Here is a 112,323-nt window from a genome sequence, read left to right on the forward strand (position 1 = left end):
GGGCGAGGCGGGGGTAGAAGGGGGTGCCGCCGAGGACGACGCCGGAGGCGGCGACGACGCGGGGGGCGACGTGGAAGTCGAGCTGGTGTTCGGTTTGCAGTCGGCCAGCTGCTTGTGCGGACGCAGGAAGTCGTCGATGTACTTGCGGGCGTCGTCGAGGTTGTCCTTCTTGACGCCGTTCTTCACCGCGATGCGCGCGTCCTCCTGGAGCGCGGGCACCAGCAGCTTGTCGGTGCACAGCCCGCCCGGCGGGCACGAGCCCTGCTCGTAGGAGTGCAGGTCGATGCCGAGGATGCTGCCGGGGACGCCGCGGTAGATCACGACCTCCTCGCCGGGACCTTCGCCGACGTAATACTGGCTCAGCACGAAATACCGCGTGGCGATCGCCGCCGCGGCCAGCACGATCAGGACGACCACTGCTCCCGCCAGCCAGCGAAATCGCCTCCGGCGCTTGACCTTCGGGTCCTCCTCCGGTGGCTGGACCTCGGGTCGCGGCTGCGGCGCGGGCTGGGTCAGCGCCCTCGCCCTGGCGGCGGGGGAGTCGCCCTGGTGGAACTCGTCACTGCCGTCACCGGCGGCGCCGCCCACTATGGGCGCGTCCTCGCCGAAGTCGACGTCGACGACGTCGGCGATGATCACCGTGACGTTGTCCGTGCCGCCGCCCTTGAGCGCCAGCTCGATCATCCGGTCCGCACAGGCCTGCGGATCCGGGATCTGGATCGCCTCGGCGAGCGTCTCGTCACTGACCATGCCGGACAGGCCGTCCGAGCAGATCAGGTAGCGATCGTGGGCGCGGGCTTCGCGCACCGTCAGGCTCGGCTCGACCTCGTGACCGGTGAGCGCCTTCAGCAGCAGCGACCGCTGCGGGTGCACCGCGGCCTCTTCCGGCGTGATCCGGCCCTGTTCGAGAAGTTCGTTGACGAAGCTGTCGTCCCGCGTGATCTGCGAGAACTGCCCGCCGCGCATCAGATACGCCCGCGAGTCGCCGACGTGCACGACACCCATCCGCGAACCGGCGAACAGCACGGCGGTCAGGGTGGTGCCCATCCCGTCGAGGTCCGGGTCCTGCTGGACGAGTTCGGCGATGGCGGCGTTGCCGTTCTGGACGGCCTCGCGCAGCTGGGCGAGGAGATCGTCGCTCGGATCATCGTCGTCGAGCGGGGCGAGCGAGGCGATGACGACCTTGCTGGCCACTTCACCGGCGGCGTGACCACCCATGCCGTCGGCGAGGGCGAGCAGGCGGGGTCCGGCGTACACGGAGTCCTGGTTGCTGGAACGCACCAGGCCCCGGTCGCTGCGAGCCGCGTAGCGGAGGACGAGAGTCATGGGCGAAGCTCGATCACCGTTTTGCCGATCCGGATGGGGACTCCGAGCGGGACCCGGAGGGGTGCCGTGACCTTAGCCCGGTCGAGGTACGTCCCGTTCGTCGAGCCCAGATCTTCCACGTACCAATCCTCCCCGCGCAGGGCGATCCGGGCATGCCGGGTCGACGCGTAGTCGTCGTCCAGCACCAGGGTCGAGTCGTCGGCACGGCCGATCAGGATCGGCCTGCCGTCCAAGGCGATCCGGGTGCCTGCCAGCGCGCCATGGGTCACGAGCAGCTGCTGCGGCGACTTCCCGCCACCGCGCGGCTTCTTGTTTTCCTTCTTCTTGCGACCGAACGTCGGGACGGCGACACGCAGCCCGGAGGCCGCGTACAGATCCGAACGGACGACACGCAACGCGGCGAACACGAAGAGCCAGAGCAGCACGAGAAAGCCCACTCTGGTGAGTTGAACGACCAGCTCTGGCACTTGTTGTGTCCGCTCCCGTTTCTCCTGTACGCCGCGGAGAGCCCGTGCCGTCCGGGATGGTCGGCTCCGAACAGCCTTGCTCTCCGCTACGACCCGCGGTGCCGATCCACCACAGGTCCCGCACCGCAATTCTGCGGTACCCCCTTCGGACGCCGCCGATCAGCCCTGCGTACGGAACACGAGAGACGAGTGGCCCACGCGGATCACGTCGCCATCGGCGAGCTGCCACGTCTGCACCGGGGTGCCGTTGACGGTGGTCCCGTTCGTCGAACCGATGTCCGCGAGCGTCGCGCTCTGGCCGTCCCAGGTGATCTCCAGATGACGACGCGAGACACCCGTGTCCGGCAGCCGGAAGTCGGCGTCCTGGCCACGGCCCACGACGTTCCCGCCCTGCTTGAGCGAGTACGAGCGGTTCGAACCGTCGTCCAGCTGGAGGCTCGCGGCGAGCTGACGGCCTGCCGCCGGCTGGCCGCCGTAGCCGCCACCCTGCGCGTACGGGTCCGCGGCGGGCTGGCCGTACTGCTGCTGGCCGCCGCCGTACTGGTCGTATCCGCCCTGCTGCTGCTGGCCGCCGTACTGGTCATAGCCGGGCTGCTGGGCGGCGCCGCCGTAACCCTGGTCATATCCGGGCTGTTGCTGCTGGCCGCCGTACTGGTCGTAACCGGGCTGCTGGGCGGCGCCGCCGTAACCCTGGTCGTACCCGGGCTGTTGCTGCTGGCCGCCGTACTGGTCATAGCCGGGCTGCTGGGCGCCGCCATAGCCCTGGTCGTATCCGGGTTGCTGCTGCTGGCCGCCGTACTGGTCGTAACCGGGCTGCTGGGCGCCGCCGTAACCCTGGTCGTAGCCGCCCTGCTGCTGGCCGCCATAACCCTGGTCGTACCCGGGCTGCTGCTGGCCAGCCTGCTGTCCGTAGCCGTACTGGCCCTGCTGCTGGCCGTACGGGTCACCCTGGTCGTATTGGCCGTAGCCGGGGGGCTGGCTCATTGCTGGGTCTCCTGCGTTGCTGGGTCGTGCCGACCGTGACGAACCTTCGGCGCCAGGTGGTTTGACGTCGGGATCGACGGACGAACGGGTCTTGAACTGTCCAGTATGCAGCGCCTCGTTGCGCTCGAGCGAAACTACGACGTCACCATAGGTGTCCCAACCGTGCTCGGCGAGGTGTTCCTTGACCGCCCCCGCCAACACCGACGTGACCCGTTGCTCGTCTCCGGCCATGCGCTCGTGATCAGCCTGCCCCAGCGACACGATGTAGTGATTGGGGGCGAGCTGTCGACCGCCGGCCAGCTCACGAACGTTCTCCTCGCTCTCGCGCTCAAGCGCCACCGCCACTTCCTGCGTGACGACGTTGCCACCGAACATGCGCGCGAAGGTATTGCCCACAAGGTTCTCGAGCCGCCTATCGAAGCGCTCTACGCGGCCCACCGGGCAACCTCCTCACACGTCTGCTTTCTCCGTCGATCCTATCCGGGTACGGCCAGTCGGACACGGCCCCCGGTGAAACCCGTGAAATCAGCCTGCTACGCTTTGCGAGCTGTCAGAGAACGAAGCACTCGGGCGAGTGGCGGAATGGCAGACGCGCACGGTTCAGGTCCGTGTGTCCGAAAGGACGTGAGGGTTCAACTCCCTCCTCGCCCACTCTTGTTCAGAGGCCCCTTCGCTAGCGCGACGGGGCCTCTTTCGCGTTGGTCGTCGCTCGTCGACTCCCGGGGGGCCGAGCCCCCCGGACCCCCACGGTGCGTGAGGGTGCGGTTGGCGAGTGGGTGGGGGCTGAAGGGGACTTTCCCCTCATGTCACGCGACGAAGGGAGCCTTTGCCCCATTGGATGAGGCGAAGGCTCCCTTCGCGCAGTGTGCTGTGGGTCAGTTCACGCCGATCAGGTCTACGACGAAGATCAGGGTTTCGTTCGGCTTGATGACGCCGCCGGCGCCGCGTTCGCCGTAGGCCAGGTGCGGCGGGATGACCAGCTGGCGACGGCCGCCGACCTTCATGCCCGCGACGCCCTGGTCCCAGCCGGGGATGACCTGGCCACGGCCGAGACCGAAGCGAAGCGGCTCGCCGCGGTCCCATGAGGCGTCGAACTGGTCGCCGGTCGAGTGCGAGACACCGACGTAGTGCACCGAAACGGTGTCGCCGGTCTTCGCTTCCTGGCCGTCGCCGACAGAGATGTCGGTCTTCTCCAGGTCGGAGGGCGCGGGCCCCTCGGGGCGGTCGATCTGGGGCTTCTCCAAAGACATGCCCCCAACCTACATACGCAGGTCCGGGGTTCGCAGGACGAGTGTTCCGCCGAACGGTGGCAAGAACGCGAATAGTCTTCACAAATTTGGATACCCGTGGGTAGTGTGCGCCTCGTCACTCTCCGACGACGGAGGTCTTTCATGCGACGAGGCATACGGGTCTTGACGACGCTGGCGGGGCTCACCCTCGTGGCGGGAACCGTTCCGGCCCTGCAGGCGAACGCGGCGGAACCCCAGGCGAACTCCGTCGTGGCGGCCGCGCTCGACGACTACTGCGGCGGCCAGTGTTCCGACATCCTGCCGCCCGGCACCAAGGGGAACGCCACCCTCGCCGAGATCCTGGCGCACAAGGCGCTCGGCACCCGGCCCGCGCATTCCGCCGACCAGCTCGGCAGGTACGCCTCGCTCGCCGACGGCTACAAGACGCTGACCACCGACAAGATCAACCAGTTCTTCAACGACGCCTCGTTCGGCGTCCAGTCCGGGCAGGTCGAGAGCACGATCAAACCGCGTGCGGACGTGACGATCACCCGGGACAAGGCGACCGGCGTCCCCCGCATCGTCGGCACCACGCGGCCGGGCACGATGTACGGCGCCGGGTACGCCGCCGGGCAGGATCGCCTGTGGCTGATGGACATCATGCGCCGCGTCGGACGCGGCCAGCTGACGTCGTACGCCGGTGGTGCGCAGGGCAACCGCGAGCTGGAACAGAGCTTCTTCTCCTCGGCGCCCTACACCGAGCAGGAACTGCAGAAGCAGATCGACGACGCCGCGGCCAGCGGTCCGCGCGGCGCGCAGGGCAAGGCCGACGCCGAGGCCTACGTCCAGGGCGTCAACAAGTACATCTCCGATTCGCACAGCGGCCGCTACTTCCCCGGCGAGTACGTCCTCACCGGGCACGTCGACGCGATCACCAACGCCGGGACCATCGAGCCGTTCAAGCTGACCGACCTCGTCGTGCTCGCCGCGGTGGTCGGCGCGCAGTTCGGCGCCGGCGGCGGGGGTGAGGTGCAGAACGCCATCGCGAAGATGGCGATGCAGGAGAAGTACGGTCTCGAACAGGGCGACAAGGTCTGGAAGAGCCTCCGGTCCGAGGACGATCCCGAGACCGTCAAGACCCTCCACAATGGACAGAACTTCGACTACGGCAAGGCTCCGGCCACTCCGCAGGGCGCCGCGATACCGGACAAGGGTTCGGTCTCCGGTCAGCAGCTCGTCTTCGATCCGACCGGTTCCGCCGGGACGGCGACGCCCGCCAAGGTGGACGTTCCCGCGCCCGACGACCAGAAGGCCGTCCGCGGCATCTTCGACAACGGGGTCCTGCCCGGCAACCTTCTCTCCGAGAAGCACGGCATGTCCAACGCGCTGGTCGTCTCCGGTGCCAAGACCGCGAGCGGTCACCCGGTCGCCGTCTTCGGCCCGCAGGCCGGTTACTTCGCGCCGCAACTGCTGATGCTGCAGGAACTCCAGGGTCCGGGCATCAGCGCCCGGGGCGCCTCGTTCGCGGGCATCAGCATGTACGTGCTGCTGGGCCGCGGCAAGGACTACTCGTGGAGCGCGACTTCGGCGTCGCAGGACATCACCGACACCTACGCGGTCGAGCTGTGCGAGCAGAACGGTTCCGCGCCGACGAAGAACTCCGGCTTCTACCGGTTCCGCGGTCAGTGCCTGCCGTTCGAGATCGTCGAGCGCAAGAACGCCTGGAAGCCCACCATCGCCGACGGGACGGCCGCGGGTTCGTACACCCTGCGGAGTTTCCGCACGAAATACGGACCGGTGACGAGCCGGGCGCTCGTGGGCGGCAAGCCGGTCGCGTACGCGTCGCTGCGGTCGACCTTCCAGCACGAGATCGACACGATCATCGGCTTCCAGAAGTTCAACGACCCGGACGCGATCAAGTCCGCGCAGGACTTCCAGGCCGCGGCGGCCGACGTGAACCAGACCTACAACTGGTTCTACGCCGACTCCCGCGACATCGCGTACTTCAACTCCGGCTCGAACCCGGTCCGCAATCCGAACGTCGACCCGGCGATGCCGGTCAAGGCCGATGCCGGATTCGACTGGCAGGGCTGGAATCCCGACGGCAACCTCGCGAACTACACGCCGTCTTCGCAGCATCCCCAGTCGATCAACCAGGACTACTACATCAGCTGGAACAACGCGCAGACCAACGGCTACGCGGCCAGCGGCGCGGACAAGAGTTCCGTGCACCGCGGTGATCTGATCGACGCGCGGGTCAAGAAGATGATCTCGAGCGGCACCAAGGTGACGCGGGTGAACCTCACGCAGGCCATGGAGGAGGCGGCGCTGGCCGACCTCCGCGCGGAGAAGGTGCTGCCGGAACTGCTCAAGGTGATCGACAAGGCGCCCGTGACCGGTCCGGCCGCGGACGCGGTGGCGAAGCTGAAGACCTGGCTCGCCGCGGGCGCCCTGCGCTCGGAGACCTCGCCCGGCAGCAAGGCCTACGCCAACGCCGACGCGATCCGCGTGATGGACGCCTGGTGGCCGCTCCTGGTCAACGCCCAGTTCAAGCCCGGCATGGGCGACGCCGCCTACGCCGCCATGGTGGGCGTGCTGAAGATCAACGAGTCGCCGTCCGGCTGGCAGAACGAGGTGCCCGGCAAGCACGTCGGCCAGTCGCACGCGGGTTCGTCGTATCAGGCCGGCTGGTGGGGCTACGTGCACAAGGACATCCGCTCGGTCCTCGGGCAGAACGTCGCCGGTCCGCTACCCGTGAAGTACTGCGGTGGCGGCGATGTCAACGCCTGCCGTCAGATCCTGGTCGACTCGCTGACGCAGGCCGCCGCCCAGCCCGCCAACACCGTGTACCCCGGTGACGGCGACTGCGCCGCGGGTGACCAGTGGTGCGCCGACACGATCATCCACCGCGCGCTCGGCGGCATCACGCAGGACAAGATGAGCACCCAGAACCGGCCGACCTTCCAGCAGGTCGTCGAATTCCCGGCGAAACGCGGCGACAACATCGCCAACCTCGCCACCGGCCGGTCGGTCAGCGCGAGCAGCCACGAGACAGGCTGGTACAACTCGCCGCCGTCCAACGCGATCGACGGCAACCTCTCGACGCGCTGGGCGAGCGACTGGAGCGACAACCAGTCGATCACCGTCGACCTCGGTTCCGCGCGGCGGGTTTCCCGGGTGGTCCTGCACTGGGAATCCGCGTACGGGAAGGCGTACAAGGTGCAGGTCTCGTCCGACGGGACGAACTGGCGTGACGTCGCGTCCACAGTGGACGGAGACGGCGGGCAGGACAACGTCGCCTTCGAGGCCACGGACGGCCGTTATGTCCGGATGGCCGGAGTTCAGCGAGGCACGAAGTACGGCTACTCCCTCTACGAGTTCGAGGTGTACGCCCACTAGCGAGGGCACGGTTTACGGTGGCGGGGTGGACACGAACGACTGGTCACCCCGCACCCTCGCCGTCGCAGCCGGACGTCCGGAGGGCCCCGGCGAACCGCTGAACGTGCCGATCGTCGCGGCGAGCACCTTCGACGCCGGCGCCGACCGCGCGTATTCGCGGGAGAACGGCACCCCGACCTGGGAAGCCCTCGAAACCGCGATCGGCGCGCTCGAAGGCGGGCACGCCACCGCGTTCGCGTCGGGGATCGCGACGCTCAGCGCGGTGGTGGACACGTTGCGGGTCGGTGCGAAGGTCTGCGTCCCGACGTTCTCCTACGCCGGGTCCCGCGGGCTCCTCGCACACGCGCACCGGACCGGTCGCCTGGTGGTCACCGAGCTCGCGCCGGAAGACACGGACGCCTGGGTCGCGGCGGCGGACGCCGACCTGCTCTGGCTCGAATCCCCGACGAACCCGACGCTCGACGTCATCGACATCGAGACGATCGCCGCCGCCGCGAACGGGCTGGTCGCGGTGGACAACACGTTCGCCACCCCGCTCGGGCAGCGACCGCTCGAACTCGGCGCCGACATCGTCGTGCACAGCGCGACGAAACTCATCGGCGGCCACAGCGATCTGCTGCTCGGGCTGACGATCGCGGCCGACGAAGGCGTCGCGAAGGACTTGCGAGACGCGCGTACGCGGATGGGTGCGACCCCGGGTGCGCTCGAAGCCTGGCTCGCCCTTCGCGGCCTGCGGACGCTGCCGGTCCGCCTCGCCGAGCAGACGCGCACGGCCGCACTGCTGGCCGCGCGGCTGCTGGATCACCCCGCGATCACCCGGGTGCGGTATCCCGGCTCCGGCACGATGATCGCGTTCGAACTCCCGGACGCGGAGACCGCGGACAAGGTCATCGGTTCGCTGCGGCTGATCCGCGCCGCCACCAGCCTCGGCGGAGTGGAGAGCCTGGTCGAGCGGCGGGCGTGGCTGGCGGGCGACGCGCACGTGCCCGCCGGGCTCGTCCGGTTCAGTGTCGGACTCGAGGATCCCGAAGATCTCTGGACGGATCTGGCTTCGGCGCTCGGCTGACGCCCTAACCTGAAGCGCGTGGAGGAGACGAAAGCGCCCCGGCGGCTGGGTCAACTGATGTGGGGCCTGTTCTGGCTCCTGGTGCTCGGGTTCCTCGCGATCGTCGCGACGGGCGTGCTGGCCGAACTCGCGGCGACGCCCTGCCCGAGTGACGAGATCTGGGCCTGTGACGCCGAAAACCGGACGCTCGCCACCTTCATTCCCGGGATCGGGTTCGGCGTCGGACTGCTGGTCGCGGTGGTGGGCGGCGGCCGGGCGGTGCGGAATCGGACCTCGCCGAGGCCCTGGCTGTTCGTCGCGGGCCTCCTCGGCGCGGTGTCCCTCGCCGTGGCGCTGTTCCTGGTGTTCTAATCGTGACCTTCGTGTTGAGGGGTACCGATATCCGCCCTTGGATGGTCGATACTTCACGGTCGAGTACTCCGAACGTGTGAACCGGCCGGTAACAAAGCGCTGAGGAATCACAAAAAGAGGTCGTTTCCCCAAGAAAACCGGTGGTTTTCCAGCGTCGGACGGAAGAGGAAAAAATGCTTCCGGATGGCAACCGTTCCGGTCGTTCGGGTGTTAACATTCCTTCGTCGCCGCGAGGCTTTTCCCTCTGCTGAGCGACTTCCGGGCCCTTGTATCGAGCGGGCCCACCTCCTTGTTACCGGTTTTCACAGTGGTTTTTGTCACTGTCTATTCGCTACAGCTGACCTGCGATTTTCCGGCAGGATCGCGCTGTCACCCGAACGTGGGATTTTCCCCCGGGTGGCCGCATGGTGGGGGTCACTGTGCGTTGCGATGCTTTTCCACTGGGAGATCACTTTGAAGAAGACGTTGGGCCGCCTCGCGGGCGCGGTGCTGGCCGGCGCCGTCATCTCGCTGGCCGTGACGCCGGCCGCGATGGCGCAGGACGAAACGACGACCACGCCTCCCGCACCCTCGAGCGAGACGTCCACCCCGGCACCCGAGCCTTCGTGGACGGGCGGCAAGGTGACGACGGCTCCGCCCGAGCCGAGCACTCCGGCCTCGTCGTCGTCGCAGCAGCCGACCTCGAGCAGCAGCGGCAAGCCGACTTCCGGCAAGCCGTCGCCGACCTCCACCTCGGAGAAGCCGACCACCCCGCCGGAGGAGCCCTACGTCGACAACGTCGGCGCGGGCTACATCGGCGAGAACGGTGTCGGCGCCCTGGTCATCGCCTGCGCGTCGGGCGAGCCCGCCGCCGTTTCGGCTCCGGACTTCGACACCCTGTACAGCAACCAGGCCGAGGACGACGGCCGCTACTGGGTCTACATCGTGAAGGTGAAGAAGTCCTTCAAGGGCAACTCCAGCACCTTCACCTGGACCTGCGCGGGCAAGGCCGGCAAGGGTGACATCGAGTTCGAGTCGCCCATCGGCGGCGGCGCGGGCACCCCGGGCAAGCCGGAGAAGCAGGTCAAGTACGCCCCCAAGGGCGGCATCGAGACCGGTTTCGGCGCCACCGCGGCCTGATCGATGTCGACGAAGTTCCTGAGGCGGGGTGGCCGCGCGGTCGCGGCCACCCTCATCCTTTCCCTCGCACTGACCGGCTGCGGTTCCGACGAGCCCGCGCCCGCCGCACAGCAGGCGCCGGCGGAATCGACCGTCCCGGTCACGAAGCCGTTCAGCGGCACCAGGCCGACGAACGTGAAGATCCCCAAGATCGGCGCGGAGTCGAACCTGATCGCGGTCGCGGTCAACAAGGACGGCAAGATGGCCGTCCCTTCGGCCAAGAAGCCGATGCAGGCCGCCTGGTACCAGCTTTCGCCGGTGCCCGGCGACGTCGGCCCGGCGATCGTGCTCGGGCACGTCGACGGCAACAAGCAGCCCGGCATCTTCTTCAAGCTCAAGGACGTCAACCCGGGTGACGAGATTCTCGTCGACCGCAGCGACGGCAAGAGCCTGAAGTTCGTGGTCGAGAAGAAGGACCAGGTGCCCAAGGACCAGTTCCCCGAGGACGCGGTCTACGGCAACACGGACAAGCCGCAGCTGCGGCTGATCACCTGTGGCGGTGTCTTCGACAAGGAAGAGCACAGCTACAAGGACAACATCATTGTCTACGCGAACCTGGTCGCCTGACCTTCGCCTGACGAGAGCGCTATGAAAGGCCCGTTACTTGCAAAATTTGCAAGTAACGGGCCTTTCATAGCGTCCGGGGGACCACTCAGCCGACACCCGCGGCAGGGAACGGGAACCCCGCGGGAGCCGCGGCCTCCGGCTCGACCCACTTCCGCATCCCGGCGTCACAAGCCGCGTAACCCCAGTTGATCAGCCGCTCCTGCAGCACTTCCGGCAGCTTCGTCAGCCGCGTCGGGGTTTCCGCCAGCTTGTGCGTGAGCCCGACCGGCGCGGCCAGCGAATCCGCCAGCTCGAAGTTCTCCAGATCGACGTAGGTTCCCCAGTACGTTCCCGCGAAATCCTTCTCCACATAGGACTTCAGCAACGCGCCCCGCCGCAGTTCGCGGACCTGGTTGTCGATCACGTCGAGGACGCGCAACAACTGCCGCCCCCAATCGCTGGGGACCTTCTGCTTGACCTTCATCCGCTTGCCCGCGTCGCTGACCAGCACCGTCGCGCACTGCCCCTCGACGGGGTCCAGGCCGAGGTTGTCGTAGACACCGGCGTCGCTCAGCACGATCTTCTTGCCCGCATCGGCCGAAAGCGGGTCGTGGATGACCACCGGCGAGAGCATCGGAGGGAACGCCGACGACGCGGCCACCGCGGTCGCGAGCGGGATGTTCCCGTGCGGCCCGTGCTGCCGGAAGAACCACCACAGCGCGCCGTCCTGGAGGTTCGTCGCGGTGAAGACGAACTGCGGGCCCGCCGGGTCCAGATCCTCGAGGCAGCAGTCGCCGAACAGGTGTTTCGCGTACACCCGCGCGAGCTCCTCACCGGCACTCCGCCACGGAATGGCCATGGCACGCAAGGTGACCGGGATGTCGAGCCGCGTCCGCGCGAGGTTCCGGACCGGCGCGACGACCTCGTCGTAGAAGTTGTTCGCGGCGCCGTTCTCGAACTTCAGGTCCGACCAAGCGTGCGCGAGCACCCCTGCCGCGATCGAGCCGCCGGAGACGCTGGAGAACGTCGAGATCTTCGACAGCCAGCCGAGTTCGTTGAGCCGCCACAGGGCTCCGGTGTGGAACAACATCGCGCGGTAACCACCGCCGGACAGAGCGAGACCGACTCCCTTACGGGCTGTTGAAGGCTCCATGGCATCCCCCACTTGAGCGAGTGTAGGAGTGAGTCGGCCCGGCGCGACAGAGTGTTACGAAAGAAGTGGCTGTAAGAGACGACGTTGTTCTTCGGGGACGTACTCGGCGTAATTGTCGTACAGCGCCTGTTTCGCCAGCCGCGACGCGCGTTCGCCGTCTGAATCCCGGATCGCTCCGAGTACTTCTTCGTGATGCGTCAGCCAGTTGCGCATCAACGCTGTCCGATCGTCGGCGTGCTCCAGTTTGTCCTCGATGAGTTCCAGCACGACCCCGCGGACGACCTCGCCGCTGATCACCAGCAGCGGATTCCCCGTCGCACGGGCGATGGCTTCGTGGAACGCGACGTCCGCGTGACCGAATTCGGCGAATCCCTTCGCGACGCCCGCGCGCATCGCCTCCAGTGCCGTGTCCAGTTCGGCGAGATGGTCTTCGGTCCTGAACTGCGCGGCGAGCAGATGTGCGGAACCGTCGAGGATCATGCGGAACTGCAGGAGTTCGGAAAGGCCGAGGTGGTCGGCCCGCGCCAGCCGGTGCATGGACCGGTGCAGAACGGCGGGGGAGGCGGCGAGAACTTCGGGACCGCGCGGATCGCCGGGTCGCGAGCGGATCATTTCCGCCGCCTGCAACACCCGCAGCGCCTCGCGCACGGTCGAGCGGCCGACGTCGAACTGGACCATCAGTTCGCGTTCGCTCGGCAGCCGGTCGCCGGGTTTGATCCGGCCGCTGAACACGGCTTCCTCGATCTGTTCGACGACGCGCTGGTACGCGCGGACAGGGGCGACCGGCTCGAATTCCATCTTGACCCTGCCGTCTCGTCTGGTTTACTGGTCAGACCAGTCTACCGGTCAGGGGGCAGGATGAAAGTCCGGATCCGCGCGGCGGCACTCGTGTTGCTGCTGGTGACGTCCGGCTGCTCGGCCGGTTCGAGTGCCACGGTCGCCAAGGATCCCGGCACCCTCGCGGTCGGCTACACCGCCGAACCCGCGAACTTCGACTTCACCCGCACCGACGGCGCCGCCATCCCGCAGGCCTTGCTCTACAACGTCTACGAGGGCCTGGTGAAACTCGACGCGGACGGGCAGATCGTGCCGCTGCTGGCCGAATCGTGGACCATCTCGGAAGACCGCAAGACCTACGACTTCAAGCTGCGCGAGGACGCGAAGTTCAGCAACGGCGCGCCGTTCACGGCCGAGGACGTCAAGTTCTCCCTGATGCGCGTGAAGACCGAGTGGACCGTGTCGATCAAGTCCACAATGGACGTTGTCGACCGGGTCGACGTCGTCGCGCCGGACCACGCGCGGGTCGTGCTCACGAAACCCAGCAACGGCTGGCTGTTCAGCCTCACCAGCAGGCTCGGCGCGATGTTCAGCCCCACCGGCGTCGCGGATCTGGCGAACGAACCGATCGGCACCGGGCCGTTCACGGTGTCCTCGCGCAGGCGCGGCGATTCCATCGTGCTCAAGGAGAATCCGGCGTACTGGGGCCGGAAACCGGCGTACTCCACGGTGGTCCTCAAGTACATCAAGGATCCGACGGCGCTCAACAACGCCTTGCTCAGCAACGGCATCGACGTCATCTCCGCGATCACCGTGCCGGATTCGATCCCGCAGTTCCAGGGCGACGACCGCTTCACCGTCGTCGAGGGCACGACGAACAGCGAGGTCACGCTCGCGTTCAACAACGCCCGGCCGCCCTTGAACGACGTCCGCGTGCGGCGCGCGCTGTCCTACGCGATCGACCGCAAGGCGTTGCTGGACACGGCCTGGGCCGGGCGCGGCACGCTCATCGGCAGCATGGTCCCGCCGACGGATCCCTGGTACGAGGACCTGTCGAACGCGTATCCGTTCGACCCAGTGAAGGCGAAAGCGCTGCTCGCCGAAGCAGGGCAGCCGAATCCGTCGCTGCGGCTGCGGATCCCGAACCTGCCGTACGCCGTCTCGGCCGCGCAGGTGGTGGCGTCGCAACTGGCGGACGTCGGCGTCACGGTGACGATCGAGCCGCTGGACTTCCCGGCGGTGTGGCTCAAACAGGTCTTCACCGACCGCGACTACGACCTCTCGATCATCCAGCACGTCGAGGCGCGCGACATCGTCACCTTCGGCAGGCCGAAGTACTACTGGGGTTACGACGGCAAGCCGGTCCAGCAGGACTTGGCGAAGGCCGACGCCGGAACGCCCCAGGAGCAGGTCGAGGCGATGCGGCGGGTCGCGCGGCAGCTGTCCGAAGACGCCGCGGCGGACTGGCTCTTCCTGTTCCCCAACGTGATCGTGGCGAAGGAGAAGGTGACCGGGTTCGTGCGCAACCAGGTCAGCGAGTCCTTCGACCTCACGGGATTGGCACCGCGATGACGGTCAAGATCGTGCGCCGTCTGGCGATCCTCGTGGCCAGTGTGCTGGTCGCGTCCCTCGTGGTGTTCCTGTTCATGGCCGTCCTGCCGGGTGATCCGGCGCAGGTCGCGCTCGGCGTCAACGCGACACCGGAACTGATCGCGAAGACGCGCGCCGAATTCGGCATCGACCGGCCGTTGGTGACGCAGTACTTCGACTGGATCGGTGGGGTCCTGCACGGCGACTTCGGCCGTTCGTACGTCACCCGCGAGGAGATCGGGCCGGCGCTGACCGACCGGCTCGGTGTCACGTTGTGGCTGGTCGGGGCCGGGATGCTGGTGGCGCTGCTGATCGCCGTCCCGGCGGGGACGTTCGCCGCCGTGCGGCACCGGAAGGCGGGCGGCGCCGCGGTTTCCGGGCTCTCGCAGATCGGCGTCGCGATCCCCGCGTTCCTCGCGGGCATCATCCTCGTGCAGGTCTTCGCGGTGCAGTTGCGCTGGCTGCCTTCCGGTGGCTGGACGCCGCCGGTGCAGGATCCCGGCGAATTCCTCCGCGGTCTCGTCCTCCCGGCGTTGTCGCTGGGACTCGTGCAGGGCGCGGTGCTCACGCGCTACGTGCGGTCCGCGGTGCTCGACACGCTCGGGCAGGACTACCTGCGCACCGCGCGGTCCAAAGGACTCCGGCCGTTCCAGGCGTTGTTCCGGCACGGTCTGCGCAACGCCGCCGTGCCGGTGGTGACGGTGCTCGGCCTGCAACTGGCGACGCTGCTGATCGGCGCCGTCGTCGTCGAGCGCGTGTTCGTCCTGCCGGGGCTGGGCAGCATGCTGCTCGACTCGGTGGCGTCGCGGGATCTGCTGTCCGTGCAGGGGATCGTGCTGGTCCTGGTGGTCGGCGTGCTGCTGGTGAACTTCGTGGTCGACGTCCTCTACACGGTGCTCGACCCGAGATTGCGGGGTTCCTGATGCGCAATCGCAGTCTCGTGATCGGCGGTGTCCTGGTCGCGCTGATCGTGCTCGCCGCGCTCCTTTCGTTCGTGTGGACGCCGTTCGACCCGGTCCGGGTCGACGCGCCCAACCGGCTTCACGACTTCAGCGGCGCCAATCTCCTGGGCACGGACAGCTTCGGCCGCGACGTGCTCAGCCAGCTCATGGTCGGCGCCCGGACCACGCTGTACGTCGGCGTGGTCGCGGTCGGGATCGCCGCGCTGATCGGGACGCCGCTGGGCATCCTCGCCGGGATGTCGTCGCGGTGGCTCGGCGAGTTCGTCATGCGCGTCAACGATCTCGTGCTCGCGTTCCCCGCGTTGCTGCTGGCGATCATGTTCGGCGCGGTGTTCGGGGCCGACACGCTGACCGCGATGGTGGCGATCGGCATCGCGACCATCCCGTCGTTCGCACGGATCGCGCGTTCCGGGACGCTGCAGGTGATGAGCAGCGAATTCGTGCTGGCCGCGCGGTCGGCCGGTCGCTCGCGGCTGAACATCGCGGCGCGGCACGTGCTGCCGAACATCTCCGGAATGCTGATCGTGCAGGCGTCGGTGTCGTTCGCGATCGCGGTGCTCGCCGAAGCGGCGTTGTCGTTCCTCGGGTTCGGCACGCGGCCGCCGACGCCGTCGTGGGGCCGGATGCTGCAGGAATCCCAGGTGTTCCTGACCCTGCACCCGCGGCTCGCGCTCGTGCCCGGCGTCGCGATCGCCATCGCCGTCCTCGGGTTCAACCTGCTCGGTGACGGCCTCCGCGATCGGCTCGATCCCCGATTGGCGGCGCGGCTATGACCCTCGAAGTCCACGGCCTCGGCATCGGTGACCTGGTCCGCGGCGTCTCGTTCGACATCGCGCGGGGTGAGCGCGTCGGGTTGATCGGCGAGTCCGGTTCCGGGAAGTCGTTGACGGCGTTGTCGATCATGGGTCTGCTGCCCGAAGAACTCGCCGCGTCCGGTTCGGTGAAGCTCGACGGCCGCGAGTTGCTGACCGCGTCGGAGAAGGAACTGTCGCGGCTGCGCGGCAACGAACTGTCGATGGTGTTCCAGGAACCGATGACAGCGCTGAACCCGGCGATGCGGGTCGGCGCGCAGGTGGCCGAGCCGATGCGGATCCACCGCGACCGCGGGAATCACCGCGCTTCGGCGGAGGCGTTGCTGGATTCCGTCGGCCTGCCAGGGACTTTCCGCGCGTATCCGCATCAGCTGTCCGGCGGGCAGCGGCAACGCGTCGTCCTCGCGATCGCGCTGGCCAACGACCCGAAGCTGCTGATCTGCGACGAGCCGACGACCGCGCTGGACGTCACCGTGCAGGCGCAGATCCTCGAACTGATCCTCGACGGCGTCCGCGAGCGGGAGAGCGCGCTGCTGTTCATCACGCACGACCTCGCCGTGGTGGCGTCGGTGTGCGAGCGGGTGCTGGTGATGCTGGACGGCGAGATCGTCGAGGCAGGCACCACCCGCGACGTCCTCACCGCGCCGAAGCACGAGTACACGCGGAAGCTTTTGGCCGCTTCGGATCTGGAGGCGAGCCGATGATGATCGAAGTCCGCGACCTGGAACGCCACTACACGCGCCGCGATGTCCATGCTTTGCGCGGCGTTTCGTTCGACGTCGAGGCTGGTCAGCGCTTCGGGATCGTCGGCGAGTCGGGTTCGGGGAAGTCCACCTTGGTCCGATTGCTGGCCGCGTTGGACAAGCCGACGGCGGGCAGCGTCTCGTTCCAGGGCAAACGCGTCGACACCCTGCCCGAACGGAAACTCGGCTTCCTGCGATCGGAACTGCAGATCGTCTTCCAGGATCCGATGGGCTCGCTCGATCCGCGGATGCGGGTGCGCGACATCATCTCCGAGCCTTTGGGGCGCCGGGATCCGGCACGGGTTTCCGAGCTGTTGAAAGCCGTCGGCCTGCCCGAAGACGCCGCCGGCCGGTACCCGCACCAGTTCTCCGGCGGGCAACGGCAACGCATCTCGATCGCGCGGGCGCTCGCGCCGAATCCGAGCGTTCTCATCGCGGACGAACCGGTCAGCGCGCTGGACGTCTCGGTGCGGAAGCAGATCCTCGACCTGCTCGCGTCGCTGGTCGAGCTGTACTCGCTGACGCTGATCTTCGTCTCGCACGATCTCGGCGTGGTGCGGCACGTGTGCGACCGGGTCGCGGTCATGCGGCGCGGGGAGATCGTCGAGATGGGTGACGTCGACCAGGTCTACGACGCGCCGGAGCACGAATACACCAGGGAGTTGCTGGCGGCCGCGCCGAATCTGCGCGCCGAACTGACGAGGTTGCGGGGAGGCGACGATGCTTGAGTACCCGGAGGGACTGCCCATCGGCGGCGGCTGGGTGTCCACTGTGGACACCGAGCCGGTGACGTTCCCCTACGACGGGAGCGAGATCGGCCGGGCGCCGGTCGGGACGCCGGAGCTGGCGACGCGGGCGATCGACGAAGCCGTCGCGGTGTTCAAGCAGGTCGCGGCCTTGCCTTCGCGTACCCGGCGCACGCTTTTGAACGACGTCGCCGCGGCTCTCGAAGCGCGTCGCGAGGACTTCGAGCGGCTGTTGGTTTTGGAGACCGGCAAGCCGCTGGTGGATTGCCGCGTCGAGGTCGCCCGCACGATCGTCACCTGGCAAGCCGCCGCCGAAGAGGTCTCGCGGCTGCACGGCGAGACTGTGCCCCTCGATCTGCTGCCGTCCGGCGACGGTCTGGTCGGATTCTGGAAACGCAAGCCGATCGGCGTCGTGGTCGGGATCGCCGGGTTCAACTATCCGCTGCTGCTGGCGTCGCACAAGATCGCGCCCGCCATCGCCGCGGGCTGCCCGGTGGTGGTGAAACCCGCGCCGCAGACACCGCTCGCGACGTTGTGGCTCGTGCACCTCGTGCGCTCGCTGACCGACCTGCCCGCGATGGTCCAGCTGGTCACCGGGGACGCGGCCGTCGGCTCGGCGCTGGTCACGGACCGGCGGGCGGGTGCGGTGTCGTTCACCGGATCCGCGCTGGTCGGACACCGGATCGCACGCGACGCGGCGCCCACGAAGACGTTGCTGGAGCTGGGTTCCAATGCCGCGCTGGTGGTCGCGGAGGACGCCGATCTCGACGCGGCCGCGGACGCCGTGCTGCGCGGCGGGTTCTACGCGTCCGGCCAGGCGTGCATCTCGGTGCAGCGGGTGCTGGTCGTCGACGCCGTCGCCGAGGAGTTCACCGAACGGGTGCTGGCCAGGCTCGGCGAAGTCGTCGCCGGTGATCCCCGCGACGAGAAGACGCGGGTCTCGGCGCTGATCGACCCGGGATCGACCAGGCGTGTCCAGGAGTGGGTCGACAAGGCGACTTCGGCGGGGGCGCGGCTGTTCGGCGGCGGTGCCGACGGCACCGTGCTGCGGCCGACGGTGCTGCTCGACGTGCCCGACGGCCTCGAATGCTGGGACGAGGAGATCTTCGGCCCGGTCGTCTGCATCCGCCGGGTGTCCTCTGTGGACGAAGCTTTCGAGGCGGTCAACGCGTCGCGCTACGGCTTGCACGCTTCTGTGTTCAGCACGTCCTTGAAGACCGCGTTCCGTGCGCTCGACGAGCTCGACGTCGGCGGAGTGGTGGTCAACGAGGTGCCCGGTTTCCGGTCCGACACCATGCCGTACGGCGGCGTGAAGGACTCCGGGATCGGGCGGGAAGGGCCGCGGTTCGCGGTCGAAGAACTGACCGTGACGAGGATGGCGGTGCTGCGACCTTGAGTTACGACAACCTGTTCCGGCTCGACGGACGGCGGGCCGTGGTGCTCGGCGGAGGAAGCGGGATCGGTCGCGAAGCCGCGAAGGCGCTGGCCGCGCACGGTGCCGAAGTGATCGTCGCGGACCGTGACGTCGCCGCGGCGAAGGAGACCGGCGCGGGGGAGGCGTACGAGATAGACCTGCTCGAGTCCGGCGCTGCCGCACGGGCGGCCGCGGAACTCGGCGAGCTCGACGTCGTCGTGCTGACCGCCGCGACCAACGTGCGCAAACGCCTGCTGGAGTACTCGCGCGAAGAATTCGACCGGGTGATCGCGCTGAACCTCGGCGCGACGTTCGAGGTCGTCCGCGCGTTCGGTGCGGGCATGGTCGAGCGCGGGCGGGGCAGCATCATCGGCTTCTCCTCGATCCGCGGTACCACCGTCGAGCCGGGGCAGGGCCCGTACGCGGCGACGAAAGCCGGCCTCGTGCAGCTTTTCCGCACGGCCGCGGCGGAGTTCGGCCCGGCCGGGGTGCGGGTCAACGCGATCGCACCCGGCGTCGTCGAAACCCCGCTCACCGCGCAGATCAAGGCGAATCCGGCCTGGTACGACGCCTACGCGACCAAGGGCGCGCTCGGCCGCTGGGCGCGCCCGGACGAACTCGCGGGCGCCGTCGTCTACCTCGCCTCGGACGCGTCGTCGTTCGTGACCGGCTCCGTGCTGGCGGTGGACGGCGGCTGGACCGCGGTCGACGGCCGCTTCGAACCGCCCGCGACGTAAGGAGCCTTTGCCGTGCCGGAGTTGCCAGACCTGACCGCCGTCGAACTGGTCGCCGAGTACCGCGCGAAAACTCTGTCGCCGGTCGAGGTCACCGAAGCGGTCCTCGCCCGTGTCGAGGCGCGTGAACCCGAACTGCACGCGCTCTACGCGTACGACCCGAGCGGCGCACGTGAAGACGCGAAGGCGTCCGAAAGCCGCTGGCACGCCGGGGAACCGCTCGGCCCCATCGACGGCGTTCCCTTGACGCTCAAGGAGAACATCGCGACCCGCGGTACGCCGGTCCCGCTCGGCACGGCCGCTTCTTCGCTGGTCCCCGCGCCCGAAGACGCCCCGGCGGGCGCCCGCGTGCGCGAGTCCGGCGGGGTCCTGCTGGGCAAGACCACCATGCCGGACTACGGGATGCTGACGTCCGGGCTGTCGAGTTTCCACACCGCGTCGCGGAATCCGTGGGACACCACGCGTACGCCCGGCGGTTCCAGCGCCGGTGCCGGTTCGGCGGCCGCCGCGGGCTACGGCCCGCTGCACGTCGGTACCGACATCGGCGGCTCGATCCGGTTGCCCGCCGGATGGTGCGGCCTGGTCGGGCTGAAGCCGAGTTTCGGCCGGGTACCGGTGGATCCGCCGTTCCTCGGCCGCGTCGCCGGGCCGATGACGCGGACCGTCGCCGACACCGCGCTGCTGATGAGCGTTCTGTCCGGTGTGGACGGTCGCGATCACCTCTCGCTGCCGCCGTCGTCGCTCGACTGGACTTCGCTGTCGGCCGACGTCAAAGGCCTGCGGATCGGACTGCACCTCGACCCGGGCGTCGGACTCCCGGTCTCGCCCGAGACGATCAGCGCCGTCACCGAAGCCGCGCGGCTGTTCGAAACCGCGGGCGCGGTGGTGGAGCCGGTTTCGCCGTTCCTGCGCCGCGAAATGCTCGACGGGCTCGACACCTTCTGGCGCGTCCGCGCCTGGTCGGACATGTCGGTGCTGCCCGAGGATCGCCGCGCGAAGGTCTTGCCGTACATCGCCGACTGGGCCGCCGGCGGCGCCGACGTCAGCGGTGTCGAGGCCTATCGCGGCTTTGCGCAGATCGACGCCATCGCCGTCGCGACCCTGCGCGAGACCGAACGCTTCGACGTCGTCCTGTCACCGACCTGCCCGGTCTCGGCCCCGCCCGCAGAGTGGCCTTCGCCGACCAACGACCCGCGCCGCCCGTTCGAGCACATCGCGTTCACCGTGCCGTACAACATGTCCGGCCAGCCCGCGGTCTCGATCAACTGCGGCCACACGAGCGACGACCAGCCCATCGGCCTCCAGATCAGCGGCCGCCGCTTCGCCGACCTCGACGTCCTTCGCGCCGCTGCCGCCTACGAAACCCTTCGCCCCACTCCACGCCCCTGGCCCTGACCGCGTTTCGTCCTCTAGTTGCGATCCTTGCCCACGCAACGACCGCAACTAGAGGACGAATTGCGTCAAACCCTGGAGCCGAGTTCGGCCAGCCAGGCGGCGAAGTGTGGGCACTGAGCCGCCAAGCCCTCGATGCCCAGGTCCGCGATCGCCAGCGGTCCTTCGAGGGTCTTCACATACCCAGGGCAATACCTGGCGAGGCGTTTCGAGGGCGCGTTCTTCGGGTCGTCGTTGACGAGTTCCGGCCCACCGGCTTCGGCGCAGTCCTGCTTGATCCGCTCGGCCACCGCAGGGTCGTCGCGTAGGTCGGCGAGCTGATCACCTGCGGCGAACACCCAGGACTCCAGCTCGTGTTGCACGAGATGGGGCACGAACCGGTGGTCGCCGATAGCGGCTTTCAACGCCTCTTCGACGTATTCGACCTTGGCGGTGGCTGCCCCCGCCGGACGAGTGGCCATTCCCGGCGCGTCAGCGGGGAAGCCGTAGTAGTCGAACAGTGTCGTCAGCATGGTGAGACGGGGACTGGCGAGCAGTTCCTTGATCTCCCGGTGCAGCTTCGGCCATGACGAGACGCCGCCGCGGTAGGTCATGGAAGACGTATGGGTGCGAACCGTCGAATAGGTGACGAGCCAGCCTTGGCGCTGCAGGTGATCGGAGAGCACATCACGGACGACGGTCGCCTCGGTCTGGCCTTCCACCAACAGGTGCAGACGCTTTTGATCAGGCATCGAGAACGCTGCCCAGCGATCCCGGCTGACCGCCGATGATGTTCTTTTCCCAGAGTTCGCCGAGCGAGTACTCGTCGAGCCAGTTCTCCAGGGCTGCTTTGTTCGGCCGGGTGAAGACCGAATTCCCGTCTCGCTGTTCGACGACGATCAGGTCTTCGGCGGAGAATTGGTTCATCAACGTCACCGACTGGGTCGCTATCAGGACCTGACTGCGGGTCGAGGTCAAGCGCAACATGTCCGCCAACTGGACGATGGCCACCGGGTGCAGGCCGAGTTCCGGCTCGTCGAGTACGACGAGCGCCGGGAGCTCCGGCTGAAGCAACAACGTGGCCAGGCAGACGAAACGCAGAGTGCCGTCGGACATCTGGTTCGCCGAGAAGATGGTTTCCGAATTCTGTCGCCGCCAGCGAAGCAGGATGCGGTCGGTGCTGTCCGGCTGGAGGACGAAGTCGCGAAAGAAAGGGGCGACGATCCGGATCGCGCCGACGATCCGGCGATACGCGACCTTGTCCGCCCGGTCCGAACTGTCCCGTAGTCGCAGCAGGACCGCGGCGATGTTTCCGGCATCCGCACGCAGCGCGAGGTTGTCGGCGGTCGGAGTCAACCGCTTGACTGGCGCATCGACGCTGGTGTCGTGGAAGTGGTAAACGCGACAGCCCTGGAGCAGCTCGATGATGTGCGAAGCAACCGAATTCGCCCCGCGCTCGTCCGCTGCGTCGTTGAGGCGACTCTCCCGGTGCCCGCGGCCGATCGATTTCGTCCAGGGCTGTTCATGGCCGGGGCCGTGGTACGAGATCACTTCTTCGTCGAAGATCAGCTCTTCGCTCGGTGCGGCCGCGAGGTGCGCCTGGTAACTGTTGGGCGGCGCCTCCAGCTTCAGGCTGATCCGCAGGGTGTCGACGGCGTCGTTGATCAGTGCCGAAGCACCGCCGTTGCGGCCGACGAACAGGTTCAGCAGGTCCTCGCTGATCCGGCCCAGCAACTCGAAGGCCTGGACGAAGTTGCTCTTGCCCGCGCCGTTCGCGCCGATCAGCACGTTCATCGCGCCGAGTTCGACCCGCGCCGACCGGATCGAGGTGAAGCCCTCGATCTCGATCGACGTCAGCTGCTGGCCAGTCATGAGCACAGCTTAGGCAATCGTCTGCGAAAGTTGACGATTCGCTCGTTCGTGCAAGCCCCGAGCCCCCGCAACTAGAGGACGAAACGCGGTCAGGTGCCGATCCGGCGGCACAACGCTCTGCTCATCTTTGCCTTGCCTGTCGGCAACAGAAAAGATCAAAGCCCCGGTGACATGACCAGCAGGTCAGGGGCCATCCGGGGCTATTCGCTGACAAGCATAACAGATTCGCCGACCACTTGAGAGTGACAGCGAATCCCTCATCGGGGAGCTACGAGCATGACGAGCGCTGGTGCGGGGGACTGGATCGAAACCTGGCTGTCGAGGCCAAGGTTCGAGGTCTACCTGCGAGCGGCGAACCAGGATCGAGCGCTGGCCGTGCGCTTGTACGAATGGAACACGGCGGTATCCGCGGCGTTCCATCACGACCTGTCGCACTTGGAAGTCGCCTTGCGCAACACCTATGACCGGGCACTGGGTCACGCAGTCGAGGCGGGGAAGCCGCACTGGGTCTTCCAAGCGACGGTGATCTTTCCGACGCGGTGGCAGAAGGCCGCGAACGGCACGCGGTACGACGTCAACGAGACAAGCCGAAGGCTGCTTGCCGAAGCCATCAAGAACGCGACCCCGAAGGTCAAGCACCCCTGCGGTTCGGAAAAGCGACCGTCACCGTCGCCCGGGAAGGTGATCGCCGAACTCAGCTTCGGCTTCTGGCGATACCTGTCCGCGAGACGTCATCACGACCCGCTGTGGATTCCGTACCTGCACCTGGCTTTTCGTGCCGGTACCGATCGCCGTGACGTCGACAGGCACGTAGAGCGCCTGCACCGGCTTCGCAACCGCGTCGCTCACCACGAGCCGCTTCTCGCTGTCGACCTGCGGGGGCACTGGGAGGACGTCCGAAGTCTCGCCCTTCTGATCTCCCCGCAGGTCGCCGCCTACATCACGGCCAACAGTCCGTGTTCGCGGCTGTTGGCCACACGTCCCTGTTAGTCACCGATCGCCTCGGCGAGTGCCAGGATCCGCCGCGCGTTGTCCACGTGCAGGTTCTCGATCATCCGCCCGTCCACGGTCACGACGCCCTGCCCGGCCGCCTTGGCCTCTTCGAACGCCGAGATGATCTTGCGCGACCGCTCGATCTCCTCCTTGGACGGCGCGAAGATCCGGTTGCACGGCTCCAGCTGTGCCGGGTGGATCAACGTCTTGCCGTCGAAGCCGAACTGGCGCCCCTGCAGGCACTCCGCCTCGAAGCCTTCGAGGTCCTTCACATCGTTGTAGACGCCGTCGAGGATCGCCTTGCCAGTCGCCCGCGCGGCCAGCAGCGCCAGCGAAAGCCCGCCCAGCAGCGGCGCCCGGCCGGGGACGAACTCGGCGTGCAGCTCCTTCGCCAGGTCGTTCGTGCCCATCACCAGCACGGTCAGCCGCTCGGACGCCGAAGCGATCTCCTCGGCGTGCAGCATCGCGACCGGGGTTTCGACCATCGCCCAGATCTTCGTGTGCTCCGGCGCGCCGCCGAGTTCCAGCGCGCGCTCGATGTTGTGCACTTCGGCCGCGGAGTTCACCTTCGGCACCACGATCGCGGCCGGGCCCGCCTGCGCGGCGGCGCGGAGGTCCGCGTCGTGCCATTCGGTGTCGAGGCCGTTGACGCGGATGGTCACCTCGCGCTCGCCGTACTCCTTCGACGACGCGGCGGCGCAGACCCGCTCGCGAGCGGCTTCCTTCGCGTCGGGCGCGACGGCGTCTTCGAGGTCGAGGATGAGCGCGTCGGCGTCGAGCGTCTTCGCCTTTTCCAGCGCTCTTTCGTTGGCGCCCGGCATGTAGAGGACGGAACGTCGGGGATTCATGCTTGAGCCTCCTGAGTGGCCGCGTCGTAGGCGGCGGCGAGTTCGGGGTCGTCGGCGGCCAGGGCGTCGGCGAGTTCGGCGACCACCCGGCACTGCTTCACCGAGGCGTCGTCCTGCATCTTCCCGTCGATCATCACGGCGCCGGTGCCGTCACCCATCGCGGCGATCACGCGCCGCGCCCAAGCCACGTCTTCAGGGGAAGGCGAGAACACCTTCTTGGCGATGTCGATCTGCACCGGGTGCAGGCTCCAGGCACCCACGCAGCCGAGCAGGAACGCGTTGCGGAACTGGTCTTCACAGGCCACGACGTCGCGGATGTCGCCGAACGGCCCGTAGAACGGCAGGATCCCGTTCGCCGCGCAGGCGTCGACCATCCGCGCGACCGTGTAATGCCAAAGATCCTGCTGATACGTCGTGCGTCCCTCGTTCAGGTCCTCGCCGGTCGGGTCGGTGCGCACCAGGTAGCCGGGGTGCCCGCCACCCACCCGGGTGGTCTTCATCCGGCGGCTCGCGGCGAGGTCGGCCGGGCCGAGCGAGATGCCCTGCATCCGCGGGCTCGCGCCGGCGATCTCCTCGACGTTCGCGACACCGCTGGCGGTCTCCAGGATCGCGTGCACCAGCAGCGGTTTCGTCAGGCCCGCCCGCGCTTCGAGCTGCGCGAGCAGCCTGTCGACGTAGTGGATGTCCTGAGCGCCTTCGACCTTCGGCACCATGATCACGTCGAGCTTGTCGCCGATCTCGGTGACCAGCGTGATCAGGTCGTCGAGCACCCACGGCGAGTCGAGGCTGTTGACGCGGGTCCACAGCTGCGTCTTGCCGAAGTCGGTCGCCTTCGCGATGGCGACGAGCCCGTTCCGCGCGGCCTCCTTGCGGTCGGCGCGCACGGCGTCCTCGAGATTCCCGAGCAGGACGTCGACCTTCTTGGCGAGGTCCGGGACCTTGGCCGCCATCTTTTCGTTGCTGGGGTCGAAGAAGTGGATCATCCGCGAAGGAGGCACGGGGATCTGGCGGAGCGGTTCCGGCGCCCCCACCGCGAGCGGGGCGAAGAAATCCTTCGGCGAACGCATCGTTCCTCCATCGCAACGGGCTAAGTGACCGACGAGTAACCCTAAACCCGGAAGGCGGGGAACCGCTGCGGCGCAGCTCACCTCCAAGGGGACACGATCGGGAATCGCGGAGGAATCTGTGGACGACTGGGCCTTGCCGGGTTTCACCGAGATGGGGTCGCTGGGCGAAGGTGGGTTCGGGCGTGTCGTACTGGCACGCCATGACGAATCTGCCCAGGTCGTGGCCATCAAATACCTGTACACACGGTTCGCGGCGGACCCGCAAAGGCTGGCCGAGTTCCGTCATGAGGCGCAGGTCCTGAGCCGTGTTTCGGGGCCGCATATCGCCCGTCTGCACCAGTTCGTGGAGACCCCACAAGGTGCCGCCATCATCATGGAAGCGGTTCACGGAATCTCCCTGAAAGAGATCCTCGGCCGCCAGGAGAAACTCGAGCCCGAAGCCGCGCTGGCCATCCTCAAGGGCTCGCTGCTTGGCCTCGCCGGCGCCCACGCCGCGGGGACCGTCCACCGCGACTACAAACCGGCCAACGTCCTGGTCACCCGAGAGGGTCAGAGCAAGCTCGTCGACTTCGGTATCGCCGTGCTCGCCGGGCAGGCCGGGGTCGCCGCGGGCACGCCCGCGTACATGGCGCCCGAGCAGTGGGCGGGCGGGATCGCCACCCCCGCGACCGACGTCTACGCCGCGACCTGCGTGTTCTTCCAGTGCGTCGCCGGGCACAAGCCGTATGAGGCCGAACAGACCGAAGTGCTGCGCACGCTGCACGAATACGCGCCGATCCCGTTCGGCGAGGTTCCCGAACCGGTCCGCGACCTCATCGCGCGTGGGATGGCGAAGGACGTCGCCCAGCGGCCGTCGGGGGCGGCCGAGTTCGTCACCGAACTGGAGTCGTCCGCGAGGAAGGCGTACGGCGACGACTGGGAGCGCAACGGCTGGCACTGGCTCGCGAAGGGCGCCGGTGTCCTGGTCGCCCTGTCCCCGCTGGCCCTGCTCGGAGCCGGGACCGCCGCCGCGCCGGTCATCGCGGGCGGCGCGGCGGGCGGTGTCGCGGCGACCACCGGCGGCGGGATCGCGCTCGGCCTCAAGGTGACCGCCGCGATCGCCGCCGTCACCGCGGCCGCCGTCGGCACGGTCGTGGTGGTCAACTCCGGCGGCGACGACCCGGCGCCGCCGATCACGACGACGCTCGCCGCGCTGAAGGTCGATCTGCTCACCCGGACCGAGAAGCTCGACGGCTTCGACTACAACGGCAAGTACGTCCGGATCAGCGGGCTGAAGGACAAGGCCGTGGAGGAACGGGTCAACAAGGCGCTGATGGCGCCGATCGACGACTGGCTCACCACCCTCTGGTCACCGGGCAACCCGCCGGAGAAGGAGCCCGACGGCGACATCCCGCACATGTCCACCACGGCCGAGGTCCTGCGTCAGGACGACAAGCTGCTTTCGGTCGTCTACGAACGCTCGGTCGAAACGGTGCAGCTCGGGAATCACGGCCCCTACGACGTCCGCACCCTCGTGATCGACCTGTCCGGCGGTGACGTGATCTCGACCGAGCATCTGTTCGACGACGTCGAGGGCAACGCCGAGCGGATGCTGAAGCTGGAGAACACGTTCTACGCCTCGGCCAAACCGGGTGAGTGTTTTTCCGAGCCGCCGTCGCGGCCGGAGCATCTTCCCGTCCGGTCGATGTCGGGCCCGAACGCCGAAGACAGGGCGATCGTGCAAGCGGCACCCGCGACGAGCGGGATGGTCTTCCACGTCAGCGCTTACGTGCTCGGGTACGCGATGGCCTGCAGCCCGACGACGGTCACCGTCCCCTACGACCGGCTGGTCGATCTGCTGAGTCCCAAGGTCAAGAAGCTGCTGGGCGACACACCGGCGCAACGGACCAAAGAGGACAACGTCGGCGCCTTCACCATCACCACGCCGGAAAAATGGAAGCTGCTGTCCGATGCGACACCCGAGCGCCAACTGGTGACCGCCGATCAGTGCACGGGTGCGCAGTGCGCGAGCGTCCTTTTCAGCGACAACTCGCGGGTCGACCCGGCCACTCCGGCGTATGAACCGGGCAGGCCGTACAACCGCTCGACCGGTCCGCGTCCGTGTCCTTCCATCGGGGCACCCGGCGAAACGCAGGGCTCGCCCGTCCTGGAGAAGAAGGAGCTCCGGCCGATCGGGACGAAGAAGGCCGCCTACGAGGAATGGCGGCTCACGTGCTCCGGAGGCGGGATCGTTACCCAGCGGGTGTGGTTCCTGCCGAAAACGCAGCTCGTGGTCGTCGACGAGTGGAACACTCCAGGTCTCGACAAGATTCTGGAAGAGGCACGGTGGCCGTGAACATCAACGAGGCGAGCGATGAGTGGAGGCTGCCCGGCTTCACCGAGCTGGAGCAGCTCGGCACGGGCACCTTCGGCCGCGTGGTGCTCGCGCGCCAGGACAACACCGGCCACGTCGTCGCGGTCAAGTACCTCTTCTCCCGCTTCGCCACCGACCCCGCGTATTTGAGCGCGTTCCGCCAGGAGGCGCTGGCGCTGCACCGGGTGTCGAGCCCGCATGTCGTGAAGCTGTACGAGTTCTTCGAGACGCCGCAGGGCGCGGCGATCGTGATGGAGGCGATCAACGGCGTCTCGCTGCGGTCGGTGCTGCAGGCCGAAGGCGCCCTCGAACCCGAAGCCGCGCTCGCGGTGCTCAAGGGTTCGTTGCTCGGGCTGGCCGCGGCGCACTCCGCCAACGTCGTCCACCGGGACTACAAACCGGGCAACGTCCTCGTCGCCGGCACCGGCGAGAGCAAACTCGTCGACTTCGGCACGGCCGTCCTCGCCGGTGAACGGGGCCCGGCCGTCGGCACCCCGGCGTACATGGCGCCCGAGCAGTGGTCAGGCGGGCAGGCCACCCCGGCCACCGACGTCTACGCCGCGACCTGCGTGTTCTTCCAGTGCGTCGCCGGGCATCGGCCGTATCAGGCCGACGACACCGAAGTGCTGCGCACGCTGCACGAACACGCGCCGATCCCGTTCGGTGAAGTACCTCAGCCGGTGCACGAGATCGTCGCGTTGGGGATGGCGAAGGAGCCGTCGAAACGGCCGGTCGACGCGCTCATGTTCGTCGCGGAGCTGGAACGCGTCGCCCGGGCGGGTTACGGCGACGACTGGGAGCGCAAGGGCTGGTCACGGCTGGCGAAGGCGACCGGCGTCCTCGTCGCGGTGACGCCGCTGGCCCTGCTCGGTGCCGGGACGGCGGCCGCACCCGGGGTCGCCGCCGCCGGAACGGGCGCGGTGGCCGCGTCGACCGGCGGGATCGCGGCCGGGTTGAAGATCGCCGTCGGCGTCGTCGCGGCGACGGCCGCGGTGGTCGGCTCGGTGGTCGTCTTCTCCGACCCGAGCAGTCCGCCGCCGCCGCAGTCGCCGCCGACCAGTCAGCAGGCCGTCGCGCTCAAGGTCGCGATGAAGACCCGCACCGGACCGGTGCCCGGCACCACCCTCCAGTTCCAAGGGCAGTATCCGGAGGTGACCGGCGGACCCGACCAGGCCTGGTCGAAACGGGTCAACGACGCCTTGACCGCGCCGATCGACGAGTGGAACCGGGAGACGGGACCGGGCGCGGCGGAGCTGGCGGCCGAGCACGGCGGCGGCCCCTACGTACTCACCACCAAGGTCGAGGTGCGGATGCAGACCGAGAAGTACCTCTCGGTGCGCTACGAACACGGCCTCGAAAACGCTCCGCATCCGACTTGGAACATGGGCCGCTCCGCCGTGTTGATCGACCTGACCGGCGGTAACCCCGTCGCGCCCGCGGATCTGTTCCGCCCCGGGATGTTCTCGGATCAGGGGATGCTGGCACTCAGCGACCTGCTCTGGCCCGATCACGACCAAGGGTGCGGACTGAAGACCTGGACCCCGATCAAGCCCGCCGACCTGGCCGGGCCGGGGGAACGCAAGGTGTTCCCCACCTTCACGCCCGCCGAGGTCGAGCTCACGATCAACTTCAACCGGCTCGGTTTCGAGACCGCCTGCGGCGTCCAGACGATGACGCTCCCGTACGACCAGCTGTCCGATCTCCTGAACCCCGAACTCGTCGCGGGGCTGACCGGTGGAAAGACCGCGAAGGGGACTTCGGCGCCGCCACCCGCGCAAGGACTCACCGACGTCTCGGTCGGCGCGCTGACATTGCACCTGCCGTCGGGCTGGTCCGTCCAGGCGCAAGGGCTGGAGAAGGTGATCGTCGCCCCGGGCTGCCCGGACCCGAAGAAGTACTTCAACTGCAAGTACGTCCTGGTCACGGACAACGCGCAGGAATCGGCGGAGCAGCCGGCCTACCGGCCGGGCGAGTTCTACCGGCGCAGCGCGGGCGGCCGGGCCTGCAACGCCGCCGGGCGCAAGGACCTCCGCCAAGAGGGTGACGCGGCGAAGACGACTTCCGCCACCGCACCGGTGGGCGGGGCGACGGCGGCCTACGAGGAGTGGACGATCCAGTGTGTTCCTCGTGGACAGACGGGGGGAAGCGGCGACGCTCGAGTGACCCAGCGGATCTGGTTCGTTGCGGACAGGCAAATCGCGGTGATGGACGAGTGGCGGACACCGGGCGTCGAGGAACTGCTCCGCACCGCGACGGTCTCATGACCTTGACCTGCGAGGGTCCACAGTGGAATGACCATTCACTAGGCTGAATGGACCAGCACTTTGCTTCCGTTGCCTCGCCAGTGTTCGGTGGTGGGCACTCCATACCCGTGACCGTTCGGAGACGCCGGGTAACACCACTTACCTCGTTCTCACTCGGTTGGCGGCACGGTCGGACTGAAGTCCGACGACCGCCTACCGACCGGTCACCGATGACAAGGCGCCGTCGATCGCAGCCACTCGCCTTGTCCGGCGCCCCCGCGTCCCCGCCCTGTTAGACAGGTCATGTGCCGCTTCCACCGAGGTGGCACGGGATGAAGAGCCTTAGGGAAACCAGGTTCGAAGGAGGCGGAACGTGGCGGCTACACCGAATATGGAGAGCTCGACGGTCGCCGGTGGCGCGAAGCGCAGCCGGTCACTGCCGAGCCGGGTGGTGCCGCCGATCGAACTGCCCGCGAGCGTCGAGGAGCTTTCACGCAAGGCCGCCGCCCTGCTCGGCTGGAACGGCATCGTGTTGCCGGAGACCACCGTGCTCGGCCGCAAGATCTGCGTGGTCGCCCGGCTCCGTACCGACGTGCACGCGGAGCGCATCGCGATGGGCATGGGTCCCGTCGTCGATCGCGCCACCGTCGACACCTGGACTTGGCCAGAGCTGGCCGCGACCGCACCCGCGCCGGCCGCCGAGATCATCGGCGTCCTCGCGGTCGCCCGGCACTGGCGCACCGCGATGGCCTCCGCGGTCCCGTTCGCGAGGTACGGCGAGGCCGCGATGGTGCTCCCATCGCCAGCCGTACTGACGGAAGACTATGTCGGCAACTGCCTGCCGCGTGCCCGCGCCTACGGGCTGGCCATCGTCGCCGCCGACCCCAACGCGGTGACCGACCTCGACCTCGAGGGTCACAACGAGCGCATGATCCTGGAAGAGGACCCGGTCTCGCGCCTGGTCAACGAGATCGTCTACGACCAGCTGCTGCGCGGCACCGAGGCTCCTGCCGAAGTCGAGTAGACGCATTACTCCATCCATGCCCCCGCCACCACCCTCAACGGAGAAGCTTCGCTCCGCTGTGGTGTCCTAAGAACATGCGAGTAGTCATTGCGGGTGGACACGGACAGATCGCGCTGAAGCTGGAGAAACTCCTCGCCGAGCGTGGTGATCAGGCGGTCGGCATCGTGCGCAATCCCGATCACGTCGCCGACCTCGAGGCGATCGGTGCCGAAGCCGTCGTCCTCGACCTGGAAAAGTCCGATGTGGACGCCGTGGCCAAGGTGCTCGCCGGTGCCGACGCGGCGATCTTCGCCGCGGGCGCCGGGCCGGGCAGCGGTACGGATCGCAAGGACACTGTGGACAGGGCCGCCGCGGCACTCTTCGCAGCGGCCTCCGAACGGGCGGGCGTGCGGCGGCACATCCAGGTCGGCTCCATGGGGGCGGACAAATGGGAGACCGCCGACGTCCCGGACGATTTCCGGATCTACCTCAAGGCCAAGAAAGCGGCCGAGGACGACCTCCGCGCCCGCGATCTCGAGTGGACGATCCTGCGGCCGGGGCAGCTCACCGACGACGACGGCACCGGCGAGATCCGCATCGCCGAAGCGACCGGCCGCGGGCCGATCCCGCGCCAGGACGTCGCCGCGACCCTCGTCGCGCTGCTCGACAATCCGTCGACGGCAGGCCGCGTCCTTGAAGCGATCTCGGGTGATACTCCTATCTCTCAGGCTGTTTCCGGTCTGTGAAGCTCTAGTGTGTGGACGTAATCCGTCAGTTAAGTGAACGGAGTAAGTCCTTGCGCGAGGACATCGCGGTTTTCAGCGGTAGCGCACATCCCGAGCTCGCCGAAGAGATCTGCACGCATCTCGGTGTTCCGCTGCATCCCGTGCAGGTGCAGCGGTTCGCCAACGACTGTCTCGAAGTCCAGCTCCAGGCGAACTGCCGCGAGCGCGACGTCTTCCTGATCCAGCCGCTGGTGCGGCCGGTGCAGGAACACCTCGTCGAACTGCTGCTGATGCTGGACGCCGCGCGGGGCGCGTCGGCGAAGCGGATCACCGTCGTCATGCCGCACTATTCGTACGCCCGATCGGACAAAAAGGACGCGCCGCGGATCTCGATCGGCGGCCGTCTCGTCGCGGACCTCATGGCGACCGCCGGCGCCGATCGCGTCCTCGCGATGACGCTGCACTCACCGCAGGTGCACGGCTTCTTCAGTGTTCCGGTCGACCATCTGCACGCCTTGCAGGAACTGGCCAAGCACTTCCGGCAGTACGACCTCTCCGCGACCACCGTGGTCTCGCCGGATCTCGGCAACGCCAAGGAGGCCGCGCATTTCGCCCGGCTGCTCGGGGTTCAGGTCGCCGCGGGCGCGAAGCAGCGCTTCGCCGACGACAGGGTCGAGATCAGCTCGGTGATCGGTGAGGTTACCGGCCGCGACGTGATCGTCCTCGACGACGAGATCGCCAAGGGCAGCACGGTGATCGAACTGCTCAACAAGCTGAGGGAACTGAAGCCGCGCTCGATCCGCGTCGCGTGCACGCACGGCCTGTTCTCCAGCGGCGCGCTCGAGCGGATCGGCAGCCAGCCGGACGTGCTGGAGGTCGTCTGCACCAACACCGTGCCGATCCCGCCGGAGGAACAGAGCCCGAAACTCCGGGTCCTGTCGATCGCGCCCGCGCTGGCGGAGGCGATGCGGCGGATCCACAACGGCGAATCCGTCAGCGCCCTCTTCGAAACGAACTAAACGGTTCCCAGGACCCGGTCGAGGTACGTGTTCGTGAAGACCCCGGCCGGGTCCACCTCCTTGCGGATCCGCGTGAAGTCGTCGAACCGCGGATAGCGCGAGCGGAGGGTGGCGGCGTCGAGGTCGTGCATCTTGCCCCAGTGCGGGCGGCCGCCGACCTCGCCGACGATCGACGCGAATCCGGCGAAGTACTCGCGGTAGGGCATGCCGACGAACTGGTGGATCGCGAGGTAGGCGGAGTCGCGGCCGTTCGCGGTCGAAAGCCAGATGTCGTCCGCGGCGGCGACGCGCACCTCGACCGGGAACGCGACCGGGTTCTCGAGCTTCGGGACGAACGCGCGGAGTTCGGAGAAGACGTCGAGCAGCGATTCGCGGGGGATCGCGAACTCCGACTCGACGAACCGCACACCGCGATGGGTCACGAAGACGCGATGCGACGTGTCGCTGTACTCGCGGGCCGAGAGGATGTTCGAGGCGAACTTGCCGAGTGGCTGCACGAGTTTCGGCACCGCGCGGCCGAGGCGGCACAGCCCGCCGAACGCGACGTTCTCCGTGATCTCGTAGTCGACGAATTCCTTCACCCTGCTCAGCGGCTTGCGCTCGCTACCCACCGGGAGCCGGTTGTTGCGTTTGACCAGGGCGTTCTTGCCGTAGGGGAACCAGTAGAACTCGAAGTGATCGTTCTCGTCGGCGAACTGGTCGAAGCCTTCGAGGACCTGTTCGAGCGGTTCCGGCCGCTCCTGGGCGGAGAGCAGGAACGACGGTTCACACCGCAGAGTGACCGTGCTGATGACGCCGAGCGCGCCGAGACCCACTCTCGCGGCGGCGAAGAGGTCGGGGCGCTCGTCCGCCGAACAGGTGACCACGGTGCCGTCGGCGAGCACGAGTTCGAGCGCGGCGATCTGGGTGGCGATGCCGCCGAGCCGGGCGCCGGTGCCGTGGGTGCCGGTGGAGATCGCGCCCGCGACGGTCTGCGCGTCGATGTCGCCGAGGTTGGTCATCGCCAGCCCGAGCGCGTCGAGTTCGGCGTTGAGCTGCTTGAGCGTGGTGCCCGAGCGGACCGTGACCAGGCCTTTCTCGACGTCGGCCGACGCGATGCCCGCCCAGTCGGCGAGGTCCATGGCGTCCGAATCCGCCACGGCGATCGCGGTGAACGAGTGACCGCTGCCCAGCGGGCGCAGGCGCCGTCCGTCCGCGACGGACCGGCCGATCGCCTCGGCGATGTCCTCCGTGCCGCGCGGTCGGTGCACGCGCAGCGGCGACGCCGTCGCGGTACCGGCCCAGTTGCTCCACCGTGTCATGCGCCCACCTAACAGTCGCTTGTGAGTGCCGAAACAGTAAGTGAATAGTATTCGCGTTTCAAGCCCTTCTGTCGTACCTTAGTTCGGGTGACCAGTGCGACGGTGTACGACTTGGCGACGAAGGACCTGGATCCTCCGTTCGCGGTTGTCGACTTGGATGCGTTCGACGCGAACGGCGCCGACCTGCTGCGGCGGGCGGCGGGCAAGCCGATCCGCGTGGTCAGCAAGTCCGTCCGGTGCCGGTACCTGCTGATGCGGGTACTCGCACGGCCCGGCTTCGAAGGCCTCATGTGCTACTCGCTCGCCGAAGCCGTCTGGCATGTCGAGCAGGGGACGACCGACGACATCGTGGTCGCGTACCCGACCGCCGACCACGGCGCGCTGCGACGGCTGGCGGCGAACGACCGGGCGCGGGCGGCGATCTCGATCATGGTCGATTCGCCGGAACACCTCGACCTGGTCGATGCCGCGCTGGGACAGGACCATCCCGAAATCCGCGTCTGTCTCGAACTCGACGCTTCGTGGCGGCCGCTGCCAGGGGTGCACGTCGGCACCAGGCGCTCGCCGGTGTTCAGCCCGCGACAGGCCGCCGATCTGGCGCGAACCATCTTGTCCCGCAAGGGTTTCCGGCTCGTCGGGATGATGGCGTACGAAGGCCAGATCGCCGGGCTCGGCGACGCGGCGGGCAGCGGCGTCAAGAACTCGCTCATCGGCTGGATGCAGCGGAAGTCCATTGTGGAAATCGCGAAGCGCCGCGCGGCCGCCGTTCGCGCTGTCCGGGCCTTGGCGGATCTGGAGTTCGTCAACGGCGGCGGCAGCGGCAGCGTCGAATCGACCGGCGCCGAAGCGGCCGTCACCGAAATCGCCGCGGGCTCCGGCCTGATCGGCCCCACGCTTTTCGACGGCTACGCGCACTTCTCGCCGCGTCCGGCCGCGATGTTCGCGCTCCCCGTCGTCCGTCGCCCGGCGCCCAAGGTCGCGACGCTCTACTCCGGCGGCTACATCGCTTCCGGCCCGACGGAGTCTTCGCGGCAGCCGACGCCTTACCTGCCCGAAGGCCTCTCACTGCTCGGATTCGAAGGCGCGGGCGAAGTCCAGACTCCCGTCTCCGGCGAAGCCGCCCGCCACCTGCGGCTCGGCGACCGTGTCTGGCTGCGCCACGCGAAAGCCGGCGAACTCGCCGAACGCTTCACGCACTACCACGTGATCATCGGCGACCGCGTCGACCGGACCGTCCCCACCTACCGAGGCGAGTCCCAAAACTTCGGCTGATCCGCGCGACCCCACCCCCCACCCGTCCCAGGGGGGCGCGCCCCGCACCAGCGTATCGGGAGGGGGTGTCGGGGAACGGTGTACGGAGGAGTGAGGGGCGAGGTTGTCCACAACTGTGGGTGGGTGTGGACAACTTATGTGGACAACTGGATAAGGCCAGCTCAAGGTAGGTCGAGTCGTGGCTGATGGGGGCTGTGTGACTCATGGGGTTTGGGAATCGGGCATCGGTGGACACGAATGGAGCAAGGGGGATCCACCGGTGACGGCAAGGCCACCTTCGGGACGTTCAACGTCCTGAAGGTGGCCTTCGCGACGTCCGAGCAGCGGAGCCTGAGTCCATAGTGGACGGAAGCGGGCTGAAGGGGCCCTTCACCGCATCCGATGCGAGGAAAGCGCCCTTCGCCGCATCGCACGCGGGCAAAGCGTCCTTCAGCCCCGGACCCGCCCCGGACCGCAGCCCGGACCCCGTCAGGCTTCGCCGAACTTACTCGCCAAGTACCCCTTCACCACCGACTTCGCCTCCGCCACGATCCGCTCGTCCCCGCGCGGGTCGCGGCGGAACGCCAGCTTCAGCAGCGCGTCGGCGGTTTCGTTCGCGATCGTCAGCGCGAACCGGATGTCGTCCAGCGGCGACGAGATCCGCGCCGAGAGGATGTCGGTGAGCGCGTCGACGATGACTGCGTTGTTGTCGCGAGTCTCGTCGAGGAGCTGCCGGTCCACGACGTCACCGAAGTGGACCTTCGAGAAACCGGGGACCTCGCGGTGCATGTCGAGGTAGATGTCGAGGATCGAGTCCACGACATCCCACCAGTGTTCGGGCGCGAGTTCGTTCAAGGTTTCGGACACCGAGGCGACGAACCGTTCGAGGTTGCGTTGCGTCAGCGCTTGCACCACGGCCCGCTTGTCGGGGAAGAACTGGTACAGCGACCCGACGGCCACCCCCGCGCGTTTCGCGATCAACGTGGTCGTCAGTGCGTCGTAACCGAGCTCATCGATCAGCTGGGCGCTGGCGTCGAGCATCTGCTCCACCCGCTTGGCGCTGCGTTGCTGGACGGGCTGCCGCCGGAGCGGAGTCGTCTCCGCCGGCGATTTCGCGGCCTGGATGTCGGACACTCGGGCTCCTCCTTCGCTGATCTGCGACTTTATCGTGCCGACAGGGTTCCCCACGGTCGAGTGAAGGCATAGTATCTGAGAACTTTTCATGTTCGGCCGTGTCTCCGGAGAAAGGTGCGTAGCCGGTGGAGAATCCGACCTTCCCGTCCGAATTCCTGTGGGGTGTCTCGACCTCCGCCTTCCAGATCGAGGGGGCGACCGGCGAGGGCGGCCGAGGACAGTCCATTTGGGACACGTTCACTGAAACGGAGGGGAAGATCGCGCGGGGGGAGGACGCCAAGGTAGCCGCCGATCACTTCCACCGCTACTCCGAAGACATCGCGATGATGGCCGGACTCGGCGTCGGCGCGTACCGGATGTCCTTCGCCTGGCCGAGAATCCAGCCCGACGGCGACGGAAAGCCCAACGCGGACGGCCTCGCCTTCTACGATGGGCTCATCGACGAGGTCTGCGCCGCCGGAATCGACCCGGTGGGGACGCTCTTTCACTGGGATCTCCCGCAGGCGCTCGAAGACAAGGGTGGCTGGCTCTCCCGTGATACCGCCGAACGCTTCGCGGAGTACGCCGCCATCCTGGGCGAGCGGTTCTCCGATCGGGTGAAAATGTGGATCCCGCTCAACGAGCCCATGGTCATGTCGATCTTCGGCTACGCGATCGGCGAATACGCCCCCGGCAAGACACTGCTGCTCGATGCCCTGCCCACCGCGCACTACCAGAATCTGGCGCACGGTCTCGCCGTCCAAGCGCTGCGCGCGGCCGGAGCCCGCAGCGTCGGCACGGCCAACAACCATTCGCCGATCTGGCCCGCCTCCGATTCGTCGGAGGACAAGGCCGCGGGCGAATGGATCGACGCCCTCATCAACCGGACGTACGCCGATCCGGTGCTGCTGGGCCGTTATCCCGAACAAGTCGTCGAACATCTCCCGAAGGGCTTCGCCGACGATCTCCCCACCATCGCGCAGCCGCTCGACTTCTACGGGGTGAATTACTACGAGCCGCAGGGCGTCGCCGCGCCCGGTGAAGGCAATCCGCTGCCCTTCGAGCTTCGCGCGATCGAGGGATATCCCATGACCACCAACGACTCCCCGATCGTCCCGCACGGCCTGCGCGATCTGCTCGTCACCTTCCAGGAGCGCTATCGCGAGGGCCTCCCGCCCGTCTACATCACCGAAAACGGCTGCAGCTTCGACGACGTCGTCGCCGAAGACGGACACGTCCACGACCAGGAGCGCATCGACTTCCTGCACAGCCACCTGTTCGCGGTGCGCGAGGCGATGGACGCCGGCGTCGACGTCCGCGGGTACTTCGTCTGGTCGCTGATGGACAACTTCGAATGGTCGAAGGGCTACCAGCCGCGGTTCGGCCTGGTGCACATCGACTACGAGACACAGAAGCGGACTCCGAAGGATTCCTTCGGCTGGTACCGGAAACTGATCAGCCATGAGTGAGGTCAGAGCCCTGCCCGAGGCGCTCGCCGAGCCGGTCGCCAGGGTCCGCGCGGGCTGGATGAGCCTGCTGTTCTTCGCGAACATCGCGCTCTGGCTCGGGGTCTACGCGCCCATCCAGGTCCTGCTGCCGAAACAGGCCGAAATCCTGGACGCGGCCAACAAAGAGGCCGTGTTCAGCCTGGTCACCGGCGTCGGCGCGATCGTCGCGCTGATCGCCAACCCGGCCGTCGGCCTGCTCTCGGACCGCACCTGTTCCGCGCGCGGCCGCCGTCATCCGTGGACGGCCGTCGGCGCCGTGGTCGCCGCGGCCGGACTGCTCGTCCTCGCGTTCGCGCCGAACGTCGCGGTCATGGTGCTCGGCTGGTGCCTGGTGCAGGCGGGCCTGAACGGAATGCTCGCGATGCTGGTCTCGGCGATCGCCGACCGGGTGCCCGTGCCCCAGCGCGCGCAGGTCGGCGGCCTGGTCGGCATCGCGCAGATGCTCGGGACCGTGCTCGGCGCGGTGGTGGTCGTGGTGATGCTCGACCTCGCCGGTCTCCCACTGGGATACGCGGTGTGCGCGGCCATCGTGCTGGCGGGCGCGGCCGCTTTCGTCCTGCGCACACCGGACGCGCGGCTGCCGGTCGAGTACCGGCCGTCGGCCAAGTCCCGTGACGTGCTGTCGAACCTGTGGATCTCCCCGCGCAAGCATCCGGACTTCGCGTGGGCGTGGGGCTGTCACTTCATGATCAACCTCGGCAACGCCTTCGGGACGCTGTATCTGCTGTTCTTCCTCAAGGACGCGGTGCACTACGAAGACCCGGACACCGGTCTGCTGATCATGATGGGGCTCTACGGCGCCGCGCTCGTCGTCGGCGCGCTCATCGCCGGGCACTTCTCCGACAAGTCCGGACGCCGCAAGCCTTACGTCCTCGCGGCGTCGGCGGTGATGGCGGTGGCCGCGCTCCTGCTGGTCGTCTGGCAGAACTGGACGGCCGCGCTCGCGGCGTCACCGTTGCTGGGCATTGGTTTCGGTGCGTACATGGCCGTCGCGCTGGCGATGCTCACGCAGGTGCTGCCCGCCGCGCAGGACCGGGCGAAGGACCTCGGGGTCATCAACATCGCGAACTCGCTGCCGCAGGTGGTGGCGCCGATGCTGACCGCGCCGATCTTGGCGTACCTGGGCGGGTATCCGAGCCTCTTCGCGGCTTCGGCGCTGTCCACCGTCATCGCCGCGGTGCTGGTCACGCGGGTGAAATCGGTCAGCTGAAGGACAATTGGAGACCGCGGACCGATGCCGGTCGGGGGAGGGGAGTGCAACGGCACCGGCCCGCGGAGTTCTGGGGATGGCAGCGTGTCCTTGGCGGGTATCGCGCTGCGTTTATGATCATCAACCTAGCGACCGATTACTGCCTTCGCTAGGTGTTCTGCCGATAATTTTCGATTAATCGCGGTGGGGACCGGAGTGATTACCGAGAGCGGCTCGTCGCGTTCGGGGGTACGGGCGAACCGCTCTCGGCGGAGGCGAGGTCATGGCGTGGTTGCCGAGGGGGCGCTCGGACCGCCGTTCACTCGCCTTGGCTTTCAAGCGTGTACGCCGCCGATGGCAGGCCTGCGCGGGTTGACCAGCGCGTGCCTGCCGGTGGTTTCGCCGGCGCCCACACCACGGGTCTGACCAGGAACGCGACGGCGGGCTTCCCGCCGGTGGTCCTGGGTGGCCGCGGTCTGCTGGGGGGCGAGGCCACCGGCGACCAGATGCTCGTGCGCGACCTGCCACACCGAGCAGGGGGCCTTGCACTTGTGCCAGCGGGTCGAGCAGGTGGGGCAGTCCCCACGCTCGTCGGGCTCGTGCGCCTGGAGCATCGCGCGCCAGCCTTCGGTCAACCGGGGGAGCTCCGAGCGGGCGACCGACACGAGCGACTGCGCGTCAGCCCGGTTCGCGAGATCGGAGAGCATGTCGAGGCGTTCCCAAACCGCGTTGCGGAGGACTTGCCCTAGGACCTGATCCACGGAGAACTCACCGTTACCTTTCCGCCATCTTGGCGGCTTCGTTGAGCGCGGCCCTGAGCTGTCCGAGCTGGCCGGACGTCATCCGCGCGGTCTCTCCTGGCGGCGAGACGAGAACCACCTGGTTGTCTTCGACGAACACGGTGACGGCGCGCTCGCGGCTGATGAGATCGCCGCACTGCACCCGCCAGACCAGCTGTCCGCCTTCGTAACGGCGCACACTCGCGGTACGAGGATCGACCGGGGCGGAAGGGGAGACCGGGCGGTTGGCACCGGGTGCGACGGCGACCGCCTGCTGACCGGCGGGGCCGGCCGCACGCAGGTGGCGCGTGGCCATACCGGGCCGTCCCGCGGTGATGGAGCCTGTTGCGATCGAGTCCACGAACTCCACTGGCTCTTCTCCGCTCTCTCGTTCCACGTCGTCTTCGTTTACCGCGTGTCCGCACCTGTAGGGGGTTCGGAGACTTTGGTAGCTCTCTGTGATCGCTGCCGGTTGCCGGTCGGTCACGGAGATCTGACAACTACAGTGATGTGAAACCGAGTGCGATAGAAGGTCGAACCGCCGTCATAGCGGTGACCGGACGAGGTTTCACGGTAAGCGGTCAAACGACTTCTGCCGGACCGATCACGACGGGCATTCCGGTGTTTCGCACGGTTGAATAGGTGTGCTTACGCTGTTTCTCGACCCCAACGGAACTGTGAGGGGGCGCAATGGACGCCAGTATCGGTGGCGGCGCTGTCGCCGGCTCGGACTCCAAGAGCCGCCAGAGTCACCCCGTGCCGCCGGATGCCTGGGAGCAGCCGGAGATGCGAGCCGCACTGGCCACACGGGAGATTTCGTCCGTGTACCGGCTGTTGCGCAAGCACGGTGTTTCGCAGCGTCAGATCGCCGCGATGACCGGCCAGTCGCAGTCCGAGGTGTCCGAGATCCTCAAAGGTCGCCAGGTGATGGCGTACGACGTGCTCACCCGCATCGCTGACGGCCTTGGTGTCCCCCGGGGATACATGGGTCTCGCCTATGACGAGGCGACAGCGATCAAGGTCGTCGGCGCTGCCGACGGCCAGCAGGCGGAGGAGGACGAGTCCGTGAAGCGACGGAGGTTCCTCGCGCACGCCGCCCAGGTCACGATGGGTGCGGCGGTGTTCGGTCCGGAATCGGGTACCTGGTCGTCCGGGCCGGCGAAAACGCCCGCCCCCGGGCGGATCGGCATGACCGACGTCCGTCAGGTGGAGGCGGCGACCAGAGCGCTCCGGTCCCTCGACTACCAGTACGGCGGCGGTTTCTGCCGCGACGCCGTGGTCGCGCAGCTGTCCTGGGGACAGCAGATGCTCGAGTCCAACGGCACCGAAATGGTCAAGAACCGCCTGTACGTCGCGCTGGCCGATCTGCACAGCCTGGCGGGCTGGACGTCCTTCGACACCGGCCTCATGGACTCCGCGCGCGGTCATTTCGCGAACGCGCTGGACCTGGCCAAACAGGGCGACAACCACCCGCTGGTGGCCAACGTGCTGTACCGGATGGGCCGCGTCTACCTGCACCAGGACGCTCCGAACGACGCGCTGAAACTGTTCCAGCTCGGCCAGATCGCCGCCCAGGAATCGGGCTCCGAGCTGGCGGTCGCCGTGCTCTGCGCCAACGAGGCGTGGGCCTACGCGATGATGGGCAACGAGGAGCAGGCCACGAAGCTGCTCGGCCGGAGCAAGGACGAGTTCGCCCGCGCCGACCTGGCCGAGGCCGAGTCCTGGGTCAAGTTCTTCACCGAGACCGACGTCTACGCCATGATCGGCACCGTGCACACCGTGCTCGCCGCGAAGAACGCCGAGCACACCAAGTACGCGATCCCGGCGCTGACCAAGGCCGTCGAGTCCTACGACGACGACATGGCCCGCAGCAAGACGTTCATGCTCAGCGCGCTGGCCACGAACCACCTGCTCGAAGGCGATCTCGATCATGGCGCCAAGGTGGGCTCGAAGGCCGTCGACACCGCCGAGGGCATCAAGTCGGAGCGGGTGAAGGACCGGATGCGGCCGCTGCAGGTCGAGGCGGAGCGCCGCCGGAACAACGCCGACGCCCGTGACCTCGCCGATCGCCTCAACTCCTTCTACGCCGCCTGAGCCGACAGGGTTGGACGGCCGGTTCACGCCCGGCAAGCTGCACGATGCCCTGGGGCGGACGTGTGAGCTGCTGGGCGTGGACCCCGACGGCGCCCGGCTGCTGAGATTCACCAACAACGCCGTCTACGAACTGGCGAGCGCGCCGTTCGTCGTGCGGATCGTCGGGTCCACCCTGCTGCGGCACCGCGTCGGCACGGTCGTGCGGGTCGCGCGGCACTTCGAGCGGCACGAGGTGCCCGCCATCCGCCTGATTCCCGGCCTCGACCAGCCGTTGCCGGTCGGCGACCATCTCGTGACGGTCTGGTGGAAAGTGCCGTCCACCGGCCGGAAGGCTAAGACCGCCGACCTCGCCGCGCTGCTGCGCCGGGTCCACGCGCTCGAGCCGCCGGACGGACTCGCGGAATGGGCGCCGTTCGCCGCGGTCCGCGCCCGGGTTTCGGACGCGGAGGAGCTGGCCGACGGTGACCGCCGGTTCCTGCTGGAGCGCTGTGCCGAGGTCGAGGCCGCCCTCGAAACGCTCGACTTCCCCCTGCCCAGGGGCCTCGTCCACGGGGACGCGCACACCGGGAATGTGATCACCGGGCCCGACGGCCCGGTGCTGTGCGATTTCGATTCGTCCTGCGTCGGGCCGCCGGAATGGGACCTGACGCCGCTGGCCGTCGGCCATGAACGGTTCGGTGATCCACCGGCCCGCTATCGCGTGTTCGCCGAGCGGTACGGATTCGACGTGACCACGTGGTCCGGGTTCTCGGTACTGCGAGCCATCCGTGAACTGAAGCTCACCACGAGTGTTCTCCCGATTCTCCGTAGTCACCCCAGCGTGCGTGATGAGCTGCGAAAACGGTTGGACGATCTCCGGAACGGGCGCACCGGTGCCCGCTGGAACCGGTATCGGTGACTCACCCGGGAAACCAATCTGCACGTGCATTCGCCGACAGCGAATGACCGTTCGTCGCTTGCCCGAATTCGCCGATCAAACGGTGACGAATTCGTTCGGGCTAATCACTTCTCCCGGCCCAATGCTCCCCCAAATGTGCAACTTGCAGCTACGTTCCGTTATTTAGCGCGCTGATTTCACTCCGTCGCTGAGCCCTGATCAGTGTTGTCGGGGTCACAGCTGTTCCAAACGCGTACGCAGAGCGTCGGCCTCCGGTCGGCCGAGGCCGACGAAAATCGGCAAGGCCCGGTCGTAGAAGCGCCGGGCTTCTTCCGGTTCGCCGTTCGCCTCGGCGATCTCGCCGAACGCGAAGAGCGCCCTGGCCACCTCGAACCTCGAACCGCTCGCCTCCATGGTGGCGTGGGCCTGCTCGAGTTCGGTCCGCGCGGCCGCGAGATCTCCGGTCGCCGTGAGGGCGCGGCCGAGTTCGATCCGGGCGCGGGCCACGTTGTAGTCGTCGCCGTCGAGGACGTCGCGAGCGCGGGTGAGGTCGGCGATCGCCGTCTCGGCCTGCCCGGCACGGACGCGGGTCGCGCCGAGGTTGACCAGCGCCAGCCCGACGTCGTGCGGACGGTTCTGGCGCTCGCTGAGCAGATGGTCCTCGGTGAACCACTCGATCGCCTCGTCGAGCCTGCCTTGCTGCAGGGCGACCAGGCCGAGCCCTTCGACCGACCGGATCTCGACGACGTGGTCGCCTGCCGTCCGCGCGGCGTCGCGGCCGGCCAGGTAGTGCCGGACGGCGTCGTCGTACCGGCCGGTGCCGCGGCAGGCGGCGCCGCTGCGGTTGCGCATCACCGCCTCCGCGGAGGCGTTCCCCCACGCCTGCGCGCACTGGACGGCGATCTCACTCACCCGCAGGAAGTCCGGATAGTGCTTGCGGAGCAGGAAAAGCGGCCACATCGCGGCGGCCAGCTGCCAGCCGAGCTCCGGCAGTTGCCAGTCGTGGGCCGTCTCGACCGCGGCGATGAGGTTCTCGCGCTCCAGCTCCAGCCAGTCGAGTGCCTCTTCGTGCGTGTCGAACGACGCCCGCGTCGATGGCCGGTACTCGTAGCGGTACGGGATCGCGTCCTGGTCCGGCGTGGTCAGGTCGGCGGTCGCGGAGGCCGTGGACAGGTACCACTCGAGCATGCGGCGCACCGCGATGTCGCGGTCGTACTCGTTGCCCGCCGTCTTTTCCTTGGCGTGCAGCCGCGCGAGGTCGTGGAAGGTGTACCGGTCGTCGCCGCGGTCGATCAGTAGCCCGACGTCGACGAGCTGGTCCAGCAGATCGTCGGCGACCTCTTCACGGACGGCGATCGACGCGGCCGCGACACCGACGCCGAAGTCGGGGCCGGGATGCAGCCCGAGCGCCGCGTACAGCGCCGCCGCGTCCGAGGGAAGTTCGTCGTAGGACAGGTTGAAGCTGGCTTCCACCGATTGCGCCTCTTTCGTCGAGAGCGTGGCCAGTCGACGATATTCCTTCCCCAGCTCGGTGGCGATCTTCTCCAACGACATTTTCGGGCGCCCCGCCAGCTTGGCGCTGACCGTGGTGAGGGCGATCGGCAGGCCGCCGCACAACTCGGCGATGGCCCGCGCCTGGTCGGCTTCGGCGCCGACCCGCTCGGCGCCGACCGCTCGTCCCAGCAGTTCGGCGCTGTGCGCGGAGCCGAAGGGAGCCAGCTCGATCAGCTTCGCGCGGTGTTCGGTCTGGAGCCTGCCGAGGCGGCGCCTCGAAGTCACGATCACGAGGCTTTCCGCGCACGCGGGCAGCAGGGGCAGCACCTGCTCGGTCGACGCCGCGTTGTCCAGCAGCAAGAGCAGTGGCCGCTCGGCGGTCGTCGTGCGGAAGAGCGCGGTGAGTTCCTCGACGTCCGCGGGCAGCCCCTCCGGCGGGACGCCCAGCGCCCGGAGGAACCGGCCGAGCGCTTCGTTCGCGGAAAGCGGGCCGTTGGTGCTGAACCCGCCGAGATCCGCCCAGAGGTGGCCGTCCGGGAACCGGTCACCGAGGTGCCGGCCCCACGCGGTGGCCAGCGCCGTCTTCCCGATCCCGCCCTGGCCGCTGATCAGGTGCACCGCCGGTCCGTCGGCGCCTTCCCGGGTCAGCAGGTCTTCGAGCAGCGTGAGCTCGGCCGTGCGATTGGTGAAGTGCGCGGGCACGGGCGGAAGCTGGCGCGGGCCCGAACTCACCTGTCTGGTGAGTTTCACCGCCGAACGCTGACGCGGCACCTGCGGTGTGTCGACTCCACTCTCACCCGGAATCGGGCTGCCCATCCACTATCCCCTCTTCGGGTTACCCCAGCGATCGCGTAGAGCATCGCGGTGAGGATCCGAAGAGGACAGTGAAACCGGCCAAATGCGGCCGTTTGGAGCAAGGTCGGTAACGACTGTCCCGACCGGTACGGTTCAAGGCTTCTACTGGGTGAAAGAGGGATCTTCATGGAGACCACAGGCAAGACGCGCTGGCAAGAAGGACTGTCGAACGAGCTGGAGCACTGGAGGATCTGGCTGTCCGGTGGTTCCGAGGCCTTCGCCGGCGGAGGGTTCAACGATTACGACTGGCGGACGAGACCGGACTCGGACCTGCGGAACCAACCGCATCTGACGCGGAACCTCGAGCCGTTCGCGCCGGAGGGAACGACCGTCCGCATCCTCGACGTCGGCGCGGGCCCGCTGACCTGCGTCGGCAAGGAATGGCCCGGTCGCACGGTGGAGATCACCCCGGTCGACCCGCTCGCCGACCAGTACAACACCCTTCTCGCCGAGCTGAACCTGACGCCGCTGGTGGCCACCGAGGACGCCGAGGTGGAGAAGCTCTCCGAGGTGTTCCCGGCGGACCACTTCGACCTGGCGTACTGCCAGAACGCGCTGGATCACGTGTACGACCCGGTGCTCGGCGCCCGCCAGATGCTCGAGGTCGTCAAGCCGGGCCACGCCGCCGTGCTGATGCTCAATGTGAACGAGGGCGAACGCGAGAACTACCACGGGCTGCACCAGTGGAACTTCTGCCGTGAAGGCGACGATCTCGTCGTCTGGAATCACGACGGTCGGGTGAGCGTCAACGAAGAGCTGTCCGGGGTCGCCGACATCCGCTTCGAACCCGAGTCCACCGAGACGTTGATGGTCGTTTCTCTGGTCAAGAAGACGGCGCAGTAGCGGCTTCGAAAAAAGTTTCGGCTGGGATGTCGAGACCGGCGTGACGGCTTCGTCCCTGGGGCAGACGCGGCCAGAGTGGCCGCGAGAACCGGGAGGACAAGCCATGCGCAAGCTCATCGTCCAGCAGTGGGTCACCGTCGACAACATCGTCGCCGAAGAGGACGGCGGGCTCAGCTTCGTCTCCGGGGAGCCGTTCTCCGAGAAGACTGAGCCCGCCTTCAAAGCGAGTGTGATGGGCTTCATCGACTCGGTCGACACGATGATCCTCGGCGCGAACACCTACGCCATGTCCAAGGACTACTGGCCCAACGCCGAAGAGCAGGGCGAGTACGGCGAGAAGGTCAACAACCTCACCAAGGTCGTCGCCTCGTCGAAGCTGGAGGACGCGCCCTGGGGCGACTTTTCCGCCGCGACCGTGACGCGCGACCCGGTGGCCACCGTCCGGGAACTCAAGGAGCAGAGCGGCAGGGACCTTTGGCTGTGGGGGAGCCTGACGCTCATGCGGTCGATGCTGGACGCCGGCCTCGTCGACGAGTTCCGGATGATGGTCAGCCCGGTGTCGCGCGGCAAGGGAACGCGGATCTTCGAGGATCGGCGGGACCTCAAGCCGGTCGAGGCCACCGCGTTCGAGAACGGCATCGTGCTGCTGCGGTACGCGGTCCGGAACTAGGTCGTCGGGACGACCGGCGCGCGCGTGAGGACGACGGCGAACCCGAACGCCAGCCCCATCACGGTCAGTTCGAGCGTCGCCCACGCGGCCAGCGCCGTGCGGTTGTGCCGGATGATCTGCGGCATCAGCTTCCAGCGCGTGTACGCGCCGAGGCCCGCGATCACTCCGGTGCACAACAGCTTCAGCAGCACCAGCTGTCCGTACGGCGTGGTGAACACGCCTTCCCAGAAGCCGAGCGACGGGTTGAGGCTGATCTCGATCAGCCCGTTGAACAGACCGGTCGCCGCGCCGAGGATCAGGCACAGCGTCGCCAGTTTGGAGAACCGCGGCAGCGCGTGCGCCAGCAGCGTCCGGTTCCCGATGAGCAGCACGGTCATCGCGCCGAGCCCGCCGGTCCAGGCGACGGCGCTCATCACGTGCAGTTCCATCGAGATCATCGTGTAGTCGTGGTAGTTCCAGTTCGACGCGTGCCCGGTGACCGGCAGCGGCAGCAGCGCGAACAGGCCCAGCCCGACGCGGACCTCGGCGGGCACCTTCTCGCCGTGTTTCAGCGCGAGGACGCCGAGTCCCGCGTGCAGCAGCGCCAGCACCGCGACGATCAGCAGCGCCTTGCCCGCGCCGACGTCGGCGATGTAGCTCCCGACGTCCGACATCGACAGCGTGCTGGAGCCCGGCCGGTACTCGGCGGTCTGCAGGATCAGCGCGACGAGCGCGGTGGTCGCCCAGACCAGCGCGGCCGCGACGCTCGCGGGCCGCGCGAGCCGCATGATCGGCTCGGACAGTTTCGGCCGGTCGTAGCCGACCAGTACCGAAAGCAGCGCGAGCCCGATCGTGGCGACCGCCGAGATGTCCAGCAGCACCCGCACGATCGGGATGGAGACCGAGACCACCTCGCTGACCTGCGCGACCCCGGGGACCGGGGCGGTGGCCGTCAGCGCGACACCGATCAGGGCGCCGACGATCCCCGCCGTCACCACGCAGAACAGGACGGCGACGCGGGCACGCGAGGTGGTCTCGGTCTGGGTCATGACCCGCTCTTCTCCTTGTCACCGGCGCCGGTGCGCAGTGCGACGGTCAGTCCGACGGCGAGCAGCACGACGGCGCCCGCGATCCAGACCCAGATGGGCACCCCGGACGAGCCTTCGCCGCCGGTCGCCGGGGTGGTCTCGGCCTGGCCCGCGTTGCTGCGCGCGGCGTCGGCGGTCGCCGGGGTCCCGGTGCCCGCGGCGGTGAGGGTGAACGGCACCTCGCCGGTCACGGAGTGCCCGTCCGCGGACAGGATCCGGTAGCCGATCTTGTACTCGCCAGCCGGGCCGAGCGGCCGCAGCGGCACGGTCACGGCGCTGTCGCGGACCTCGACCTGGCCTTCGGCCCACTGGCCGCCGCCGGGTCCGATGACCGCGATCTGGTTGACGTTCGCGTTCTGGACGTACTGGTCGAACGTGAGGGTGATCTTCGCGGGCCCGGTGGCGATCGAAGCGCCCTTCGCCGGGTCCGAGGAGATCAGGACGTTGTGCGCCAGCGCCGGGGTGGCGGTGGCGAGCCACGCCACCCCGGTGATCGCCAGCGCGACGATCGCTTTACGCATTTACTCGGTTCCCTCGGTGTTGCTCTTGGTGGAAGCGCCCGCGGTGGCGCGACGGGCGCGCAGGGTGGCACCGGCGCCGACGCCGAGGCCGAGCGCGCCGACGACCAGGCCCGCGCCGCCGAGCCAGCGAGCGGTGGTGTCGGAAGAGGAAGAGGCGTGGGACTCCTCGGAGGCCTTCGCGTCGGTGCCGTGGCCACCGCCGCCGTGACCGTCCGCGCTCTTCTCGGCGAGCTTCACGCTCGGCGCGGGGTGCTCCGGCTCCTCACCGGAGGCCGGGGTCGGCTGGTTCCACTCGACGACCTTGCCGTTCTCGTAGGTCTGGGTGGCCGGGAACTCCAGCGCGTCGACGTTGGTCGGGAACTGGCCCGCGCTGATCTGGAACTCCTGGAACTCGGCCGAGCCCGCGGCGATCTTGGTGCCGGGCTCCGCGGTCCAGGAGACCTTGGTGACGGCTTCGGTGATCTGGGTGCCGGACGCGGTGGTCACCGGGGCGGGCAGCTTCGACTTGACGACCTCGGCCTTCCAGCCGGGGATCGGCTTGGTACGCACGGAGCTGAGGGCGTACTCGGGCTTGAGGGCGACCTCGACCTTGACGGTGCCGGCGTCCTTCTCCTCGTTGGGGACACGGAAGAAGATCGACCCGTAGCCGCCCTTGGCGGGCTGGGGGCCGTAGACGTTGGCGGTGACGTGGGCCGAAGCGACCCCGGCCGAGAGCAGACCGGCGATGCCGACGGTGGCGGCCAGGAAACCGGCGCGCTTGTAGACGTTGTTGGACACGAAAACTCCTGAACGTGAATGAAGACGGCGGGTTCGGGGACCTCGCCGGATTACGGGGGACGAACTGGGTTCAGGAGAACAGCGGTGGGCCGCGCCTGCCGTGGACGCGGCGGAGGTCCACCCGCACGAGGTGGCCGGGGCCCGCCGGACGGGCGAGCACCGGGGACATCGCCGCGGCGGGCACCGGGAGCGCGTTGAGGATGAACGGGACCAGCGTGCGCAGGCAGGCGAGGACGCCGAGCAGCAGTCCGTCGGCCTTGGCCAGCAGCAGCGCGGTGACCAGCGTCGCGACCACGTGGGCCACGGTCATCGCGAGTCCGCCCGAGACGGGCGCCACTGTGTCGTGCCGCAGCTCGTGACTGCTCAGGGAGCTGAGCACGAGGTGCATCACGACCTGACCCGCGCCGAGGTCGACGATCGTGGCCATCGGTCCGCGTGCCTTCGCGGCGAGCGCGGCGGCGTTCCAGCCGATCAGCACGGTGAGCAACAAGGTCATCGCCGTATCGGGTACTTCGCCGTCCCCGATCACGTGAGCGGTCACGGCCAGCGCCGCCGAACTCACGCCGAGCAAGCCACCACGTACGGCGCGTAACGCGCTTCGGTGATGGCTTTCCTTGTTCACGGGGTGAAGGGTATTCGACGTGCGGCCGAGCGGTCGATGTCCTCCCGGCTGTTGAGCAGCGAGAAAGACACCGCCGGGTCGGCGCGTGCGTTTGCCCAATTGGGCCGAATGGGGAAGGTTAACGGGATAAAAGGCGGTAAACAGGGGTTTGACCGCGAGCGTTCTGGGTAGTCAGGCTCCCGATACAGCTACTCCGAATGGGTGAGGAGTCTCACCCAGAGGCGGCGGGAGAACCAGCACGCGATGAACCTCTTCGAGTACATCTCGGATCGGTGGGACAGACTCGCCCTCCAAGGGCTTCTCCATGTCAGCGCGGTCGTGCAGTGCACGATCATCGCCGCCGTGCTGGGCGTGGTGATCGGCGTCGCCGTCTACCGCAGCCCGGTCGGGTCGGCCGTGGCCACGGCGCTGGCGAGCACGATCCTCACCGTCCCCTCCTTCGCCCTCCTGGGCCTCCTCATCCCGGTGTTCGGCCTCGGCGCGAACACCACCGTCATCGCCCTCGTGCTCTACGCGCTGCTGCCGATCGTGCGGAACACGATCGTCGGGCTGGGCGGGGTCGATCCAGCGGTCAGTGACGCGGCGCGCGGCATCGGCATGAGCCGGTTCGGCGTGCTCACCAGGGTGGAGCTGCGGCTCGCCTGGCCCGCGATCCTCGCCGGCATGCGGGTCGCGACGCAGATGCTCATGGGCATCGCGGTCATCGCGGCCTACGCGAAGGGCCCGGGCCTCGGCTCGGAGGTCTTCTCCGGCCTCACCAACGCGGGGAGCACGAACTCGCTCAACCAGGCATTGACCGGGACGCTCGGCGTGGTCGTGCTCGCGCTGGTCCTCGACGCCGTTTACGTCCTGATCAACCGTTTGACCGTCTCTAGGGGTGTCCGTGGCTGAGTCTCCTGAAACCGTATCCGGCGTCGAAATCGAGCTGGAGAACGTCAGCAAGCGCTACGCCGGCACCCGTGAGCCCGCGGTCGACGAATTCTCGATGGTGGTGCCCGCGGGCAAGATCGTGGTCTTCGTCGGCCCGTCCGGCTGCGGCAAGACCACCACCATGCGGATGATCAACCGGCTGATCGAGCCGACATCCGGCCGGATCACCATCGGCGGTGACGACGCGCTGAAGCTCGACGTCGACACCCTGCGCCGTCGCATCGGCTACGCGATCCAGCAGGCCGGTCTCTTCCCGCACTTCACCGTCGCGCAGAACATCGCGGTGGTGCCCGGCCTGCTCGGCTGGGACAAGAAGAAGGTCAACGACCGGGTCGAGGAGATGATGGACCTGGTCGGGCTGGACCCGTCCGACTTCCGTGACCGCTTCCCGCGTCAGCTCTCCGGCGGACAGCAGCAGCGCGTCGGCGTCGCGCGGGCGCTCGCGGCGGACCCGCCCGTCCTGCTGATGGACGAACCGTTCGGCGCGGTCGACCCGATCACCCGCGGCAACCTGCAGGACGAACTGCTGCGGCTGCAGACCGAACTGAAGAAGACCATCGTCTTCGTCACCCACGACTTCGACGAGGCCGTGAAGCTCGGCGACAAGATCGCGGTGCTCGGCAACCAGTCGAAGATCCTCCAGTACGACACCCCGGACGCGATCCTCGCGAACCCGGCCGACGACACGGTCGCCGGTTTCGTCGGCGCCGGTGCCTCGCTGAAGCAGCTGACGCTGCTGCGGGTCCGCGACGTCGAGCTGAAGCAGGACGCCCTGACGGCGGCGGTCAGCGAATCGCCGTCGGACGTGCGCGAGAAGCTGACCCAGCAGCGCAAGCATTTCGTGCTGGTGCTCGACCAGCGCCGTCGTCCGATGCGGTGGGTGCACGTCCGCGAACTGACCGCGGCGACGTCGCTGGCCACCGCGGGCAAGCCGCTGCGTGACTCGGTCAGCCTCCAGTCGACGCTGCAGGACGCGCTCGAAGCCATGCTCGCCGAGGGCGGCAGCGTCCCGGTGACCGGCGCTCGCGGCGAGTACGCCGGGACGATCGAGCTCGACACCGTCATCGCGACGATCCAGCAGCTGCGCGAGGAGCACTCGGACGACAACCCGGCGGAAGGTGTGACCGCATGACGGCCGTCGATACCGGGTTCTCCACCGAATCCTCGTCGAGAAGCGCCGAACGGGTCCGGCTGTTCGCCCAGCCCGCGGTGGTGCTGCTGATCGTCGCCGGGGTGCTGATCTGGGTGTTCGCCAGTGATCTGACCGCGACCGAGAAGGCGACCCTCAACGCCGCCGGGCTGCTCGCCGCGCTGCGCGACCACCTGGCGATGACCGTCGTGGTGACCGCGATCGTGGTCGTCGTGGCGGTGCCGCTCGGCGTGATCGTGACGCGGCCGTATGCGAAGTGGGCGGCGCCGGTGTTCCTGGCGATCGCGAACATCGGCCAGGCCGCCCCCGCGCTCGGTGTGCTGGTGCTGTGGTTCATCGTCACCGGCGCGACCGGCGGACTGTGGGTCGCGGCGCTGCCGCTCGCGTTCTACTCGCTGCTCCCGGTGCTGCGGAACACGATGGTCGGCCTCCAGCAGGTCGATCCGTCGCTGATCGACGCGGGCCGAGGCATCGGCATGTCGGCCTCCGGCGTGCTGTGGCGGGTCGAGCTCCCGCTGGCCGTCCCGCTGATCCTGGCGGGCCTGCGGACCTCGTTGGTGCTGGCCGTCGGCACGGCGACCTTCGGCATGTTCGTGAACGCCGGCGGTTTCGGCCTGCTGATCGACACCGGCTACAAGCTCAACCTGACGAAGGTGCTGGTCACCGGCTCGGTGCTCGCCGTCGCACTGGCACTGCTGGTGGACTGGCTCGGCGCGGTGGCGGAACAGTTCTTCGGACCGAAGGGACTGCGCTGACATGCGATTGAAAGCGATCCTCGGCACGGTTCTGTTGTGCGGCACGCTTTCCGCGTGCGGGCTCGAGGTCAACACCGCGCTGCCGTACAAGATCGAACCCGGTTCGATCCAGCCCATCGAGGCGCTCAAAGGCGTCGAGGTGACGGTGGGGTCCAAGGACTTCACCGAAAACATCATCCTGGGCTACATGGCCGAGATGGCGCTTTCCGCGGCGGGCGCGGACGTCATCGACCTGACCGACATCAAGGGCTCGAACTCGTCACGGCAGGCACTGCTCGCCGGCCAGACCGACGTCACCTGGGAATACACCGGCACCGGCTGGATCAACTACCAGGGCAACGAACTCCCCGTCTCCGGCGGGGAACAAGCCCAGTACGAGGCCACGAAGACGGCCGACGAGGCGAAGTACGGCGTCACCTGGCTGAACTACTCGCCGCTCAACGACCAGTACGGCTTCGCGGTCACTGAAGCCTACGGAGCGGCGAACAACCTGAAGACGACGTCGGACCTGGCGGCGTTCCTCAAGCAGAAGCCCGACCAGGGCGTGTTCTGCCTGGAGACCGAATTCACCAGCCGCCAGGACGGTTTCCCGGCCGCCGTGCGGGCGTACGGGTTCCAGAACCCGGTGATCAAGAACTTCGGCATCGGCACGATCTACTCGGCCGTGGCGAGCGGGACCTGCCCGATCGGCGAGATCTTCACGACCGACGGCCGGATCGCCGGGCTGAACCTGCGCGTCCTCGAAGACGACAAGAAGGCGTTCCCGCAGTACAACGCCGTGCCGACGCTGCGCTCGGACTTCCTGAAGCAGCACCCGGAACTGCGCGGCCCGCTCGAAGCCGTCGCCGCGGCCATCGACAACCAGCAGATGATCGAACTGTGCAAGCAGGTCGACGTCGACGGCCGAGACCAGGGCGAGGTCGCCTACGAGTGGATGAAGAAGAAGGGCTTCATTTCTTGAACTCGCGCTGACCTCTCCCTCAGGTGTGACATGAAAGGCCCGTTACTTGCAAAATTTGCAAGTAACGGGCCTTTCATTGCACCGACGGGACCCTGAAGCGGCGCTCAGATGCCCAACCGGTGCAGCAGCTTGCCCTCCAGCTGGTCCAGCTCCCCGGCCACCGCCCGATGCGCGGCCTTCCGCCGCGCCGCGGGCATCCGCTCCGAAGCGCGGACAGTCGCCGAAAGCTGCTCCAGCGTTCCCTGAGTGTCCTTCGCGAAGGACACATCGGCATCGGTCGCCTTCGCCGACTTCTTCAGCTCCGCGAGTCCCTGCGTCAGCCCGGCGATCCGCGCGTGCAGCGCGGCACCGCGTCCGCTGAACTCCCCGAGCTGGTCGACGGCGACGCCGAGCTTCTTCGCCTGATAACGGTCGTATAGCTCTCGTGCGGCACCCGCCGCTCGAACGGCGTACGGCGCGATCACCGGCAGTACGGCCGGACCGAGCACTTTGGCCACCGCGACGGCGTTCTTCGCCTTTTTCGGGGTGATCCTGCCTTCGCCCTCGACGGCTTTGGCCTTGCGCGCCATGGCACCTCCCACGCTGTGTCACAGACGAACTTACTGGTCCCCGAAGTGGCGGGCATGTCGGCTTGCCGGTGGCCTTCTAGAGTGTTGTCTGTGAGTAACGAGGTGCTACTGGACGCGGGAGCGGTGAGCCGCTGCCGGCGTCGCGTGCACCTCGAACACGATCCGGCGATGCGCGAGGTCCCGCTCGCCCCGCCGGACCCCGCCGCGCAGCAGCGGATCGACGACGCGTCAGCGCATCGCGAGGCCATCGCGCAGCGGCTCATGGACGCGACGGGACCGGACGCGAGCTGGGTCAAGATCGCTCGCGACCTCCCCGCCGCCGAGCGCGTGCAGCTCACAGAAGAGGCTTTCGCCGCCGAAGCGCGCTACATCTGGGGAGCGCTGCTCCCGGTGGATCGTGCAGGTCACCGGCGTGGCGGCTCCGAACTCCTGGTCCGCACCGGCGCCGGGTACGTGCCGGTGCTGGTCGTGCGGCATCGCATCACCGATCGCGGCGCGGGCGCGCCGACTACGGTGATGACCGACCTCGACCCGGCGAACCGGCTGCCGGATCCGGCGCGAAAGGTCCGCTCGCAGCCTCGGGACCAGATGCGGCTCGCGCACCTCTACCGGATGCTCGAAGCGCTCGGGCAGCACGAAGGACACCGCGCCGTCGGCGGTGTCATCGGACTCGACGCGGACGTCGTCGTCTGGCACGACCTGTCCGCGGGAACCTGGCCGGGCGGCCGGAGCGCGCTGACGGAGTATCAGAGCCGCTTCGCCGACAGGCTCGCCATCGCGAGCGCCGCCGCCGAAGGCGAAGAGCCGCTCGCCGAACCGTCCCGCGTCCTCGAATGCCGTCGCTGCCCCTGGTGGCCGACGTGCGAGGTCGTCCTCACCGAAACCCGTGACGTCAGCCTGGTCGTCCGCGGCGAGGACGCGATGGAACTCCGCCGCGCCGGAGTGTCCACAGTGGACAAGCTGGCCGCGCTCGATCCGGCCGACGAACCGCCGCCGATGAACTGGACCGGCGGCACCTTCGCCGACGCGATCATCCTCGCGCGCGCCTGGCTCGCCGATCTCACGATGGTGCGCAAGGTCGATCGCATCGAGGTCCCGCGCGGCGACGTCGAGGTCGACGTCGACATGGAGAGCTTCGGCGATTCGGGCGCGTATCTGTGGGGTTCGCTGCTGACCGGCGCCGACATCGGTGTCGAACAGGGCTATCGCGCGTTCGCGACTTGGGAGCCGCTGCCGACCGCCGACGAGGCCCGGTCGTTCGCGGAGTTCTGGGCGTGGTTCACCGACGTCCGCGAGCGCACCCTCGCGGCCGGGCTGACCTTCCGCGCCTACTGCTACAACGCGCTCGCCGAGAACCGCTGGCTCTTCGGATCCGTGTCCAGGTTCGGCGAGTATCCCGGCGTTCCCGCGAAGGCCGAGATCGCGTCCTTTGTGGACTCGGACGAATGGATCGACCTCTTCCGCAGCGTCACCGACCAGTTCCTTTGCTCGCACGGCAAGGGGCTCAAGGTGATCGCCCCGGTCGCGGGCTTCGCGTGGCGCGATCCGGAAGCGGGCGGCGAGGCGTCGATGAGCTGGTACCGCGACGCCGTCGGCATGGACGGCGGCATCCCGGACGACCGTCAGCGCGAGCGCCTGCTGCGCTACAACGAGGACGACGTCCTGGCGACACACGCGCTGCGGACGTGGATGACCGACCACGCGCAGACGTCCGTGCCGTACATGAACGACCTCTGACCTCCCTTCGAGCGGTACTTGCGCTCCCACTCGCTCCTGCGGATACTCGTTGACGAGTACTCGTAAGCGAGGAGGCGCGGTGAAACGGCGGAAGGTCGGCAATCTGCTGGCGCTGGCGATCCTGTCCACGCTGCAGGAGCGGCCGGCGCACCCGTACGAAATGGCTTCGATCCTGAAGTCCCGCGGCAAGGACCGCGACATGGGGATCAAGTGGGGCTCGTTCTACACGGTCGTCGGCAACCTGCAGAAACACGGCTTCATCGAGGCCGTCGAGAGCGGCCGCGACGGCGCCCGCCCCGAGCGCACGGTGTACCGGATCACCGACGCCGGCCATGACGAAATGCTCGACTGGCTACGCGAACTGCTCGCCGAGCTCGCCCCGGAGGAACCGAAGTTCGTCGCCGGTCTGTCGGTCATGGCGTGGCTCGGTCCGGACGAGGTGATCGCCCTGTTCCGCACCCGGCTGGCGGCGCTGGACGAAGAGAACGCCTCGACGCGCGCGGAACTGGCGCGACTTCTCGAGGAGGTTCCGCGGCTGATGCTGATCGAGGTCGAGTACCACCTGGCGATCCGGACGGCGGAAGCCGAATGGGTCCGCTCGATCCTCGGGGAACTGACGTCCGGCTCGATGCCGGGGCTCGCCGAATGGCGGACCTTCCACGAGACCGGGGAACTGCCGTCCGAAAGGGGGAGCACGAGCAGCTGAAAGAGCCCCGGCGAGGTGTTGCAGCACCCCGCCGGGGCGACGATCCCGCAACCGGAACCCGGCCACGAGACGGCATCTTGAGAATAGCCGGGCTCCGGGCAAATCAACCTGGAGTGACCATGTCGAACATCAAGGACAGGAAGCGGTTCAAGCTCATGCCGGAGATGGGCGGCGCGCTGGCGCGCAACTACGCCCGGCAGCGTGGCACCGAACCGCAGATCGAACACTGGCGGAAGCAGGCACGCGAACTCACCGCGGATCTGCCGGAAGGCGCGAAGATCCTCGAGGTCGCCTTCGGTCCCGGCTACTTCGCCGTCGAACTGGCGCGGCTCGGATTCTCCGTCACCGGCCTGGACGTCGCGCCGACGTTCGTGGAGATCGCGAGCGAGTACGCGCGGGCTCAGGGCGTCGAAGCCGAATTCCGCGAGGGCGACGTCGCGGGGATGCCGTTCGACGACGGGTCTTTCGACTTCGTCGTCTGCCAGGCCGCGTTCAAGAACTTCGTGTGGCCGGTGAAATCGCTCGACGAGATGTACCGCGTGCTGCGTCCCGGCGGCACGGCCGTGGTGCAGGACATGAACCGGGACGCGACCGATGGCGACATCGTGCGCGATGTCGAGAGCATGAAGCTCGGCAAACTGGCCGCGCTCGGTGTCCGGCAGGCGCTCGGCCAGCTCCGGCGGCGCGCGTACACGCCTGTCGACTTCAGCGCGCTGGTCGCCGAAACGGCGTTCCGGACGTGCGAGGTCACCACCGAGGGCATCAGCCTGGACGTGCGCCTCACCCGCCCCTAAAAGCGCGCTATGAAAGGCCCGTTACTTGCAAAATTTGCAAGTAACGGGCCCTTTCATAGCGCGGGCGAAACGGCTCAGCGAGGGGCCATGCGCAGCGAGCCGTCCATCCGGACGACCTCGCCGTTCAGGTAGTCGTGGTCGATCAGCGAAAGCGCGAGCTGCGCGTACTCGTCCGGCCGCGCGAGCCGCTTCGGGAACGGAACGCCCTCGGCCAGCGAAGCGCGGAACTCGTCGCTCACCGTCGCCAGCATCGGGGTGTCGACGATGCCCGGCGCGATGGTCAGCACCCGGATCCCGTGCGACGCGAGGTCGCGCGCGGCGGGCAGGGTCATCCCGACGATGCCGCCCTTGGACGACGAGTACGCCACCTGCCCGATCTGGCCGTCGTAAGCGGCGATCGACGCGGTGTTGATGATGACGCCGCGCGCGTTGTCGGCCAGCGGTTCGGTCTTGGCGATGGCCTCGGAGGCCAGCGTCAGCACGTTGAAGGAGCCGATCAGGTTGATCTGGACGACCTTCGCGAACAGGGCGAGGTCGTGCGGGCCCTTCTTCGAAAGGATCCGCGCGGACGGCCCGATCCCGGCGCAGTTCACCACGGTCCGCAGCGGCACCCCGGATTCGGCGGCGGTCGCGACCGCGGTGCGCACCTGCTCCGGGTCGGTCACGTCGGCCTCGACGTAGGTGATGCCCTCGACCTGCTCGGCGTTGGCGATGGCACCGGCGAGGTCCAGCGCGAAGACCCGCGCGCCCTTCGCCGCGAGCGCCTTCGCGGTCGCCCCGCCGAGCCCGGACGCGCCACCCGTGACGAGCGCCGCGGTATCGGTGATCTGCATGTTCTCCCTTTCGTCGACAACCGTTCCCTAGGTTAACGCTCGTTCGCATCGGTGGGGTGGGTGTGCTGGCTCACGTCGGAGCGAAGCATGTCGTGAGGAGTATTCGGGACTGAAGCATTCCGTTCGCTCGGAGGTCAACTCCGGCTGTCACCTTCAGCAGCATGAGCGCTGCTCGGATCGTGGTGGTGGGGACCGGTTACGTCGGATTGACCACGGGGGCCTGCCTGGCCGGCCTGGGGCATCGAGTCACTTGCGTCGATGTCGACCAGGCGAAGGTCGCAAGGCTCTCCGCCGGACGAGTGGACATCCTGGAGCCGGGATTGTCCGAGTTGGTGTCGAGGGGGCTGACCAGCGGAAGACTCAATTTCGTGGTCGGCGCGCGCGAAGCCGTTCGCGACGCGGAGGCCGTTTTCCTTTGTGTGCCGACGCCGATGGGCGCGGGCGGTTCAGCGGATCTGCGGGCCGTCGAAGCCGTGACCACCGAGATCGGCGACGTCATTCCTCCGGGATGCGCGCTGATCACCAAATCGACCGTTCCGGTGGGGACGTCGAAGCGCATCCAGGCGATGCTCGGCCGCACGGACGTGCCGGTCGTGTCGAATCCGGAGTTCCTGCGTGAGGGCACCGCGGTCGAGGACTTCCTCGGCCCCGACCGGATCGTCGTCGGTTCGGACGACGTCGCGGCCGCCCGCTGGGTCGGCGAGCTCTACGCCGATCTCGCCGCCCCGGTCGTCGTCGCCGACGCGGCCAGCGCGGAACTGGTGAAGTACGCGGCGAACTGCTTCCTCGCGATGAAACTGTCCTATGTGAACTCGATCGCCGAACTGTGCGAACGCCTCGGCGCGGACATCGACCTGGTCACCGAAGGCATGGGCTACGACCGGCGCATCGGCCGCTCGTTCCTCAAGCCCGGCCCCGGCTGGGGCGGCTCGTGCCTGCCGAAGGACACCAGCGCGCTGGTCAAGGTCGCCGAGTCCGTGCAATACGACTTCACGCTGCTCACCTCGGCGATCGAGGAGAACATCGCGCAGCGGGACCGGATCGTCGCGAAGATCGCCGGCGCGGTCGGCGGCACGCTGGCCGGTTCGCGGATCGGGCTCCTCGGGCTGGCGTTCAAGGCCGGGACGAACGACCTGCGCGACTCGCCCGCTCTCGCGGTCGCTTCGGTGCTGGGCGCGCTCGGGGCGGAACTGACCGCCTACGACCCGGCCGTCGGCGGTCAGATCGCCGGGATGACCGTGGTCGACGACCCGTACCAGGTCGCGAAGGCGGCCGACGCCGTCGTCGTGCTGACGGAATGGGACGAGTTCAAGCGGCTCGACTGGACCTACATGGCCGAGCAGATGGACGGCGACTCGGTCGTCGACACGCGCAATCTCCTGGAGCCGCAACGCATCCTCGACGCGGGCCTTTCGTGGCAGGGCGTCGGGCGGCCGCGGGCGGCGCTGCGTCGGACGGTCGCCGTCTCCTGACCCACCTGCCTCCCGCGGGTGCAATGAAAGGCCCGTTACTTGCAAAATTTGCAAGTAACGGGCCTTTCATTGCACCCGGGAGACGAGCGTCATCAGCCCGTCCACGACCTCCTCGGCCGTCGGAGCGTGCTCCGGGTCGAGCATGTGCTGCAGCATGATGCCCGAGTTCAGGGCCGTGGCCACCGCGCCGATCCGGAGCTCGTCCGCCTCGGTGAGGGTGTCCTCGTCGATGCCGAGGAGGCCCGCCGCCATCCCGCGACGGCCCTCGCGCTGCGCGGCGGCGAGCTGTTTCCGCAGTTCAGGGTGATGTTCGGACTGCACGAACGCCTCGATCGAGGCGATCCACAGCTTACGGTTGCGCCCGTAGGAGTCGATCATGGCGCGCCACGAGGCTCGGTACTGCTCGTCCGCCGAGGCACTCGGGTCGACAGCGCTCATCATCTCCAGCTGGACCTCCCTGCCCCAGTCGTCCATCGCCTGCGAGAACGCCGTCAGCAGCAGGGCTTCGCGTGACCCGAAGTGGTAGCCGATCGCCGCGTGGCTGACCCCGGCCGCCGACGCGATGTCCCGCACCGTCGTGCGTGACCAGCCCTTTTCCTTCAAGCACTGGATGGCGCCGCTCATCAGGTCCTCGCGATTGCCCATGCCCAAGATCGTAGACCACACGGTTTATCCATTTGGTTTAACCAGACGGATTGACCAATCGTGCAAATCTGCCGTACGGTCGTTCCCATCACCACGAACCCACTGGGAGCAGCCATGACGACCACCGTTCTGATCTCCGGCGCCGGCATCGCGGGTCCGGCCCTCGCCTTCTGGCTGCGGGAACGCGGTTTCACGCCGACCGTCGTGGAGCGCGCCCCGGCCCTGCGCGAAGGCGGGAGCGCCGTCGACTTCCGCGGCGAGCAGATGACCCTGCTGAAGCGCATGGGCATCCTGGAAGACGTCCGAGCGAAGGAAACCGCGATGGGCGCGCAGGTCATCGTCGATTCGAGTGGCAAGAAGGTCGCCGAGATGCCGTCGGTGTTCTTCAGTGGCGAAGTCGAGATCGAGCGCGGAGACCTGACGCGCATCCTTTACGAGCACACGAAGGACGACGTCGAGTACGTCTTCGGCGACTGGATCACCGGGCTGGACGAGCGCGCCGACGGGGTCGACGTCACCTTCGCCAACAACGGACCGCGCAGCTTCGACCTGGTCGTCGGCGCGGACGGGCTGCACTCGGGCGTGCGGCGGCTGGCCTTCGGCGACGAAGAGCGGTTCCGCACCGACCTCGGCTTCCACACCGCGGGCTTCACCGTGCCGAACCACCTCGACCTGGACCATCTGGGCCTGATCCACAGCGTCCCCGGCCGGACGGTCATGGTCGCCAGCGGTCGCGACCGGTCGGCTCTCAATGTCAGTTTCGTCTTCGCGTCCGGGCCGCTGGAGGTCGACCGTCGCGATGTCGAAGCGCAGAAGAAGGCCCTCGTCGAGCGCTACGCCGACTTCGGTTGGGAAATCCCGACGCTGCTGGAAGGCCTCGGCGACGTCGGCACGCTGTACTTCGATTCGCTCAGCCAGATCCACCTCGACAAGTGGTCACAGGGACGGGTGGTGCTGCTCGGTGACGCGGCCTGGTGTGCGGGTCCGGGTGGTTCGGGCACCGGGCTCGCGATGACCGGCGCGTACGTCCTGGCCGGGGAACTCGCCGCCGCGCGTGGCGACCACGAAGTCGCTTTCGCGCGGTACGAAGAGAAACTGCGCGGTCCGGTGAAGATCTCGCAGAAGCAGGCGGCCGGGATCGGCACGTTCCTCGCCCCCAAGACCCGGTTCATGGTCGGTTACCGGAACTTCCTGTACCGGATCTTGGGTTCGAACCCGATGACCAAGGTGTTCACGTGGATCACCTCGCGGGTGGCCAACGCGGCGACGCTCGAAAACTATGACGCTCCGGTCGCCGCGCGGGGATAGTTTCGGTGGGTGAGGGATGAGAAGGCGTTCCGGAAGGCTTGCTACGAGGCTGCCCGGCGAACGCGTGGCCAGGTCGCCGGGTTCGTGTCCTACAAGACGGGGCCGAACTTCGACCAGGGCGAAATCGCTTATCGCCACCGAACCGCCGCGGTTCTGTGGACCTGGGAGCTGGACGGAGAAGTGCGGAACGGGCTCGGCATCGCCGAGGCGCCCGTCGGTTGGGGATCGACGACCTTCGTCGACGAGCCGGGTTTGCTGGCCGTTCTGGGGGAACTTCTTCCCGGGTATCGGCTGTACACCCGAGCCGAACTCGAGCAGCCGATCGATCTCTCGGCGCCGCCCTGGGTGAGTGACGGTCACGCCAAGCACTGGCGACCCGACACCCTCGGAGAAGCCCTCTTCAACTTCTGGGACTGAAAAGTAGTTAGCAAAGCGTAGTATTAGCCGGGTGTTCACGACCAGGCCGGAACTGGCCGGCACCCACGGCATGGTGGCATCGACGCACTGGCTGGCCTCGGCCACCGGGATGGCGGTGCTGGAAGACGGCGGCAACGCCTTCGACGCGGCGGTGGCCGCAGGGTTCGTCCTGCAGATAGCCGAGCCGCATCTGTGCGGTCCGGCGGGGCAGGTCCCCGGCATCTTCGTCACCGCCGCCGATCGAACCCCACGCGTTCTCGCAGGTCAGGGGGTCTCGCCCGCGGCGGCGACGCCCGAGTACTTCGCGGACCTCGGGCTCGACCTGATCCCCGGCAGCGGTTTGCTCCCCGCGACCGTCCCGGGGGCGTGGGACGGCTGGCTGCTGCTCCTGCGGGATCACGGCACGAAGTCTTTGCGCGACGTGCTCGGCTACGCGATTTCCTACGCGCGCAACGGGATTCCGCTGGTCAGCCGGGTCGGTGACACGATTCGTGCGGTGCGGGACCTGTTCACCGAGCATTGGCCGACGTCCGCGGCGCTTTGGCTGCCCGACGGCAAGCCCGCCGAGGGGCTGCACCGCAATCCGGCGCTCGCGGACACCTGGGAGCGGCTGCTCGCCGAGGCGGAGTCGGTCAGCGGCCGCGAGGCGCAGATCGACGCCGGACGGCGGGCGTGGTCGCAGGGGTTCGTCGCCGAAGCCATCGAGGCGTTCAGCCGCAAGGCTTTCCGCGACGATTCCGGCCGCGATCACGCCGGTCTCCTCACCGGCGAGGACATCGCGGGCTGGGAAGCGACGTACGAAGACGCGTTGCAGGTCGACTTCGGTGACTGGGGCCTGGTGAAGATGGGCGCCTGGACCCAGGGGCCCACGCTGCTCCAGCAGGCGCGGTTGCTGGACGGTCTGCGCGACGAACTGTCCTATGTGGACGGGATACCGACGGAACGCACGGTGCACTTGGCCGTCGAGGCGGCGAAACTGGCGTTCGCGGACCGCGAGGCTTGGTACGGGGATTCTCCCGACGTGCCGATCGAGTTGCTGATCTCCCGCGAGTACGCGGACGCCCGCCGCGCCTTGATCACCGAAGAGGCGTCCGCCGAACTCCGGCCGGGTGGTCCCTCGCCGCGGCTGCCCGCGATTCTCGAGAAGCTGCGCGGGCTCGAAGCCGGCTCCGGCGCGACGGGGGAGCCGACCGTCGGGCCACTGGGCGAGACGCGGGGCGACACCGTGCACATCGACGTCGTCGACGCGGCCGGGAACATGGTCTCGGTGACGCCGTCGGGTGGCTGGCTGCAGTCGAGTCCGACGATCCCGGAGCTCGGTTTCTGCCTCGACTCCCGTGGACAGATGTTCTGGCTGGAACAGGGCCTGCCGAACTCGCTGGCGCCGCGGAAACGGCCGCGGATCACGCTTTCGCCGTCGATGGGCCTGCGCGACGGCGAGCCGGTGCTGGCGTTCGGGACCCCCGGCGGGGATCAGCAGGACCAGTGGCAGTTGTGTTTCTGGCTGGCGCACACGCTCGGCGGGCTGAACCTGCAGGAGTCGATCGATTCTCCCGCGTGGCACACGACCGCGTTCCCGAGCTCGTTCTACCCGCGCTCGTGGACGCCGCGCGAACTCGTGGTCGAGTCCCGGCTCGGTCAGTCCACAATGGATGCTCTCGCCGCGCGCGGGCACGACGTCGTCGATGCCGGACCTTGGTCGCTCGGGCGGCTTTCCGCCGTCTCGCGGTCGGGCGGAGTGCTCCGTGCCGCCGCGAACGCGCGAGGAATGCAGGGCTACGCGGCAGGCCGCTGACTCCCGTTCCATGAATGCTCCTTCCCTGCCCGCAAGGTAGCGAAGGAGGTCTCCATGGACTCCCGGCAGAGCGTCCCCTGCCTCCAGTTGTCCACAACGACCCCCGCCTGTGGACAACTCACGTCAGCTCCCCTCCCGGCCTCCTATCGGCGATAGACTGGCTTCGGGGTCGCCCCCCTGGGACGGGTGGGGGGCTGGGGTGGTGACCTCAAGAGCGCGGCTGTTCCCAGAGCCAGAATTCGATGCCCTGGTCGTCGACGCAGTCGGCGCTCAGGCCGTAGGGCTGCTGTTCGGTTTCGCCCGCTTGGCCGCCCTGGGCGCGGACGCGGTCGAGGGCGGCTGCGAGATCGTCGACGGCGTACATGACCTTCCAGCCCACCTGCCGTCCCGGGCCGCCCCAGAGCCCGCCCTGCAGGCCGGAACCCTCGACGCCCCAACCGCCTTCGACCCGTCCGGGCGAGAACTGCCAGCCCAGAACGGCGCCGTAGAACGCCTTCGCGCGTCCATCGTCCGGGACCTGGAAGGTGAAGTAACCCGCTTCGCCGTGCCGGACCGGCTTCGCGCTCGATGAAGAAGGTGCCGCCTGCGCGACAAGCCACCGCTGGCCGTACGGATCCTTGATCGCCCCGCTCAGCCCGTGGCCCTCGTCCGTGACCGGACGTTCCAGTTCTCCACCCAGTTCCACGGCCCGCCGCGCCGACGCGCGGACGTCCGGGACCTCGATCCGGATCAGCGTGCCGCCCGACGGCGCCACGACATTGCCCAGTTCGGGAAACTCGTCCGCGAGCATCAGCACGCTGTCCCCGATGGCCAATTCCGCGTGCCCGACCCGGCCGTCTTCCATCACGATCGGGTCGGCCCGCCGCTGAGCGCCGAACACGTCGACATAGAAGTCGAGCGCGGCGCGGGCATCGGTCACCACCAGATACGGGGTCAGGGAGTGTGGTTCCGCCAGTGTTTCGGTCATTTCGGCTCCGTTCAGGACGGCGCGACGCAGGTTGTCACGCAGTTCGGCGGCGAAGAGCGGGTCAGGATCGACAGGCTGCGAGGGCGCACGAAGCGCGTCGAACGGATCAGGCATCGCGACCCTCCTTCTCCTGGTAGGCACGCCGGAACGCGGCACGGGCCCGCACGAGCAGCGCCTCCGTGGCGTGCACCGTGCGTTCGAGATGGGCGGCGACCTCCGGTACCGGGAGACCGTCGACATAGCGAAGCGTCAGAGCGGCTTGGTGATGCGCCCCGAGCGACGCGAGCACTTCGCGCGCCAGGAGCGCGTCCAGCCGCTCGTCCCACGGATCGGTGTGATCCTCTTCCTCGTGGACGAGCCGCAGCCCGCGTTCCTCGCGTTCCCGGCGCCGCCAGTGATCGGCGAGCTTGTGCCGGGCGACGCCGATCAGCCACCCGGTGCTCACCGCGGGCGCGTCTTCCTTGCGACAGGCCCTCACCGCGCCCAGGAACGTCTCGGACGTCAGCTCCTCGGCGAGGGTGCGATTCCCGCACCGGGACAGCAGGTACCCGTAGACCTCCGGCAATGCCGTCTCGTACAGCGACAGCAGTGCGAAGGCCGGGTCCCGCCGCACCCGTGGTTCCGTCACATCCCCATCGTCGCTCGGGGAGCCACTTCTCCGACGGGTAAAACCAAACTTTCTAAACCCGCGGGTCCGGCAGTCGCCGCGCCACCGTGATCACCCCGATCGTCAGCACCGCCTGAATCCCGATGACCAGCGCGAACGCGCCCTTCATCCCGAGCGACCCCGCCGAAACGGACGCGAACAACGTCCCCAGCGTCGCCACCCCCAGCGCCATCGCCGCCTGCTGCGACGTCGTCAGCATCCCGCTGCCGACTCCGGCGATCTCCGGTGGCACTTTCGACAGCACGATCCGGAACACCGTCGTCATCGCGAGCCCCTGACCGAGACCGCACAGCAGCATCCCTGGTGCGAAATCGAGCACGCCCAGATCCGGCCACTCCAGCAGCACGGTGCCGATCAGCACCAGCAGCCCGAGCAACTGGATCGACAGGCCGACGGACACGACCCGCTGTCCGAACCTGGTCACCAGGCGGCTGCTGACCAGGCACATCGCGAAGAACGCCAGCGAAAGCGGCGCCGTCACCAGCCCCGAGCCGAACGGGCCGAGGTGCAGGCCGTCCTGCAGCGTCACCGCGAACACGAACATGAACGCGCTGAAGCCGACGAAGAACGGCATCCCGACCAGCAGTCCCTGCCGCACACTCGGCATCCGCATCACCGACGGCGGCAGCAGTGGAACACCGCCCTGACGTTCCATCCGGCGTTCGACGTGAACGAAGCCCGCCGCGGCGAACGGGAAGACCACGAGCAGCGCGATCGTCCACAGTGGCCAGTTCAGGACCGGCCCTTCCGCCAGCGGGAGCAGCAGCGACACCAGGGCGATCGCCAGGAGAACGGTGCCGGAGCGGTCGATGCCGATCGGGTTGCTCGAACGGCTTTCCGGGATCAGGCGCCGCGCGATCAGCAGACCGGCGATCCCCACGGGCACGTTGACCAGGAAGATCGGCCGCCAGCCCGTACCCCAGAGATCGGCGGCGACCAGTGCTCCGCCGAGGAACTGCCCGAGCACCATCGAAAGCCCCGCGGTGGCGCCGTAGAGACCCAGCGCCTTGGACCTGCGTTCGCCGGTCGTGGTCGCTTGGATGATCGACAGCACCTGCGGCAGCATCAGCGCGGCCGCCGCCCCCTGCGCGGCCCGCGCCAGCACCAGCGTCAACGCCGTCGGCGCGATCCCGCAGAGCAGGGAAGTGACGGTGAAAGCGGCCAGCCCGATCAGGAACAGTTTGCGACGGCCGAAGGCGTCACCGAGCCGTCCGCCGACGACGAGCAGCACGGCGTACGCGATCCCGTAGGCCGCGATCACCAGTTCCAAGGTGGCCGACGAGGTGCGCAGATCGGTACCGATCGCGGGCAGGGCGATGTTGACGATGAAGAAGTCGATGAGCGGAAGTGCCGCCCCCAGCAGCACGGTGACCAGGCCCGCCGAGGTCAGGGCCGGTCCGGCGGCGACGCGGGTGAGCGTCGCCGGAACTTGCGTCGAAGTCATGGGTACTACGATCAGCCGATTCCCACCCTGGTACCAGGAGTGTGTTTATCCTGGTATTACCACTACCTGGTAACCGGCTTCAAGCTTTGCGAACCTGATGAGGTGACCATGACCGTCGATTCGCAGGTGGCCGACGTACGGCGACACGAACTGGCCGCGTTCCTGCGCAGCCGCCGCGAGCGGATCACCCCGGACCAGGTCGGCCTGCCGATCAGCGGCAGGCGCCGCACGCCGGGGCTGCGCCGCGAGGAGGTCGCGCAGCTGGCCGGGGTCGGGGTCACCTGGTACACGTGGCTCGAGCAGGGACGCGACATCAACGCGTCCGAGCAGGTGCTCGAGGCGATCTCTCGCACGCTGCGGCTCGACCCGCACGAGCACACGCACCTGTTCACCCTCGCCGGCGCGCCCGAACCGCCGCTGGAGAAGGACTGCAAGATCCTCAGCCAGAACGTCTACCGCATGATGGAGAAACTGGAGCCGTTCCCGGTCTGCGTGCGCAACGCGCGCTGCGACATCCTCGCCTACAACCGGGCTTACGACTGGCTGATGGGTGACGTCGACGCGATCCCGTTCGAGGACCGCAACACCCTGATCCAGTGCCTCACCAATCCCGAATGGCGGCGGAGACTCCCGGATTGGGAGACCAACCTGCCCCGCGTGGTCGCCGGTTTCCGGGCGGCGATGGCCGAGCACCTCGCCGAACCGGCGTGGAAGAACCTGGTCAAGCGGCTGCGGCAGGAGTCCGACGTCTTCGAGCGGATGTGGAGGGAGCACGACGTCTCCACCGAGCGGATCGTGCTCAAGCGGTATCTGCACCCGGAGGCGGGCCTGCTGCGGTTCGAATTCTCGTACCTGTACCTCGGACGGCGATCCGAGATCTCCCTGGCGACGCTGACCCCGGCGGACGAGGAAACCGCGGCGAAACTGCCCACTTCCTTCTGAGGAGGGAGGCGGACCAGGCTCGCGAGGGAGTTTTTCCGCGGCGTGAACGCCGACGCTGACAGCATGACCGCAGCAGTCGCCACCCCCAAGATCTCCAGCGCCCGCCTGATCGTCTGCTACGCGGCGATCCTCGGCACGCTTCCGTACCTGACCCTCAAGGCCTCCTGGGTCACGGGCGGCAGCCTCGGCCTCCGTGATCCGTCCTTTGTGGACTCGAAGCTGATGCTCTTCGCCAACCTGCTCACCGGCGGGATGGACGTCGTCGCGGTGGTGCTCGCGCTGGCGTTCACCTACTCCTGGGGCCGCCGGATCCCCGCGCCGCTCGTGCTCTTCCCGATCTGGATCGGCACCGGGCTGCTCGCGCCGATCGTGCTGAACCTTCCGGTGATCGTCACCGACCTCACCAAGACCCAGCTGACCGAAATGCCGCTGGAGAACTGGGTCTGGGCCGTCGTCTACGGCGGATTCGCCTGGCAGGGAGTGCTGCTGCTGACCGCGTTCGTGCTCTACGCCCGCGACCGCTGGTGGTTCGTCGTCACCGGCACCGTGCGCCCGGGGACGATCGGCGTGACGGGCGGACTCGGTATCGCCGCGGCGCTCGTTTCCGCGGTCGGCCACGGAAGCTGGGCGTTCGGCTCCGGCGGCTTGTCGGCCCGCGGCCAGGACGTGGTGATCGCGGTGCTCGGGGTACTGGCCGTGATCGCCCTGGCGACCGTGTCGCGAGGACGGTTCTGGCCGCGGCTGATCCTGGTGTGGACCGGCGCCGGGGCGATGGCGGGCACGGGGGCTTGGGGCCTGTTCAGCGCTTTCACGATGGGATCCGCCGCGCACGCGCCGGTGCTGGCCGTCCAGGTGATCGGCGGGGTGCTGATGATGACGTCGGTCCTGCGGCGGCTACCGCACGCGGCGTAGCCGGGAAGCCGCTTTCCAACGGACGCGATACCCCTCCACCCCGGGTAGCTTTCGTCCTGTGCTGCTGAAAGAACGGTTTCCGTGGAGCCCCTGGGTGGGCCGCGTGCTGCGCGTGGTGCTGCCGCTGGGGTTCGTCCTCGGTGCCACGAGCAGCGCCTCCCGCTGGCAGCCGGACGCGCCGTCGCTGACCACGGCCGGAGTGCTCTGGCTGGTCGCCACCGCGGTGCCGCTGCTGGCCGTCCACCGCTTCCCGATGACGATCTTCCTGCTCACCTCCGCGCTGACGCTGGGCTACTACGCGTCCGGCAATCCGGGCGGGCCGACGATCGTGCTGCCGACGATCGCGTTGTTCGTGCTCACCAAGATCCGCGGCCCGCTGGTCGCCGGGATCACCGGCGGATCGCTGCTCGCGGTCGCCGGCGTCGTGTTGTTCGTCCGGCACGGGTTCGGCGCCTTCGACATGCGGGCCGGGCTGGGGCTGGTCTGGGTGATCGCGGTCGTCGGGATCGGGACGGCGGTGCGCAACGGGCTGGCCGCCGCGCGGGCCCGCCGCGAGCAGGCCGACGAGCACCGGCACCGGATGGCCGAGCAGGAGCGGCTCACCATCGCCCGCGAGGTGCACGACGTCGTGGCGCACAGCCTCGCGATGATCAACGTCCAGGCCGGGGTCGCCGCGCACGTCGCCGACAGGCGTCCCGAGCAGGCGAAAGAGGCGCTGCTGAACATCAAGGAAGCGAGCGCTTCGGCGCTGAAGGACCTTCGCGCGACGTTGGCCGTGCTGCGTTCCGGGGAGGACAAGGCGCCCGCGCCGAGCCTCGCCCAGGCCGACGAGCTGTTCGAGCACGCGCGGGCCGCCGGGCTGGAGGTCCGCGTCGACGGCGAACCGGGTGAGCTGCCCGCGCCGGTCGACGGCGCCGCGTACCGGATCCTGCAGGAATCGCTGACGAACGTGGTCCGCCACGCGAACCAGGCCCGGGGTGTCGACGTCAGGTTCGAGCGGAAAACCGGTGCGCTGACGCTGCTCGTCCGCGACGATGGCCGTGGCGCCGTCGAACCCGCGCCCGGCCACGGGCTGCGCGGGATGTCCGAGCGGGCGGCCGCGCTGGGCGGCGCGCTCACGACGTCCGTGGTGGACGGCGGGTTCCAGGTTCGCGTGGAGCTACCGATCGAGGGGGAACGATGACGATCCGAGTGGTCCTCGCGGACGATCAGGTGCTCGTGCGCGCCGGTTTCCGGGTGTTGCTGGAGACCGAAGACGGCTTCGAGGTCTGTGCCGAGGCCGGTGACGGTGACCAGGCCGTCGCGGCCGCCGTCGAGCACCGGCCGGACATCGTCGTGATGGACATCCGGATGCCCGGTGTCGACGGGCTCGAAGCGACGAGACGGATCACCGCGAATCCCGAGCTGACCGGGGTGAGGGTCCTGGTCCTGACCACGTTCGACGTCGACGAGTACGTCTACGAGGCCTTGCGCGCCGGCGCGAGCGGGTTCCTGCTGAAGGACACCGATCCGGTGGAGCTGCTGCGGGCGCTGAAGGTGATCGCCGCGGGGGAGGCGCTGCTGGCGCCGACCGTGACCAGGCGGCTGATCGCGGAGTTCGTCGACCGGCCGGAGAACCGCCGGATCGACGTGAGCGCCGTCCGCGAGATCACCGACCGCGAACGCGAGGTCCTCGGCCTGGTCGCGGGCGGCATGTCGAACGACGAGATCGCCGCGCACCTGGTGATCTCGACGGCCACCGCGCGCACGCACGTCAGCCGCATCATGACCAAGATCGGGGCGCGCGACCGGGCGCAGCTGGTGGTGCTGGCCTACGAATCCGGGCTGGTCAGCCCTCGCCGGGGTTGATCGTTAATCCCCACCGCGTTATCCGGACCGGGCGGATTCCCCCAAAAAGCTGAGATTGCCGAAAAAACCCTCGCGGTCACGGGGAGTCGTCAAGCATGCCGTAACGCTGACACTCCGTTAATTCGGCGAATTGCACGTGCAGATGCACGTCCCGGACGGAGTAAGAGGGAAGATCGGCCGGACTGTCATTTTCGCCGTATCTTCGTCTCCACCAGGGTGCCGATCCGACGGCCGCCGCGTTCCGGTGGGCGATTCGAAATCATACGCACGTACTGCTTGTGCTGATTTCCTGGCGAATCCGGTGGTATCACGTCGGAACTCCCTTTGTCTTCGTGTACGGTGCGTGATTTTTTCGCGAGTCGCCGCACGGAATGGCGGTCACTTTCCGTCGCGAAATGGCCTGTCGGAGGCTCCCTGGACGGGTTCCGTCGAGGTCCGGTTGCTTTCTCGTAATGCCGCTGAGCACTAGTCTTCGGCGGAACGGCAGAGCGGCGGTGTCACCTACCTGATGTGATTCTCACCCAGCCGGGCAAGAACCAGATTCACTTTTCTTCTCTCACTGGGAGTCACTATTGACGACAAATACTCCTGATCCGCTTCTCGTGGTCACCGCGGGCGTCGTCGTTCTCGCCTACATCGTTTTCGCCGCGATCCTCACCCGGCTCCTGCTCGCGGGGAAGGTCGCTCAGCCGGCGAAGGTCATCGGGGCGGTCGCGGCGCTCGTGGCCGGGCTCCCGGCGATCCTCTACGCGTTCGCGGCGGTGGTGGGCTGATGGGCGGGGATTTCCTGGCGGCGGTCACCGAACGGCAGCGGCAGCGGCTGCTCGAACTCGGCAAGCACGTGGACTACGCGACGGGTACGACGCTGCTCAACCAAGGCGATCCGGCGCCGCCGGTGCTGATCCTGCGCTCCGGCTTCGTGAAGGCGATCCGCGCGGCCCAGGGCGGCACGTCGCCGATGATCGTGGACCTGCTCGGCGCCGGCGACGTCCTTGGCGTCGAAGACTGCCTGGCCAGACGGTCGAGTCACCTCTCGTTCGTCGCCACGAAACCGGTCCGCGTGCTGGAGGTCCCGCAGAACGCGTTCCACGGCTTTCTCGACGACGACAAGCAGGCGATGGCCTTGATCGCCCTGGACCTGGCCGTCCGGCTGCGGCTGCGAAACGTCGCCCTGGGTTTCGCGACGGCCAAGGTCCGGTGCCGGTTGACCGCGTTCCTGACCCGGTTGCAGGCGCTCTACGGGGTCCCCGGCGAAAACGGCGTCGTCATCGACGTCGGCCTGAATCACACGGACATCGCCTCCGCGATCGGTGCTTCGCCGGCGTCGGTCAACGCCGAAATGGCGAAACTGAAGAACGAGGGCTACCTGAGCACGGGGTACAAGACGATCCACGTGAAGAAGCGCTTGCGCGAGGACGGCCCTCCGCTTTCTCCGGTCCGCGCCGCCCGGCCGCGGCGGATTCCGCAGATGCGCCTCGGAAGACGGGTGGCGATGGGGTGAAACGGGACTTTCACCGGGCGATCCCCGAGGAAAGTCCCGTTCACCTCATTCATTGCGCCGCGGGGTGCGCAAGACGGTGATCGGAGGAGGTCAGCCGCGCTTCAGCTGCAGCGCGAGCCTGATGACGAACACGACGGCCAGCGCGGCGACCAGGGCGATTTCCCAGGCCATGTGGCTCCTCCTCGTCCGGCATCCGAAGGCTTCCGATGCTCTGCCTATAAGGCGCATCACCGGGGGAGGACGTTCACCGACACGGCCTAACTCACACTTACGGGCTAACGCCGCGCCCACGCCCAGTGCTATGAAAGGCCCGTTACTTGCAAAATTTGCAAGTAACGGGCCTTTCATAGCACGCGAGGTGGGCTAAAGCGCGCTGTCGACGGCCGCCCAAACCCGATGCGGGTCGAGGTCCATCGGCCGCGAGTCCGGATCCGGCCGCAGGCGCCGCAGCAAGACCTGCTGCACCAGCGTCGTCGGCCGCGACGCGGCGGCCACCCGCCGCCAGAACAGGTGATCCTCCAGGCCCTCGAACAGCACCTCGGAGTTCCAACCGCCGAGCTCGTCGACCAGCGATCGCCGCACCAGATACCCGCTGCCGAGGTACGGCAGCGTCCGCAGGCGCCGCTCCTCCGGCGGCAGCGCGCCGACCAGGCCGTCCACCGGATCCGCGACCGGGCAGTGCACGACGTCGGCGTCCGTCGAAGCGGCCAGCAAACGCTCCAGCAGGAACTCCGAGGCCCGCATCCCCCCGTCGAGCACCAGCAGCCACGACGCCGTCGAGCGCTCCAGCAGGGAGTTCCGGGTGAGCCCGCGGCCGAGTGGGGTGTCGTGCAGCAGCGTGTCGTACGGGCGCGGCCGCGGCCACGGGTGCACGCCGTCCTCGCCGACGAGCACCTTCCGGGGCGGCACGCTGCCCGTGAGGAGGTCGTTCGCCAGATCGTCCGGGTCGACTTCGCCGGTCCGGCGCACGATCAGCACGTCGACGTCGGCGGAGCCCGACGGCGAGGCCGCCGCGGCTTCCCAGCGCCGGGTGGCGACCCGCCGGGCACCCGCCGCGCGCTGTGCGATCCGGGCCGACAACGCCGTCCCGCGGGCCGAGGCCGGGCCACCGGCGGACCGGTCGCCCGCGAACCGCGCGTCGAACGACGGGGTGTCGACGGCGAGCGCGTTCTCCGGGTTCCGCAGGCTCGTCGCGAGGGCCCGCGCCGGGGCGAGGTCCGCAGCCGGCGTCGAACCCAGCGAAGACGCCAGGTCGATCAGCCGCCGCGCGGACGCCGTCATGTCCAGCGACTTCACGAAACCGTAGGCGGCCGAACGCAGGTGCCGTTCCCGTTCGGGCTCGTCGGCCAGCGCGGCGACGACCGAGCCCAGCGCCTCGGGCCTGGCCAGCACCAGGTGCTCGCCGGGGACCAGCGGCTCGACCTCGGAGGAGGTCTCGCTGACCACCACGCAGCCGTTGGTCATCGCTTCGAGCGTCCGCACCCACTCCAAGGTCTGCTTCTGCTCACGGTGCAGGTTCAGCAGGAACCGTGACCGCGCGAGATGCTCGAACTTCGCCTTGCCCGGCAGGAAGTCGACGCGGGCGGCGGTCATCGGCTCGTGCGGCGGGGTCAGCAGCCGCGTCCGCAGTCCGGCGAGGTCCCGCGCGTACGAGCCGAGCAGCACCGAACGCCGCCGCTCGGCCGTGCCGAGGTAGGTGACGTCGAGGTCGCGCGGACGGTCGAGATCGCCGCCCCACAGGTCCCACAGCGGGCTGTAGCCGAGCTGGAAATGCTCGACGGTGATCCCGCGCCGCCGCAGCTCGGCGGTCGAATCCTGGTTGATGTCGACGGCGCCGCCCAGGATGGAGAGCAGTTCGGCGTTGCGCTCGAAGGTCGCGGTGCCGGGATGCTCCACGCAGAACCCGATGGTGCGACGGCACTGTTCGGCGGTCGGGAAGTCGGCGTCCGGGGCGGTCACGAAGTACTCGTGCGGGACGACGACGTACACGGTGTCGCCCCCGGCCTCGGGGTACTTGCCGACCGCCGTCCGCGCCTTGCCGCCCGCCGTGCGGACGGCGTCGGCGACCACCTCCAGGAGCTCCTCCATGAAGGCGGAACCGCCCTCGGCGGAGACGAAGCAGAGTTCGGTCACGGCCGGTCCATCTTCTTCCGCACGACCCGCAGCGGCGCGGTGACCCGCCAGCTGACGGTGCGCCGCGTGGCGTCGAGCTCGCGGGCCATCTCGGCGGCGAGACGTTCGGCGTTGAGCAGGCGCTGCCGGTCGGCCGACGGCTCGCCGCCGGGCAGGATGTCCGCGTCGACGACGCCGGCCGACACCACGAGCTCGGCGTCGAGCAGCGCGAGCCGCAGCTTGTCCCGCTCTTCGCGGCAGGTCTTCAACTCCGCGCGCAGCGAGTCACGCTGCTGGTGGGCGAGCAGGACCTCGGCTTCGAGCGCCTGAAGACGCGCCTTGGCGACGTCGAGTTCTTCTCGCTGCGAAGCCAGCTCTTGATTCAACACAACCTGGTTCGCCTCGGCGGACTCGTCTTCGTTCGGCGCGGCGGCGGCGGTGGCCTCGCGCAGCTCGTGCTCGGTGTCGGCCAGCTTCGCCTTCAGCCGGTCCTGTTCGGCGGTGAAAACCTGCCGCTCGGCCCGGAGGCGGGTCAGCTCGGCCTGGACACGGCCGGGAATGTCGGTGTCAGACATGAACGCCCCCACTCAGTTCGGTCAGGATTTCGGAGTACTCGCGCGCGTAGCCCGCCGGGTCGAGCCACGGCAGCAGCTTCTCGTGCGCGGCCTTGGCCATCTCGCGGCGGCGCGTGGCCGACGTGCCCAGCGCGCGCAGCAACGCCGCTGTCAGCGCGTCGACGTCGTTGGTCTCGAACAGCCAGCCCGTCTCGCCGTCGACGATCATCTCCCGCGCGCCGAACACGTCGGTGGCCGCGACCGGGACGCCGCAGCAGACGGCTTCGAGGATCGAACGCGGCAGGGACTCGATGTCGGAGCTGTTCACGAAGATGTCCGCGGCCTGCAGCCAGCGCAGCGGATCCGGCTGGATCGGTACCAGGCTGACCGACTTCTCCAGCCCGGCGCGCTCGACCGATTCCTCCATCGCCAGCCCGTACGGCGACGGGTGCAGGCCGACGACGGACAGCTTCGCCTCGGGATGGACCTTGTGGATCCGTTCCATCGCCGAGATCAGCGGCGCCTGCCCCTTGCGGGATTCCGCGATGCCGATGTTGACCAGCACGATGTCGTCCGGCGAGTAGCCGAGCATGTTCCGCGCCTGCCGTCGTGTTTCCGACCGCGTCCGGCCGCCGAACTTGTGCATCGGCGTGCCGTAGCGGACGGTCCGGCAGCGTTCCGGCTTGCTGTACGGGAGGAACATCTCGCGCGTCGCGTCCGCGACGAACAGCAGCCTGTCGACCTCGGCGAGCGTGCTTTCCCAGCGCTGCCAAACCGCGGCGGGCGGCTTCACCGGGCCCCAGTTCTGATACGCGAACGCGGGCAGCGAGAAGCTCTCGTGGATGACCCACGCGGTCGGCATCCCGGCGCGCTTCGCCGCATCCGCGCCGACGAAGCCGCCGAGAGTGTTGACGAGCGCGACGCCCGCTCCGGAGCACTTCGCGAAGCGCGCCAGCTCGGCGACGTGACCTTCGTAGGCCGGGACGGTCTGGTTCCGGTAGTGCGTCGTGACATGGACGGGGATGCCGAGTTCGTGGCAGTCCGCGCGCAGCGGGCCGTCGGTTTCGCTGACCAGGCTGACCTGCCAGCCGTGGTCGGTCACCATCCGGCTCAGCAGTTCCTGCAGCCACAGCTGCCCGCCGCCGACACCGAGGCTGTGCGTGAACACCAGCACGTGCTTCGGATCCGTCGGGATGTTCACGCGTGCCATCGCGCGGGCGGTATCACCGGCGAGTTCGTCGGAGAGCTCGGCGTCGTCCGGATCGGCTACGGGGTTGCGAAGCGTGAAGGTGCGCTTCGCCGACACGACCTCGCCGACGCCTTCGGTGCGGTACCGGACGCGAAGCGACAGCGTCCGCTCTTCGCCGTACGGGAGGTCGACGGGCACCCAAGCCTCGAACCCGCTGACAGCGGCGTCGTCGAAGCCGGGGAATTCCTTGGGCACGTCCTTGCGCGGCAGGCGGGTGCGCGCGCTGACCGTGCCGCCGCCTTCGACCATGACCTCGATCAAGCTCGGCGCGCGGCCCTGCAACATGGCCCACCCGGTCACGTAGACGACGTGTCCTTCGGCGACCTTGCCCTGCTTCGGCGCTTCGAGTTCGCCCAGCCACAACGGTTCTTCACCCGGCAGCGTTCCGACGTGGACGGTCGCCTGGTTCAGCACGCGTTCGTCCGGGCCGGCGACGACGATGTCCTGGGTGCCCGCGGGAACCCAGGTGGCCGGGACGGCACGCCAGCCGAAAGTGCCTTCGGGCGCGCCCGGGCACGGCTCGGGGAACAGGTTCGCCTCGACGTCCGCGATGGTCACGGACATCTCGTCGATCCGGCTGATCCCGGTCGTCCAGCCCCGGAGCTCGAACAGGTGCCCGACCGGCCGGTCCGGGGTCAGGATGCCGGCGGTATGCAGGCTCGTCATCGCTTCGCTACCTCGTCTTCGTTCGCCGCCACACCGGCGTCGACGTCGGTTGAACGGTACCTGTGGACACTCCGGAGGAGGCGCTTTCGCCAAATCTCGGCGATGGCCTCCCGCACCTCGTGCGTGCCGTGGACGGTGCCGCTCGAGCCGATCACCGAGAAGTCGACCTCACGTGCCGTCGCACCGTCCACAAAGGAGGGATGGAGGCCGATCAGCACGCCGAGCCAGCAGGCCAGATCGCGCATCGAGCCGTCTTCGGCCGCCGCGGACCAGCCCGCGTCGGCGAGTTTGTCGGCCAGCACGAGCACTCCGCGCTCGACCACTTCGGCCACCCCGGCGCCCGCGTTCCGCCATTCGAGGTCGATCGGGCGCAGCGTCGCGCCGTCGACGAGCACGTTGTGCGGCACCAGATCCCACAGCGCCTCGACCCCGCGCGCGGCCTCAGCGCGCACGAGATCCCGCCAGCCGGTGAGCAGTTCCGCGACGCGCTCCGGCTCGTCGAGCAGCACCTCGACCATCGTCGGGGCGTCGTACACCTTGTCCGTACACGGTCCGACCGAGATCCCGGCGACCGGCTGCGACGGGACGAGCGGCGTGCGGCGGACTTCGGCACCCTCCCCGGTGCGCACGACGTCGGCGCGCGTGCAGGCGAACGCGGCGCGCTCGGCGGTGTTGAAGTAGGTCGCGAGCCGGTACGCGGGCCAGAGCGAAGCGGCGCCGGGGCCGCACAGCAGGGCGAGGCCGTTCGCGGGACCGCCGCTGATCGCGGCCGACAGACGGGGCAGTTCGGCGTCGATCTGCGCGCCGCGAACCGCGCGGGCGACCTCGTGACCGGGAGAACAAAGCAGCTCACGCTGCACTTCGAGACCCGCCGCCGCGAGCGTCCCGGTGACACCACGCGAAGACGTCAGCACCACGACCGCACCGGTCGGCGACAGTCGCTCGCGAACCCAGTCCAGCAGGTTCCGCGTCGCGTAGGGCTGCTGGACGACGGCGAAGTCGTAGGTCTCGATGACCAGCCGATCGGACACGGTCACGGTGCCGAGGTCGCGGGTGCGGAACCGCACCGCGGCGGCGCGGACCGGGTCGGCCTCGACGGCGTGCACGCTCTCCGAGACCTCGCCCAGATACCGCGTCAGACCGCCGAAACCGGCACCGACTTCGAGGACCCTCGCCGCTTTCGGCAGCACGAGCGCCCGGAGGACGTTCGCGGTGCCGTGGTCGAGCGCGACGCTCTCGGTGGCATCCCAGCCCGCGAAGTGCAGTTCGTCGGACAGCGAACCGGTGTCTCCGGCGAGGGAGAGCAGAGTCGTGAGCAGCCGTGCCTTCTCGGCGGTCATCGATTAACTGGTGACGGCGTAGTTTTCCAGCGTCTTCTTCACCGCACGCTGGTACGTGCCGCTCAACGCCTTCTCGCCGTCTTCCCCGCCGAGCGGGTTCTGCAGGATGTCCACCCGGATGATGTTGTTGCCGCTGATCCAGGTGCCGCGGTAGGTGCCCTTGTCGCCGTCGATCTTCTTCTGGAAGTTCAGCTTCGGCGGCATGCCCGGCAGCGGTTCGGTGATCTGCACGAAGCCGTTGCTCGTCTGGTACTGGCGCAGCTGCTTGACCAGGTCACTGGCGGCGCCGGGGCTGGTCAGCGGGATGACCGTGACCGAGATCTTCGCCGGCTGCGGCCCGGTCTCGTCCGGCTGCTTCTGCGAGCCCCGGTACGCGACCTGCTTCACGCCCGCGGCGATGACGAGGTCGGCCTCGCCCTTCTCCAGACCGGCGAGCTCGGTGAGCTGGGTCGCGGGGATCGCGCCGCTCTTCGAGTCTTCCTCACCGGACTGCTCCGGGATCTTCTCGAACAGCAGCTCTTCGGGCGTCTTCGGCTTGGCCGACGACGTCGGAGGCGCGTTCTGCGACTGGGTCGGCTGCGGCTGGGCCGTCGGATCCGTCGGCTCGTCACCGCCGCCCTTGAAGGCGAAGTACCCGCCGACGCCCAGACCGGCGAGCACCAGGACGGCGACGATCGCGATGATCGCGATCTTGCCGCCCTTGCCCTTGGGCTTGTCTTCGAACAGCTCGGGGCCCTGCTTGACCCACTCCGTGCTGCCGACCGGCGAGATCGGCGGGAAGTCCGAACCACCCCACGGCGGGCTGGCGTCGGTGTCGGTCCAGCCCTGCTGCTGCGGCTGTTGCTGCTGGTAACCGTGCTGCTGGTGCTGTTGCTGGGGGAAGCCGCCCGCGGGCGAGGCCTGGCCCTGCTGGGGGAAACCGCCCGCCGGGGACGCCTGCCCCTGCTGCGGGAAACCGCCTGCCGGGGACCCCATCGGCGGCACGACCTGGGTGCGGTTCGGATCGGCCTGCTGTTGCTGCCAGTTCGAGACGACCTGGGTGCGCTCGCCCTCACCGCTCTGCGGGGGCTGGTTCACCGGCGCGATGATCTGGGTCGAGTCGGCGCTGGACTGCTGGCCGGGCTGCTGGGGCGCCTGCTGCTGCGGAGCGGCGGGAGGCGGCTGCTGCTGGAAGGGCTGCTGCGGCTGTTGGCCGGGCTGCTGGACCTGCTGCTGGGCCGGGTCGCCGTACGCGACCGCTGAGGACAGCACCTGGTCGCGGCGGAGCCGGTAATCGTCCGCGGAGAGCCGTCCCGATGCGAGCTCCTCGTCCAGATTGCGCAGCTCTTCCTGCCAGGACACCACCGGCCCCCTTATCCGATTCCGGCGGGAGCCCCGCTCCCGGCCTTCGCGATACCACCACTGCGGTGACCTCGCACATTCTGCACTGCCCGCACTCGGTCCGCCCTCGCGGGTCGAATCGTGATCTCCCCGCGACCTGCGCTTCTCAGGTCGCGGGGAGAACGGTGTCCAAGGAGGTCAGAGTCTGCTCCAGACGGGTGTCGAGCGCCTTCGGGTCGCCGCCGAGCGGCTGCGAGACCCAGGTCGTCACGGCCATCGTCCCGGAGACGTAACCGATGCCGCTGAGCTGGCCGTTCTTGTTCGCGCCGACGAGGGCGAGCCGGTCGCCGACGCGCTGCTCGCGCAGTCCGGCGTTGATCGAGTTCTCCCGGAAGTACTTGACGATCGCGGTGGCGTCCTTCGCGTCGTTCGCCGGGATCACCAGGACGAGGTAACCGTTCGTACCCTCGTTCGAGCCCTTGTGGGTGATCGATGCGACGTTCTTGGACGCGAGGTAATCGCCGGCGGCCCTTGAGTAGAGGTTGAGCTCGACGCCCTTCGCGACCGACATCGTCGAGTTGTCCTTCGACGGCGTTCCCGGCAGCGCGGGCAGCCGGTCTTCCAACGGCGTCTGGGCGCTGTTGGGCTGACCCGACGGCGTGAGCCCGTCCGGCGGCTGGGCGATGCTCGGCGACGGCGGCCGCTCGGCGACGTTCGAGGACGGCGACGAACCCAGCCACAGCGTTCCGCCGATGATCAGCGCCAGCACGACCAGCACGCCGGCACCGATGAACAGCCAAGTCGGCTTGCGCTTGCCGACGACCGCGTAGTCGTCGGCCGGAGCGTGGTGCCGCGGACCGGGCTCGGGGGCCAGCGGCGGGAGCGGCCGGTTCAGCTGGCGGGTCGACGGCTTGTCCTTGACCGGGGGCGGCTCGGCGCGCAGGTACACCGTCGGATTGATGTCGGCGGGGGAGGGCGCGGTCGTCTTGTGGTCCGCGATCCGGGGGACGGGCTTCTTTTCGCGCGGGCGGGGCTTTTCGGCGTCGAAAGGCTGGGTGCGCTGTTCCGGCGGCGGAGGAGGAGGCGCGTAGGCCTGCTGAGGCTGTTGGTACGGCTGGGGCTGGGGGACCGTGACGGTGGGCATCTCGACCGGCCGGGCGGCGGGATTGGTGCTGTGCCACGCCCCGCCCGGACGTCGCAGCGGCGAGGGGACCGGCGACGGCATCGTCCCGCCGGATGCCTCGGCCAGGAGCTCGTCGCGCTTCCTGCGGTGTTCGGCGTGCCCGATGCGACCCGCGGCCAGCTCGACGTCCAGCTGTCGAAGCTCGTCTTGCCAGCTCATTTGGCCCCCCTGCCGCCGGGTGTGGGCAGCCAGTCTTGCATGCACCCTTATGGGTGGTTGATGTGGTCTTTCCACATTCTTGCGTCCACTCGCGACCTGGTCCAGCACGGATCATGCGCGATCTTCGGGCCGCCGTCCGGCGTTTGCGAGGACGCACACGGATCGCTCGAAAGTGTCCCCACCTGCATATATAGCATCGAAGCTATGATGTGGGGTACCGTGGAACTCGAACCGGAGGTTCGTGACTGGCTGGAGAGTTTGTCCACGGCGCACTTCGCGACAGTGGCCTTCTACGTGGACCTGCTCGCGGAGCAGGGGCCGTTGTTGGGTGAGCCGTACACGCGCCAGCTCGACGGCAAGTTACGGGAGTTGCGGTTCCATCTGGACGGGGAAGCCGTGCGGATCACCTACTGGATCGCGTCCGGCAGGCGAATCGTGTTGCTGACCGAGTTCCGGAAGACCCGGATGCGCGAAGAGCGTGAGGTGCGACGGGCGCGGAAGGCGATGTGGCGATGTGTCGCTCGAAGGCATACGACTGACGAGCATGGTGGGGAGTGAGGACGATGGCCGAGCGGACCGATTGGCGGCGGCTACGCGAGCGGCGGATGGCCGAGCCGGGCGCCGCCGACGCGTACGAGGCCGCGAAACTGGCCTACGGCCTTGGTAAAACCGTGCGTGAAATGCGTGAGGCGCGTGGCTGGACCCAGGCGAGGCTCGCCGTCGAGGCCGGGATGACGCAGTCCGCCGTCGCGCGGTTCGAGGCGGGGGGAACCGTCCCGACCATTCCGGTGCTGGAAAGGCTGGCGCATGCCCTCGAAGCCGTTCTCGACGTCCGGATCACCCCGCGGCTGTCCACGGTGTGATGCTCTTTCGGCAGGTCAGAGGCGGCGGACCGGTCCCGCCGGTACGGTGGCTGACGTGGGAAGTGCCCGGTGACGGAAATCGATGCGTGTCGCGGCGCGCTGCGCGAGCTGGCCATCGGCAGGCTCGCCGGACGTGACGTCCGCACGTCCCACCTGGTCGAGGCCGGGCTGGACGCGATCGTCGCCGGACTCGACGCCCCTTCTCTCGCCTTGCTCGCCGGGCTCGAGTCCTCCGCCGAAGACGCCGTCGACAAGGCGTTCTGTCAGGTCGTCGACGAACTAGGCCTCGAACTGCCCGCCGATCCGACGGCCGCCCGCTGGCTGCTGATCCACGGCTGGCTCACCGCGATGGTCGATGGCGGCCTCTCGCCCGCGGCCGGTGGTGCGCTGGTCAGCGAGGTCGGTGAGCTGCTCGGCTCTCCGTCGTCGTTGCGGGGGATCACTCGCTGGTCGGCGATGCTCGACAACTGGATCCCGACCGATCTCACCCCGAGGGACGTCTGCGAAGTGCCGATCCTCGAAGAATCGGCCGAGCTGCTCGAAGGTCCTTGGCCTCCTGGCCCGCGTCACCCGTAAGGCGCCGGTTTCTGTCGTACATGTGTTCTAAAATGGTCGTTGTACAGCAGGAACAGCGGCGAAAGGCAGACACGGATGGCCTACATCACCCTGCCCACGTTCGTGGGGTACAGCACGAGCTCGGGTCCCTCGCGTTCCTCCTTCGTCCGGCGCTGGCGCCGTCAGTACGAGGACCCGGCCCGGGGCGGGTTCAACTTCTACCTCCGCGCCGCGAACGCGATCCGTGCCGGACGCATCTCCGGGCGGGATCGCGAGGTCATGCGCGCCCTCGTCGAGAACGCGGACGAGCGCACGCGGCCGCACTACACCGAAATCGCCAACGGCTGGCTGCGCTACCTGGGGCGCCGTGACCTGCGGCTGGCCGAGGTCGGCCGGTCCCGGTGGCGGCTCGGCACACTCGAGGTGGGCATCAATCCGCACCTCGGCCTGCGCAAGGGCGACGGCCCGGTCCACGTGACCTGGCTCTACTTCAAGGAGGAGCCGTTGAGCCGGGACGCGGCGCAGCTGGTGCTGTGGCTGCTGGAACAGACCATGGACGAGCTGCGGCCGGGCGGGCGCCCGCTGGTGATCGACGTCCGGCGGTCGAAGGAGTTCGCGTTGTCGCCGCGAGACCGCGACAAGGTGCGGCCGTGGGTACGGAGTGAGGCCTCGGCCTTCATGAGCCTTTGGGAGGCGGCCGCGTGATCGAGCGACGGCGAGCCCGCATTCGGTGGGCTCGCCCTTCACACACCGTCATTCTCACGGTTCCGGCGGCGGCGCAAGACACCTGATCAGGTGACAGTTGCACGGAGTATGCCCACGAGCTGGACAACTTGAGCCTTGAACACGAAGCTTTCCCAGTCTTAATCGGCCGAACCACCGAGGGTCGCTCGTGAACAACGCTTGGGAAGCCGTCTCCAGGGTCACAGATGAGCCGGCTTGGTACTGGGTCTACGACAAGCTCGCGTTCTGGCCGAGTACCTACGCGCACGCGTGGCCGGGCTTCCGTGAGCCCGCTCCCTCGGTCGCGTGGGATCTCGCGCCCGGGGGACTGGACCGTTCGTCGGCCGAATTCCGGCTCGGCCCGTACGCCGTCGAGCAGAACGACGTCGCCCGTGTCGCGCTCTCGGCGCTGAAGGACTGCGTCGCCGAGGACGAGTGGGTATGGGTGCTGCACTGGCAGCACCAGTCGTACCGCTTCTACCCGCATCGGCACGCCGCGCTCGACCCGTGGCCGGTCCCGGTGTTCCCGCGCACCGACTATCACATGTTCCTGGCGAACGACTTCCGCTTTGGCACGCTCGGGCATCCCTGGGAACGGACCTTGTGCGTCTACGGCGAGAAGCTCGTGCCCGCTTTCGAGCAGCACGGCGAAAGGGTCTTCAAGAACGCGCTCCGGCGTAACGGCGCGCCGGCCGCGATGGCGGGCTGACCGCCGTCCGGCGGGCGGACCTGCCTAAACTCAGGCAGGTGTTCGAATATCACGGGTGGGTGACCATCCAAGCGAGCCCTTCCGGCGACGATGACGCGGCGCTGCTCGAGCGCATCGTCGAACGGGTGCACCGCGCCGTCCGCGATTTCGACGACGGCGATCTGGTGGACCTGCGCTGGGCCGCCGGGGTGCCGGTGCTGCACCTGGGCGGGATGGACAAGCACGGCACGGCCATCGCGCCGGAGCTGGTGGACCTGTTCACCCGCGTCGGCGACCTCGCGCCCGGCTCCTACGGTCTCCTGCACGTCTGGGACGACCAGGACCCCGCGCACGACAACGAGTTCAAGGTGTACCGGATGGCCCGCGGCCTGGTCACCGAACGCGGCGACGACCAGCTGTCCCCGGTCGCGCCCACCCTGATCGACGGCTACGAGATCTGAACGAAGCGCCCGGGATCCGGCGGGCCCGCCCGCGCGGCTAGATTCTCGACCATGGTCTTGACCAGGGGGATTCGCCGCGTCCAGGTGAACACATGGGTCCTGTTCGGGGTGGCGCTCGCTTGGCTGGCCGTCAATTTCCGGTGGATCGTTCTCTACCGCGACGGCCAGGTGTTCGACATCGACGAGGCCGGCTACTTCGGCATGGCCTTGAACAATCACGGCGCCGCGCTCCGGGACGGAGTGACCGGCTGGGTCGAAGCCGTCGAGGCCCCGGGTATCCAGGCGCCCCTGCTTCCGGCGCTGACCTCACTGCACTTCTTCGCCACCGGGACGGGCACGGTCGCCGCGTTCGTCGTCCCGCTGCTGGCCGGGGTGGCGTTGATCCTGCTCACGCACGCCGTGGCGAACCGGGTCGCGGGCCGTCCGTTCGCCTGGATCGCCACCGCGCTGATCGCCACCGCCCCCGGCGTCATCTTCGAGGCCCGCGCCTACCACTTCGCGCTTCCCGCGGCGGTCATGACGACGGCGGCGATCTACTGCCTGGTCCGTTCCGAGGGGCTGTCGAAACCGAAGTTCGTCGTGTTCTTCGGGATTTTCGTCGGGCTGATGCCGTTGTCGAGGACGATGGCCGTCGCGTTCGTTCCCGGGCTGGTGCTGGCCGCGCTGATCCAGGCGGCCGTCCCGCACGACCGGAAGAAGCGGTTGAAGTGGTTCGCGCTGGCGGCGGTCGTGGGTGCCGGTGTCGCGGCGATCTGGCTGGTGCCCAACGGCGTGCGGGTCTTCCAGTACCTCACGGGTTTCGGCTACGGGAAGCAGTCCGTGGAGTTCGGGGAGGAGGCGGGTGTCTTCAATCCCGGTGCCTGGGTCCAGCGGTTGAAGCTGTTGATCTTCGACCACGGGCTGCCGCACACGGTGCTGCTGTGCGCCGGGCTGGTCGCCGCGATCGTCGTGGCGGTCGCGAAGGTCCGGACCGGTCCGGTGAAGGACACCCTCCGCTCGATGGTGGCGTCCCCGTTGTTCCCGTCGGCGCTGCTCGTCGCGGAAGGCGGGGTGGCGGTGCTGACGTCGAAGAACGCGGGGACGGCCTTCTTCCTGCCGCTGATCCCGTCCATGGCGATCCTGGCGCTTTGGGGGCTGTACCGCGCGCATCGTTCGCTTCGGCGGGCTTTGCCGTTCGCGGTCGCGGTGGTCGGGCTGGTGGCCTCGGTGCCGCTGGTGGACCTGCGGCTGCCGACCGCGCACGTCTGGTCGGTGGATCTCCCGGTGCTGGGCACGTCCAAGATCACCGACGGACGCGGGTCGCCGCAGATCTACGTCGATCCGGGTGGCCGGGTCACCGAACCGGTGAGCGTGGAGACGGTCCGGGAGTGGAAGGCCGTCGCGGAGTGGGCGGCCGGGCAGGTGGAGGAGAACCACGCGCTGGGCGGGGCGACGGCGTTCGGGTTCCGTGACCGGCTTTTCAACACCAACACCCTGCAGTTGGAGATGCTGCGCAGGTACGGCTACGGGGTGGCTTTGCCGCAGGTCAGTCCGACCGAGGACGGGAACACCGAGCCGGACTACCGGGCCTGGCTGACCTCGCGCCGGAACAGCAACAGCGGCGACGCGAGCAAGACGTGCCTGCTGTTCACGGCGACGGGCACGATCAACGAGTTCGAGCCGAAGGTGGACCCGCCGTCCATGGTGTCCGCCGCGACGGCTTCGGGGTTCACGCCGGTCACGACGCGGCCCCTACCGAACGGTCGGCTGGTGACCTTGTGGAAGCGCCTGCAGCCCAGCTGCGTGGCCTCCTGAGCACGAGGGCGGCACCCCACATATGCACAAATCCGAATTACTACGGTCGTGTGACTCCGCTCACTGAACCTGTAGCACTTAGTAACCACAAAGAGCGGCGATCAAGGTGAAGAACGAGGACGATCGACGTGCCCCATGCCCACCCGAAAAGGTGAGGTGAACGAACCGTGGGGGTCCGGGGGGCTCGGCCCCCCGGGAATTATGGCGAGCAAGCCATGGTCCAGGCGTTCCCTGGACACACAGCGCCCACTTGCGAGCGGATGACGGGATTCGAACCCGCGACCCTCACCTTGGCAAGGTGATGCGCTACCAGCTGCGCTACATCCGCATGTGACTTCCGTGCTTCAACACTCGTTTGAAGCAGTGAACACACCATACACGGACCGTCTGTAGCGGTTTTGACCCACCCCGACAGGTGCTTCGGTGTCACGCCTGGCGTACAAGGGGTGACGACGGCTGCATACCTCCGTATGGTGTCCCCATTCGACCGAATGGTGAGTCCTTCGGGGAGGAGGTGCCTGGCCGGATGACCGAGCAGGGCACGGTGCCGCTTCAGGCGGCCTCGGAATCCGACGAGCAGGCATTGCTCCAGCGGCTCCGCGAGGGGGAGGACGCCGCCTTCGGAGAGCTTTTCGAACTTCACGCCGCCGCGGTGCGGCGGCTGGCCCGCAGTCTGGCCTCCGATCGGTCGGAGGCGGAGGACATCACGGCCGAGACCTTCTTCCGGGTGCTTCAGGCGCTGCGCCGGGGTGCCGGTCCGCGGGACTACGTCCGCGCGTATCTGCTGACGGTGGCTCGCCGGGTCTCGTGGGAGTGGCATGGCGCGCGCCGTGACGTTCCGGTGAGCGACGACGAGCTGACCTTCCGGGCCGGGGCGGGCGCGGACACGCATGCCCGGACGGCCGAACATTCGCTGATCACGACGGCTTTCACGAGTTTGCCGGAGCGCTGGCGTTCGGTGTTGTGGCAGACCGAGGTCGAGGGCGAGCAGCCGTCGATGGTCGCGCCGCATTTCGGGCTGAGCGCGAACGCGACGGCGGCGTTGGCACGGCGGGCGCGTCAGGGCCTGCGAGCGGCGTATCTGCAGGCGCATCTGTCGGTGAACCGCGGCCCGGATTCGTGCCGGGCGGTGGTGGAGAAGCTCGGCGGGTTCACCGCGGGCAGTGTCACCGGGGCCGAGGCTCGCCGGATCAAGGCGCACCTGATCGGGTGCCAGTCCTGCCGGGCCACACATGACGAGCTGCGTGACGTCTGTTCTTCGCTGCGGGCGCACGCCGGTGTGGTGGCCCTGCTGCTGCCTGCCGCGGCCGGTGCCCACGCGAGCGGGGCGTTGTCCGGTTTCGCCGCGTCGGTGAAGGGGCTTCTGCTCGGCTCGAAGGTGAAGGTCGGCATGGCGGTGGCGTCGACGGCGGCCGCGGGCGCGGTCGGGATCGTCGCCGGTCCGGCCGTGTTCGGCACCGACGTCACGCACACGATCGGCCTGTCCGGTGGCGGGCTGCCGGAGCTGGCGTTGCTGCCGGCCCAGGTCGCCCCTCCGGCCCAGGATCGGCCGGTGGAGATCCCGCCGCAGCGGATCGCCGAAGACCGGCTCCACGGCAAGGGTTCCGGGCCGGTCGCGACCGGGCTGGGCCCGGGCGCCGAACTCGGCGTGGCCGACCTGCCGAACCTGCCCGGTGGTGCGGGCACGGCGCGGAAGGAACTCGGCGGCGGAGACTTCGAGCGGCCGCAGCCTCAGCCGCAGCCACAGCCCGGTCTGGTCCCGTCGCAGGAGACCTCACCGCGGAACGAGGTCCCGCCGGAGACCGGCACGAACCAGACCACCTCGAAGCGGGACGACATCCCGCCGTCCGGGACGCTCAACCCGACCGAGGAGTCGCTGAACCCGACGACGACGCCACGGGACTCCACGACGCCTTCGGATCCGGACACGACGGAGTCGGCGCCAGACCCGGACGGGTCCACTTCGCCGGTGACAGGCACCCCTGAAGGCGGCACCGGGACGCAACCGGACGAGTCGTCGGAGGACGAGCCGAGCCCGGTAAAGCCGACTTCTCACTATCCGGAACCGGGCATCGACTACCCGACGTGCCCGTAACTCCCGAGAGGGACGTATCGCTTTCGAACTCTCGCGAATCCGGCCGTGATCACGGTACGGTGGGGGTCGCTCACGACGAGCGAGCGGCCGCGCGGGAGGCGACTGAATGAACCGGCTGGTGCACGGCGAGGACGGCCGTGACTGGGTGGTCCGAGCCCAGATGGAATGGCGTGCTCCCGCGACTGCGGACGATTTCGAGCACGATGTGGCAGGCAGCTACGGCCCGGGGATCGCGATGATCGTCGTGACGGCGGTGCTCGCGCTCGTGCTCATCATGTGGACCCCGACGGATGTGATGATCCCGTCCTGGGTCCCGCTGGCCCTGTTGCTGATCGCGTTGTTCTTCCCGTTGCGGTGGATTCTGCGCCGCCCGTGGACCGTGGTCGCCGAGACCGAGGGCGACCTGGCGGGCGACAGGCCGTCCGAGCGCTGGGTGGGCACGATCCGCGGCATGTTCACCGTGCGCGGCGAGGTCTCGAAGATCACCAAGACCATCCAGAAGCACTCACTGCCCGATTTCGACGGTCCGCTGCACCCGGTGGAGTAGTCGCGGCGGCCTGAACGCGCGAGACTGGGCGCATGCCCGAGTTACCCGAGGTCGAAGCGCTCGCTCACCACCTGCGTGAACACGCGGTGGGCAAGACGGTCTTCCGTATCGACGTGTCGTCCCTCAGCGTGCTGAAGACGGCGACACCGCCGTGGACCGAGCTGCACGGCCGCGAGGTCACCGGGGCAGGCCGCTTCGGCAAGCATCTCGACCTCGTCGCCGGGGATCTCCATCTGGTCGTCCACCTGGCGAGGGCGGGGTGGCTGCGCTGGTCCGACGCGTTGTCGCCGACGCCGCTCAAACCCGGCAAGGGACCGATCTCGCTGCGCGTCCACCTCGACGCGGCCGCGGGGCCCGGGTTCGACCTCACCGAGGCGGGCACGAAGAAGGGGCTGGCGGTCTGGATCGTGCGCGATCCGGAAAAGGAGGTCCCGAGCATCGCGCGGCTCGGGCCGGACGCGCTGTCGCTGGACCGGGCCGGGCTCGAGAAGCTGTTCACCGGGCGCACCGAGCGGTTGAAGACGGCGCTGACCGATCAGTCGCTGATCGCCGGGATCGGCAACGCCTACTCCGACGAGATCATGCACATGGCGAAGCTTTCTCCTTACGCCACAACCGGAAAGCTGTCCGAAGGAGCGCTCGACGGGCTCTCGGAGGCCATTCGTGAAGTGCTGACCAGCGCCGTGACGCGCTCGGTCGGCCAGTCCGCGGCCCGGCTCAAGGGTGAGAAGCGTTCCGGGCTGCGGGTGCACGCGCGGACCGGGCTGCCGTGTCCGGTCTGCGGCGACACGATCCGCGAGATCTCGTTCGCGGACAAGTCGTTCCAGTACTGCCCGACCTGCCAGACCGGCGGGAAGCCGCTGGCCGACCGGCGGATGTCGCGACTGCTGAAATGAGCTAGCAGAGGGCCGCGGCGACCGCCGGAAGCGGACTGCTCGGCAGCGGATTCTCGTGCGCCACGTCCTTCGCCAGGTCGTACACGTTCAACGCCAGCACGATCTGCTTCGAGCCGTCCTCGGTGCTCATCGAGACGCTGTAGAACCCCGGCCCCGCCCCCGTGTTCCCCCAGACCCTCTTCGGGCCGCCCGGGCACGGGAGGTTGAGCGTCTCGACGCCGGCGCCGTACGCACCGAACTCGCCCTGCGGCACCAGCCGCTCGAGTTCCGCCTGCTGCGCCGGTTCCAGGAGCCGTCCTGCCAGCAGCGCGCGATGGAACGTCGCTAGTTCGTCGACGGTCGAGACCATCGCGCCCGCGGTCCAGTCGTACGACGGGCTGAACACGGTCATGTCCTTCGCCGGTTCGCTCAGGTCGTATCCGCGCAGATGCGGTCCGCGCAGGAACGGCGACCAGAGCGGGAAGTACGTCCGCCCGAGGCCGAGCGGATCGAGAAGTCGTCGCTGGATCTCTTCGCGGACGTCGTTGCGGGTGACCCTCTCGATCACCTTGCCCAGCAACAGATATCCCGTGTTCGAGTAGTCCGCCTTCGTGCCGGGCGCGAACGAGGGCGGGTCGGTGAGCGACCGCCGGATCACCTCCGACGGCGGATAGATGTGCGCGCGGTTCCCCCGGACGAGGTACGGGTCGAAGAAATGCGGATCCAGCGGATCGTGCACGCCGCTCGTGTGGTTCAGCAGCATCCGCAGGGTGATCTTTTCCGGCTCGTAGCCCGGTCCGCGCACGACGCCGGGCAGCCGCCGCTCGATCGGATCGTCGAGTGAAAGCGCGCCTTCACCCGCCAGTTGCAGCACCACCGCGGCGACGAACGCCTTGGTGTTGCTGGCGATCCGGAACCGGTGATGCGGTCCCGCGGGTTCGCGCGTGACCGGGTTCGCGTACCCGGCGCCGAACCGCGAGACCGTTTCACCGTTCCGGACCTGGACGACCGCTCCCGGGAATCCCCCTTCCGCGACCAGGTTCCCGACCGCCGCGCGCACCGGATCCCCGGTCGCGCCCGCCGTCCCCGCCGACGCGCTCGCCAGCAGGACCCCCGCCAGCGCGCCCGCCGCGAGCTTCCCCGTTCCGCGCATTGTGTTCCTCCCCCGGAAGCGATTGCCTGCGGAAGAGTCTTCACCGGTCGACGGGGAGTGACCATGGGGAGAACACCCCGGTCTTGGGTAGGGTCGGCCCCACCCTCAGTTGTCACAACTCAACGGAAAGTGGGGAGCAGACCTTGCACCCGGTTGGTCGAGCGCAGAGCATGGACGCCGTGTCCGGGCTCGAAATCGCGCAGATCATCCCGTGGGGTGTCGCGCTGCTGCTCGCGATCCTCGTGGTCGTCCTGTTGATCAAGCTGAGGCGTCCCGCGAGCATCGTGGAGAACGCGGTGCTGCAGGCCGTCCACCGGATGTCGAAGGCGACGCCGGACCTCCGTGAGGGGCTCGACGAGCAGGTCGCCGACAAGATCACCAGCCAGCTGCTGGAGATGCTCGACTGCGTCGCCGTCGGCATCACCGACAGCGAAGGCACCCTGCTGTCCTGGGACGGCGAGGCCAACGACCACTACGTCGATCTCGTCGACGCCATCGGCAACGCGATCCGCAAGCATCGCCGCGAGGTCGTCGCGCACGACAAGATGCCGTGCAACCACCGCGGCACCTGCCGGATGCGGACCGCGGTGATCGTGCCGCTGATCGTCGAGGGCGAGACCGAGGCGGCGCTGCTGGTCGTCGGGCGCACCCGCGGTCGGCTGGTGCAGATGGCCGACGCGGTCGCGCAGTTCGTCTGCACCCAGTTCGAGCTGGCGCGCCTCGACGAGTCGAAGAACCAGCTCCAGCAGGCGGAGATCAAGGCGCTGCGCGCGCAGATCTCGCCGCACTTCGTCTACAACGCGCTCAACACCATCTCGTCGCTGATCCGGACAGATCCGGAGGAGGCGCGAGAGCTGCTTCAGGACTTCGCCGACTTCACGCGCTACTCGTTCAGGACGTCAGGAATGTTCACTTCGCTCGCCGAGGAACTGCGGAACATCGACCGGTACCTGACCATCGAGAACGCCCGCTTCGGCGGACGGCTCGAAGTGCGGATGAAGATCGCGCCCGAGGTGCTTTCGGTGGTCGTCCCGTTCCTGATCATCCAGCCGCTGGTGGAGAACGCCGTCAAACACGGCCTCGCGTCGAAGCCGTCGGGCGGCTGCGTCACGGTGATCGCCGAGGACTACGGCGCCGAGGCGTTGATCAGCGTCGAGGACGACGGCATCGGCATGGAGCCCGCGAAGCTCGCGGACCTCCGCAGCCAGCACCGCACCGGCGCCCACGTCGGGCTCGGCAACATCAACCAGCGGATGCAGCAGGTGTTCGGCCGCGACTACGCGCTCATGGTCGAGACCGCTCCCGGCGCCGGCATGAAGGTGACCCTGCGGGTGCCGAAGTTCATGCCCGGCGTGCGGCCGAACCTGCCGGACTTCTCCGCCGACAGCACCGCCGTCCCCCCGCAGGGTGGCCCGAACGAGGCCAGTGGGGTGGCCGGTTCGCGCAGCGGCGTGCTGCCCTCCTGAACGTCGGTAACCTGGCGGTATGAGCGTTGCGGACAAGTTGACCTCCCGTCTCCCGATGATCGGCGACCGGGGTGAGCGCAAGGACGTCGTCGCCGTGGTGAAGCTGCACGGGGTGATCACGCCGACGCCGTCACCCTTGGCCAGGGGGTCGATCAACCTCGCCGCCGTCGAATCGGCGCTGACCCGCGCGTTCGCGCACGAGCGGCTCAAGGCCGTCGCGCTGCAGATCAACTCACCGGGCGGCGCGCCGACGCAGTCGGGCCTGGTCGCCGAGCGGATCCGCCAGCTCGCCGACGAGAAGAACGTGCCCGTCCTGGCCTTCGCCGAGGACGTCGCCGCGTCCGGCGGATACTGGCTGGCCTGCGCGGCCGACGAGATCTACGCGCACCGGACGTCGATGGTCGGCTCCATCGGCGTGATCAGCGGCGGGTTCGGGTTCACTGGCCTGCTGGAGCGGTTCGGCATCGAGCGGCGGCTGCACACCGCGGGGACGAACAAGTCCCGGCTCGACCCGTTCAGCCCGGAGAAGCCGGAAGACGTCGAGTGGCTGAAGAAGATGCACGGCCAGCTCCACGAACTGTTCGTCGACTGGGTCACCGAGCGCCGGGGAGACCGGCTTTCCGGCTCCGACGACCTGTTCAACGGGGACGTCTGGCTCGGCGCCCGCGCGGTCGAGCTCGGCCTCATCGACGGCGTCGGCAGCCTTCGCCAGGTGATCACCGAGCGGTACCCGGACGCCGAGATCTCCGTCGCCGAACCGAAGAAGGCGCTGCTGGCGCGGCTCGGCATCGGCGCTCCCGCCGCGGCGAGCGCGCTGCTGGACGCGGTCCAGAGCAAGGCCGCCTGGAGCCGCTTCGGCCTCTGACGCGCGTGTAATGAACGGGACTTTCATTGCAAAATTTGCAATGAAAGTCCCGTTCATTACGTTTGGGGACGGGACGGATTCACCCGAACGGTGGTAGGCGTAAGTGGTTCAGACCAGGTCTCATATCGGACATACCGCTTTGTTGTGAACGGCAACAAACCCTCGACAGTGTTGACGAGGAGGTCCGATGTCCGTTACTTCTCCCCCTGCGACCCGCCGGAGCCGCTGGAAGCTCGCGCTCGGCTCGGCGGTCGGCGCGGCCCTGATCGCGGTTCCCCTCACGATCCCCGCTTCCGCCGCCGTCCCGCCCCCGCCGTCCGGCTGGACCACCGTGTTCACCGACGACTTCACCGGCGCCGCGGGTTCGCTCCCGTCGAGCGCGAACTGGATCGTCGACACCGGCCACGGTTACCCCGGCGGACCCGGCAACTGGGGCACCGGCGAGATCCAGAACTACACCGCGAACCCCGCCAACCTCGCCCAGGACGGTGCCGGGAACCTGCGGATCACGCCGCAGCGTGACGGCGCGGGCAACTGGACCTCCGCGCGGATCGAAACGCAGCGCACGAACTTCAAACCGCCGTCGGGCGGCGCGCTGCGGATCGAAGGCCGCATCCAGATGCCGAACGTCACCGGCGCCGCCGCACTCGGCTACTGGCCCGCCTTCTGGGCGCTCGGCTCGCCGTATCGCGGCAATTACTGGAACTGGCCCGCCGTCGGCGAGTTCGACATCATGGAGAACGTCAACGGGATCAACTCGGTCTGGGGCGTACTGCACTGCGGCGTCAACCCCGGCGGCCCGTGCAACGAGACGACCGGCCTGGTCGGCAGCCGGACCTGCCCCGGCGCCAGCTGCCAGAGCGCGTTCCACACGTACACCTTCGAATGGGACACGAGCGTCAGCCCGAACGTCTTCCGCTGGCTGGTGGACGGCCAGCAGTTCCATTCGGTCGCCCAGAACCAGGTCGACGCCACCACCTGGGCCAACATGACGAACCACGCGGGCTACTTCGTGCTGCTGAACGTCGCGATCGGCGGCGCGTTCCCGAACAACAACTCCGGCACCACGACGCCGGGGCCGGGGATCGTGCCGGGGCATCCGATGCTCGTCGACTACGTCACCGTCCTGACCCGCGGTGGCGGCACGACACCCACCACGCCGACGACGCCCACGACACCGACGACGACCACGTCGAGCGGTCCCGGCGGTGGCAGCGCGTACGGCACGATCCAGGCGGAGTCCTACGGCCAGGCCGCCGGGATCGCCAAACAGGCGACGTCCGATTCCGGCGGTGGCCAGAACATCGGTCCCGCGGGCAACGGTGACTGGGCGTCGTATCCGGGCATCGACTTCGGGACGCAGACCGGCAGGCAGTTCCAGGCGCGGGTCGCGTCCGGGGCGGCGGGCGGGGTGAGCGGCCTCGTCGAAGTCCGGCTCGACAGCCGGTCCAACGCACCGGTCGGGAGCTTCGCCGTCGGGAACACCGGCGGCTGGCAGAACTGGCGGACCGTGCCGGCGAACATCAGCGGGATCACCGGGAAACACGACGTCTACCTGACCTTCACGAGCGGGCAGCCCGCCGATTTCGTGAGCGTCAACTGGTTCACCTTCACTCCGTGAAGGGATAGGTGTGGCACGGCGAGGCGGTTCGTGTCACCGGAAAAGATGACGGCACCGGCCACCCCGGGCGCGGGGGTGCCGGTGCCGTCCTTTTCGTTCGACTTTCGTGAAGCGGGCTGGACAGGGACCCCGGCAATGGGCATTATGCGACTCACTGTGAGTGCTCACGATGACACCCGGAAGCTCATTGTCCTTGCGGTGGACGATGAGCCCAAAGGGCTAGACGAACTCGTTCACTGTCTCCGGAACAGCCCGCACGTCGCCCTGGTCTTCCCGGCGATAGACGCTTCGGAGGCGCTGCGACTGCTGTCCACCGACGACCCGAGGCTCGGCGATCGCAAGGCCAGGGGCCTGCCGATCGTGGACGCGGTGTTCGCCGACATCGACATGCCCGGGCTGTCCGGGATGGAGATGTCCCGGGTGTTCGCCGCGCTGCGCCCGTCGCCCGCGCTGGTGTTCGTGACGGGGCACGCGGAAGAGGCGGTCAACGCCTTCGACCTCGGCGCGCTCGACTACGTGCTCAAGCCGTACCAACAGGATCGCCTCGACCGCGCGATCACCCGCGTGATCGACAAACTCGCCGCCAACGCCGCGCCGCAGTACGGCGGACCGGAGGGCGGCCCGGGGCTCGTCAAGAACGACGACGAGGTCATCCCGGTCGAGCTCGCGGGCACCACGAAGCTGATCCCGAGGTCTTCGGTCCGCTGGGTCGAGGCGCAGGGTGACTACGCCCGGTTGTTCACCAACGACGGCAGCCACCTGGTCCGCATCCCGCTCGCGCAACTCGAAGAGCGCTGGGAGAAGGCGGGTTTCGTCCGGATCCACCGGTCCTTCCTGGTCTCGTTGCCGCTGATCACCGAGCTGCGCATGGGCCAGGGCGGCTATCAGGTCGTCATCGGTAACGAGGAGAAGGTGCTGCCGGTGAGCCGCCGTCACACGCGCGCGCTCAAGGACCGGTTGGTCGGCGCCAACCGGTCGACGTGACCGACGACTACTACCGCCGGGTCAACGGCGTCCGCGAACCGGATCCGACGCTCGGCAAGGGCAGGAACAAGAAACCGGCGCCGGCCGAAGGGGCCGCCGTCGAGCCGGTGCCGGGTGCCCCGTCCGGCCCCAAGCACGAGCAGGCGAAGCCCGAGCACCACGCGAAACCCAAGCGGCAGCGGGTGATCCTCGCCGATCCGCGGCAGGTCACCAGCACCCTGCGGGCCAGGGTCGAACTCGAAGAACAGACCAGCTGGGGCAAGCTCCTGGTCCGGGATCTGGTGAAGATCCAGCTGCGGACGGCCTCCCTGCTGGCACTGCTGGTGATGGTCACTCTGTGTTCACTTCCGGTGCTCTTCTACCTGATCCCGTCATTCGGACGAGTGGTCGTTCTGGGCATCCCGTTGCCCTGGTTGATCCTCGGTGTGGCACCTTTTCCGTTCCTGTTCGGCATCGGACTCTGGTACAACCGGCTCGCCGAACGTCATGAACGCGACTTCGTCGACATGATCGAGAACTGATTGCGGAGCTGCACATGCGAGGATTCGTGGCGTGCAGCTGAATCCGTGGGCGATGGCCGGCATCGTGCTGGTCGCGGTCCTGACGTTCTATCTGGGACACCGCTCCTCGCGGTCGGCTGTCAGCACGCATGACTTCCTCGTCGCCCGGCGCACCGTCCGCTCCCGCCGCAACGCGGCCGCGATCTCCGGTGAGTACCTGTCCGCCGCGTCGTTCATGGGCGTGGCGGGCATCGTGCTCAAGGACGGCGCCGACGCGCTCTGGTTCCCGATCGGCTTCACCGCGGGCTATCTCGCGCTGATGCTGTTCGTCGCCGCGCCGCTGCGGCGGTCCGGCGCGTACACGCTGCCGGACTTCGTCGAGATGCGCTTGGGCTCGACGATGCTGCGCCGGGTTTCGACGGCGTTCGTGGTGTTCATCGGGATCCTCTACATGGTCCCGCAGTTACAGGGCGCCGGTCTGACGCTGGCGACGATCCTGCCCGTGCCCGCGTGGGCGGGCGCGATCCTGGTGACCTTCGTCGTCGGGTTCAACGTGATCGCGGGCGGGATGCGCGCGATCACCGTCGTCCAGGCCTTCCAGTACTGGCTGAAGCTGTTCGCCATCGCGGTGCCGACGTTCATCCTCTGCATCGTGTTCCTCGGCTCCGGCGGCCCGGGCAGCGCGCGCCCGCTGGGGCAGCCCGCCCCGCCGATGTTCACCGAGAACACCACGATCTCCGTGCAGACCGACGTCACGCTCAAGGTCACCTCGGTGACCGTGCTCGAGGCGTACGGCCAGGTGGAAGGCGCGCGCGCCAACGGTTTCGCGGTGTGGACGCCGGAGGCGCCGCACAAGGTCGCCAAGGGCACGACGCTCAAGTTCACCGCGGGCGCCCCGGTTCCGGTGGTCAGCGACGCGCCCGCGTCCAACGGCGACTGGCTCCGGCCGGGTTCGGGCAGTCTCACCGATCTGCTGCAGGTCTATTCGCTGATCCTCGCGACCTTCCTCGGCACCATGGGCCTGCCGCACGTCCTGGTCCGCTTCTACACCAACCCCGACGGCAAGGCCGCGCGCCGCACGACGGTGCACGTCCTGCTGCTGCTCGGGTTGTTCTACCTGTTCCCGACGCTGCTCGGCGCGCTTTCGCGGATGTACGTCCCGGAGCTGCTGGTGACCGGGAAGACCGACGCCGCCGTCCTGCTGCTGCCGTCCGCGGTCCTCCCCGGGCTCTGGGGGCAGATCCTGGGCGCGGTGACCGCGGCCGGCGCCTTCGCCGCGTTCCTTTCGAGTTCGTCGGGGCTGTTGGTGAGCCTCGCCGGGGTGGTGTCCACCGACGTGCTGCCCGGCCGCGTCCGCGATTTCCGGGTGGCGACGGCGATCGTGGCGCTGATCCCGTTCGCGCTGGCGGTCCTGCTGCCGTCGGAGGACCTCTCGCTTTCGGTCGGGATGTCGTTCGCGCTGGCCGCGTCCACGTTCAGTCCGCTGCTGTTGCTCGGGGTCTGGTGGCGGAAGCTCAGCTGGCCCGGCGCGCTGGCCGGGATGCTCGTCGGCGGCGGTCTCGTGCTGACCGCGCTGGTGGTCAACATCGTCAGCAAGTACACCGGTGGCTGGGCGCCCTGGTTCTCGAACCAGCCCGCGCTGATCACCGTGCCCGCGGCGTTCCTGACCACCTACGTGGTGAGCCGGGCGACCGGGTACGGGCGGCCGGACGACGTCCACGGCGTGATGCTGCGGCTGCACGCGCCCGACCCGCTCGGGTTCATGCGCGATCGCGCGGTCGCCCGGTTCGGGCAGGCCGAAGAGAAGACGCGCACCACCGGCAAGGGCCGCCACCGGAAGTAAAGTCACTCTTTCGAGTCGTGACCATCTACTCAGAGTCGTACCGTTCACTCAAATGGATTGCCCCTTTCGCGCCCCAAGAGGGGCATGATCTTTCGTGACATCGAAATCAGCGAATGGTTGCGGCAGGTGGGAGGTCCGAAGTGAGTGATACCGATCAAGACCTCGGGTCCGATCCGGAATCCGACTGGGAAAAGGTGCAGGCGAGTCCGGAATTCACCGAGCTGCGGCGACGGCTCCGGGTATTCGTTTTCCCGGTCTCGGTCCTGTTCCTGCTCTGGTATCTGCTCTACGTGCTCCTCGCCGACTACGCGACCGGGTTCATGGGCACCAAGCTCTTCGGCAACATCACCGTCGGCCTGGTCTTCGGCCTGCTGCAGTTCGTGTCCACCTTCGTGATCACCGGCCTCTATGTCCGGTATGCCAACCGGAAACTCGATCCGCTCGCCGACAAGATCCGGCACGAGATCGAGGGGACCGAACGGTGAAAACGCTGGCAGCGGGCGTACAGGGCAGCAGTCCGACCCTCAACATCACCATTTTCGCGGTATTCGTCGCGATCACGCTGGTGATCGTTTTCCGGGCGAGCCGGAATACGAAGACCGCCTCCGACTACTACGCCGCGGGACGCGCGTTCACCGGTCCGCAGAACGGGATCGCGATCTCCGGCGACTACCTTTCCGCGGCGTCGTTCCTGGGTATCGCGGGTGCCATCGCGATCAACGGTTACGACGGTTTCCTCTACTCGATCGGGTTCCTCGTCGCGTGGCTGGTGGCGTTGCTGCTGGTCGCGGAACTGCTGCGCAACACCGGCAAGTTCACCATGGGCGACGTGCTCGCGTTCCGGATGAAGCAGCGCCCGGTCCGCGCGGCGGCCGCCGTCTCCACGCTCGCCGTCTCGTTCTTCTACCTGCTCGCGCAGATGGCGGGAGCGGGCGGCCTGGTGAACCTGCTGCTCGGCATCGAGGGGAACCTCGGCCAGGACCTGGTGATCGCCGTCGTCGGCGTGATCATGATCCTGTACGTGCTGATCGGCGGGATGAAGGGCACCACCTGGGTCCAGATCATCAAGGCCGTCCTGCTGATCGCGGGCACGTTCGCGATGACGATGTGGGTGCTCGGGAAGTACGGCTTCAACCTCTCCAGCCTGTTCCAGGCCGCCGTCGACAAGGGCGGCCAGACGGGGGAAGCGCTTCTCGGTCCCGGCAAGCAGTACGGGAAGACCGGCACGACCAAGCTGGACTTCCTGTCGCTCGGCATCGCGCTGGTGCTGGGGACCGCGGGCCTGCCACACGTGCTGATGCGCTTCTACACGGTGCCGACCGCGAAGGACGCGCGCCGTTCGGTGGTCTGGGCGATCGCGCTGATCGGCATCTTCTACCTGTTCACGCTGGTGCTCGGCTACGGCGCGGGCGCGCTCGTCGGCCCCGACGTGATCGCGAAGGCGCCCGGGACGACGAACTCGGCGGCGCCGCTGCTGGCGCTCGAACTGGGCGGCCCAGTCCTGCTCGGATTCATCGCGGCGGTGGCGTTCGCGACGATCCTCGCGGTGGTCGCGGGCCTGACGATCACGGCGTCGGCGTCGTTCGCGCACGACGTCTACGCCAGCGTGATCAAGAAGGGCAAGACCGACCCCGACAGCGAGGTCCGCGTCGCGCGGATCACCGCGCTGGTGATCGGGGCCGTCGCGATCGTCGGCGGGATCCTCGCGAAGAACCAGAACGTGGCGTTCCTGGTGGCGCTCGCGTTCGCGGTGGCGGCGTCGGCGAACCTGCCGACCATCCTGTACTCGCTGTTCTGGAAGCGCTTCAACACCCAGGGCGCGCTGTGGAGCATCTACGGCGGTCTCGCGGTCTGTGTACTGCTGATCGTCTTCTCGCCGGCGGTCTCGGGCAAGCCCATCGACGCGAAGACAGGGAAGAGCGCCTCGATGATCCAGGGCGTCGACTTCCACTGGTTCCCGCTCGACAACCCCGGCATCGTCTCGATCCCCGTGGCGTTCTTCCTCGGCTGGCTCGGCACGGTGCTGTCCAAGGAACACAACCAGAAGAAGTACGCCGAGATGGAGGTCCGCTCGCTCACCGGTGCCGGTGCCGAAAAGGCGGCCCAGCACTGAGGCGTTCTTCACGCGCGCGCAACGGGACGGGATGCGAGGATGGCAGGGTGGTGAGCCCTGCTGACATCCCGACCGTCGCCGTCCGTGATCTGCCCAAGGACGGCGTCGCGCTGCTCGACGTCCGCGAAGACGACGAGTGGGCCGCCGGGCACGCCCCGGGCGCCAAGCACATCCCGATGGGCGACCTGCCCGCGCGCGTCGGCGAACTCGACGACCTGCCCGACGACCAGCCGGTCTACGTGATCTGCCGCAGCGGCGGCCGGTCCGCCCGCGCCGCCGCGTGGCTCAACGCGAGCGGCTGGGACGCGGTGAACGTCGCCGGCGGGATGGGCTCCTGGCAGCAGGAAGGGCGCCCGATGGTCGGCGACCATCCCGGCGTCGACCCCGAAGTGCTGTAACCGTGCAGCCGGGCCACTACCCGCCGAGGACACCGGTGCCGCCGGTGCGTCCCGCGCCGATGCAGCAGCCGCGGCCCCAGCCGGCACGCCATCGCGTCCGCTGGGTCGCCTCGCCGCCTCCGGGCGCCTGGCCGCAGCGGCGCAAACCCGTGGCCGAGCGCTACTCCGGTCCGCCGTCCTATCCGGTCCCGCCGAGGTGGGGTTTCCCGAACCTGGTCTGGCGGCGTCCGACCGCGGTCCCCGGCACGGCGTCCGGCGAGGTCACCGCCGGGGAACGGCTGCGGGTGATCACGCGCAGCGTCCTGCCGGTGCTGTGGACCTTCGCCGTCCTCGCGCTCGCCGCCGCGGCCTCCGAGATCTGGCGCTACGTCCTGCTCGTGCAGAGCCGCGATTCCGCGCTGTCGACGTCCGTCGTCACGGTCTCCGACACCTTCGTGATCACCGCGGGCCTGCTCACGACGATCCTTTCGCTGCTGCCGTCGGGGCTCACCGTGTGGTGGCTGCTCGTGGCCAGGCAGGCCGCCGCGGACGCCTCCGGCGAGGTGCCGCCGAGGCGGCAGTGGCAGGTGCTGGCGTTCGTGCTGGTGCCCGTGGTGAACCTGATCCTCGTGCTGCCGATCATCGCCGAACTCGAGCACGCCGTCCTGCGCCGGACCCGCGAAACGCGGCCCAAGCCGTCGCGGCTCGTGCTGGTCTGGTGGGGCGTCTGGGCGCTGAACTGGCTGCTGCTCGGGCTCGTCATCGTCTGGCGATTCCGTGACGGCGTGCAGGCACTGGCCGACGGTGTCGTGCTGGTCGCGCTGACCGATCTGGCCGCGGCCGGGCTGGCGGTCGTGACGGCGCTGCTGGTGAAGCGCATGTCCGGTCTGCTCGCTCCTGTGGCTGAGAAGCGGCTTCGCCTGCTTCGCGTGCTGAAGGTGGACGGCGTTCCGGATCCGGAACGGCGCGAGCGTCCCGCCTCTTCAGTGCGCTGACGCAACTTTTCCACCAACTGTTGAATGCGGATCTACGCACTCTGCCGAAAGCGCATCGGTCTGTAACATGGCGGTATGAGTAGCGAGCAGCAGGAGTGTGACCTGCCCGCCGGGGAGACCGGCCGGGCCAGGTCTGCTGTGCTCGGTCCGTACAAGCCGTCCGCCATGAAGGCTGTCACGGGGCGTTTCTCACCTGGGATGAAAACGAGGCTCGCCGGTCATGGAATCCGCAGGCCCGAGCCGGTCGAAGACGAGACATCGAAGCCGTACTCGCCGCCGTCGTTCTTGGGGATGTTCGATCTCCCCGCTGACGCGTCCGAGAGCGTGAAGGCCGTGGTGCGCGGCCAGGATGTCGCCTGAGTCAAGCGAAAGCCGATGGCGCGTCCGATTGTGGTAGACGCTGGCCCGCTCATAGCCATGGTCAGCCGAAAAAGATGATCACCACCGGTCAGTGGTCGCGTGGCTCGAGACCGCGGCCACGCGTGATCTGCTGGTGCCGTCGCTCGTGTTGACCGAGGTGTGCCACTACATCGAGAAGTATCTCGGTGGTGAAGCCGAAGCGGCGTTCATCGAAGGGCTCGTGCGTTCACCGCAGTTCGCCGTCTATCACCCGATGGACGATGATTTCCGGCGGATGGCCGTGTTGATGCGGCAGTACTCGGATTGGCCGCTCGGCCTGGCGGACGCGGCTGTCGTTGCCACGGCTGAAAGGCTCAGGACGGTCGAGGTGGCGACAGTCGATCGCCGACATTTCGAGCACATCAAGCCGGTGCACGTTTCTCATTTCACGCTGTATCCCGAGATTGCCCGCTGACGCTGCTCGCGGAGTGAGCCAGGTCACCGTTGACCTCCAGCTCACTCGAAGTTCAAGACTGTGCTCATGAGCGACGACGGCGTCACCTTCATCAACGTCTTCGAGATCCCCGCGGACCGCGTGGACGAGTTCGTCGAAACGTGGCGAGAGCGCGCGAAGCTGATGCGTGACGCGCCCGGTTTCCGCGATGCCAAGCTCCATCGCGCGCTGCTGCCGGATTCGCGCTTCCAGCTCGTCAACGTGACGCACTACGACAGCCGCGAAGCCTGGGAAGCGGCGGGCAAGAACCAGGTGTTCAAGGCGTCGACCGAACGCGCCGCCGAGATCGCGACGCCCAACGCGGCGCTGTACGAGGTCGTCGTCGAGTACCCCTAGTCCGCGGTGACCGGGAGCGACCGCAGGCCGCGGATCACGAACTCCGGCCGTCGTTCCGGCGTCTCCGCGAGCTTCAGCCCCGGCAGCTTCGTGGTCAGCGCGGTCAGCGCGGCCGCGATCTCCACCCGCGCGAGCGGGGCGCCGACGCAGTAGTGGATGCCCATGCCGAAGCCGAGGTGCGCGTTCGGCGTGCGGCCGATGTCGAGGGTGTCCGGCCGGTCGAACACCTTCGGGTCCCATGCGGCGGCGCCGAGGAGCGCGCCGATCTTCTCGCCCTCGGCCACCCGGTATCCGGCGATCTCGACGTCGGTGGTCGCCGTCCGTTCGAAGAGCTGGAGCGGCGCGTCGAAGCGGATCAGCTCCTCGACGCACGGGTCCATGAGGTCGGGGGAGGCCACCAGCCGCTCCCACTGGTCGCGGTGGGTCAGCAGCGCGTTGACGCCGTTCCCGATGACGTTCACCGTCGCCTCGTGCCCGGCCATCAGGAGCAGGACCGCGGTCGCGACCAGTTCGTCCTCGGTGAGCTCGCTGCGCAGGAGATCGCTGACGATGTCGTCGCCGGGCGAACTCGCGCGCTGCTTCGCCACGTCGCGCAGGTAGTCGACGAACTCCGCGGCCGCGGCTTCGGCGGCGTCGCGCTTCTCTTCGGCGAGTCCGTACTCGTACATCTTCACGATGTGGTTCGACCACGAGACCATGCGCGGCCCGCCCTCGACCGGGACGCCCAGGAGCTCCGCGATGACCGCGACCGGCAACGGCTGTGCGAGATGCGCCAGCAGATCGGCCGAGCCGGTTTCGGCGATCTCGGCGGCGAGGTCGCCGACCATGCGGTCCGCGAGCCGGGCGACCATCGGCCGCAGCCGCTGGACGTGCCCGCGTCCGAACGCGCCCGCGATGACCCGTCGCAGCCGGGTGTGGGCGGGTGGCTCGTTCTCCAGCAGTGAATTGCGGTGCAGCAGGTTGAACGACGCGAACCGCTCCACCGGCAGCGCGTCCTGCCAGATCCGGCCGAGCCCGCGATGCCGCAGGACGGCGGCCGACGCCGCGTGCGACACCGCCACGGCGATGCCGAGGCCGTCGTGGCGGTGGACTTCGCCGCGCTCGCGGAGTTCGGCGAAGGACGGATACGGGTTCGCGAGGAAGGCCGGATCGGCGAGGTCGAACACGTTCCGACTGTAGCCGCGCCGCGCCGGGAGGCGCCCCGGCGCGGCGCCGGGAGTCACAGATGCAGCCAGAGCCCCAGGTGCAGGCCCAGCCAGTGGTGGTGATGGTGCCCGTGGTGGTGGCCGCCGCACAGCAGCAGGCAGTGGCGGGCCTGGTCGGCCGAGGCGGTTTGCGGTGTGGCCGAGGCCGTGCCCACCGCGGGCCCGGCCAGCATCAGCCCGAGTGCCACGGGCAACGCGGCCAGCGCTGCCCGGCGCTTGGAGGTGCTCATCTGTGGATCCCTTCTCCGCACTTCGACGCCGGGATGGCGCCGTCATCGAGTATTCGGTGCGGTGAGGGGGAAAAGGCAGGCTGATCACCCGCGATTAGATCGTCCGGATGATGACAACCATTTTCAGTCATGTTTCCGTGGTACACGAATGGCCGCTGAAACCGGCCGATCCGGTTGATCTCGGTGACGGTGGGGGTTTTCCGTGCGACGCTTTCGTTACCAACTCCGCTGAACCTCGGCGGCGGCCCGGCGTCTCTAGGGGTGTCGGAACGCGGAAGCGCGGGACGACAAGGGGATTTCGTGGCCGTCTGGCCCGGAAAGCAATCGACTCTTTCGAACTGGGGTATTTCCATGCGTATTCGTCATGCCTTTTTCGCCGGTCTCACCGCCGCCGCTCTCGCGTTGCTGCCCGCGACCGCTTTCGCCACCGAAGCGCCGGTCGAGATGCCGGAGAAGCCGAAGGGCACCAAGTTCTGGGTCTCGCCGAAGGCCGTCGAGGCGGGCGGGAAGGTGACCGCCCAGGGCCGGTGCGTCACGCCGCACGGCTTCTCGATCGTCGCTCCCGAGGGGTTCACGCAGGTCGCGGACAAGTCGGTCAAGCGGGCCGGCGGCACCGACGTGAAGGTGACCTACAAGGCGCTTCCGGGTGCCAAGCCCGGTGACTATCTGTTCGTCCTCCTGTGCGACACCGTCGAGCCTTCGGCGACGGTGAAGGTCGTCCCGGCGGCGAAGAAGGAGCCGGTCAAGAAGGAGGCGCCGAAGCAGGTCTCGAAGGTCCCCGCGGGCGCACCGCAGACCGGCGGCGGGCCCGTCGACGAGCCCGCGTCGGCCGGTTGGCTGATCGCGGGGCTGGCCGGAGCGGGTGCGGCGGGCGCCGGTGGCGTGGTCCTGATGCGCCGTCGCCCGGCCTCGCGGTCCTGATCGCGCGCGGGAAGGGCGGGGGCCTTACGAGGTCCCCGCCCTTCCCGCGATAGCGTTCCGAACCGAGCTTGAGGAGGCTGACGTGGGCAAGGGTTCGCGCAAGAAGGGTCCCAAGACGACTTCGGATCGCAAGCCGAAGGTGCGCGACGTCTTCGTCGGCCAGCCCTTCGAGGGGCTCGCGGCGGAGACCGAGCTGATCGCGCTGCGCGAGTTCGTCCCTTCGGCGACGGCGGCGCTCACGCTGGCGGGTTCCGGCGAGAAGGTCACCCTCGGCACGGTGCTGCCGATGGCGGCGGCCGCGTTCGTCCGGTCCGACGGCGAGCGCTACGTCGGGATGCAGGTGCAGACCCGGTCCTCGGACATCAGCCGTGACCTCGGCCGGGCGCTCCAGTGGGTGCTCGAGGCCAAGGAGGGTGACGTCCTGTCCGTGCCGGACACCACGACGCCGCCCACGGCCGACGAGAAGGCCCGTCTGCAGGACCTGCTCGACACGAGCGTCGAACTCGACGCCACGCTCTACAACGACTTCGCCTGGTGGCTGCCCGAGGACGCCGACGCGAGCGGCGACGTCGCGTTGTCCCTCGAGCGCGCGAACGCGGCGATCATGCCGACCGAACGCCTCGGCGCGGGTGCGTACTGGGTGCTCGCCGGCGAGAAGGCGCACCTGCGCTGGGTCCGCCCCGAACCGGAGAACCTGCTGCTGCAAGCGCTTGCGCGGCTGTCCGCGGCCGGTGAACTGGGCCTCGGCGAGGGCTCCCGTTACGCCGGCTCGTTCCGTGCGCACGGGCTGCTCGTCCCGGTGTGGGACCTCGACCCCGAGGCCCACGCCCGCGAGTGGGCCGACGCGAAGGACCAGCTCGGCGTCCGGCTCGACGCCGCGCTGAAGTCCCTCGACACCGAGCCGCTCAACGCCACCGAGCGCCGCTCCCGCGACGGCCTGATCGGCCGCCAGCTCACCATCCGCTGACCCACCCCTCGCGTTTCGTCCTCTGGTTGCGGTAGTTGCACGCGCATCTACCGCAACCAGAGGACGAATTGCGTCAGGATGGGCGCGTGATCCTTCATATCTGCACCGAGAGCGAGTGGGCGGCGGTGCCCGAAGGCGGCGTCTACACCGCCGCGTCCCTCGATTCCGACGGCTTCATCCACTGCTCGGACCCGGGAACGGCGCATATCCCGGCCGACGCGGTGTTCCCCGGCCGCACCGATCTGGTGCTGCTGGAGATCGACCCGGCGCTCGTCGGCGCGCCCGTCGTCTGGGAGGACGGCGACCCGCCGCACCCGGCCGGGATCCAGTTCCCCCATGTGTACGGTCCGATACCGCGTAACGCGGTGGTGGCCGTTCACGAATTCCCTGTTCGGGGGGACGGTTCGTTCAAGATTCCCGAGTCCGTGTCGAGACGTTGAGAAGCGCAACGCCTCACCCGGACGGGCGTCTCTCGAAATGGTTCGCGGCTGAAGACAACCTGTGGGGGCGGTCATGCGTTTCGGGAGAGGTGAGCCAGAGATACCTGGCCGAGTGACCCCGGGAGGAGGCGATACGGTGACCGCTGCCGCGACGGTCATCTCGGGGACGGATGTCTGGGGGTCCGGCGAGAGCCGAGGGAGAGACGTGCCGGCCGAGCTCACCGACTTCGGCGACTTCGTGCAGGCCAGCCTGCCGGGTCTGCTCAGGTACGGCCACGCCCTCACCGGGAACCCGCACGACGCCGCCGACCTGGTCCAGACCGTGCTGGAGAAGATCGGCTCGCGCTGGTCCTACGTCCAGCACAAGACCGGCGACCCGATGGCCTACATCCGCCGTTCGATGGCCAACGCGCACGTCAGCCGGTGGCGCCGGACCAAACGGGAGAGCCTGGTCGCCGACCTGCCGGACACGCAGCCGTACAGTCCGGCGGATCCGTTCGAGCACGAGCCGCTGTGGCAGGCGTTACGCGCGCTGCCGCCGAGGCAACGCGCGGTGATGGTCCTGCGTTACTACGAGGGGCTGTCCGAAGCGGAGATCGCGGATTCGCTCGGTATCAGCCAGGGCACCGTCAAAAGCCAGGCGAGCAAGGCGATCGCGTCGCTGCGCACGAAGCTCGCACTGTTCGAGCCCAAAGGTGAAGGGAGGGAAGCGGGATGAACATGTCCGAGGAGGACGTGCAGCAAAAGCTGCGTGACCTGTTCTCAGATGAGCGGATGGGCGCGGGATCCACGCTGAATCCCGAGACGATCGTCGCGGGTGCCCGTCGCCGCCGTCGTCGCCGCCAGATGATCCAGACGACGAGCGGGATGGCCGCCGCGGTGGTCATGGTCGGGAGCGGGCTCGCGGTCTTCTCGATCCACTCGAAGGACAACGGCGCGGTCATCTCGGCCGACCAGCTCAGCATGGGGCAGTCCGCGACCAGCCAGGTGCAGCCGGGACCGGGGACTTCGGCGCCGCCGGCGTCGTCGTCGGTGGCAGCGCCGCCCCAGACGTCCGCGCCACCGCCGTCGACGGTCTCCGACGGGCCCGTCAAGCCGCCGAAGAGCACCGCGGCCACGAAACCGCCCGCGCAGGGCAAGGTGACCACCGGCGCGCTGCTGACCTCAGCCGGGTTCGGCAAGCTCCGGCTCGGGATGAGCGAGGCCGAGGCCGAGGCCATCGCCGGGCCGCTGCGGGCGAAAGAGGTCCGGGGCGCCTGCACCTACGGCTACGCGGAGGGATCCGCCGTACCGGGGCCGACGTCGGTGTCGCTGACCGAGGGCAACGGGATCACCGTCATCAACCCGGCGGGCACGGTGCACACCCCGGAAGGGATCGGGGTCGGCTCGACCGAGGCGGACATCCTCGCCGCGTACCCCGGCAGCACGAAGGACGGCAGCGCCTACGTCGCGCCCGCCGGCGCGGTGAGCGCGTACCGGATCTTCGTGGCCAACGACGGATCGGCCGTCAGCATCCTGCTGACCAGCCTCAACCAGGACTGCCAGTTCAGCTGAGGTCGTCCGAGCGCAGAAGAAAACCCGGGCTGCTCCAAGGGGGAGAGCCCGGGTTTTCTCTGTGGTGGGAGAGCGGTCAGTGCGTCAGAGCGCGCCGCCCGCGACCGGGGGCATCCCCGAGTCGGCTCCGCCGTCCCCGATGGACTCGCGGTGCAGGTGGTTCTCCACCTCGAACAGGTTGCCGTTGGCGCGTTTGACGATGTTGAGCAGCGTGGACATCTGGGAGATCTCTTCGACCTGCTCCTTGAGGAACCACTGCGTGAACTGCTCGCCGATGTAGTCCTCTTCGGCGCGGGCGGCCTTGGCCAGCTGCTGGATGTCGGTCGCGACGTCCTTCTCCTGCTGCAGCGCCAGCTCGATGAGTTCGGTGACGTCGGAGAACGTGTTGCGCACGTCGCCGGTGCCGGGGATCTCGACGTGGTGGTCGGTGTCCAGCATGTACTGGATCAGCGCCATCGCGTGATTGCGCTCCTCGACGGACTGCTTGTAGAAGTGCTTCGCGAGCTGCGGCAGGTCCTCGGCGTCGAACCAGACCGCGAGCGCGATGTACTGCTGGGAGGCGTTGAACTCGTTGTGGATCTGCGCCTGCAGCAGTTCGTAGAACTTCGAGCGCGGTTGCTTCTTGATGAGGGCCATGCATTCAAAGATACGTCATGCGCTATTCGATTTCCACTTTTGCCTGGTGATCTACCCCCTATTAGGTTACCATTACCGATAATAGGTCCACCTCAATTAAGTAAGCCTTCCCTAATCAATTGCGATCGATTAGGGAAGGCTTACTTAATTTCTGTTTCAGATGCTTTCGCGCCGGATCGGGCACGACATGCAGCGCGGCCCGCCACGGCCGGAGCCCAGCTCGGAGCCGGTGATGGCCAGTACCTCGATACCGGCTTCCTCCAAGCGGGCGTTGGTTTCCACGTTACGTTCATAGCCGACGACGACGCCGGGCGCGAGCGCGAGGGTGTTGTTCCCGTCGTCCCATTGCTCGCGTTCCGCGGTGACCGGGTCGAGCCCGGTGTCGATGACGCGGAGCCGGTCGATTCCCATTGCTTCGGCGGCCGCGGTGAGGAATGGAGCCGGGCCTTCCACCTTCATGGAACCGTCGTCGGTCGGCCGCATGGTGAACGCGGTCAGCGAATCGCGGGAAAGCGGATACATGACCACGGCGTCGGCGGCGACCATCGTGCAGACGGTGTCCAGATGCATGGTCGCGCGGGTCTGCTGGATCGGGACGGCGAGCACGGTGTGCGCGATCCCGTCCGCGAACACCGACCGCGCCAGCGACTCCGCGCCCGCCGCGGTGGTCCGTTCGCCGACGCCGATGGCCAGGACGCCCGGCGAGAGCAGCATGACGTCGCCGCCTTCGATCGGCGCCGAATGCGCGCCGTACGCGCGGGACGCGTGGCGGAACCACGGGTGGTAGGCGTAGATCAGGTCCAGGACGGCGGTCTCGCGGACGCGGGCGGGCATGGTGAGCGAGGAGACCGCGACGCGGTCGCCGATCCACGCCGACGAGTCACGGGTGAACAGCAGGTTCGGCAGCGGATCGACGGCGAAGTCGTTCGGGTGGTTCATCAGCCGGACCAGCGAGACCCCCTCGGCGGCGGGCAGTTCCTCGAACGTCATCCCGGCCATCAGGGCCTCGGCCAGCACCTCCGGGGAGACACTCGACAGGTGGGAACGGAGCGAATCGGCCAGATCGAGCCCGAGCCGCCGCTCGTCGACCGCCGCGTGCACGCCCGCCGCGTGGGCACGGGTGTCCGCGAGCGCCGTGCGCAGCGCGTCGGCCAGCAGCAGCACCTCGACGCCGCGGCCGCGCAGCACCTCGGCGAACGCGTCGTGCTCCTCCTGCGCGCGGTCCACCCAGGGGATGGAATCGAACAGGAGCTGGTCGTTGTTGCGAGGCGTGAGCCTTTTGAGCTCGTTGCCGGGCCGGTGCAGCAGAACCGCACGCAGGGGGCCGACTTCGCTGTCAACTCGGGGTGGAGTCGTCTCGTCAATCACTCCGCGAGCTTAGCTAGGGAAGCCAGGAAACTCGCCCCTTGAGCAGCGCGTATCCGACGAAGGAGACGAAGTCGAGCGCGGTGTGCGCGGCGATCAGCGGCCACAGCCGGTTCGTCTTCTGCCACAGCCTGCCGAACACCAGGCCCATCACGACATTGCCGACGAAACCGCCGAAACCCTGATACAGGTGATACGACCCGCGAAGCACGGACGAGGCGACCAGTGACGTGTTCTCGCGCAGTCCGAGTTGCCGCAGCCTGGTCAGCAGGTACGCGACGACGAGCACCTCTTCGGCGAACGCGTTCCCGAAGGCCGACAACGTCAGCGTGATCGGGCGCCACCACGTTTCGCCCAATGTGGACGGTTGCACCGACAGACTGAATCCGAGGCTGTAGGAGAGGAAGTACAGCCCCAGTCCCGGAATCCCGATCACCGCGGCGAGCAGGAGGCCGTGCCCGACGTCGCGGCCCGGGCGGCTCCGGTCGAGGCCGATCTGCGCGAGCTTCATCCCGCCGCGCCACAACAGGTACAGCCCGAGCGCGCCCCAGCCGACCAGCTGACCGGCGCTCAAGAGCTGTTTGAGCAGATCGACCAGGCTCAGCGTCGCCTGGGGGACGTTGAGCTGGGCCTGTTGCTGCGCCAGCGGGACGGGCTGCAGCAGCGAGTCCACAAGGGACAGCAGACTGCGCAGCCCGGACAGGCCGAGGGTGATTCCGAAGACGACGACCAGTTCGATGACGATCGCGCGGCGGCGCGCCGGGTCTTCCACGAATTCCGGCAGCGCCGGGCGTTCGGGACGCAGCCAGCTCATCGGTCGCACGTTACCGTCGAGTCATGCCAAGGAGCATCGCGACCAACGAAACCGTCGACCGTGCCGCGCTCGTCGACTTCCTGTCCACCCGCCACCGGGCGATCCTGATGACCACCAAGGCCGACGGCGGCCCGCAGCTCTCGCCGGTGACCTGCGGCGTCGACGGCGAAGGCCGCCTGGTCATCTCCACGTACCCGAAGCGCGCGAAGGTCGTCAACGTCCGGCGCGAGCCGAAGGTGTCCGCCTGCGTCCTTTCCGACGAGTGGAACGGCCAGTGGGTGCAGCTGAACGGCACCGCCGAGGTCCTCGACCTGCCCGACTCGATCGAGCCGCTGGTCGACTACTTCCGGGCGATCTCGGGCGAGCACCCCGACTGGGACGAGTACCGCGAAGCGATGGTGAAGCAGGGCAAGAGCATCATCCGCGTCACCATCGACTCGTGGGGCCCGATCGCCAAGGGCGGCTTCCCGGCCGAACTCGCCTAGCCCTCCGAAAAGAACGGGCAGCCGACCAGCCTGCGGATCTCGCCGGCGAGCTGTGGCGGTCCTTCGACCGGGCGCGAGAAAGCGAGCCGGACGTCGTGGTCGCCGGAGTCGGCCTCGACCCGCAGCCGCAGGCCGTACCGGTCCAGTCCGAGCGGCCGGATCCAGCCACCGCGCAGTTCGGCGGGCACGTGCTTGGCGAGCTGCTGGACGACGTCGGCGTGATCGGTCTCCAGATGCCGCAGCCACGCGGCTTCGTAGTCGTGGAACGGGTCCGGCGGGGCGGCGCTGAACATGTGCGGCCGGAGCGAGTGGGTGCCCTCGGCGTCCGCGAGCACCAACGACGCCGGGGTCAGCCTCAGCAGGGTGAGGCCGTGGCCGACGTCCAGCAGCCGCTCGTCCGGCCGGGTTTCGGCGATGGAGACCGCGCGGGCGCGGGCCGAGACCTCCGAAAGCGGGCGGAGCCAGCCCGTGATCCACAGCAGCCCGCGGATGGGTTCGCGGAGGTCGACCGGCGCCTGATCGGTCAGTTCGACCATCACCGCGAGTTCGCCGCGCTGCGCTTCGTGCGAGCGTTTCACCAGGTGGTGCTCGTCCGGCAGCAGGATGCTGACGCTGCCGCTCGTGTGCACGTGGTGCAGCTCGGGGATGACGCGGCCGTACTGTCCTGGCTGGTCGCGCTGCTCGGCGGTCGGCATCAGCGTCGCCGGCCCGTTGCGGGTGGCGATCGTCTTCGCACGTTCCGCGGGGTTCGGCGCCGGCGGGCGGCGAATGGACGTCGGTGTGGTCACGGCTCACCTCCTAAGTTAGGTGAGCCTAACCTGATTTACGCGCCGAGTGGAAGTAGGCTAGATCACTTCTCGGCTCACGCGTATAGGTTGACCAGGTGGAAGACCGCAGAATCCGGGCACTCGAACCACCCGAAGGGATTCCGGCGGTGAACATGCCGGCCCTGGCTCCCCTGCTCGATCGCCTCACCACGACAGCCGGGACGACGTTCTTCGCGGCCGGGGCTCTGGTCGTTCTGGGCGCCTTCTTGGCGGTGTCCGGGCGGTACGGCGTCGCCGTGCCCGCCTTCCTCCTCGTCTTCATGACACCGGTCTCGCTCTACTTCGGCTACCTCGTGTTCGCCGGATCCTCGCGGATGCGGAAGC

110 protein-coding genes, 2 tRNA genes and 1 pseudogene (2 of these 113 running past the window's edge) are annotated in these 112,323 nt (G+C 68.4%); 74 read left to right on the forward strand and 39 right to left on the reverse strand.

Going from position 1 to position 112,323, the window contains the following annotated elements:
* From ACLJPX_RS21185 to ACLJPX_RS21195, 3 genes are all read right to left on the reverse strand, one after another.
* Nucleotides 1–1,326: the 5' portion of a PP2C family protein-serine/threonine phosphatase gene (locus ACLJPX_RS21185; RefSeq protein WP_410601604.1), read on the reverse strand. The gene continues 72 nt to the left of window position 1, outside the view; 1,326 of the gene's 1,398 nt are visible here — the first part of the coding sequence; the start codon lies at nt 1,324–1,326; its stop codon lies off the left edge, out of view.
* Nucleotides 1,323–1,793 (reverse strand): FHA domain-containing protein FhaB, encoded by a 471-nt coding sequence (locus ACLJPX_RS21190; protein ID WP_410601605.1) that lies wholly within the window; start codon nt 1,791–1,793, stop codon nt 1,323–1,325. Before ACLJPX_RS21190 ends, ACLJPX_RS21185 begins: the two co-directional genes overlap by 4 nt.
* Nucleotides 1,794–1,952: 159 nt before the next feature.
* Complete coding sequence (locus tag ACLJPX_RS21195) at nt 1,953–3,215, reverse strand: DUF3662 and FHA domain-containing protein (RefSeq protein WP_410601606.1); 1,263 nt, start codon at nt 3,213–3,215, stop codon at nt 1,953–1,955.
* 130 nt (nt 3,216–3,345) lie between these two features.
* On the opposite strand from ACLJPX_RS21195, the gene ACLJPX_RS21200 reads away from it, so the two are divergent.
* A tRNA-Leu gene (locus ACLJPX_RS21200) sits at nt 3,346–3,428 on the forward strand.
* A gap of 224 nt (nt 3,429–3,652) precedes the next feature.
* Here ACLJPX_RS21200 and ACLJPX_RS21205 read toward each other — a convergent pair.
* A complete protein-coding gene (locus ACLJPX_RS21205) occupies nt 3,653–4,027 on the reverse strand; it encodes an FKBP-type peptidyl-prolyl cis-trans isomerase (RefSeq protein WP_101611623.1) in 375 nt (124 codons plus the stop codon).
* Between the two features lie 141 nt (nt 4,028–4,168).
* Here ACLJPX_RS21205 and ACLJPX_RS21210 point away from each other — a divergent pair, with 141 nt between their 5' ends.
* From ACLJPX_RS21210 to ACLJPX_RS21230, 5 genes are all read left to right on the forward strand, one after another.
* Nucleotides 4,169–7,405 (forward strand): penicillin acylase family protein, encoded by a 3,237-nt coding sequence (locus ACLJPX_RS21210; protein WP_410601607.1) that lies wholly within the window; start codon nt 4,169–4,171, stop codon nt 7,403–7,405.
* Between the two features lie 25 nt (nt 7,406–7,430).
* Nucleotides 7,431–8,471, forward strand: a complete 1,041-nt coding sequence (locus ACLJPX_RS21215) for a trans-sulfuration enzyme family protein (RefSeq protein ID WP_101611624.1) — start codon at nt 7,431–7,433, stop codon at nt 8,469–8,471.
* An 18-nt stretch (nt 8,472–8,489) separates the two neighbouring features.
* Nucleotides 8,490–8,822: a hypothetical protein gene (locus ACLJPX_RS21220; RefSeq protein WP_410601609.1), complete on the forward strand. Its 333-nt coding sequence runs from the start codon at nt 8,490–8,492 to the stop codon at nt 8,820–8,822.
* 453 nt (nt 8,823–9,275) lie between these two features.
* Nucleotides 9,276–9,941 carry a hypothetical protein gene (locus ACLJPX_RS21225; protein WP_410601610.1) on the forward strand — a complete coding sequence of 222 codons (666 nt, stop codon included), beginning with the start codon at nt 9,276–9,278 and terminating at the stop codon, nt 9,939–9,941.
* A 3-nt stretch (nt 9,942–9,944) separates the two neighbouring features.
* A complete protein-coding gene (locus ACLJPX_RS21230) occupies nt 9,945–10,547 on the forward strand; it encodes a class F sortase (protein ID WP_101611627.1) in 603 nt (200 codons plus the stop codon).
* 85 nt (nt 10,548–10,632) lie between these two features.
* Here the strand turns inward: ACLJPX_RS21230 and ACLJPX_RS21235 are convergent, their stop codons facing one another.
* Together ACLJPX_RS21235 and ACLJPX_RS21240 are read right to left on the reverse strand one after the other, a co-directional pair.
* The gene (locus tag ACLJPX_RS21235; RefSeq protein ID WP_410601611.1) at nt 10,633–11,679 is read right to left on the reverse strand and encodes a patatin-like phospholipase family protein; all 1,047 of its coding nucleotides are present in this window, start codon (nt 11,677–11,679) and stop codon (nt 10,633–10,635) included.
* 54 nt (nt 11,680–11,733) lie between these two features.
* Entirely contained in the window at nt 11,734–12,477 is a 744-nt protein-coding gene (locus ACLJPX_RS21240; RefSeq protein WP_410601612.1) for a FadR/GntR family transcriptional regulator, read from the reverse strand.
* A 60-nt stretch (nt 12,478–12,537) separates the two neighbouring features.
* Between ACLJPX_RS21240 and ACLJPX_RS21245 the strand changes: the two genes are divergently transcribed.
* The 8 genes from ACLJPX_RS21245 to ACLJPX_RS21280 are packed head-to-tail and all read left to right on the forward strand — an operon-like array spanning nt 12,538 to nt 20,852.
* Nucleotides 12,538–14,028 carry an ABC transporter substrate-binding protein gene (locus tag ACLJPX_RS21245; RefSeq protein WP_410601613.1) on the forward strand — a complete coding sequence of 497 codons (1,491 nt, stop codon included), beginning with the start codon at nt 12,538–12,540 and terminating at the stop codon, nt 14,026–14,028.
* Nucleotides 14,025–14,969, forward strand: coding sequence for an ABC transporter permease (locus ACLJPX_RS21250; protein WP_101611631.1), 945 nt, complete (start codon nt 14,025–14,027; stop codon nt 14,967–14,969). Before ACLJPX_RS21245 ends, ACLJPX_RS21250 begins: the two co-directional genes overlap by 4 nt.
* Nucleotides 14,969–15,781, forward strand: a complete 813-nt coding sequence (locus tag ACLJPX_RS21255; protein ID WP_168214460.1) for an ABC transporter permease — start codon at nt 14,969–14,971, stop codon at nt 15,779–15,781. Before ACLJPX_RS21250 ends, ACLJPX_RS21255 begins: the two co-directional genes overlap by 1 nt.
* Nucleotides 15,778–16,524 carry an ABC transporter ATP-binding protein gene (locus ACLJPX_RS21260; RefSeq protein WP_410601614.1) on the forward strand — a complete coding sequence of 249 codons (747 nt, stop codon included), beginning with the start codon at nt 15,778–15,780 and terminating at the stop codon, nt 16,522–16,524. The genes ACLJPX_RS21255 and ACLJPX_RS21260 overlap by 4 nt, the downstream gene beginning before the upstream one ends.
* Nucleotides 16,521–17,291: an ABC transporter ATP-binding protein gene (locus tag ACLJPX_RS21265; RefSeq protein ID WP_410601615.1), complete on the forward strand. Its 771-nt coding sequence runs from the start codon at nt 16,521–16,523 to the stop codon at nt 17,289–17,291. Before ACLJPX_RS21260 ends, ACLJPX_RS21265 begins: the two co-directional genes overlap by 4 nt.
* Entirely contained in the window at nt 17,284–18,705 is a 1,422-nt protein-coding gene (locus ACLJPX_RS21270) for an aldehyde dehydrogenase family protein (RefSeq protein ID WP_410601616.1), read from the forward strand. The genes ACLJPX_RS21265 and ACLJPX_RS21270 overlap by 8 nt, the downstream gene beginning before the upstream one ends.
* A complete protein-coding gene (locus ACLJPX_RS21275) occupies nt 18,702–19,460 on the forward strand; it encodes an SDR family NAD(P)-dependent oxidoreductase (protein ID WP_410601618.1) in 759 nt (252 codons plus the stop codon). The genes ACLJPX_RS21270 and ACLJPX_RS21275 overlap by 4 nt, the downstream gene beginning before the upstream one ends.
* Before the next feature lie 12 nt (nt 19,461–19,472).
* Entirely contained in the window at nt 19,473–20,852 is a 1,380-nt protein-coding gene (locus ACLJPX_RS21280; RefSeq protein WP_410601619.1) for an amidase, read from the forward strand.
* Nucleotides 20,853–20,917: 65 nt separating this feature from the next.
* On the opposite strand, the gene ACLJPX_RS21285 is transcribed toward ACLJPX_RS21280, so the two are convergent.
* Nucleotides 20,918–21,580 (reverse strand): DUF4276 family protein, encoded by a 663-nt coding sequence (locus ACLJPX_RS21285; RefSeq protein ID WP_410601620.1) that lies wholly within the window; start codon nt 21,578–21,580, stop codon nt 20,918–20,920.
* Nucleotides 21,573–22,700, reverse strand: a complete 1,128-nt coding sequence (locus ACLJPX_RS21290; protein WP_410601621.1) for an AAA family ATPase — start codon at nt 22,698–22,700, stop codon at nt 21,573–21,575. The genes ACLJPX_RS21285 and ACLJPX_RS21290 overlap by 8 nt, the downstream gene beginning before the upstream one ends.
* Nucleotides 22,701–22,976: 276 nt before the next feature.
* Between ACLJPX_RS21290 and ACLJPX_RS21295 the strand changes: the two genes are divergently transcribed.
* Complete coding sequence (locus ACLJPX_RS21295; protein ID WP_410601622.1) at nt 22,977–23,690, forward strand: hypothetical protein; 714 nt, start codon at nt 22,977–22,979, stop codon at nt 23,688–23,690.
* Here ACLJPX_RS21295 and ACLJPX_RS21300 read toward each other — a convergent pair.
* Together ACLJPX_RS21300 and ACLJPX_RS21305 are read right to left on the reverse strand one after the other, a co-directional pair.
* Nucleotides 23,687–24,541 (reverse strand): HpcH/HpaI aldolase/citrate lyase family protein, encoded by an 855-nt coding sequence (locus tag ACLJPX_RS21300; protein ID WP_101611636.1) that lies wholly within the window; start codon nt 24,539–24,541, stop codon nt 23,687–23,689. The genes ACLJPX_RS21295 and ACLJPX_RS21300 overlap by 4 nt on opposite strands.
* Nucleotides 24,538–25,608, reverse strand: a complete 1,071-nt coding sequence (locus tag ACLJPX_RS21305; RefSeq protein WP_101611637.1) for an HpcH/HpaI aldolase/citrate lyase family protein — start codon at nt 25,606–25,608, stop codon at nt 24,538–24,540. The genes ACLJPX_RS21300 and ACLJPX_RS21305 overlap by 4 nt, the downstream gene beginning before the upstream one ends.
* 118 nt (nt 25,609–25,726) lie before the next feature.
* Here ACLJPX_RS21305 and ACLJPX_RS21310 point away from each other — a divergent pair, with 118 nt between their 5' ends.
* The 5 genes from ACLJPX_RS21310 to ACLJPX_RS21330 all read left to right on the forward strand — a co-directional run bounded on the left by ACLJPX_RS21310 (nt 25,727) and on the right by ACLJPX_RS21330 (nt 32,951).
* Nucleotides 25,727–27,943, forward strand: a complete 2,217-nt coding sequence (locus ACLJPX_RS21310; protein WP_410601623.1) for a protein kinase domain-containing protein — start codon at nt 25,727–25,729, stop codon at nt 27,941–27,943.
* The gene (locus ACLJPX_RS21315; protein ID WP_410601624.1) at nt 27,934–30,225 is read left to right on the forward strand and encodes a protein kinase domain-containing protein; all 2,292 of its coding nucleotides are present in this window, start codon (nt 27,934–27,936) and stop codon (nt 30,223–30,225) included. The genes ACLJPX_RS21310 and ACLJPX_RS21315 overlap by 10 nt, the downstream gene beginning before the upstream one ends.
* A 352-nt stretch (nt 30,226–30,577) precedes the next feature.
* Nucleotides 30,578–31,228: a hypothetical protein gene (locus tag ACLJPX_RS21320; RefSeq protein ID WP_101611640.1), complete on the forward strand. Its 651-nt coding sequence runs from the start codon at nt 30,578–30,580 to the stop codon at nt 31,226–31,228.
* A gap of 74 nt (nt 31,229–31,302) precedes the next feature.
* Entirely contained in the window at nt 31,303–31,953 is a 651-nt protein-coding gene (locus tag ACLJPX_RS21325) for an NAD(P)H-binding protein (RefSeq protein ID WP_410601625.1), read from the forward strand.
* A gap of 50 nt (nt 31,954–32,003) precedes the next feature.
* Nucleotides 32,004–32,951 (forward strand): ribose-phosphate diphosphokinase, encoded by a 948-nt coding sequence (locus ACLJPX_RS21330; protein ID WP_101611642.1) that lies wholly within the window; start codon nt 32,004–32,006, stop codon nt 32,949–32,951.
* Here the strand turns inward: ACLJPX_RS21330 and ACLJPX_RS21335 are convergent.
* On the reverse strand, nt 32,948–34,252 hold the full coding sequence (locus tag ACLJPX_RS21335) for a D-arabinono-1,4-lactone oxidase (protein WP_410601626.1): 1,305 nt from the start codon (nt 34,250–34,252) through the stop codon (nt 32,948–32,950). The genes ACLJPX_RS21330 and ACLJPX_RS21335 overlap by 4 nt on opposite strands.
* A gap of 87 nt (nt 34,253–34,339) precedes the next feature.
* Between ACLJPX_RS21335 and ACLJPX_RS21340 the strand changes: the two genes are divergently transcribed.
* Nucleotides 34,340–35,524, forward strand: a complete 1,185-nt coding sequence (locus ACLJPX_RS21340; RefSeq protein WP_410601627.1) for an amino acid deaminase/aldolase — start codon at nt 34,340–34,342, stop codon at nt 35,522–35,524.
* Nucleotides 35,525–35,992: 468 nt separating this feature from the next.
* On the opposite strand, the gene ACLJPX_RS21345 is transcribed toward ACLJPX_RS21340, so the two are convergent.
* Nucleotides 35,993–36,637, reverse strand: a complete 645-nt coding sequence (locus ACLJPX_RS21345) for a TetR family transcriptional regulator (RefSeq protein ID WP_101611645.1) — start codon at nt 36,635–36,637, stop codon at nt 35,993–35,995.
* Between the two features lie 125 nt (nt 36,638–36,762).
* Here ACLJPX_RS21345 and ACLJPX_RS21350 point away from each other — a divergent pair, with 125 nt between their 5' ends.
* The gene (locus ACLJPX_RS21350) at nt 36,763–38,085 is read left to right on the forward strand and encodes a GH1 family beta-glucosidase (protein WP_410601628.1); all 1,323 of its coding nucleotides are present in this window, start codon (nt 36,763–36,765) and stop codon (nt 38,083–38,085) included.
* Nucleotides 38,078–39,334, forward strand: a complete 1,257-nt coding sequence (locus tag ACLJPX_RS21355; protein ID WP_410601629.1) for an MFS transporter — start codon at nt 38,078–38,080, stop codon at nt 39,332–39,334. Before ACLJPX_RS21350 ends, ACLJPX_RS21355 begins: the two co-directional genes overlap by 8 nt.
* Before the next feature lie 314 nt (nt 39,335–39,648).
* Here ACLJPX_RS21355 and ACLJPX_RS21360 read toward each other — a convergent pair whose 3' ends face one another.
* Nucleotides 39,649–40,074, reverse strand: a complete 426-nt coding sequence (locus ACLJPX_RS21360; protein WP_101611648.1) for a hypothetical protein — start codon at nt 40,072–40,074, stop codon at nt 39,649–39,651.
* A 13-nt stretch (nt 40,075–40,087) separates the two neighbouring features.
* Nucleotides 40,088–40,462 carry a hypothetical protein gene (locus ACLJPX_RS21365; RefSeq protein ID WP_101611649.1) on the reverse strand — a complete coding sequence of 125 codons (375 nt, stop codon included), beginning with the start codon at nt 40,460–40,462 and terminating at the stop codon, nt 40,088–40,090.
* A 320-nt stretch (nt 40,463–40,782) separates the two neighbouring features.
* Between ACLJPX_RS21365 and ACLJPX_RS21370 the strand changes: the two genes are divergently transcribed.
* Both ACLJPX_RS21370 and ACLJPX_RS21375 read left to right on the forward strand, forming a co-directional pair.
* A complete protein-coding gene (locus tag ACLJPX_RS21370; RefSeq protein WP_410601630.1) occupies nt 40,783–42,186 on the forward strand; it encodes a tetratricopeptide repeat protein in 1,404 nt (467 codons plus the stop codon).
* A gap of 10 nt (nt 42,187–42,196) precedes the next feature.
* A complete protein-coding gene (locus ACLJPX_RS21375; RefSeq protein WP_101611651.1) occupies nt 42,197–43,084 on the forward strand; it encodes an aminoglycoside phosphotransferase family protein in 888 nt (295 codons plus the stop codon).
* A gap of 213 nt (nt 43,085–43,297) precedes the next feature.
* On the opposite strand, the gene ACLJPX_RS21380 is transcribed toward ACLJPX_RS21375, so the two are convergent.
* Nucleotides 43,298–45,307, reverse strand: a complete 2,010-nt coding sequence (locus tag ACLJPX_RS21380) for a tetratricopeptide repeat protein (protein ID WP_410601631.1) — start codon at nt 45,305–45,307, stop codon at nt 43,298–43,300.
* Nucleotides 45,308–45,538: 231 nt separating this feature from the next.
* On the opposite strand from ACLJPX_RS21380, the gene ACLJPX_RS21385 reads away from it, so the two are divergent.
* Nucleotides 45,539–46,255 (forward strand): class I SAM-dependent methyltransferase, encoded by a 717-nt coding sequence (locus ACLJPX_RS21385; RefSeq protein ID WP_410601632.1) that lies wholly within the window; start codon nt 45,539–45,541, stop codon nt 46,253–46,255.
* A gap of 103 nt (nt 46,256–46,358) precedes the next feature.
* Nucleotides 46,359–46,925 (forward strand): dihydrofolate reductase family protein, encoded by a 567-nt coding sequence (locus ACLJPX_RS21390; RefSeq protein WP_410601633.1) that lies wholly within the window; start codon nt 46,359–46,361, stop codon nt 46,923–46,925.
* On the opposite strand, the gene ACLJPX_RS21395 is transcribed toward ACLJPX_RS21390, so the two are convergent.
* From ACLJPX_RS21395 to ACLJPX_RS21410, 4 genes are all read right to left on the reverse strand, one after another.
* The gene (locus ACLJPX_RS21395; RefSeq protein WP_410601635.1) at nt 46,922–47,953 is read right to left on the reverse strand and encodes a copper resistance D family protein; all 1,032 of its coding nucleotides are present in this window, start codon (nt 47,951–47,953) and stop codon (nt 46,922–46,924) included. The two genes, ACLJPX_RS21390 and ACLJPX_RS21395, sit on opposite strands and share 4 nt — an antisense overlap.
* Nucleotides 47,950–48,513, reverse strand: a complete 564-nt coding sequence (locus ACLJPX_RS21400) for a copper resistance protein CopC (RefSeq protein WP_410601636.1) — start codon at nt 48,511–48,513, stop codon at nt 47,950–47,952. Before ACLJPX_RS21400 ends, ACLJPX_RS21395 begins: the two co-directional genes overlap by 4 nt.
* Nucleotides 48,514–49,290, reverse strand: a complete 777-nt coding sequence (locus ACLJPX_RS21405; protein WP_101611657.1) for a YcnI family protein — start codon at nt 49,288–49,290, stop codon at nt 48,514–48,516.
* A gap of 70 nt (nt 49,291–49,360) precedes the next feature.
* Complete coding sequence (locus ACLJPX_RS21410; RefSeq protein ID WP_101613643.1) at nt 49,361–49,852, reverse strand: hypothetical protein; 492 nt, start codon at nt 49,850–49,852, stop codon at nt 49,361–49,363.
* Between the two features lie 303 nt (nt 49,853–50,155).
* Here ACLJPX_RS21410 and ACLJPX_RS21415 point away from each other — a divergent pair, with 303 nt between their 5' ends.
* From ACLJPX_RS21415 to ACLJPX_RS21430, 4 genes are read left to right on the forward strand one after another with little or no spacing between them, the layout of a single operon-like run.
* The gene (locus ACLJPX_RS21415) at nt 50,156–50,803 is read left to right on the forward strand and encodes an ABC transporter permease (protein ID WP_410601919.1); all 648 of its coding nucleotides are present in this window, start codon (nt 50,156–50,158) and stop codon (nt 50,801–50,803) included.
* The gene (locus ACLJPX_RS21420) at nt 50,790–51,974 is read left to right on the forward strand and encodes an ABC transporter ATP-binding protein (RefSeq protein ID WP_410601637.1); all 1,185 of its coding nucleotides are present in this window, start codon (nt 50,790–50,792) and stop codon (nt 51,972–51,974) included. Before ACLJPX_RS21415 ends, ACLJPX_RS21420 begins: the two co-directional genes overlap by 14 nt.
* Nucleotides 51,971–52,747 (forward strand): ABC transporter permease, encoded by a 777-nt coding sequence (locus ACLJPX_RS21425; protein ID WP_101611659.1) that lies wholly within the window; start codon nt 51,971–51,973, stop codon nt 52,745–52,747. Before ACLJPX_RS21420 ends, ACLJPX_RS21425 begins: the two co-directional genes overlap by 4 nt.
* A 1-nt stretch (nt 52,748) precedes the next feature.
* Nucleotides 52,749–53,708 carry a glycine betaine ABC transporter substrate-binding protein gene (locus tag ACLJPX_RS21430; RefSeq protein ID WP_101611660.1) on the forward strand — a complete coding sequence of 320 codons (960 nt, stop codon included), beginning with the start codon at nt 52,749–52,751 and terminating at the stop codon, nt 53,706–53,708.
* Between the two features lie 104 nt (nt 53,709–53,812).
* Here ACLJPX_RS21430 and ACLJPX_RS21435 read toward each other — a convergent pair whose 3' ends face one another.
* The gene (locus ACLJPX_RS21435) at nt 53,813–54,277 is read right to left on the reverse strand and encodes a DUF6474 family protein (protein ID WP_101611661.1); all 465 of its coding nucleotides are present in this window, start codon (nt 54,275–54,277) and stop codon (nt 53,813–53,815) included.
* Nucleotides 54,278–54,331: 54 nt separating this feature from the next.
* Here ACLJPX_RS21435 and ACLJPX_RS21440 point away from each other — a divergent pair, with 54 nt between their 5' ends.
* The 3 genes from ACLJPX_RS21440 to ACLJPX_RS21450 all read left to right on the forward strand — a co-directional run bounded on the left by ACLJPX_RS21440 (nt 54,332) and on the right by ACLJPX_RS21450 (nt 57,514).
* Nucleotides 54,332–56,014, forward strand: a complete 1,683-nt coding sequence (locus tag ACLJPX_RS21440; RefSeq protein ID WP_410601920.1) for a TM0106 family RecB-like putative nuclease — start codon at nt 54,332–54,334, stop codon at nt 56,012–56,014.
* Nucleotides 56,015–56,093: 79 nt separating this feature from the next.
* Nucleotides 56,094–56,720 (forward strand): helix-turn-helix transcriptional regulator, encoded by a 627-nt coding sequence (locus ACLJPX_RS21445; protein WP_410601638.1) that lies wholly within the window; start codon nt 56,094–56,096, stop codon nt 56,718–56,720.
* A gap of 119 nt (nt 56,721–56,839) precedes the next feature.
* Nucleotides 56,840–57,514, forward strand: a complete 675-nt coding sequence (locus tag ACLJPX_RS21450) for a class I SAM-dependent methyltransferase (protein ID WP_410601639.1) — start codon at nt 56,840–56,842, stop codon at nt 57,512–57,514.
* A gap of 74 nt (nt 57,515–57,588) precedes the next feature.
* Here ACLJPX_RS21450 and ACLJPX_RS21455 read toward each other — a convergent pair whose 3' ends face one another.
* Nucleotides 57,589–58,347 (reverse strand): SDR family NAD(P)-dependent oxidoreductase, encoded by a 759-nt coding sequence (locus ACLJPX_RS21455; RefSeq protein WP_101611665.1) that lies wholly within the window; start codon nt 58,345–58,347, stop codon nt 57,589–57,591.
* A 161-nt stretch (nt 58,348–58,508) separates the two neighbouring features.
* Between ACLJPX_RS21455 and ACLJPX_RS21460 the strand changes: the two genes are divergently transcribed.
* Nucleotides 58,509–59,819, forward strand: a complete 1,311-nt coding sequence (locus ACLJPX_RS21460) for a UDP-glucose dehydrogenase family protein (RefSeq protein ID WP_410601640.1) — start codon at nt 58,509–58,511, stop codon at nt 59,817–59,819.
* Nucleotides 59,820–59,885: 66 nt separating this feature from the next.
* Here the strand turns inward: ACLJPX_RS21460 and ACLJPX_RS21465 are convergent, their stop codons facing one another.
* A complete protein-coding gene (locus tag ACLJPX_RS21465) occupies nt 59,886–60,464 on the reverse strand; it encodes a TetR/AcrR family transcriptional regulator (RefSeq protein WP_101611667.1) in 579 nt (192 codons plus the stop codon).
* 114 nt (nt 60,465–60,578) lie between these two features.
* Between ACLJPX_RS21465 and ACLJPX_RS21470 the strand changes: the two genes are divergently transcribed.
* Genes ACLJPX_RS21470 through ACLJPX_RS21480 form a run of 3 tightly spaced genes read left to right on the forward strand, consistent with a single transcriptional unit; the run spans nt 60,579 to nt 63,984 of the window.
* Nucleotides 60,579–61,772: an FAD-dependent monooxygenase gene (locus tag ACLJPX_RS21470; protein ID WP_410601641.1), complete on the forward strand. Its 1,194-nt coding sequence runs from the start codon at nt 60,579–60,581 to the stop codon at nt 61,770–61,772.
* A gap of 9 nt (nt 61,773–61,781) precedes the next feature.
* A complete protein-coding gene (locus tag ACLJPX_RS21475) occupies nt 61,782–62,189 on the forward strand; it encodes a hypothetical protein (RefSeq protein WP_410601642.1) in 408 nt (135 codons plus the stop codon).
* 31 nt (nt 62,190–62,220) lie between these two features.
* Nucleotides 62,221–63,984, forward strand: coding sequence for a gamma-glutamyltransferase family protein (locus ACLJPX_RS21480; RefSeq protein ID WP_410601643.1), 1,764 nt, complete (start codon nt 62,221–62,223; stop codon nt 63,982–63,984).
* A gap of 208 nt (nt 63,985–64,192) precedes the next feature.
* Here the strand turns inward: ACLJPX_RS21480 and ACLJPX_RS21485 are convergent, their stop codons facing one another.
* Genes ACLJPX_RS21485 through ACLJPX_RS21495 form a run of 3 tightly spaced genes read right to left on the reverse strand, consistent with a single transcriptional unit; the run spans nt 64,193 to nt 67,062 of the window.
* Nucleotides 64,193–65,065: a VOC family protein gene (locus tag ACLJPX_RS21485; RefSeq protein WP_410601644.1), complete on the reverse strand. Its 873-nt coding sequence runs from the start codon at nt 65,063–65,065 to the stop codon at nt 64,193–64,195.
* Nucleotides 65,058–65,579, reverse strand: coding sequence for an RNA polymerase sigma factor (locus ACLJPX_RS21490; protein ID WP_410601645.1), 522 nt, complete (start codon nt 65,577–65,579; stop codon nt 65,058–65,060). The genes ACLJPX_RS21485 and ACLJPX_RS21490 overlap by 8 nt, the downstream gene beginning before the upstream one ends.
* A 52-nt stretch (nt 65,580–65,631) precedes the next feature.
* Nucleotides 65,632–67,062: an MFS transporter gene (locus tag ACLJPX_RS21495; protein WP_410601646.1), complete on the reverse strand. Its 1,431-nt coding sequence runs from the start codon at nt 67,060–67,062 to the stop codon at nt 65,632–65,634.
* A 108-nt stretch (nt 67,063–67,170) separates the two neighbouring features.
* Between ACLJPX_RS21495 and ACLJPX_RS21500 the strand changes: the two genes are divergently transcribed.
* The 6 genes from ACLJPX_RS21500 to ACLJPX_RS21525 all read left to right on the forward strand — a co-directional run bounded on the left by ACLJPX_RS21500 (nt 67,171) and on the right by ACLJPX_RS21525 (nt 72,265).
* The gene (locus ACLJPX_RS21500; protein WP_410601647.1) at nt 67,171–68,004 is read left to right on the forward strand and encodes a helix-turn-helix transcriptional regulator; all 834 of its coding nucleotides are present in this window, start codon (nt 67,171–67,173) and stop codon (nt 68,002–68,004) included.
* A gap of 63 nt (nt 68,005–68,067) precedes the next feature.
* Nucleotides 68,068–68,916 (forward strand): hypothetical protein, encoded by an 849-nt coding sequence (locus ACLJPX_RS21505; RefSeq protein WP_410601648.1) that lies wholly within the window; start codon nt 68,068–68,070, stop codon nt 68,914–68,916.
* A 58-nt stretch (nt 68,917–68,974) separates the two neighbouring features.
* Entirely contained in the window at nt 68,975–70,099 is a 1,125-nt protein-coding gene (locus tag ACLJPX_RS21510; protein ID WP_410601649.1) for a sensor histidine kinase, read from the forward strand.
* The gene (locus ACLJPX_RS21515; protein ID WP_410601650.1) at nt 70,096–70,764 is read left to right on the forward strand and encodes a response regulator; all 669 of its coding nucleotides are present in this window, start codon (nt 70,096–70,098) and stop codon (nt 70,762–70,764) included. Before ACLJPX_RS21510 ends, ACLJPX_RS21515 begins: the two co-directional genes overlap by 4 nt.
* A gap of 572 nt (nt 70,765–71,336) precedes the next feature.
* Nucleotides 71,337–71,537 (forward strand): hypothetical protein, encoded by a 201-nt coding sequence (locus ACLJPX_RS21520; protein WP_146044300.1) that lies wholly within the window; start codon nt 71,337–71,339, stop codon nt 71,535–71,537.
* Nucleotides 71,537–72,265, forward strand: coding sequence for a Crp/Fnr family transcriptional regulator (locus ACLJPX_RS21525; protein ID WP_410601651.1), 729 nt, complete (start codon nt 71,537–71,539; stop codon nt 72,263–72,265). The genes ACLJPX_RS21520 and ACLJPX_RS21525 overlap by 1 nt, the downstream gene beginning before the upstream one ends.
* Nucleotides 72,266–72,628: 363 nt before the next feature.
* Here ACLJPX_RS21525 and ACLJPX_RS21530 read toward each other — a convergent pair whose 3' ends face one another.
* The 6 genes from ACLJPX_RS21530 to ACLJPX_RS21555 form a co-directional block, all read right to left on the reverse strand.
* Nucleotides 72,629–74,398 (reverse strand): glycosyltransferase, encoded by a 1,770-nt coding sequence (locus ACLJPX_RS21530; protein ID WP_410601652.1) that lies wholly within the window; start codon nt 74,396–74,398, stop codon nt 72,629–72,631.
* Nucleotides 74,395–74,952 (reverse strand): hypothetical protein, encoded by a 558-nt coding sequence (locus tag ACLJPX_RS21535; protein WP_410601653.1) that lies wholly within the window; start codon nt 74,950–74,952, stop codon nt 74,395–74,397. The genes ACLJPX_RS21530 and ACLJPX_RS21535 overlap by 4 nt, the downstream gene beginning before the upstream one ends.
* Nucleotides 74,945–76,846: a glycosyltransferase family 4 protein gene (locus ACLJPX_RS21540; RefSeq protein WP_410601655.1), complete on the reverse strand. Its 1,902-nt coding sequence runs from the start codon at nt 76,844–76,846 to the stop codon at nt 74,945–74,947. The genes ACLJPX_RS21535 and ACLJPX_RS21540 overlap by 8 nt, the downstream gene beginning before the upstream one ends.
* Nucleotides 76,843–78,186, reverse strand: coding sequence for a methyltransferase (locus ACLJPX_RS21545; RefSeq protein WP_410601656.1), 1,344 nt, complete (start codon nt 78,184–78,186; stop codon nt 76,843–76,845). The genes ACLJPX_RS21540 and ACLJPX_RS21545 overlap by 4 nt, the downstream gene beginning before the upstream one ends.
* 3 nt (nt 78,187–78,189) lie before the next feature.
* Nucleotides 78,190–79,530: a flagellar basal body-associated protein FliL gene (gene fliL / locus ACLJPX_RS21550; protein ID WP_410601657.1), complete on the reverse strand. Its 1,341-nt coding sequence runs from the start codon at nt 79,528–79,530 to the stop codon at nt 78,190–78,192.
* Nucleotides 79,531–79,672: 142 nt separating this feature from the next.
* Entirely contained in the window at nt 79,673–80,848 is a 1,176-nt protein-coding gene (locus tag ACLJPX_RS21555; RefSeq protein WP_410601658.1) for a hypothetical protein, read from the reverse strand.
* Between the two features lie 204 nt (nt 80,849–81,052).
* Between ACLJPX_RS21555 and ACLJPX_RS21560 the strand changes: the two genes are divergently transcribed.
* From ACLJPX_RS21560 to ACLJPX_RS21590, 7 genes are all read left to right on the forward strand, one after another.
* Nucleotides 81,053–81,406: a type II toxin-antitoxin system RelE/ParE family toxin gene (locus ACLJPX_RS21560; RefSeq protein ID WP_101613646.1), complete on the forward strand. Its 354-nt coding sequence runs from the start codon at nt 81,053–81,055 to the stop codon at nt 81,404–81,406.
* A gap of 5 nt (nt 81,407–81,411) precedes the next feature.
* Nucleotides 81,412–81,711, forward strand: a complete 300-nt coding sequence (locus tag ACLJPX_RS21565; RefSeq protein WP_410601659.1) for a helix-turn-helix domain-containing protein — start codon at nt 81,412–81,414, stop codon at nt 81,709–81,711.
* Nucleotides 81,712–81,780: 69 nt separating this feature from the next.
* Nucleotides 81,781–82,287, forward strand: coding sequence for a hypothetical protein (locus tag ACLJPX_RS21570; protein WP_410601660.1), 507 nt, complete (start codon nt 81,781–81,783; stop codon nt 82,285–82,287).
* Between the two features lie 75 nt (nt 82,288–82,362).
* Nucleotides 82,363–82,971, forward strand: coding sequence for a hypothetical protein (locus ACLJPX_RS21575; RefSeq protein ID WP_101611685.1), 609 nt, complete (start codon nt 82,363–82,365; stop codon nt 82,969–82,971).
* Between the two features lie 187 nt (nt 82,972–83,158).
* Nucleotides 83,159–83,698, forward strand: a complete 540-nt coding sequence (locus ACLJPX_RS21580; protein WP_410601662.1) for a DUF2716 domain-containing protein — start codon at nt 83,159–83,161, stop codon at nt 83,696–83,698.
* A 38-nt stretch (nt 83,699–83,736) separates the two neighbouring features.
* A complete protein-coding gene (locus tag ACLJPX_RS21585; protein WP_410601663.1) occupies nt 83,737–84,138 on the forward strand; it encodes an immunity 7 family protein in 402 nt (133 codons plus the stop codon).
* A 51-nt stretch (nt 84,139–84,189) separates the two neighbouring features.
* The gene (locus ACLJPX_RS21590) at nt 84,190–85,932 is read left to right on the forward strand and encodes an ArnT family glycosyltransferase (protein WP_410601664.1); all 1,743 of its coding nucleotides are present in this window, start codon (nt 84,190–84,192) and stop codon (nt 85,930–85,932) included.
* Nucleotides 85,933–86,187: 255 nt separating this feature from the next.
* On the opposite strand, the gene ACLJPX_RS21595 is transcribed toward ACLJPX_RS21590, so the two are convergent.
* Nucleotides 86,188–86,260: transfer RNA gene (locus ACLJPX_RS21595), tRNA-Gly, on the reverse strand.
* Between the two features lie 198 nt (nt 86,261–86,458).
* Here ACLJPX_RS21595 and ACLJPX_RS21600 point away from each other — a divergent pair.
* From ACLJPX_RS21600 to ACLJPX_RS21610, 3 genes are all read left to right on the forward strand, one after another.
* Nucleotides 86,459–88,027 carry a sigma-70 family RNA polymerase sigma factor gene (locus ACLJPX_RS21600; protein WP_410601665.1) on the forward strand — a complete coding sequence of 523 codons (1,569 nt, stop codon included), beginning with the start codon at nt 86,459–86,461 and terminating at the stop codon, nt 88,025–88,027.
* A gap of 106 nt (nt 88,028–88,133) precedes the next feature.
* Complete coding sequence (locus tag ACLJPX_RS21605; RefSeq protein ID WP_101611690.1) at nt 88,134–88,574, forward strand: DUF983 domain-containing protein; 441 nt, start codon at nt 88,134–88,136, stop codon at nt 88,572–88,574.
* A 32-nt stretch (nt 88,575–88,606) separates the two neighbouring features.
* Nucleotides 88,607–89,470, forward strand: coding sequence for an Fpg/Nei family DNA glycosylase (locus tag ACLJPX_RS21610; RefSeq protein WP_410601666.1), 864 nt, complete (start codon nt 88,607–88,609; stop codon nt 89,468–89,470).
* 1 nt (nt 89,471) lies between these two features.
* Here the strand turns inward: ACLJPX_RS21610 and ACLJPX_RS21615 are convergent, their stop codons facing one another.
* Complete coding sequence (locus tag ACLJPX_RS21615) at nt 89,472–90,602, reverse strand: serine hydrolase domain-containing protein (protein WP_410601667.1); 1,131 nt, start codon at nt 90,600–90,602, stop codon at nt 89,472–89,474.
* Nucleotides 90,603–90,772: 170 nt separating this feature from the next.
* Here ACLJPX_RS21615 and ACLJPX_RS21620 point away from each other — a divergent pair, with 170 nt between their 5' ends.
* The 13 genes and pseudogenes from ACLJPX_RS21620 to ACLJPX_RS21680 all read left to right on the forward strand — a co-directional run bounded on the left by ACLJPX_RS21620 (nt 90,773) and on the right by ACLJPX_RS21680 (nt 102,555).
* Nucleotides 90,773–92,068, forward strand: a complete 1,296-nt coding sequence (locus ACLJPX_RS21620; RefSeq protein ID WP_410601668.1) for a histidine kinase — start codon at nt 90,773–90,775, stop codon at nt 92,066–92,068.
* Between the two features lie 19 nt (nt 92,069–92,087).
* Nucleotides 92,088–92,933, forward strand: coding sequence for a S49 family peptidase (locus ACLJPX_RS21625; RefSeq protein ID WP_410601669.1), 846 nt, complete (start codon nt 92,088–92,090; stop codon nt 92,931–92,933).
* Nucleotides 92,934–93,120: 187 nt separating this feature from the next.
* Nucleotides 93,121–94,554: a carbohydrate-binding protein gene (locus ACLJPX_RS21630; protein WP_410601670.1), complete on the forward strand. Its 1,434-nt coding sequence runs from the start codon at nt 93,121–93,123 to the stop codon at nt 94,552–94,554.
* Nucleotides 94,555–94,698: 144 nt separating this feature from the next.
* A complete protein-coding gene (locus ACLJPX_RS21635) occupies nt 94,699–95,538 on the forward strand; it encodes a LytR/AlgR family response regulator transcription factor (RefSeq protein WP_410601671.1) in 840 nt (279 codons plus the stop codon).
* Nucleotides 95,535–96,059 carry a hypothetical protein gene (locus ACLJPX_RS21640; protein ID WP_410601672.1) on the forward strand — a complete coding sequence of 175 codons (525 nt, stop codon included), beginning with the start codon at nt 95,535–95,537 and terminating at the stop codon, nt 96,057–96,059. Before ACLJPX_RS21635 ends, ACLJPX_RS21640 begins: the two co-directional genes overlap by 4 nt.
* Before the next feature lie 31 nt (nt 96,060–96,090).
* A complete protein-coding gene (locus ACLJPX_RS21645) occupies nt 96,091–97,881 on the forward strand; it encodes a cation acetate symporter (RefSeq protein WP_410601673.1) in 1,791 nt (596 codons plus the stop codon).
* Between the two features lie 140 nt (nt 97,882–98,021).
* Nucleotides 98,022–98,366 carry a DUF485 domain-containing protein gene (locus tag ACLJPX_RS21650; RefSeq protein ID WP_410601674.1) on the forward strand — a complete coding sequence of 115 codons (345 nt, stop codon included), beginning with the start codon at nt 98,022–98,024 and terminating at the stop codon, nt 98,364–98,366.
* Nucleotides 98,363–99,994 carry a cation acetate symporter gene (locus ACLJPX_RS21655; RefSeq protein WP_410601675.1) on the forward strand — a complete coding sequence of 544 codons (1,632 nt, stop codon included), beginning with the start codon at nt 98,363–98,365 and terminating at the stop codon, nt 99,992–99,994. Before ACLJPX_RS21650 ends, ACLJPX_RS21655 begins: the two co-directional genes overlap by 4 nt.
* A 47-nt stretch (nt 99,995–100,041) precedes the next feature.
* A complete protein-coding gene (locus ACLJPX_RS21660; protein ID WP_076163979.1) occupies nt 100,042–100,392 on the forward strand; it encodes a rhodanese-like domain-containing protein in 351 nt (116 codons plus the stop codon).
* Nucleotides 100,393–100,427: 35 nt separating this feature from the next.
* A complete protein-coding gene (locus ACLJPX_RS21665; RefSeq protein WP_410601921.1) occupies nt 100,428–101,366 on the forward strand; it encodes a DUF4328 domain-containing protein in 939 nt (312 codons plus the stop codon).
* Between the two features lie 75 nt (nt 101,367–101,441).
* The gene (locus ACLJPX_RS21670) at nt 101,442–101,726 is read left to right on the forward strand and encodes a hypothetical protein (RefSeq protein WP_410601676.1); all 285 of its coding nucleotides are present in this window, start codon (nt 101,442–101,444) and stop codon (nt 101,724–101,726) included.
* A gap of 79 nt (nt 101,727–101,805) precedes the next feature.
* Nucleotides 101,806–102,180: pseudogene (locus ACLJPX_RS21675) on the forward strand (type II toxin-antitoxin system VapC family toxin); the annotation flags it as partial.
* A gap of 66 nt (nt 102,181–102,246) precedes the next feature.
* Nucleotides 102,247–102,555 carry an antibiotic biosynthesis monooxygenase family protein gene (locus ACLJPX_RS21680; protein ID WP_043847837.1) on the forward strand — a complete coding sequence of 103 codons (309 nt, stop codon included), beginning with the start codon at nt 102,247–102,249 and terminating at the stop codon, nt 102,553–102,555.
* Here ACLJPX_RS21680 and ACLJPX_RS21685 read toward each other — a convergent pair.
* A complete protein-coding gene (locus tag ACLJPX_RS21685) occupies nt 102,552–103,721 on the reverse strand; it encodes a cytochrome P450 (RefSeq protein ID WP_410601677.1) in 1,170 nt (389 codons plus the stop codon). The genes ACLJPX_RS21680 and ACLJPX_RS21685 overlap by 4 nt on opposite strands.
* A gap of 53 nt (nt 103,722–103,774) precedes the next feature.
* Entirely contained in the window at nt 103,775–103,990 is a 216-nt protein-coding gene (locus ACLJPX_RS21690) for a hypothetical protein (RefSeq protein WP_410601678.1), read from the reverse strand.
* Nucleotides 103,991–104,341: 351 nt separating this feature from the next.
* Between ACLJPX_RS21690 and ACLJPX_RS21695 the strand changes: the two genes are divergently transcribed.
* The 5 genes from ACLJPX_RS21695 (at nt 104,342) to ACLJPX_RS21715 (ending at nt 107,872) form a co-directional block, all read left to right on the forward strand.
* Nucleotides 104,342–104,911 (forward strand): hypothetical protein, encoded by a 570-nt coding sequence (locus ACLJPX_RS21695; protein WP_410601679.1) that lies wholly within the window; start codon nt 104,342–104,344, stop codon nt 104,909–104,911.
* A gap of 82 nt (nt 104,912–104,993) precedes the next feature.
* On the forward strand, nt 104,994–105,878 hold the full coding sequence (locus ACLJPX_RS21700) for a DUF5926 family protein (RefSeq protein WP_101611705.1): 885 nt from the start codon (nt 104,994–104,996) through the stop codon (nt 105,876–105,878).
* A gap of 86 nt (nt 105,879–105,964) precedes the next feature.
* Nucleotides 105,965–106,318, forward strand: coding sequence for a DUF952 domain-containing protein (locus ACLJPX_RS21705; RefSeq protein WP_410601680.1), 354 nt, complete (start codon nt 105,965–105,967; stop codon nt 106,316–106,318).
* A gap of 205 nt (nt 106,319–106,523) precedes the next feature.
* The gene (locus ACLJPX_RS21710; RefSeq protein WP_101611707.1) at nt 106,524–107,036 is read left to right on the forward strand and encodes a SigE family RNA polymerase sigma factor; all 513 of its coding nucleotides are present in this window, start codon (nt 106,524–106,526) and stop codon (nt 107,034–107,036) included.
* Complete coding sequence (locus tag ACLJPX_RS21715) at nt 107,033–107,872, forward strand: hypothetical protein (protein WP_410601681.1); 840 nt, start codon at nt 107,033–107,035, stop codon at nt 107,870–107,872. Before ACLJPX_RS21710 ends, ACLJPX_RS21715 begins: the two co-directional genes overlap by 4 nt.
* A gap of 84 nt (nt 107,873–107,956) precedes the next feature.
* On the opposite strand, the gene ACLJPX_RS21720 is transcribed toward ACLJPX_RS21715, so the two are convergent.
* The 3 genes from ACLJPX_RS21720 to ACLJPX_RS21730 all read right to left on the reverse strand — a co-directional run bounded on the left by ACLJPX_RS21720 (nt 107,957) and on the right by ACLJPX_RS21730 (nt 110,687).
* The gene (locus ACLJPX_RS21720) at nt 107,957–108,508 is read right to left on the reverse strand and encodes a ferritin (protein WP_076163986.1); all 552 of its coding nucleotides are present in this window, start codon (nt 108,506–108,508) and stop codon (nt 107,957–107,959) included.
* A gap of 156 nt (nt 108,509–108,664) precedes the next feature.
* Nucleotides 108,665–109,876 carry an arginine deiminase gene (locus ACLJPX_RS21725; protein WP_101611710.1) on the reverse strand — a complete coding sequence of 404 codons (1,212 nt, stop codon included), beginning with the start codon at nt 109,874–109,876 and terminating at the stop codon, nt 108,665–108,667.
* A gap of 13 nt (nt 109,877–109,889) precedes the next feature.
* Entirely contained in the window at nt 109,890–110,687 is a 798-nt protein-coding gene (locus tag ACLJPX_RS21730; protein ID WP_410601682.1) for a CPBP family intramembrane glutamic endopeptidase, read from the reverse strand.
* A 23-nt stretch (nt 110,688–110,710) separates the two neighbouring features.
* Between ACLJPX_RS21730 and ACLJPX_RS21735 the strand changes: the two genes are divergently transcribed.
* Nucleotides 110,711–111,172, forward strand: coding sequence for a PPOX class F420-dependent oxidoreductase (locus tag ACLJPX_RS21735; protein WP_410601683.1), 462 nt, complete (start codon nt 110,711–110,713; stop codon nt 111,170–111,172).
* Here ACLJPX_RS21735 and ACLJPX_RS21740 read toward each other — a convergent pair.
* Nucleotides 111,169–111,960, reverse strand: a complete 792-nt coding sequence (locus ACLJPX_RS21740) for a DUF2470 domain-containing protein (RefSeq protein ID WP_101611713.1) — start codon at nt 111,958–111,960, stop codon at nt 111,169–111,171. The two genes, ACLJPX_RS21735 and ACLJPX_RS21740, sit on opposite strands and share 4 nt — an antisense overlap.
* A gap of 95 nt (nt 111,961–112,055) precedes the next feature.
* On the opposite strand from ACLJPX_RS21740, the gene ACLJPX_RS21745 reads away from it, so the two are divergent.
* A protein-coding gene (locus ACLJPX_RS21745; RefSeq protein WP_410601684.1) for a hypothetical protein crosses the window boundary here: on the forward strand, nt 112,056–112,323 show its 5' portion. Its footprint extends 740 nt past the window's final position; only the first 268 of its 1,008 coding nucleotides appear in the window; its start codon is at nt 112,056–112,058; the stop codon falls past the right edge of the window.

The sequence above is a fragment of the Amycolatopsis sp. lyj-90 genome, from assembly GCF_046549035.1.
Lineage (GTDB): Bacteria > Actinomycetota > Actinomycetes > Mycobacteriales > Pseudonocardiaceae > Amycolatopsis.

What these genes read in the sequence shown, in the direction of transcription:
- ACLJPX_RS21205 (WP_101611623.1), bottom strand. Translation starts at nt 4,027, where the DNA reads ATGTCTTTGGAGAAGCCCCAGATCGACCGCCCCGAGGGGCCCGCGCCC.
- ACLJPX_RS21210 (WP_410601607.1), top strand. Translation starts at nt 4,169, where the DNA reads ATGCGACGAGGCATACGGGTCTTGACGACGCTGGCGGGGCTCACCCTC.
- ACLJPX_RS21230 (WP_101611627.1), top strand. Translation starts at nt 9,945, where the DNA reads ATGTCGACGAAGTTCCTGAGGCGGGGTGGCCGCGCGGTCGCGGCCACC.
- ACLJPX_RS21235 (WP_410601611.1), bottom strand. Translation starts at nt 11,679, where the DNA reads ATGGAGCCTTCAACAGCCCGTAAGGGAGTCGGTCTCGCTCTGTCCGGC.
- ACLJPX_RS21240 (WP_410601612.1), bottom strand. Translation starts at nt 12,477, where the DNA reads ATGGAATTCGAGCCGGTCGCCCCTGTCCGCGCGTACCAGCGCGTCGTC.
- ACLJPX_RS21245 (WP_410601613.1), top strand. Translation starts at nt 12,538, where the DNA reads ATGAAAGTCCGGATCCGCGCGGCGGCACTCGTGTTGCTGCTGGTGACG.
- ACLJPX_RS21250 (WP_101611631.1), top strand. Translation starts at nt 14,025, where the DNA reads ATGACGGTCAAGATCGTGCGCCGTCTGGCGATCCTCGTGGCCAGTGTG.
- ACLJPX_RS21255 (WP_168214460.1), top strand. Translation starts at nt 14,969, where the DNA reads ATGCGCAATCGCAGTCTCGTGATCGGCGGTGTCCTGGTCGCGCTGATC.
- ACLJPX_RS21260 (WP_410601614.1), top strand. Translation starts at nt 15,778, where the DNA reads ATGACCCTCGAAGTCCACGGCCTCGGCATCGGTGACCTGGTCCGCGGC.
- ACLJPX_RS21265 (WP_410601615.1), top strand. Translation starts at nt 16,521, where the DNA reads ATGATGATCGAAGTCCGCGACCTGGAACGCCACTACACGCGCCGCGAT.
- ACLJPX_RS21270 (WP_410601616.1), top strand. Translation starts at nt 17,284, where the DNA reads ATGCTTGAGTACCCGGAGGGACTGCCCATCGGCGGCGGCTGGGTGTCC.
- ACLJPX_RS21285 (WP_410601620.1), bottom strand. Translation starts at nt 21,580, where the DNA reads ATGCCTGATCAAAAGCGTCTGCACCTGTTGGTGGAAGGCCAGACCGAG.
- ACLJPX_RS21290 (WP_410601621.1), bottom strand. Translation starts at nt 22,700, where the DNA reads ATGACTGGCCAGCAGCTGACGTCGATCGAGATCGAGGGCTTCACCTCG.
- ACLJPX_RS21295 (WP_410601622.1), top strand. Translation starts at nt 22,977, where the DNA reads ATGACGAGCGCTGGTGCGGGGGACTGGATCGAAACCTGGCTGTCGAGG.
- ACLJPX_RS21300 (WP_101611636.1), bottom strand. Translation starts at nt 24,541, where the DNA reads ATGAATCCCCGACGTTCCGTCCTCTACATGCCGGGCGCCAACGAAAGA.
- ACLJPX_RS21305 (WP_101611637.1), bottom strand. Translation starts at nt 25,608, where the DNA reads ATGCGTTCGCCGAAGGATTTCTTCGCCCCGCTCGCGGTGGGGGCGCCG.
- ACLJPX_RS21325 (WP_410601625.1), top strand. Translation starts at nt 31,303, where the DNA reads ATGCGAGTAGTCATTGCGGGTGGACACGGACAGATCGCGCTGAAGCTG.
- ACLJPX_RS21335 (WP_410601626.1), bottom strand. Translation starts at nt 34,252, where the DNA reads ATGACACGGTGGAGCAACTGGGCCGGTACCGCGACGGCGTCGCCGCTG.
- ACLJPX_RS21355 (WP_410601629.1), top strand. Translation starts at nt 38,078, where the DNA reads ATGAGTGAGGTCAGAGCCCTGCCCGAGGCGCTCGCCGAGCCGGTCGCC.
- ACLJPX_RS21370 (WP_410601630.1), top strand. Translation starts at nt 40,783, where the DNA reads ATGGACGCCAGTATCGGTGGCGGCGCTGTCGCCGGCTCGGACTCCAAG.
- ACLJPX_RS21385 (WP_410601632.1), top strand. Translation starts at nt 45,539, where the DNA reads ATGGAGACCACAGGCAAGACGCGCTGGCAAGAAGGACTGTCGAACGAG.
- ACLJPX_RS21390 (WP_410601633.1), top strand. Translation starts at nt 46,359, where the DNA reads ATGCGCAAGCTCATCGTCCAGCAGTGGGTCACCGTCGACAACATCGTC.
- ACLJPX_RS21395 (WP_410601635.1), bottom strand. Translation starts at nt 47,953, where the DNA reads ATGACCCAGACCGAGACCACCTCGCGTGCCCGCGTCGCCGTCCTGTTC.
- ACLJPX_RS21400 (WP_410601636.1), bottom strand. Translation starts at nt 48,513, where the DNA reads ATGCGTAAAGCGATCGTCGCGCTGGCGATCACCGGGGTGGCGTGGCTC.
- ACLJPX_RS21415 (WP_410601919.1), top strand. Translation starts at nt 50,156, where the DNA reads ATGAACCTCTTCGAGTACATCTCGGATCGGTGGGACAGACTCGCCCTC.
- ACLJPX_RS21425 (WP_101611659.1), top strand. Translation starts at nt 51,971, where the DNA reads ATGACGGCCGTCGATACCGGGTTCTCCACCGAATCCTCGTCGAGAAGC.
- ACLJPX_RS21430 (WP_101611660.1), top strand. Translation starts at nt 52,749, where the DNA reads ATGCGATTGAAAGCGATCCTCGGCACGGTTCTGTTGTGCGGCACGCTT.
- ACLJPX_RS21435 (WP_101611661.1), bottom strand. Translation starts at nt 54,277, where the DNA reads ATGGCGCGCAAGGCCAAAGCCGTCGAGGGCGAAGGCAGGATCACCCCG.
- ACLJPX_RS21440 (WP_410601920.1), top strand. Translation starts at nt 54,332, where the DNA reads ATGTCGGCTTGCCGGTGGCCTTCTAGAGTGTTGTCTGTGAGTAACGAG.
- ACLJPX_RS21450 (WP_410601639.1), top strand. Translation starts at nt 56,840, where the DNA reads ATGTCGAACATCAAGGACAGGAAGCGGTTCAAGCTCATGCCGGAGATG.
- ACLJPX_RS21455 (WP_101611665.1), bottom strand. Translation starts at nt 58,347, where the DNA reads ATGCAGATCACCGATACCGCGGCGCTCGTCACGGGTGGCGCGTCCGGG.
- ACLJPX_RS21460 (WP_410601640.1), top strand. Translation starts at nt 58,509, where the DNA reads ATGAGCGCTGCTCGGATCGTGGTGGTGGGGACCGGTTACGTCGGATTG.
- ACLJPX_RS21465 (WP_101611667.1), bottom strand. Translation starts at nt 60,464, where the DNA reads ATGGGCAATCGCGAGGACCTGATGAGCGGCGCCATCCAGTGCTTGAAG.
- ACLJPX_RS21470 (WP_410601641.1), top strand. Translation starts at nt 60,579, where the DNA reads ATGACGACCACCGTTCTGATCTCCGGCGCCGGCATCGCGGGTCCGGCC.
- ACLJPX_RS21485 (WP_410601644.1), bottom strand. Translation starts at nt 65,065, where the DNA reads ATGCCTGATCCGTTCGACGCGCTTCGTGCGCCCTCGCAGCCTGTCGAT.
- ACLJPX_RS21495 (WP_410601646.1), bottom strand. Translation starts at nt 67,062, where the DNA reads ATGACTTCGACGCAAGTTCCGGCGACGCTCACCCGCGTCGCCGCCGGA.
- ACLJPX_RS21500 (WP_410601647.1), top strand. Translation starts at nt 67,171, where the DNA reads ATGACCGTCGATTCGCAGGTGGCCGACGTACGGCGACACGAACTGGCC.
- ACLJPX_RS21505 (WP_410601648.1), top strand. Translation starts at nt 68,068, where the DNA reads ATGACCGCAGCAGTCGCCACCCCCAAGATCTCCAGCGCCCGCCTGATC.
- ACLJPX_RS21515 (WP_410601650.1), top strand. Translation starts at nt 70,096, where the DNA reads ATGACGATCCGAGTGGTCCTCGCGGACGATCAGGTGCTCGTGCGCGCC.
- ACLJPX_RS21525 (WP_410601651.1), top strand. Translation starts at nt 71,537, where the DNA reads ATGGGCGGGGATTTCCTGGCGGCGGTCACCGAACGGCAGCGGCAGCGG.
- ACLJPX_RS21535 (WP_410601653.1), bottom strand. Translation starts at nt 74,952, where the DNA reads ATGTCTGACACCGACATTCCCGGCCGTGTCCAGGCCGAGCTGACCCGC.
- ACLJPX_RS21540 (WP_410601655.1), bottom strand. Translation starts at nt 76,846, where the DNA reads ATGACGAGCCTGCATACCGCCGGCATCCTGACCCCGGACCGGCCGGTC.
- ACLJPX_RS21545 (WP_410601656.1), bottom strand. Translation starts at nt 78,186, where the DNA reads ATGACCGCCGAGAAGGCACGGCTGCTCACGACTCTGCTCTCCCTCGCC.
- ACLJPX_RS21555 (WP_410601658.1), bottom strand. Translation starts at nt 80,848, where the DNA reads ATGAGCTGGCAAGACGAGCTTCGACAGCTGGACGTCGAGCTGGCCGCG.
- ACLJPX_RS21560 (WP_101613646.1), top strand. Translation starts at nt 81,053, where the DNA reads ATGATGTGGGGTACCGTGGAACTCGAACCGGAGGTTCGTGACTGGCTG.
- ACLJPX_RS21565 (WP_410601659.1), top strand. Translation starts at nt 81,412, where the DNA reads ATGGCCGAGCGGACCGATTGGCGGCGGCTACGCGAGCGGCGGATGGCC.
- ACLJPX_RS21575 (WP_101611685.1), top strand. Translation starts at nt 82,363, where the DNA reads ATGGCCTACATCACCCTGCCCACGTTCGTGGGGTACAGCACGAGCTCG.
- ACLJPX_RS21590 (WP_410601664.1), top strand. Translation starts at nt 84,190, where the DNA reads ATGGTCTTGACCAGGGGGATTCGCCGCGTCCAGGTGAACACATGGGTC.
- ACLJPX_RS21600 (WP_410601665.1), top strand. Translation starts at nt 86,459, where the DNA reads ATGACCGAGCAGGGCACGGTGCCGCTTCAGGCGGCCTCGGAATCCGAC.
- ACLJPX_RS21605 (WP_101611690.1), top strand. Translation starts at nt 88,134, where the DNA reads ATGAACCGGCTGGTGCACGGCGAGGACGGCCGTGACTGGGTGGTCCGA.
- ACLJPX_RS21610 (WP_410601666.1), top strand. Translation starts at nt 88,607, where the DNA reads ATGCCCGAGTTACCCGAGGTCGAAGCGCTCGCTCACCACCTGCGTGAA.
- ACLJPX_RS21615 (WP_410601667.1), bottom strand. Translation starts at nt 90,602, where the DNA reads ATGCGCGGAACGGGGAAGCTCGCGGCGGGCGCGCTGGCGGGGGTCCTG.
- ACLJPX_RS21620 (WP_410601668.1), top strand. Translation starts at nt 90,773, where the DNA reads ATGGACGCCGTGTCCGGGCTCGAAATCGCGCAGATCATCCCGTGGGGT.
- ACLJPX_RS21625 (WP_410601669.1), top strand. Translation starts at nt 92,088, where the DNA reads ATGAGCGTTGCGGACAAGTTGACCTCCCGTCTCCCGATGATCGGCGAC.
- ACLJPX_RS21630 (WP_410601670.1), top strand. Translation starts at nt 93,121, where the DNA reads ATGTCCGTTACTTCTCCCCCTGCGACCCGCCGGAGCCGCTGGAAGCTC.
- ACLJPX_RS21635 (WP_410601671.1), top strand. Translation starts at nt 94,699, where the DNA reads ATGCGACTCACTGTGAGTGCTCACGATGACACCCGGAAGCTCATTGTC.
- ACLJPX_RS21670 (WP_410601676.1), top strand. Translation starts at nt 101,442, where the DNA reads ATGAGTAGCGAGCAGCAGGAGTGTGACCTGCCCGCCGGGGAGACCGGC.
- ACLJPX_RS21680 (WP_043847837.1), top strand. Translation starts at nt 102,247, where the DNA reads ATGAGCGACGACGGCGTCACCTTCATCAACGTCTTCGAGATCCCCGCG.
- ACLJPX_RS21690 (WP_410601678.1), bottom strand. Translation starts at nt 103,990, where the DNA reads ATGAGCACCTCCAAGCGCCGGGCAGCGCTGGCCGCGTTGCCCGTGGCA.
- ACLJPX_RS21695 (WP_410601679.1), top strand. Translation starts at nt 104,342, where the DNA reads ATGCGTATTCGTCATGCCTTTTTCGCCGGTCTCACCGCCGCCGCTCTC.
- ACLJPX_RS21715 (WP_410601681.1), top strand. Translation starts at nt 107,033, where the DNA reads ATGAACATGTCCGAGGAGGACGTGCAGCAAAAGCTGCGTGACCTGTTC.
- ACLJPX_RS21720 (WP_076163986.1), bottom strand. Translation starts at nt 108,508, where the DNA reads ATGGCCCTCATCAAGAAGCAACCGCGCTCGAAGTTCTACGAACTGCTG.
- ACLJPX_RS21730 (WP_410601682.1), bottom strand. Translation starts at nt 110,687, where the DNA reads ATGAGCTGGCTGCGTCCCGAACGCCCGGCGCTGCCGGAATTCGTGGAA.
- ACLJPX_RS21735 (WP_410601683.1), top strand. Translation starts at nt 110,711, where the DNA reads ATGCCAAGGAGCATCGCGACCAACGAAACCGTCGACCGTGCCGCGCTC.